We start from the raw sequence: 114,739 nt of genomic DNA, 5'->3' as shown, positions 1-114,739 counted from the left end.
GGTGATGCGAAAGCGTCGAAGCCGGAATCCCCAGCTTCTCCTGGATCTCCCCGGCTGCGACGGCATCGGGATACGCCGCCAGCAATAGCCGCATCACTTCCAAGCGAGCACCCTGCCCCAATGCGGCAAATACAGGTGCCAGGCTTTCAGCGGAAATTGTATGGGCGGCTGCTCTTTTCATATTTCCAGAATACTCGAAATAAAGACTGAATGCAACAGCGATCTGTCATCTGGCTTGATCCACAACCGCTTTATGCCCCAGGCGGCCCTCGAAACGGTATGCTCTCCGCTTCCGATCCGGCCAACCCCATTTCTGATCGAGCCATGAGCGAATCCACGCATTCTGTCGCCGACGAACTCAAGGCCATGGCCGAGCTGGTGCTGCTCGGCATGATCTGGGGCGGGTCTTTTCTGCTCATGCGCGTGGCCGCGCCGGAGTTCGGACCGTTCGCACTGGTCGAGATTCGGCTGGCCTTCGGCGCCCTGGTGCTGCTGCCCTTCGTCTACCGCGCGCGCAAGCGACTGGCCGGGCGTTGGCATGTGTTGTTCGGGATCGGACTGATCAACTCGGCCGTTCCCTTCCTCCTCTTCGCCTGGGCCACGGCCATCGCGCCGGCCGGCATCAGCGCAATTGCCAACAGCATGACGGCGCTGTTCGCGGTGGTCTTCGCCGGCCTGATGTTTGGCGAAAAGATCGGCATTCGCCGCGGCTTTGGCCTGATTTCAGGAATCGTGGGCGTCATCGTGATGGTCGGCATGCCGATGGCCGGCGTACCCGTCGGCTGGGCCGCGCTGGCCGCCACCACCGCCGCCGCCTGCTACGGCCTGGCCGGCAACCTGGTCAAACGGCATCTCGCCGGCCTGCCGCCAATTGCACTCGGCGGTGCCACGCTTTCGTGCAGCGCCATCGTGCTCTCGCCCCTGGCGATCTGGCACTGGCCCGGGCAACCATTGACAGTCACCGTCTGGGCCAGCGCAATCACACTGGGCGTGTTGTGCACCGGCATCGCCTACGCCTTTCTGTTCCGGCTGCTCGAAACGATCGGTCCGAGCCGCACGGCCACCGTGACCTACCTGGTGCCACTGTTCGGCGTTGCCTGGGCCTGGCTGGTCCTGGGCGAAGCCGTCACACCCGGCATGATGATCGCCGGCATCCTCATCCTGGGCGGTGTGGCCCTGAGCCAATCCCGTCGCCCGCCGCCGGTTGTTCCACGCCAGGCCTGACCGGCCGGCTCAATTCCTGGCCTCAGCCGAGCCCCAGTGCCGCGAACCATTGCGCGAATGCCCGCCACGGCCCGCTCGAGGTCAGAGAAGCCAGCGCCGGGATCTGGATCAGCACGAACACACCGAGCATCACCGGAAAGACCCAGCGACCCCGCGGCGAGTTTCGATCCAGCCAGATCAGCAGGACCAGCACGGCATCGGTCAACAGAAACGTGAACCACTGGTAGTTCCAAGTTGGAAGCGGTTGTGCCATGAACATCAATCGCACCACGATGGGGTCGATCAGCGTCAACGCCGTGCAGAGCATGAAACGCATGTGTACCGGCGAGTCGTGGCGCTTGATGATGGCCATGGCATAGCAGGCGGCAAAAACCAGCCCGAGCGATAACTGCAGATACAGGATGTAGGTCTGGATGGCCAGGCGTTCACCGGCCAGGCCCTGCATGTTGGCGTGGGCCAGCAACACAACGCTGGCAAGAACCAGCGGCGCGACGACGTAGGACAGCCGGCCCACCATTCGGTGCAAGTCACGCCGACCGGCGCGAATCGCCATCGGCTGCGCAATCAGCAACAACAACCACAGAGTTGCCGAGGCGGCGTGCAGATGGGTGTAGCCGGTCTGGCCGGACAGTTGCGACAGGTAGGTCGGCCAGAAGGCCACGATGGCCAGCGCCAGCAACGCGCCGAAGAACGGACCGCTGCCGGTGAGGTTCAGCCGCCGAACCGCAGCCGGCGCGACCGGAGGCACTGCACTCATGAGTTCACCCTCCCTTCGGGCTGCCGAATATCATGCGCCCATCCGCGCAAAAAGTCATCCGAATCAGCGCCGCATGAACCGAGCAGACTTTGCAGAACAGCGTATTCCGGGAGAAGATGGCAACCTGACCGGAAGCACAGGAATCGAACCGGAACCCGCACCATGAGCTCGCAATCACAAGTTCGCTGGATCGCCCTGCTGCGCGGTATCAACGTCGGCGGCCACAACAAGATGCCCATGGCCGAGCTGCGCAACCTGTGCGCCGGCCTCGGCTGGCAGAATGTGGCCACCTACATCCAGAGCGGCAACATCCTGTTCAGCGCCGAAGGCAGCACCTCGGCGCTGGAAAAACAGCTCGCCGGCGCCATCGCCTCGCATTTCGGCCACCGCGTGTCGGTCATCGTGCGCCCGGCCGCGGCCTGGCCGCTGTATATCGAACTCAATCCGTTTCCGGAGGCCTCGGCCTCCGAACCCAACCGCGTCATGCTCGGGCTGGCCCAGAAGTCGCTGGCAGCCGATGCGGCCGAGAGGCTGAGCGAGTTCGCCGCCTCGGGCGAGTCGATCGCGCAACGCACCGACAGCCTCTGGATCCACTACGCCTCAGGCTCAGCCCGTTCAAAGATCACCCCCGCCCTGCTCGACCGCCTGGCCGGCTCGCCGGTCACCACCCGCAATTGGCGCACGGTCCTCAAGATCAACGAAATGATCGGCTGAAGATCCAGCTCACTACTTCCAGGTCGCTTTCAGGCGGGCCGAGCGAATTGGACCACGGCAGGCGTCGGAGTCGGCCGTGACCGGGTTCTACGGCACGATGACAATTCGGCCGCATGCCTGCCCTGCCTGAAGGCACTGGATCGCCGAGGGCACCTCCGCCAGAGGGAAGGTCCTGCCCACGATGGGAGTCAGCTGCCCGGCCTCGATCATGTCTCGCAGGATCTCCAGGGCATCGCGCTTTTCCATCGTCTCGAACCATGACTTGTCCAGGTTCCGGTCGAATCGCGCCCGCACCATAAAGCCGAGAAAATACGGTATGCCGCCGAGCGTGCGGCGACCTTTTGCCCCGTAGTGATCGTGACCGATCATGACATAGATGCCATCGGGCTCGAGTATCCGTCTGCAGTCGGAAATTGATAGGGACGATGCCACGTCGATGATGAGATCAAAGCGTTCGTCAAGCCGGGTGACGTCCTCTCTCGTGTAGTCCATCACTTCGTCGGCACCCAGCGTTCGCAAGTAGTCGAGCTTGGTGGCGTGATCCACACCGACGACATAAGCCCCCTTGGCCTTGGCCATCTGAATGGCGATACTCCCCACACCGCCGGCCGCGCCGTTGATCACGATGCGCTGCCCCGGCCTAGACCATATGTGCTTGCGCAGATTGACGAGGGCGATGATTCCGGAGGTCGGCACCGACCCCGCCTGCTCGAAGGTGATGTTCTCGGGCTTGAGCGCCAATACGTGTTGAGGGACACACACATATTCGGCATAGGCGCCCCCGTTGGTCCACTGAATCCTGTCATGGGTTTCGCCGAATACCGCATCCCCGGGGCGAAAGTCGACCACGGCACTGCCCACCTTCTCTACTTCGCCGGCCATGTCCAGGCCGGGGATCGGCTGCTTTTGCCTACGCAGGCCCGCGCCCATCAGACGCATGAGGCGGGGGTAGCCGCTGACCGCATGCCACACATCGGGATTGACCGAGGCTGCCCGCACGCGCACAAGCACCTCGCCCGGAGCAGGTGTCGGGACCTCGACTTCACGCAAGTGCAGCACTTCATCGGGGGCACCATACTGATCCTGGACCATGGCCCGCATGCTAGTCATTTGGCACCCCGCAGGTCCGCGCCAGTACGCAGGCCGACCAGTCGCTGGAGCGGCAAGCCAATGAAGCGATGAATGACGAAGGTCACCAGCGCCATGAGTGAACCGAACAGGGCTGGCAGGACGACGCCGAAGCTCACACTCATGCCCAGCACGAAACCGAGCAGGCATTCGGGCCGGTACACCGGCAGAAACAGGGCCAGCGGCAGCAGGCTGAAGAACAGAGAGTTCGTAATCGACTCATGACCACTGAAGAAAGTGACCGACATGGCCACACCGTAGGCCGTACCCGCTACCAGGCCTACAACGATGGATCTGAGGCCGGCGTAATCCGCAGCCTTGACGCGGCGCCCGGCCAGGCTCAGCAGCCCCCAGGCCAGCACGGGCAATAGCAGGCCGCCATACCAATCGGAAACTGTCGGCAGCTCCGGGTTATTGAGCAGATGATGGGCCGGGACGCCAGCGTGAAAATGCCGCCACACGAGCAGGCCCCAAATGGCCAGCGTGATGAAAGCGCTCAGGCCGATTTTCAGTCGGTCGAATCGATGTATGGCCATGAGCCCAAGCTCCGATGGTTTCCCGAAAGCGTAGGCGAACGACATCGGACATGCCTGTGCCATGAGTCATTCTGCCCTCAGACCTGGAAAGTTCCTACGCCTGCAGTAAAACGAAATGAAAGGGGAGCCCAGAAGCGCCATCGAATAAAACGGAAGTGATCATATCGTTGTCACTTCCTCTCGGCATCGAATGCAGCGCATAGCCACAGCTGCAACAACTGCGGCACTTCATCATCCTCGAAAGCAGGCTCTGCGATGCGCTGCAGATCGAAGCCCGCCGCTAGCGCCACGGAAACGAACTCCGAAACCGAATGATTCCACGCCGGGACGAATTCTTCTGTGTCGCTGCCTTCGGGCATGAACCGGGCCTGTCCGCCGGCGAGCTGGCGGTAAGGATGCAGTTCGGCGATGTAGAGCAGTCCGCCATTGTGCAGCACACGCCGGGCCTGGGTGAACACCGGACCGAGGTCTCCGACGTGCTCGAGCACCAGGGTAATGACGACTAGATCGCATGAATCATCGTTGCCTGGCCACCGGTGCGTGACATCCCCCGCTTCGAACCATACCGAGGGCTGGCCGACGCGATCTCTTGCCCGTTTGAGCATCGCCTCGGAAAAATCCATAGCTACAACCTGCTCGGCCTGCGAAGCCAGGTACTCGGTATTCAGCCCGGTGCCGCAGCCGGCCTCGAAGACCCGGGCACCGGCCAGGGGAAGCTCGGCCCGGCGCAGGCACTGCATGTTCAGGTCGCGCGTGCGGTTGTTGTTGTGGTCATACTGGTCGGCCCAGCGGTTGTAGGCTTCCCGGACGCTCAATGTCTGGACTCCATCGCGGCTGCGAGAGCCATTTCACCACATCCCGGAGGGCGCCGACAGGAATCGCAGCGTGGGCACCCAACAGGATCGCCTCAACCCACTGCTTTATAAGGCTTTTCTGGGCGGAGCCCGGATTGCGATCCTGCGCCCACCGGCTGAACTGGAGGTGCGGCATCTGCCCAGATGCCGCAAACACGTTTCAGCGGAAACGTGCGCCCCGCATTGGGGCGGGCAAGCGATGAACGATGACATGGTGGTCGAGGGGATGTTGCAGCGGTGACGGGGGTTTGCACAGAAGTCAGACTTGGTCAGACTTCATCCGGATACGCCTTTCCCTGCTCGTGCCATTCCTCACGAGTCCGCTCCAGAAAGGCGCTGACTCCAGTCTGTACCGCTACGTCCGGATAATTACGGAGTCGCAGATAATATCCGAGCCGCACCTCCGGGGCCGGCCGGTGTGCCGAGATAAATCCTGCGTAGCCGGCACGCTCACGCAGAAGACGCAACGCCGCACGACGAGCCTTTTCGCTGCGGCTCTGATCGAGGCTGATATGGCGAGCCGCCTCCATGAACAGCAGCCCGGCCTCGGTTCGTCTACGACTTTCCATATCCTGGAGGAATTCAAATACCGTGGTGATCCGATCGTCAGCTTGTTCGTACAGCGACCGGTTCACTTGTGCTACCAGGGTCGCGAGGGCTTCATCGGCAGGGACGACGAATCCCGGGTACGCAAACTCCACGGCATCGAACGCCGTTGAATACATGGAAGTGCTCAGGTTCCAGGATTGACGGATATCCTCGGGTTCACCGCGATATCCGGGGTCCACCACCCGCAGTCTCGGCGGCATGCCCATCAGTTCGGACTGTACCAGGACCCTGGCCTGGCTGGAGCCACTCCAGAGATGGTCCAGGGCACGCCAGATCCAGTCACCCCACCAGGGCAGCAATGCCAGACTGCCCAGGAAGACCGTGGTTCGCAGCCACTTTGGACTGGTAAAGAACATGAGGAAGCAGCCAATTGCCCAGGCCGTGGCGCCCATCATGGCGGGAAAGATCAGCCATTCCAGGCGGCTTTCCACCAGTGGTGGATTCTCGGCCAGGAGCCGGGACGGAAGGGCCTCGGCCGGTTGTGCCGGATTGAAACGCATCTCGAGCTGCCGGCTGTGGGTCCAGGCATGGATCAGATGCTCGGTCGGCTGATCAAGCTGGGACACCAGCGCCTCCAGGGCGGTTGGCTCTTCATCGATGCCGAAGCCGTAGCGATCCCAGGCTTGGTTGCTCTCCAACCATTCGAATGCCCTGGGTGAGAAGCGCAGGTCAATCTCCGGCTCACCATTGAGGTTTCGCCACGGAACGGCCTTGCCGTCTCCAAGCGTCGAGTTTTTAATCAGGTCCGAGCCGTAGGAAATGCCACCCCACTGTCGGCAAAACACCGCATCCTGGTCCCCCCGAAGGCCCATATCCATCATCACGTGGATACACAGATCGGGACGAGTCGCCGCCTGCCAGTTGACGGCATCGCCCATGGTTTCAACGTCGAAATCGATGCGCCACCAGGCATCATGGATGGTGGCATCGGCAGTTTCGGTCAAGCGCTGTTGCTGCTCCCTGAGCTCCAGATCATCCTGGAGCAATGCCCAGGTGCCGGTGAGAAACATCGCGCCCACCAGCAATGGGAAAATGGCCTTGGCCAGAAAAATGCGCCCGAGAATGAAACTGCCGATGGCCTCAGCCGCCAATCGAAGCTCCGAATCGCGTTTCTTCTCGTGCCCGCTGCGCATCTAGGCGCCCTCCGTACTCTGGATCAGACCTCCAGCCAAGGCGGAACTGATTTCATGGCCTGGCTCAACGGCTGCGGTTTGCCAATGTAGTAGCCCTGGATCTGATCACAGCCCAATGACTTGAAGAGCCGGTACTGTTCCTGAGTCTCGACCCCCTCGGCAATCACCTTCAGACCCAGGTTCCGGGCCAGGTCCATGATGGATCGTATGATGGCCTTGGCACTGCGGCGATCATCGAGCAGGTCGGCAGTAAAGGCGCGGTCGATCTTGAGTGTGTCGATGGGCAGCCTGCGGAGATAGTTGAGTGATGAATAACCACTGCCAAAATCGTCGATCGCGATACTGACGCGCGGCAAGAACTTCTTGAACAGATTGAGGTGATCGATTGCGGTATGCACGTCCTGCATCAGCATGGACTCGGTAATTTCCAGTTGAATCCTGCGGTCGATTGAAGGCCCAAATGCCCGCGCCGTTTCAACAAAGCGATCAACAACATAACGATCGTAAAGGTCGCGCGTTGAAAGATTGATACCAATGCGCATCTCCGCATTATCACCGCAGAGTTCTTTGGCATCTGTACAAGCCTGCTGCATCACCCACCGATCAAGTCGGCAAATAAGATCCGAGCGCTCCGCGACGGGCAGGAAGGCCGCCGGCATCATCAAACCCTTGATCGGATGCTGCCACCGAACCAGCGCTTCGAACCCGGAAAGGCGATCCGTTTGTGCACAACATAAGGGCTGATAGTGGACGATTAGCTGATCGTTGTCGATGGCCTGCTGCAGGTCGTAGCGCATTTCAATCAGAACCCTTACGCTTTCTCCCATCGACGCATCGTAGAAAGCGAATCGGTTCTTGCCAGCCGCCTTGGCTTCATACATGGCAATATCGGCATTGCGAAGCATCTTGTCGCACCCAGCCTGGTCATCGGGCATTAGAGAAATGCCGATGCTTGCATGGATGATGATGCGCTGACGCTCAATCATCACAGGTGCACTAATGGACTCGATTGTACGTTCGGCCAGGGCAGCGGCGTCTTCGCCCGATTTCAACTCACAAACCATAACGAACTCGTCACCACCCAGCCGGGCAACTGTATCCGACCCCCGGATCATTTTCTTCAAGCGCTCAGCAATGACGCACAACAACTTATCCCCGGACGAATGCGTGAGCGTGTCGTTGACGAGCTTGAAATCATCGATATCAAGCAGCAACACCGCGACCTTGTGTCCATTTCTTCGGGCACGCTCCGCCGCCAGCGCGAACCGATCATGCAACAGCTTACGGTTAGGCAACTGAGTCAAGGCATCGTGATAGGCCATATGTGTGAGTTCACGGCCCAGTCGTGCAGCATCCATGGCGCTGGACAGCAATTGGGCAAGCAGCCTCAGGTTGTCGCGAATATCCTTGTCCCAGTGGCCCTTCTGGCGCACGGCATCCAGCCCGAACATGCCAACAGCCCGGCCGTCACGAATAATGGGAACGATAATCAGAGAGCGGATCTTTTGCTGCTGGTACTCTTCCCGGTCCTTTCGCGCTTCTTCGGGCAGCTCCGATACATCTGGCGCATGAGCCACCTGGAGGCGTTCCATAAGCTTTTTCAGCCAGGGGAAATCGCTGAAAGCGACATTCTGCAGGCGATGGATGGCGGGCGGGACATCCTTCCCCGTCCACTCATGGGTATTGGTAATAGAGTCATTATCCCAGTCAATGGAAAAGACATACGAACGGTCCACACTGAAGAACTGACCGATATCAGCCAGCACGTCGTCAATAGCCCCATCGATTCTTTCCGGATCGAGATTAACCAGGCGAGAGGAAATATCGAGTAGTAGCTGGTTGAATCGGACCTTGTGTTCTACGCTCAGCTTCAGGCGCTCATGCTCGGAAATATCGCGGATAGCTGCAACAAACAGAATCTCAGAGCCATGATCAAGGCGGTTGAGATTGACCTCGATGGGTATCTCTCTGCCGTTTGCCTGACGATGGGTGGAATAAATTGTCTTGTGCGATAGCCCTTGCTCAAGCATTTCGTCGAGCATGGACTTGAAGGCCTTGGCATCGCGGTAGGGGTTGAGAGTGTGGATAAGCATTTGAAGCAACTCATCGCGGCTGTAACCGGTCTGATCGGTTGCCGCGGGATTCACTTCCAGTATCCTGCCTTCGACGTCGTGGAGGTACACCGCATCGCGAACGCCCTCTACCAGCATCTGGTACAGAGATGGGTTGTGCTGTGATGGTGTGGACAAGGGCATTGAAATCATCTTACAAGAAATTAAGACCCCCAATCCTCAATGGCGCGACTCTATCGCTGCCGCACGGCCTTCTCATACAGCCCGGGGAAGCGGCCGCCGGGATCGCACTCGCGCTTGAGTGACTCGTAGGTGTCGCGATCGTATTCCTGCCAGAAGCGGGCCTCGTTGTAGGTGCTGCGCGAGTACAGGCTCTTCTTGCCACCGTGTTTGGCCACCAGCTCTTCGACCAGCGCATTGTAGTGTCCGTCCAGCTCGTCCGAGCGGACCAGGTCCCAGAAGCCGAAATTGATGTAGGACGCGTCGGTGCGCAGTTCGAACAGTGAAAATCGGCCATCGGGGACGACGAAGGGGCAGATCCAGACGGGGCGAATGCCGATCTGATCGTCGAAGTCGGCCAGGAAGGCCGCGGCGTTGGCAATCGGGATGTCGACGTCCTGGATCACCGACTCGGTGCGTGGGCGGACATATTGAAGCAGGCTCAGCGGCCAGTGGTGGCTGGCACGCATGATCTTCTGATAGGTGATGCTCGACAGGCGCTTGCGGCCCATCAGGAAGCGCAGGGGCTTGAACTGCATGCCGAGGTTCTTGCTGCACCAGAACCAGTCGGTATCCCAACGCCAGAGATAGTCGTGGATCGTCAGGAAATCCTCGTGCTTCGCGCGCAGGCTCTTCCAGTACTGCTGCATCCAGGTGTAGTCGCTGGGCGCCCTGCCCTCCGGCAGGGACTCGACGAAGTGCGCGCGGGTGAGCACGAACTGCCCGGGGGCGAAACAGACGCCATCGAGATAAGCACACGCCGGTTGGGAGCATTCTTCCTCGATGGCGGCGAACAGTTCATCGGCATCGCTGTAGACGCTGTGCTCGAGTCGCACGTATTGGGTGACCGGAATCAGCTTCACACGCAGCCGCGTGGTATAGCCCAGGCTTCCATAGGAGTTTGGAAAGCCGAAGAACAGTTCCGGGCGTTGCTCCGGTGAGCAGGTCAGCACGCGACCGTCGGCAACCAGCACATCCATCTCGTCGACGGTGTGATGCACCAGGCCGTAGCGGAAGGCGCTCGATTCGATGCCCAGACCCGTCATGGCGCCGCCGACGGTGATGCTTTTCAACTCCGGCACGATGGCGGGTGCGAGACCATGCGGCAGCGTGGCGTCGACCAGATCGACGTAGGGGGTCATACCTTCAACCTCGGCCATTCCAGCTTCGGCATCGATCTCGATGATGTGGTTCAGCGCGGTTACATCGAGTTCGGTGCGCTCCACTTCCTCGCGCGGGCGGAACAGATTGCTGGTGCGTTTGCGCAGGCGCACCGGCCCGTCGGAGTCGGTCAGCGCTTCGGCCAGTGTTGCGACGCGTTGGCGGTGCGCCGTCCAGTGCCTGTCGCTCATCAGTCAGCGAGCCGGCACATAGCGAGGCACGCTACCGTGGCTGAGCACGAGCTGCCAGAGGTTCAGCCCGCGCGCACGAAATGCGCCGGCCGAGGAGTTCAGGTAATAACGCCACATCCGGTAGAACCGCTCGTCGAGTCCTTCCTGCTCCTTCAGCCGAGGCCAGGCATCGAGAAAATTCGCCTCCCAGGCCATCAGCGTACGGTCGTAGTCCGGGCCGAAGTTGTGCCAGTCCTCGAGTACGAACAGGCCTTCCTTGGCGCGGGTAAGCTGCGCCTCTGAGGGAATCACGCCGCCGGGAAAAATGTACTTCGTGATCCAGGCGTCGGCGGTTACACGGCTGACGTTGCCGCCGATGGTGTGCACCAGGGCCAGGCCGCCGGGCTTCAGGCGTGACTTGACCAGTTCGAAAAATCCGCGGTAGTTCTTCGGGCCGACGTGCTCCATCAAGCCGATGCTGACCACCCGATCGTATTCGGTCACGTCGTTGGCTGCCTCGCGGTAGTCCTGCAATCGCACGTCCACCGGCAGGCCCTCACATAAACCGCGCGCATAGTCGACCTGCCGCTGGCTGATGTTGTAGCTGACCACTTCGCATTGGTGCTCGGCGGCCAGGTAGCGCGCAAGTTCGCCGAAACCACCGCCAAGCTCGAGTATGCGCATACCCGGCTCCAGGTGCAGCTTGCGGGCAATCAGTGACAGTTTTGCCCGTTGCGCTTCGTCGAGTGTCGTCTCTCGACCCTCGGGGCCGTAGTAAGCACAGGTGTATTGCATGGTTGGGCCGAGCATCGCTTCATAGAGCTCGTTCGACAGGTCGTAGTGCTGTTTAGCCACCTGAATCGAGCGCTTCTTGGACTGTCGGTTGACAAAGCGGCTCAGCAACACCTGGAAAACCATGGCCAGCGTGCGGAGTTGGCGATCGATGCGTGCCCGCTGTACGCGGACGAAGAATTCATCCAGTTGATCGGCGTCCCACCAGCCCTCCATGTAGGATTCGCCGGCGCCGACCGAGCCCTCGGCCACGACACGGTGATAGAGACGATCATCATGGACCTGCAGATCCCACGGCTGATTGCCGCCGATCTCGATACCTGCGGTGGCAAGCATTTGGGTCACTTTCTCTTTGGCTGACATGCGTATCCCTATACCACTGTCGTTTATGGCCGAGCTGAATTCCCAGGCAAAGACTAGTCGCCCCATAAGCAGGGGGTCAAGTGGGGCACAAAAAAACCCCGGCGCCAGTGGAGCCGGGGTTCTGTGCCTGACTTGCAGAAATCCTTGCCGGATCAGGCAAGATCGAAGCGGTCGGCGTTCATTACCTTGTTCCAGGCATCGATGAAGTCACGCACGAACTTGTCCTTGCCGTCGTCGCTGGCGTAGACCTCGGCCACTGCCCGCAGTTGCGCATTGGCGCCGAAGACCAGATCGTTGCGAGTGGCCGTCCACTTGACTTCGCCGGACTTGCGATCGCGACCTTCGTAAATACCCTCTCGATCAGATTCCTTCCATTCGGTACTCATGTCGAGCAGATTGGTGAAGAAATCATTGGTGAGCTTGCCCGGCTGGTCAGTGAGTACGCCGTGCTTCGTCTGGTCGTGGTTGGCGCCGAGGGCGCGCATGCCGCCGACCAGGACGGTCATTTCCGGCGCGGTCAGGTCGAGCAGATTGGCTCGATCGACCAGCAGCTCTTCCTGCGGCCGGTCGTGACCGTGGCCGAGGTAGTTGCGGAAACCGTCGGCCCTGGGTTCGAGCCATTCGAACGACTCGGCGTCGGTCTGCTCGTCGGAGGCGTCGGTACGGCCCGGCTCAAACGGCACGGTCACGTCGAAACCGGCATCCTTCGCCGCCTTCTCGACCGCCGCACAACCGCCGAGCACGATCAGGTCGGCCAGCGAGACCTTCTTGTCGCCCGACTGGGCGTCGTTGAAGGCCTTCTGAACGCCTTCGATCTTGTCGAGCCAGGCACCGAGCTTCTCGGGCTGGTTGGCTTCCCAGTCCTTCTGCGGCGCCAGGCGAATACGTGCACCGTTGGCGCCGCCACGCTTGTCGGTATAACGATAGGTCGATGCCGAAGCCCAGGCGAGGAATGCCAGCTCGGAGACCGACAGGCCGCTATCGAGGAGCTTGCCCTTGAGCCCGGCAATGTCCTGTTCATCGATCAGCTCGTGATCGACCTCGGGAACGGGATCCTGCCAGATCAGCTCTTCGTCGGGCACTTCCGGCCCGAGATAGCGTGAGATCGGACCCATGTCGCGGTGGAGCAGCTTGAACCACGCACGTGCAAAGGCATCAGCGAACTCGTCCGGGTTCTTCCAGAAGTGTTCCGAGATCTTGCGGTATTCCGGATCGACCTTCAGCGACAGGTCGGTGGTCAGCATCATCGGCGCATGGGTCTCGTTGGGATCGTGGGCATCAGGGACCGTACCCTGGGCCTCTTCGTTGACGGGACGCCACTGCCAGGCATCGCCAGGGCCCTTGTGCTTCTCCCATTCGAAGTTGAACAGGTTTTCAAAGAAGTTCATATCCCACTTCGTGGGCGTCTGCGTCCAGGCGCCCTCGATACCACTGGTGGTAGTGTCCTTGCCCTTGCCACTGCCGAAGGCGTTCTTCCAGCCGAGATTCTGCTCCTCGAGCGGGGCGGCCTCGGGCTCGGGACCGAGATGCGAATCGGGCGCGGCACCATGACATTTTCCGAAGGTGTGGCCGCCGGCGATCAAGGCGACGGTTTCATAGTCGTCCATCGCCATGCGCTCGAAAGTCTGACGGATAAAGAAGGCCGCCTCGGCCGGGTCGGGATTGGCATCGGGCCCCTGGGGATTGACGTAAATCAGGCCCATGTGGTCGGCGGCCAGATTCCCCATCAGCTCGCCGCCCTCGCGATGACGTTCGTTGCCGAGCCATTCGCTTTCCGGACCCCAGAAGACATCGCCTTCCGGCTCCCAGATATCCTCACGGCCACCGCCGAATCCGAAGGTTTTGAAACCCATCGATTCGAGGGCCACGTTGCCGGTCAGAATCAACAAGTCGGACCAGGACAGCTGCTTGCCATATTTCTGCTTGATGGGCCAAAGCAGGCGACGGGCCTTGTCCAGGTTGCCATTGTCCGGCCAGCTGGCTAGCGGCGCAAAGCGCTGGTTACCGGTCGAGCCGCCACCGCGGCCGTCCGCCACGCGATAGGTGCCGGCGGCGTGCCAGCTCATGCGTACGAACAGCGGTCCATAATGGCCGTAGTCGGCCGGCCACCAGTCCTGCGATTCAGTCATCAGGGCCCGGATATCCTGTTTGACCGCATCCAGGTCCAGCTTCTTGAATTCCTCGGCATAGTTGAAGTCCTCGCCCATGGGATCGACCTTGGACGAGTTCTGGTTGAGAATTCTCAGGTTGAGACTTTCGGGCCACCAGGTCGAGTTCGACAGGGAACCGCTGGCGGTGTGTCGATACTTGGCGGGAGCAAACGGGCATTTGGCTTCTGTATCCATGTAAACCTCCTCGTTGCAATCTAGCTGCCGCAGGGCGCAGTCAGGCGCTCCGCTCGGGCAAAGGCGAACGTTGCCCTGATCCTATCGTGCAGATGCTGATTTTGGAAATAAATTGTGAGCATTGTCACCATAGCCTCTGCCTATTGGAGAGCGGGCCCTTGATATTCAAGTGTAATCAGAAAGGATTTCGACAGGATAACCGCCCGAATTCCTGCTGTCATGAACGGCGACGGCGGCAGTCCGTCCCCAACATCCTGACCACACTGGGAGAGACTCACCATGAAGAATTTCATCATCACGGCCGGGTGCTTTGCCCTGACCTGCACGGCCGTCCTGGCCGATAACCACGAAGACCCCGAAGAGCTCGTACAGCGCGTCTATCTCGACTACGTCAAAACCGACCAACACGACGAATTCCGGCAGGTCACGCGTGAGTGGAACGCCTGCATGATCGAGGTCGATGCCGACCTGCGCTGGTCGGTGTACGAGGCACACACCGGCAACCTCAACCGCTATGCCTTCGTCATGGCCGGGAAGCCCTGGGGCTGGTTCGACCGCGACAACGCCGAGCTGGACGATTGCTACGAGCAGTTCAAGGATCGTTATTACGCCACGATCGACAAGACCTTCGGCTCCTTCGATATCATCCTTAACGAGCACAGCAATCACGTCGATGACGACGTCGATCGAAAGATTGCCATGGTTACAGCGTTCGAACTCGCCGACAGGCAGGCGTTCCTGGAGAACGTGAAGAAGTACACCGAGGCGTCACGCGAGAACGAATGGAAGGAACCGTACTATTTTTACGCCTCGCTTGGTGGGGCGGATGCCAGCGGCATCTACGTCGTCTCGCCCGTCGCGAGCTTTGCCGATTTCGACGGCGACAACGGCTTCTGGGACATGCTGAAGGAACACTTCGGCGAGGAGGAGTTCGAGAAGATGCGCGCGCAGGACCGCGAGTCGATCATCAGCTACTCGACTGATATCTGGGTTCGAGCCGCGGAGCTCAGCCACACCGGCGAGTGACCGACCCGGCCGGGACGGGCCGCCCGCCCGTCCCGGCCGATGCTATGCTCGGGCCACGTTTCAGCTCGAGATCCGACATGAATTGCAAGACATTCCTGCTTTCGGCCGCCCTGTTCTGCGCGACTGCTGTGTGGGCGAACGATCAAGCTCCACAGCACTTCGACTGGCAATCGGTTTCTCCACAGCAGGCGGGCTTCGATCCCGAGGCCCTCGAGCAGGTGGTGGAATTTGCCCGCGGCCGGGCCGAGACCGAACCCGCCGACCTGCACCAGGTGATTACCGACGCCTTCGCGCCGCGAGAACCGGATTTCCGCATTCTTGGCCCGACCAAACCGCGGGCCGGCGACAGCGGCATGATCGTGCGCGGCGACCGGGTGGTGGCCGAATGGGGCGACCTCGACCGGGTCGACATGACGTTCAGCGTCGTCAAGAGCTACCTGGCCACACTGGCGGCCATCGCACTGCATGACGGCCTGATCGAGTCGGTCCATGACCCGGTGGCAGATTACGTCGGCGGGGAATACTTTAGCGGCGATCACAATTCGAAGATCACCTGGCACCACCTGCTGCAGCAGACTTCCGACTGGTCGGGTACGCTCTGGGACGTTCCCGACTGGGCCGACCGGCCGGAGGGCGACGATCCCGCACAGTGGCCCGAGCGCGAACTGCACGAACCGGGCACGCGCTTCAAGTACAACGACGTGCGCATCAACCTGCTGGCCTACAGCCTGATGCAGGTTTTTCGCGAACCCCTGCCGCGCGTGCTCAAGCGGCGCATCATGGACCCGATCGGGGCCTCGAGCACCTGGCGCTGGCACGGCTACGACAATTCCTGGGTCGCGCTCGACGGCCTGAAGATGCAGTCGGTCTCCGGGGGAGGGCATTTCGGCGGCGGACTGTTCATCAGCACGCGCGATCACGCGCGCTTCGGTCTGCTGATGAAAAACCGCGGGCAATGGGGACAACAGCGTCTGTTACCCGACGAGTGGTTCGAGGCCAAGCGCGAGCCGGCCGAAGCGCGCGCCGACTATGGCTATCTGTGGTGGCTCAACACCGAACGCGAAGCGGTGCCGGCGGCCCCCGAGTCGGCCTACTGGGCTGCAGGCTTCGGCGGCAACTTCATCTACATCGACGAGTGCAACGACCTGCTGGTGGTCCTGCGCTGGATTCCCGACCTAGCCGGTGTCATCGAACGCGTGATGACGGCCCTGACCGAACCGGCCGAGTGTGACTAGCGCCTTCGAGGAACCCTCGCCCGCGTTCTGCTAGTCTGGAAGTAGCGGCGCTTCAGCCGCATTGCATTCCCCACAACAAGGAGAACGTTCATGACCATCCATCTCGAACTCGTTCCCATCATCTCCCTGATCGCAGGTATCGCCATTCTGATCGTGCCCAAGCTGCTCAACCTGATCGTGGCGATCTACCTGATCGTGATCGGTATCGTGGGGATCTTCGGGCTGTAGACAGTCGCCCGAGAGCCCCTTGTTCGGGCCGGATTCAGCCGGCCCGGCTCTCCAGTTCTTCCCAGCGGCTGTAGGCGGCATCCAGTTCGGACTGGAGCGCCTCGACCTCGGCAGTGTGACGAGTGATGGCGGCCGCATCCTGGCGGTAGAAACCGGGGTCGTTCATCTGCTCGGTCAGCTCCGCCATTTTTTCTTCCAGGGTCTCGACCTGCGCCGGCAACTGCTCGAGTTCGCGCGCCAGCTTGTAACTGAGCTTGGCCGGCTTCTTCCGGGGCTGCTGCGTTGCGGCTGCAGCGGGCTTTTCCACCCTGGCCGGTTGTGGCTGCGGCCGTTCGGGCCGCCGCTGCCTGAGCCAGTCGCTGTATCCGCCGACATACTCGCCGATATGCCCCTCACCCTCCATCACGAAGGTCGCGGTCACCACGTTGTCGAGAAACTCGCGATCATGGCTGACCAGCAGCAGGGTGCCGGGATAGTCGGCGACCAGTTCCTCGAGTAGTTCCAGGGTTTCGGCATCGAGATCGTTGGTCGGCTCGTCCATCACCAGCAGGTTCGATGGCCGAGCGAACAGGCGCGCCAGCAACAGACGGTTGCGCTCCCCACCCGAAAGCTTTCCGATCGGTGCGCGGGCGCGTTCCGGCGTGAACAGGAAATCCTGCAGGTAGCCGATGATGTGCTTGCGCCGTCCGTTGATCTCGACGAAGTCGCGTCCATCGGCAACGTTTTCGGCCGCCGACCAGTCATCGCGCAACACGGCCCGAAGCTGGTCGAAATAGGCGACCTCGAGGTTGGTGCCCAACTTGATCTCGCCGGCATCCGGTTCGAGTTTGCCCAGCAGCAGCTTTAGCAGGGTCGACTTGCCGCTGCCGTTGGCGCCGATCAGGCCGATGCGGTCGCCGCGAAAGATGGTGGTGGAGAAGTCATGCACCATCAGCCGGCCATCCCAGGCAAAGGTTACATCCTCGGCCTGGATCACCTTGCGGCCGGACTGTCCGGCGCTGGCCGCTTCCATCTGCACGCCGCCCTGGCGCTCGCGGCGCTGCGCCCGCTCGCGACGCATCTTCTCGAGCGCCCGAACCCGGCCCTCGTTGCGTGTGCGGCGTGCCTTGATGCCCTGGCGAATCCAGACTTCCTCCTCGGCCAGCTTCTTGTCGAAGCGCTGGTTCTCCATTTCTTCGGCGTGAGCACGTTCTTCGACGCGCCTGAGATAGTTCTGCCAGTCACCCGGCCAGGAGGTCACCTGCCCGCGGTCGATTTCGACGATGCGTGTGGCCAGGGCCTGGAGAAAGCGGCGATCGTGGGTGACGAAAACCAGGGCACCGGAAAATTCCTTCAGGAATTCCTCCAGCCACTCGATCGACTCGATATCGAGATGGTTGGTCGGCTCGTCGAGCAGCAGCAGGTCGGGACGCTGCACCAGCGCCTGCCCCAGCAGCACGCGGCGCTTCATGCCGCCGGACAGTTCGGCAAAACGCGCATCGCCATCCAGCCCGAGATGCTCGAGTACCCGTTCGACCTGCTGGTCGAGATCCCAACCACCGGTTGCATCGAGCTTGGCCTGCACGCGGCCAAAAGCATCGGGGTCGAACTCGCCCTGGCTGAGCCGGTGAAACTCCGCCAGCAGTTCGCCGACATCGCCCAGGCCATCCGCGATGCGATCGAACACGCTGCCTTCAGCATTTTCCGGAACATCCTGCGGCAGGGTGGCGATGCGCACGCCCGGCGCCCGGACGATCTCACCATCCTCGGGCTCCAGGGCACCGGCGATCAACTTGAGCAGTGTCGACTTGCCGGTACCGTTGCGCCCGACCAGGGCGACACGCTCGCCCGCACCGATGTCGAGTTCGACGTTTTCGAGCAGCAATGGACCGCCGATACTGAAATCGAGCTTGCGAATGGCTAACAGGGACATGGGCTCTCGGCCTGCGGGGCCGGACGATTCGAGGACGGCCACCATTGTAAGGATTCTCCGTGGCCATGCGTGACTTGTGACCCATGACCGCATCGATGGTGGGGAGTTACATTCAGTTCCGAGGCAGGCGGCTATAATGCCGTCCTGTCTGTTGGGGACAGCGTTGCACATCACAGGGAGTACAAAATGATCGAGCAGTCCTGGTTCTGGCTCATTCTCGGAGCCCTGCTGATCCTGTCGGAATTCTTCATCACCGGCATCGTCGCAATCTTCTTTGGCGTTGGCGCCATCCTGGTCGGTATCGCGACCGCCGTCGGCCTGCTCGACAGCCTGCCGGAACAGGTCCTCTCCTTCTCGGTGCTGTCGGTCGGGAGCCTGTTGTTCGCCCGCGAGCGCATCAAGATCTGGTTCCGCGGCAATGTTTCCGATCGCTGGGACGGCGACAGGGATCTGATCGCCACGCGCGGGGAGCGCGTGACGGTAACCCGCGGCTTTTCACAGGGCGTCGGCCAGGTCCGGCTCAGCGGTGCCGACTGGAAGGCCGAGTGCGAGGACGGCGACCTGGCCGAAGGCGATATCGCCTGGGTCATCGGCCACCGCGGCATCACCCTGCTCGTATCCGCCAACCGCCCTGAACATTCGCACGATCACAGCGCAAGCTGATCGGCTTTTTCATCACCGTCATTCCAGAGGGATCCATCCATGGACTTTGCAACCACACTTTCACTGATCATCCTGGCGATCGTCATCATCGCAGTGGTCAAGACCGCCCAGATCGTTCCGCAGCGCTCCGCCTACGTGATCGAGCGCCTGGGTCGTTTCCACAGCGTGCTCGACGCTGGCTTTCACCTGATGATCCCCTTCGTCGACAAGGTCGCCTACAAGCACACGCTCAAGGAAGAAGCGATCGACGTACCGCAGCAGGCCTGCGTCACCAAGGACAATATCCAGATCCACGTCGACGGCGTCATCTACATGCAGGTCATTGACGCCCGCCTGGCCTCCTACGGCATCGAAAACTACCGCTTCGCCGCCATCCAGCTGGCCCAGACCACGCTGCGTTCGGTCATCGGCCAGACCGAACTGGACAAGAGCTTCGAGGAGCGCGTGATCATCAACGAGAAGGTGGTCGAAGTGCTGTCCGAGGCCTCCGAGCCCTGGGGTATCAAGGTGCTGCGTTACGAAGTGGCCGACATCGTCCTGCCCGAGACCATTCGTGACGCACTGGAGAAGCAGATGCGGGCCGAGCGCGAACGCCGCGCCGTGGTGGCGGAATCGGAGGGTGCACGCGAGGCCAAGATCAATGTTTCACAAGGCATGAAGCAGGAAACCATCAATGTCTCCGAAGGCGACATGCAGAAGCAGATCAACGAGGCCAAGGGTCGTTCGGAAGAAATTCGCCTGATCGCCGAAGCAACCGCGGCCGGTATTGAGCGGATCGCCACGGCCATCAACCAGCCCGGCGGCAGCGATGCCGTGAGCCTGCGCATCGCTGAACAGTACGTCGGGGAGTTCGGCAAACTGGCCAAGGAAACCAACACGCTCATCCTGCCGGCCGAACTGTCGGACATCGGCGGCGTCGTCGCCGGCCTGGCCCAGACCCTCAACAAGACCGTCAAGTCACCCGCGGCCTGAAGTCACGAAACCGGGGGCGACGACGGGCTCAGGCCTTCGCCGCCCCGAACCACGCCGGATCAGGATCCCGACAGACAATGAACCAGGGGTTGAGCACTTCCTCGCGGGCGTTGTAGGTCAGGGGTTCGCCGGTTTCGGCATTGACCACTATCCCGCCGGCGGCTTCGACGATCGCCTGCGCGGCACAGGTATCCCATTCACTGGTCGGCCCCAGGCGCGGATAGATGTCGGCCGAACCGTCGGCAACCAGGCAAAGCTTGAGCGAGCTGCCCATAGCGACGAATTCGGCCGCGCCCAGACGGGCCACGAAATCCTCGACCTCGCGGGTGTTGTGTGAACGACTCCCGACCACCTGCCAGGGGCGATCGAACTGCTTTTCACCCACCTCAATGCGCACCGGATCACGATCATCGTCCTGACGCCAGGCGCCGTCCTCGATGGAGGCGAAATACCAGCGATCCAGCGCCGGGGCATAGACGACCCCCAGCACCGGCCGGTGATCTCGAACCAGGGCGACGTTGACCGTGAATTCGCCATTGCGCTTGAGAAACTCGCGCGTACCGTCGAGCGGATCGACGACCCACAGTTCCCGCCACTGCTTCCGCTGTGACCAGGGCGCCTGTTTCGATTCTTCCGACAGGATCGGAACTTCAGGCGTGAGCGCCTCGAGCCGCTCGACCAGGATCCGGTTGGCGGCCAGATCGGCCTCGGTCAAAGGACTGTTGTCGTCCTTGTCGATGACCTCGGTGGTGGCCGGATCGTCATAGACGGCCATGATCGCCGCACCGGCTTCGGCCACGGCCTCACGCACACGCGGCAGCAGTTCATTCAATTGCATTTGCTTCTCTCTTGATCAAATCGGTTTGGGAACCACGGAATACACGGAAGAACACGGAAGAACACGGAAGAACACGGAAGGAAGAACTTGACTCTTGCCGTTCAGCTTCAAGCGACCGAAACGCAAGCACAAAAATTCGTTGTCTGAACTTCGAATCTGAAGCCGATTCCGTGCTTTCCGTGGTTTATTGATTTTCAAGCCAGGCGGAGAATTCGCCGCCAAGCTCGGGATGCTTGCGGCCCAGGTCGACGGTGGCCTGCAGGAAGCCCAGCTTGGAGCCGCAGTCGTAGTGCCGGCCCTCGAACCGGTAGGCATCGACGGGGCGCTCCTGAAGCAGGCTGGCGATGGCGTCGGTGATCTGGATTTCACCCCGTTGGTCGGGGCGGGTCTCTTCGAGAAGTTCGAAGATACGCGCATCGAGCACGTAGCGGCCGACGATGGCCAGGTTGGACGGTGCCTCGGCGGGTTCGGGCTTTTCGACCATGCCGCAAATCCGGCCGCTGCGCCCGGTGAAGGACTCGACATCGACCACGCCGTAGGAACTGGTCTTCTCGCGCGGAACTTCCTCGACGCTGATCACCGAGGCGCCAGTCTGTTCGTGATGCCGAACAAGCTGGGCCAGCACCCCGTCACCGCCGTTGTCGATCAGGTCGTCGGGCAGGATCAGGCCGAAGGCCTCGCCGGACACCAGGGAACGGGCACATCGCACGGCGTGCCCCAGACCCAGCGCCTGGCGCTGGCGAACGTACAGGCATTCGACACCGTCCGGCACGGTCTGGCGCGCGACCTCCAGCAATTCGTGCTTGCCGCGCTGTTCGAGTTCGGTCTCGAGCTCGAAGGCCATGTCGAAATGATCGGCGATTGCATTCTTGGTACGACCGGTCACGAACACCAGGCGCGTTGCGCCTGCAGCCACTGCTTCCTCGACGCCATACTGGATCAGCGGCTTGTCGACCACCGGCAGCATTTCCTTCGGAATGGCCTTGGTAGCGGGAAGAAAACGTGTGCCGAGCCCGGCGACTGGGAAGACGACGGTGTCGATCATGGCTGACGGGGGTCAGTAATGCCCGGCGAGCCGCATGTCCCGCAGCCGCCCTTCGGCCAGCCGCGCCAGGGTGGTACCGGGATACTGGCTGCGCACCTGCTCGAGCGCCGCGCGAGCTTCGTTCCAGCGCTCCTGCTCGTAGTGGCTGAAACCGATCTTGAGCAGGGCGTCCCCCTGCTTGGAACTGTCTGGAAAGTGTTCCAGGAGTTCGTCGAAATGGTCGAGCGCGGTGTCGAAATCGCGCGTGACGTAATAGGTTTCGGCCAACCAGTAGAGTGCGTTGGGCGCATATGACGAATCGGGGTAGGTATCAAGGAAGGATGCAAACCCTTCCGCCGCATCGGCATAGCGCGTTTCACGTAGCGCCCGGAAGGCCCTTTCGTAGGCCGCCTTTTCTTCCTCACCAGCCGGCTCAAGGTCGCGCGCGCCACCGTCCGAAGGCTGGGCCAACGGGGTGATCTCGGCCCGCGCATCGATCGGTTCGCGCACTTCGGGGACGTCCGACGGGGCGGAACCCGAAGACGCGGGCTCGCTCACCGGCTCGACTGGCTGAGATGCTGCCTGCCTGTCTTCGGAACGCGCTGGCGCCTGGCTCCTCGACGCGGATCGCTCGCCCTGCTCGATTTCCTGCAGCCGACGATCAAGATCGAGATACTGGTCGCGCTGGCGCCGGTGCAGATTTTCGAGCTCGCGCTGTTGCGACTCGACCATGCCCCTGAGTTCACGCACCTCCTCGAGCAGGGCCTGGACTTCGTAGACCAGGTCGCTGCTGTCGTCCTGCGCGTTTGCCGGAATCACGGCGGCCGGCCCGAGGCCGACCGCCGCAATCAGTGCGACCGATGTGACAGTACGCAATGACATCATCGCGCCGTGTAGACGATCTCCACGCGACGATTGCGCTCCCAGCAACCATCGTTGCTTTCGCGGCAGACCGGACGCTCTTCGCCGTAGCTGACGACTTCGAGCTGATCCGACGAGACGCGATTGGACTCGAGCAATTCCCGCACGGAGTCACCACGACGCTCGCCCAGGCCGAGGTTGTACTCGCGCGAACCGCGCTCGTCGGCATGGCCCTCGAGCATGACCCGAGCCGACGGATTGGCTCGCAGGTATTCGGCGTGCGCCTCGATGATCGGCCGGAACTGCGAACGCACGTTCGAGCGATCGAATTCGAAGTAGATCACGCGCTGGCTCAGCACGCTGTCGGAATTGTCGAGATTGCGCGGATCGGTGAAATCACGCGGATCGAGACGATCGGTTTCAGGTTCCGGTGCCGGCTCGGCAGGCGGCGGCGGTTCCGGGGCTTCAGGTTCTTCAACCGTCTCCCTCGCACAGGCGGCCAGAATGGCGGCCAGCATGATCAGGGAGATGAAACGCAGTGCAGTCTTCATGCTACCTCCTGGAATTGGACAGGCATTTGTTGGGGCAACTCTTTTTTTCATGATTATCGAATCAATGGTGACCAGGCCGGCTCCCGAACTTCGTCACCCTCGCTCAGGACGAGCCGTTGGCGGACCCGACCATCGGCCGACACGGCTGCCAACTCGCTTTTGCCACCACGTCGCGTTGCATACAGCACCATGCTGCCATTAGGCGCGAAGCTCGGCGATTCATCGAGCCGACCGTCAGATAATACACGCAATCGCTCCGTTTCGCGATCATGGATGGCAATCCGGAAGTCCTGGTTGCCTTCGCTGAAAATGCTCGCCAGATAACGCTCTTCCAGGCCGATCGAGGCGTTTGCGTTATAGCGGCCCTCCCAGGTGACCCGCTCGGCCTCGTCGCCGTCGACATCCATTACGTAGATCTGCGGCCGGCCGGCCCGGTCGGAGGTGAAATAGATGCGTTCGCCGTCGGGCGACCACGCCGGTTCGGTGTCGATCGACCAGTGCGTGGTCAGGCGGCGGGATTGGCCGCTTTCGAGATCGATGAGCCAGATATCGGGGCTGCCGCCACGGGACAGGCTGACGGCCAGTTTGCGGCCGTCGGGGGAGAAGGCCGGCGCGCCGTTGATGCCGCGCTCAGCGCTGACGACCCGGTTCTGGCCGGTATACAGATCCTGGACGATGATCTGCGAACGGCCCGTGGCGAAGGAAACATAGGCCAGCTTGCGCGCATCCGGCGACCAGGCCGGCGACAGGATCGGCTGGGTATTGCGCACCACGGTTTGTGGACTGTGGCCGTCGGCGTCGGCCACCACCAGTTCGAAGCGTTCGTCCTCGGTACCCGAACCGCGGACCACCACATAGGCGATGCGAGTGGCAAAAGCCCCCGGAACGCCCATCAGCTCCTCGTAGACGGCATCGGCGACGCGATGTGCACCGAAACGCAGATTGCCCAGGCCCACGGACAAGGCCTGCGACAGCAGGACCCGGCCGGAATGCACGTCGAGCAGGTGGTACTCGATCTCGTAGCCGGTGCCGTCACTGGTATCCCGCACCGAGCCGATCACCAGGTGGTCGACCTTGAGCAGCCGCCAGGTGCCGAAACGAACTTCCGGCGGACGGGTCGGCCGGTCGACCATCTGCGCCTGATCCATCGGATCGAACAGGCCGGAGCGGTGCAGGTCGGCGCTGACGATGTCGGCCACGCCCTCGTCGGGCCCGGGCATGTCCGAATTCCAGGCGAACGGCGCCACGGCAATCGGCATGGCGCCCTCGACGCCGTCGACGATCTCGATGCGCAATTGCGCCGACGCTGAGCCCCAAAACAGAATCGCCAGCAGCAGGCTAGCCGTCGTAAACGAAGGTAAAAACGATTTCACGCGCAAAGACATCTTCATAACCTCGGTAGGGTAACGTACCGACTCGCAGTACAGCCGCCGTAATCGAGCGGCGGGTGGCTTCGTCGGCGTTGCAGGGTGAGACAACGGTGGCATCAATGATTTCCCCGCCCGGAATCTGCATGACGCGGATATCACAGCGTACACCGGGCGCAGTGGTTGGCGGCCGGATCCAGTTGCGGCGGACCAGTTCGCGGATGGTGCTGGTGTATTCCTCACCCAGGGTGGCCCGTCGCGCATCGGCGGCGGCCTCTTCCTGGGCCAGGCGCAGGCGCTCTGCCTCCTCCTCAGCGGCCTGCTCCTCTTCCTGGCGCTCACGGCGCTCCGCCAGTTCCTGCAGGCGCCGCTCCTGTTCCTCGCGCTCGCGCTGTGCGGCCTCGCGCTGGCGCCGCAGCTCCTCGAGCTCGCGCTGGCGCTCGGCCTCGGCCTGGCGACGTTCTTCCTCGGCCTGGCGCAAGCGCTCGCGTTCGGCCTCGCGGCGGCGTGCCGCTTCGGCCTCCTCGAGGCGGCGACGCTCGGCTTCTTCCTGGCGCTGCTGCTCGAGTTCCGCCTGGCGCTGGCGCTCCGCCTCTTCTTCCTGGCGCTGTTGTTCCAGTTCCTCCTGGCGCTGCCGTTCGAGCTCTTCCTCGCGCTGACGCTCGGCTTCGTCCACGGCCTCTTCGACGGCTTCGGGCTGCTCGACCATCGTCGGGCCCTGGTCGACCAGGGTGACGCGAACCGGCACGGGGCGATGCTCGAACGGCTGCCAGTCCCAGGTGCCGAACAGCAGCACCAGGACAAAGCCCAGGTGCACGGCAATCGCCAGCCCGAAGGCTGTCAATCCGTCCTTGATGGCCTGTTTTCGCTGGGGGTCAATCATGGCTTTCAGTTCCGGGAACCGCAGATTTCGCAGATTGACGCAGATTCATGAGAAGTCGTAAACGAGACGGCGGAGTGAGCGCGAGAGCGCAACAGGAAACTCTGGATTCTCATCATGTCCTTTTTCAATCTGCGCGAATCTGCGAAATCTGCGGTTCCAGAAACCGCTTGGACCGCAGAAAACGCTCACTCTTCTTGTTCTGACTCGGGATCGCCCACCAGACCCACGGAGGCCACGCCAGCGCGCTGCAGGTGGACCATGGCGCGGTAGATGTGCTCGTAGGCGACTTCGCGGTCACCGCTGACGGTCACCTGCAGTTGTGGATTGCGCTCGACGATGGCACCGACGGTGGCCACCAGGGTCTCGCCATCGACCAGCTCCGGCGCATCGCCGGTATCGAGATACATGTCGCCGGAGGCGGTCACCGAGACCATCAGCGGATCACCCTGGTCCGACAGCGGCTCGGCCGACCCGGTGGGCAACTCGACTTCAACGCCCAGATTCATTAGCGGTGCGGTGACCATGAAGATGATCAAAAGCACCAGCATCACGTCGATGTAGGGCACGACGTTGATTTCCGACATCTGCTTGCGCCGCCGCCGGATGTAGGGTTGATCCGACATCTCAGTCCTTCTCCCGCAACTTGCGCGCCTGCCGGTTCAGGATCGAGGCGAACTCTTCCTTGAAGTTGTCGTAGCGCACTTCCAGGCGCTCGACCTGATTGGAGAACTTGTTGAACGCGATGACGGCCGGAATGGCGGCGAACAGGCCCATGGCGGTGGCGATCAGGGCCTCGGAGATGCCCGGCGCGACCATGGCGATGGTGGCCTGCTGCGCACCGGCCAGGCCCCGGAAGGAGTTCATGATGCCCCAGACCGTGCCGAACAGGCCCACGTAGGGGCTGACCGAGCCGACCGTGGCAAGGAAGCTCAGTCGATGCTCGAGCCGGTCCATTTCACGCGTCAGGGTCACGCGCATGGCGCGCTGGACGCTGTTGGTCATGCCGTCGGGGTCGACACCGCGCTCTTCGCGAACACGCAGGAACTCGCGGAATCCCGATTCGAAAATCGCTTCGAGACCCTCCCGGCCCGATCGATCGCCGGCAACGGCGTCGTAGAGTTTGCTCAGATCGGCGCCGGACCAGAATTTCTCCTCGAATTTGCGCGACCGCGACTCGGCACGACCGAGCATCTGGCGCTTGCGGAAGATCACCATCCAGGAGGTGATCGACGCGGCTACCAGCAGCGCCATGACCAGCTGCACCAGCAGGCTGGCCTCGCGAATGAGTTCCCAGATTTGCAGTTCGCCGTTCATTGTTTGTCCCGTTGCTGTTGTTGTTGGATGGCCGTGCGCAGGTCTTCGGGCATGCGCGCCGGCGCGAAGCGGTCGGCAGCCAGGCAGGCGGCGTCGACCCGGGCCGTGGCCAGAAGCTGCTCATCGCCGACCCGGTGCATGTGCTGGTCGAAGGTCAGCGAGGCGCTTCGCAGGTGTTCGACGTCGATCCTGATCGCGAGTTCATCCTCGAGCCGGGCCGGGGCGACGAATCGGATGTCGATGCGCCGCACGACGAACAGGCGATTGTCGCGCTCGCGCATCGGTACCTGCGGAAATCCCATCGCCATCAGCCAGTCCGACCGCGCCCGTTCGAAAAAGGCCAGGTAGCGGGCGTGGTAGACCACGCCGCCGGCGTCCGTGTCTTCCCAATAGACGCGGTAGCGGAAGGGTTGGTCGCTCATTGTTCCGGATTGCTTTTGAACAGGTCTTCAGGCGTATTGGGCGGATTGAGGCCGAAATGCTTCCAGGTCGCGGCCGTGGCCATGCGGCCGCGGGCGGTGCGCATCAAGTAGCCTTCCTGGATCAGGAAGGGCTCGATCACGTCCTCGATGGTGCCGCGCTCCTCCGACAGAGCCGCGGCGAGGCTCTCGACGCCCACCGGCCCGCCGCCGAAGTCCTCGACCAGCTTTTTCAGCAGCCGGCGATCCATGGCGTCGAAACCGCGCGCATCGACCTGCATCATTTCCAGGGCCTCGGCGGCGACCGGCTCGCTGATGCGGCCATCGGCACGTACCTGGGCAAAATCGCGCACCCGCCGCAGCAGGCGATTGGCGATGCGCGGGGTACCACGGGCCCGACGGGCGATTTCGAGCGCGCCGGCCTGATCAGCGTCGATCTCGAGGATGCCGGCTGAACGCTGCACGATCGCCGACAGCTCATCGGCATCGTAGAACTCGAGCCGCTCGACGATGCCGAACCGGTCCCGTAGCGGCGAGGTCAGCAGCCCGGCGCGGGTGGTGGCGCCGACCAGGGTGAAGCGCGGCAGGTCGAGCTGGATCGAGCGCGCCGCCGGGCCCTCACCAATGATGATGTCGATGCGGTAGTCCTCCATCGCCGGATAGAGCACTTCCTCGACCACCGGGCTCAGGCGATGGATTTCGTCGACAAACAGCACGTCGCCGGGCTCGAGGTTGGTCAAAAGCGCGGCCAGGTCGCCGGCGCGCTCGAGCACCGGGCCGGACGTCTGGCGCAGGTTGACGCCCATTTCGTGAGCGATAACGTGCGCCAGCGTGGTCTTGCCCAGGCCGGGCGGGCCGAAGATCAACACATGATCGAGCGCCTCATTGCGGCCGCGGGCCGACTCGAGGTAAATGCCGAGCCGCTCCTTCATCGTGGGCTGGCCGATGTATTCCGACAGCCGGTCCGGACGCAGGCTCGCCTCGATGCGGGCCTCGTCGCGATCGACCTCGGCGGTGACCAGGCGCTCCTCTTCCATCATCCCTGCATCTTCTTCTTGAGCGCAGCGCGGATCAAGGCTTCGGAGGACAGTTCGGGATCGGCCACGGACTGGACCATTTTCAGCGCCTCGGATGCCGAGTAGCCCAGCGCCGTCAGCGCAGCGCGCGCCTCAGCGCCGGCATCGCCGGGCTTGTTCGAGGTGCCGGCATCACCGCCCAGGTCGGAAATTCGCCCGCGCATTTCCAGAATCAGCCGCTCGGCGGTCTTCTTGCCGATGCCCGGCAGGCGGGTCAGGGCCTGGCTGTCGCCGGCCTCGACCATCAGGGCGAAGTCCTCGCCGCTGACGCCGGAAAGAATGGCCAGGGCCAGGCGCGGCCCGATACCGGAGACCTTGAGCAATTCGCGAAACAGCCGGCGGTCGGACTCGTGCGTGAATCCGTAGAGCGTGTGCGCATCCTCGCGCACCACCAGGTGGGTGAGCACGGTCACCGGCTCGCCGTCGGCCGGCAGACGGTCGAAGACGTTGAGCGGTGCCTCGACTTCGTAGCCGACGCCACCGACATCGATGGTCAGCGCCGGCGGCTCACGCTGGATCAGGGTTCCGGACAGGCGCACGATCATCGCAATACCACTCCCGGGGGCAGTCGGCTGGCAGTCTGGGCGGTGTGATGATGGCACAGCGCCGCAGCCAGCGCATCATGAGCGTCCTCGCCCAGGTCAGCGTCGATCTTGAGCAGGGCGCGCGTCATGTGTTGAATCTGCTCCTTGGCCGCGCCGCCCCGTCCGACGATGGCCTGCTTGATGGCGCGCGGCGCATATTCGTACACTTCCAGCCCGGCCCCGACGGCCGCGCAGATGGCCGCGCCGCGCGCCTGGCCGAGCTTGATCGCCGCCTGCGCGTTACGGCTCATGAAAACCGTCTCGACCGCCGCTACCGTCGGTTGATACTCGGCAATCAGGCGCTGAACCTCGGTGAAGATCAACCCCAGCCGCTCCGGCATCGGGCCACCGCCGAGATTGATCGTCTCGGCGTGGATCAGCCGCTCGCCCTCGATGATGCCGACACCGGTTCTGCGGGAGCCGGGATCGAGGCCGAGGATTCGCATCAGTCGTAGGCTTCCGTCGGTATATCCGCGTTCGACCACACGTTCTGCGTGTCGTCGAGGTCTTCCAGCACGTCGAGGAATTTCAGCACCTGGCGGCCGGAGTCGACATCGAGTGCGATCAGGTTCTCGGCGCGTTCGGTAACCTCGGCGTCCTCGAAATGCAGCCCGGCGGCCCGGAGCGCGTCGCGTACGCTCTCGAAGTCTTCCGGCGCGGTCAGCACCTCGATCGACCCGTCGTCACTGCTGACGATGTCCTCGGCGCCGGCCTCGAGCGAGGCTTCCATGACGTCCTCCTCGCTGGTGCCCGGCGCGAAGGTAATCACGCCCTTTTTCTCGAACTGGAAGGCGACCGAGCCGTCAGTGCCCAGATTGCCACCATGCTTGCTGAAGGCATGACGCACTTCCGAGACGGTGCGATTGCGGTTGTCGGTCAGGGTATCGACCATCACCGCCACGCCGCCGGGCGCATAGCCCTCGTAGCGGATTTCCTCGAACGAGGCACCCTCGAGTTCACCGGTGGCCTTCTTGATGGCGCGCTCGATGTTGTCCTTGGGCACGTTGGCACCGTTGGCCTTCTCGATCGCCAGCCTGAGCCGCGGATTACTGTCTGCATCGCCCCCGCCCTCACGGGCGGCAACGCTGATTTCGCGGATCAGCCGCGTGAAAATCTTGCCCCGCTTGGCATCCTGTGCCTTCTTGCGGTGCTGGATATTGGCCCATTTACTGTGACCGGCCATGAGTTGGGGTGACTCCTTGGTTTTGACAAGTGGGGCATTTTAACCGATGGGATGGTGTCGCTACCGCGGGCTGATGGCGGGTGCCTCGTCTTCGTCGACGCTGGGCTGGTTGATGCCACCGGTCGCGGTGGCGTCCTCGACAAGTCAAAGGCGGTTTCGCCCGCATCACCTGCCCTGCCGCTAGCTTGTGCGTTGCTACCGCCGGGTTGCCGGCTTCGACAAGTCAAAGGCGGTTCCGCCCGCCTGCTTCGCAGGCTGATGGCGGGTGGGCGCCCCCTGCCCTGGCGTTAGTTGGTACACGGCTGCCGCAGCGTTGGTCGGTTTCGACAAGTCAAAGGCGGTTTCGCCCGCCTGCTTCGCAGGCTGATGGCGAGTAACTTTTGTCAGTCGCGACAAAAGTCACCAAAAACGCTCTTAGAAGACGCGGTTAGTGCGCAGGACCAGATGGCTTCAGGGCTTAACGGAGATACCGCTTGGGCCTTCGCGAAGGCTCGGTCGTCAAACATGGTGTTCTCGACTGAGTTTTGGAGTTGCCCGCATCCGAATTGCACGACCTCGATCGGGGTCGGCTTCGATTGGGGGTAGGACAGGCCTGCAGGATGGGACGTCACTCGAAGTCGTCGTGCCAGAAGCGGGCCGCTGCAGGCGTTACCGCAAACCAGCATGTTCGGCAGCCGGGCCCAAGCAAAGCCCCAATCGCAGTCCGTGAAGCCACTCCCGGGAAAGGTTCTTGAGGCGTAACCGCCTGCTTTTAAGCGCGTTTTTTGGTGACTTTTTTCGCGCGGGAAAAAAGTTACCCGCCATCAGCCTGCATAGCAGGCGGGCGGAACAGAAGTTGACTTGTCGAGAGCCGCACAGCAACCCGTGGCGACAAGCGATCGGGCGCCGGGAATTCCAGCAACCCACTCATTCAGCCACTAGTCAGATTCCAGCGCTAAAATCGACAACAAACCTGATAGGGAACATCGAACAATGCGCTACCTGCTCCTTGCCCTGACCCTCTTGATTGCCGGCCGCGCTGCCGCCACCGGCGAGATCAACGTGCTGACCGACCTCAAATCGCCGTTTCCGCCCGGCTGCGTGGCCGTGTCGCTGCCCGACGCGCCGGCGTCTACGGAGAACACCCTGTGGAACGAGAACATCGCCGTGCCCTCGGTCGGCTCGAATAGCAAGGACGCGCGGGTGCAGGTCACGATCTGGCGCACCGGCTGCCATGACAGCGGTTATTCCGTGCTGATGGTGCGGCTGCAGAAGACCTCGGGCGACTTCGCCGTGCTCGTGCCCAAGGTCTACGCCGAGGCCGGGGACGTCGACCGGCCGATGCACGTGGCGCAACTCCTCCACCATCCGGCGGTCGGCAATGTCGGCGCCAGCGCCAACGTGATCAGCGAGGCGCCGGTGACCTACATGCTCGGGGTCGATCCGTTCTCGATCGACGGTGAAACCGAGTTTTCACCGGAAGACTACAACGACGTGTTCACGCTGGAGTTCTTCTGGGGCGACTTTTCGCCATTTGCGGCGCCCAAAGGCGAGCTTTTCCTTATCGAGCCCTACGTGCCCGAATTCGATCCGCCGCAGAACGAGTTCCAGGTGCTGCACGGACGCATGTCGGGCCAGTACGTATTCGAGGGCCTGCCCAATAATGGCCTGTTCCTGCAGATTGGTGAAAAATTCGACGACACCAACACGATCACGGCGACCTTCTTTACCTACATGAACGGCAAGCCGTTCTGGGTGGTCGGAGCCAAAGACAAACTCGAACCCGGCTTCGACATCGTTACGCTCGACATGCTCGAAGTCGAGGGTGGCGAATTCTTCTCGGTCCCGCCGGGCAGCTACACCGGGGACGACGTGAGCTGGGAATCGATCGGCACGTTGACCATCGAGGCGCTCGATTGCAACCGCCTGTTGATCGACTACAATTTTTCCGAGGCAGGCCTGGGTAGCGGATCGTTGGAGGCTGATCGCCTGGTGCGGACCGCGGGGTATGACTGTAATCCGTGGCAGTAAACGCGCGCTTCGGCGCGCGAATGACCAAGTACCAAATTCCAATTTGCAAACAAGGACCAATGTTCAATGACCGAAACGGATGCCTCAGTCGTTTCGATCCTTGATTATTGGGTCATTGAGATTTGTTTGTAAATTGGTGCTTGAGATTTGATCATTAAAACTTCCCTTCCGTAAGGAACCTTGCGGCCGCCCTGACCACCGACGGCGCCACCACCAACCCCGTGTGGGTCACCGGCAGGATGCACTCGTCGGCACCTTCCAGGCGGCATTCGGCCAGGCTGACGGTGCCGTCGTTGGGTTCACTCAACCCGCCGAAGATTCGTCCCACGCCGATTGAGCGGCTGCCGGCGATGATGCCCGTCTCGCGACCGGCCGGGGCGTGAGAGAAGCCTGCTTCCAGGGCAGCGCGCGCCTGGCCGACCAGGGGCCGGAAATAGCGCCGCTCAGCCACCCGGCGGGCGACGGCCGAGCCGTGCACCGGCGACCCCAGCAGCACCACGCGCCCCGGCGGGATATCGCCGTACTCGTCGAGCATGCGCAGGATCACCAGTCCGCCGAGGGAATGGCCGACCAGGTCGACCTGGTCGAGATCCAGCTTAGCGATGAATTCACGCAGCGCCGCGGCGTTGGCCGGCAATGACTGGCGCAGGGTGGGATAGCCGAAGGCGTGCGTTTCGAAGCTGCGCTTGCGCAGCCGTCGGCCCACCAGGGCCAGACTGACGGCGCCGTACCAGAGGCCGTGGATCAGGACGACGGATCGGGGGGAAGAGGTTTCCATCATTGCTTCGGGCCGTCGTCTGAAATGATCAATTACCAAGCGCGCTCAATGACCAATCACCAAGCACCAATTTTCAAACAAATCTCAATGACCAAACATCCAATGATCGAAATGACTGGGACTGAGGCACACGTTTCGGTCATTGAACATTGATCATTGGTCCTTGTTTGAAAATTGGTGCTTGGTACTTGGTCCTTCTTGGAACTTGGTACTTGGTCATTCCTTGGGCTGCAGGCTCAACTTCAACTCCTTCAGCTGCTCGGCTTCCACAGCAGCAGGTGCGCCGGTCATCAGGCACGACGCATTGGCCGTCTTGGGGAAGGCGATGACTTCGCGGATGGAGTCCTCGCCGGCCATGAGGGCGGCAATCCGATCGATACCGAAGGCGATGCCGCCGTGCGGCGGGCAGCCGTAGCGCAGCGCCTCGAGCAGGAAACCGAAACGGGCTTTCGCTTCCGTCTCGTCGATTCCGAGCACGTCGAAGGCGGCCTGCTGCAGCTTCGGGTCGTGGATACGAATCGAGCCGCCACCGATTTCCGAACCGTTGAGGACCATGTCGTAGGCCCGGGACAAGGCATTGACCGGATCGGCCTTGAGCGCGTCGCCGTCGTTGACGGCCGGGGCGGTAAATGGATGGTGCAAGGCGTAATAGCGGCTGTCCTCGGCGTCGTACTCGAACATCGGGAAGTCAACCACCCACAACGGCTTCCAGCCGTCCTGAACGAGGTCAAGGTCCTTCGCCACCTGCAGGCGCAGCGCGCCCAGGAAGGTGCTGACCACCGGCTTCTCGCCGGCACCGAAGAACAGAATGTCGCCGCTTTGCGCATCAGTGTCGGCAATGATGCCCGACACCGCCTGCTCGTCGAGGAACTTGGCCACCGGCGACTGCACGCCCTCCAGGCCGGCCGCGGCGTCGTTGACCTTCATCCAGGCCAGGCCCTTCGCACCGTAACGGCCGACGAACTCGGTATAACCGTCGATCTGCTTGCGGGTCAGTTCCGCGCCGCCGGGCACGCGCAGCGCCGCCACGCGTGAAGCCGGATCGTTGGCCGGGCCCGAGAAAACCTTGAACTCGACGTGGCGCACGTGCTCGCAGATGGTGACCAGCTCGAGATCGATGCGAAGATCCGGCTTGTCGGAGCCATAGCGGCGCATCGCCTCGGCGTAGGGCATGCGCGGAAACGGGTTGGGCAGTTCGACGTCGAGCACTTCGGAGAACACCTGCCGGATGAGCTGCTCGGCCGTATCCTGCACGTCGGCCTCTTCAACGAAGGCCATCTCCATATCGAGCTGGGTAAACTCGGGCTGGCGATCGGCCCTGAGGTCCTCGTCGCGGAAGCAGCGCGCGATCTGGTAATAGCGGTCGAGTCCGGCCATCATCAGGATCTGCTTGAAGAGCTGCGGCGACTGCGGCAGGGCGAAGAAACTGCCGGGCTGCACGCGGCTGGGCACCAGGTAGTCGCGCGCGCCCTCGGGCGTGGCGCGGGTCAGGATCGGCGTTTCGGCATCGACGAAGTCCCGCTGATCCAGAAACTGGCGAATCGCGCCGGTCAGCTTCGAACGCAGCCGGAGGTTGCGCTGCAGACGCGGGCGGCGAAGGTCGAGGAAACGGTACTTGAGCCGCACTTCCTCGCCGTCCTCGTCGCTCATCAACAGCGGCAGCGGCGCGGCCGCGTTGAGGATCTCGACGGAATCGGCCACGACCTCGACCTTGCCGGTGGGCATGTCGGGGTTCCACTGGCTTTCGGGCCGCAGACGCACGGTTCCGGTCAGCCGCACACAAAACTCGTTTCTGAGTTTTTCGGCCTCGGCGAAGGCGGGCTTGTTGTCGGGTTCGACCACGACCTGCAGCACGCCGGCGTGGTCGCGCAGGCCGATGAATATCAGCCCGCCCAGGTCACGGGCGCGATTGACCCAGCCGCAGACCGTGACTTCTTGCCCGTCGAGCGCTTCAGTGACTTCTCCGCACAGGTGAGAGCGCATCGATCAGGCTGCCTGCCCGGTCGAGGCAGTGCTGCTGCCGCTCTTGTCGCCGCCCTTTTCGGAACCGGAGGAGGATGACTTGCCGTCGCCCTTCGAGTCCGGCTTGGCGTCGGATTTCTTGTCCTTGGCGTCGCCGGCCAGATTGCGCTTGTCGCCCTTCTTGAAGTCGGTCTCGTACCAGCCACCGCCCTTGAGCCGGAATCCGGCGGCGGAAATCAGCTTGGTCAGGGCCGGCTCGCCGCATTCCGGGCAATCGGCCAGCGGCGGGTCGGATATTTTCTGCAGCTTTTCCAGTTCGTGACCACAGGACTGGCAGCGATATTCATAAATAGGCATCGTTCAAATCCCGTCTGGATTCCTCAGGTGCTGCGTATTGTGGGGGTGGCGGACCCGGATTTCGAGTCCTGGAGACATTATCGCCCGGCTGAAACCCGGCGGCAATCCGCTATCATTGGTGCATGTCGTTGGCCGCACACGAATCCGCCGACCTCGAAACCTTGTTCGAGGGCTTCGAGCCCGCGAACTGGCCGGTGGTGGCCGAAAGCAACCAGGGCACCATCGTGCGGGTCACAAGTGGCGGCCTCGACCTGGCCGTGAAGACTCCGCGTGGGCGTGGCCTCGCCTGGCGGGCACGGCAATTCTCGCTCAGGCGCGAGTACCGGGCCTACCGCCGGCTCGAGGGCGTACCTGGCTTTCCGCGCTGCCTGGGCCTGTTCCAGGCCAGCCATCTTGCCATCGAATATGTTGACGGCGCCCTGCTGAGACACGCTGCGCCGGCCAACCGCGAACGGTTCTTCCACGAACTCAGACAAGCGATCCAGGCGATGCACGAGCGCGGCGTCGCACACGGCGATCTCAAGAGCCGGCGGAACGTGCTGATCGCCGGCGACGGCCGGCCAGTGATCATCGATCTGGGCACCGCCGTGGTACGCAGGCCGGGCTGGCACCCGCTCAACCACTGGCTGTTCGGTTACCTGCAACAGATCGATCTCAACGGTTGGGTCAAGCTCAAATACGGCAGCTACGACCGCGCCGACGAGCTCGACCGCTCCCTGGTTCGGCGCTCGCGCATCGAGCGCCTCAACAACTGGGCACGACGCCGGGGGTTATGAGTTTGCCAGCCGCCGCAGTCCTTCTTCGATACTGACCTTGGGCGCATAGCCCAGGTCGCGGCGAGCGGCCGAGATGTCGAACCAGTGCGCCGTGGCCAGGTGTTCGACCACGAAACGCGACAAGGGCGGGTCGGAGCTCCGGCGGGCAGCGCGCCAGAACCACTCCACGAGCGTGGCCGCAACCATGGCCACCGCGGGCGACACAGCGCCGAGCCTGGGTTTTTCCCCGGCCGCCTCGAGCATCATCGAGAGCATCTCGCCGACCGGTTTCGGCTCGCCGTTGGAGATGAAATAGACCTTGCCCGCGGCCGTGGCGGAACCGGTGAGATTGTCCAGCGCCTGCACATGCGCTTCCGCGGCATTGTCGATATAGACGGTGTCGATCAGTTTCTCCGGAGCCGGCAACTTCAACCGGCCGGCACGGTTTCGTTCGATGAGCCGCGGCAGCAGCTGGTTGTCGCCCGGCCCCCAGATCAGGTGCGGGCGCAGGGCGCAGGCCTTCAGTGCGTCGCCGTTGGCGGCCAGCACCAGGCGTTCGGCTTCCGCCTTGGTGGCCGGGTACGGCGCCGGGAAGTGATCCGGGTAAGGCAGCGACTCGTCGTCACCGTCGATGTCACCGCCGGCGTGCACCACGCTGGGCGAGGAGGTGTGTACCAGAAAGCGCACGCCGTGCTTGCGGCAGGCCTCCAGTACATTGCCGGTACCGACGACATTCGCAGCCACGAAATCCGGCGCGTAAAGCCCGGGTCCCGCCTTGGCCGCCACGTGGATCACTGCGTCCACACCGTCAGCCGCAGCCATGACGGCCTGGCGATCGGCAATATCGCCGCGATGGCAGGTCACGCCCAGCTTGACCAGCCCCGGATAATCCGAGCGGTTGATGGTCGAAACCGTATCGCCGCGATCGAGGAGCCGGCGCACGATCGCCTGACCCAGGAAGCCACCCCCTCCGGTGACCAGAATCCGCATCAGTTTGCCTCCGTTCAAGTCAATCGCCCCAGATTAGCCGGAGTAGCTTCGGGATGCACGGAGATAGGGGTTCAGGGTTCAGGGTTCAGGGTTTCGGGGTTCAGGAACGGCTATCCCAAGCCCGCCCTGAAACCTGAAACCTGAATCCTGACCCCGTTCCCTCGCATTCCGTTACACTCGCCCCCACCTCAAGCAACTGACTCCAGGACTCGAAAAAACGCCATGGCCCAGTACGTCTACACCATGCACCGCGTCTCCAAGGTGGTGCCGCCCAACCGGACCCTCATCAAGGACGTGTCGCTGTCGTTCTTCCCCGGCGCCAAGATCGGCGTGCTCGGCTTGAACGGCGCCGGCAAGTCCACGGTGCTTCGCATCATGGCCGGCGTCGACCCCGAGTTCGACGGTGAGGCGCGGCCGCAGCCGGGCATTCGCATCGGCTACCTGCCGCAGGAACCGGAACTGCCCGAGGACCAGACCGTGCGCGAAGTCGTGATGGACGGCGTGGGCGAACTGCGGGACATGCTGGTGCGTTTCGAGGAGATCTCCGAGAAGTTCGCCGAGCCGATGAGCGACGAGCAAATGACCGAGCTGCTGGGCGAGCAGGCCGAGCTTCAGGACAAGATCGATGCGGCCGGTGGCTGGGAGATCGAGCGGACCCTGGAAGTCGCCGCCGACGCCCTGCGCCTGCCCGAGTGGGACTCGAAGATCGAGTTGCTCTCCGGCGGCGAGCGCCGCCGTGTGGCGCTATGCCGGCTGCTCCTGTCGAAACCCGACATGCTGCTGCTCGACGAGCCCACCAACCACCTCGACGCCGAGTCGGTCGCCTGGCTGGAACGCTATCTCGACGAATTCCCCGGCACCGTCATGGCAGTGACCCATGACCGCTACTTCCTCGACAACGTCGCCGGCTGGATCCTGGAAATGGATCGCGGCCACGGCATTCCCTTCGAGGGCAACTATTCGTCCTGGCTGGAGCAGAAGGAAGCGCGTCTGGCGGTGGAGGAAAAGCAGGAACAGGCCCGCCAGAAGGAAATCAGGCACGAACTCGAGTGGGTGCGCTCCAACCAGAAGGGTCGCCAGGCCAAGTCCAAGGCGCGCTTGAGGCAGTTCGAGGAGCTCAACTCGAAGGAAGTGCAGAAGCGCAACGAGACCCAGCAGATCTACATCCCGCCGGGTCCGCGCCTGGGCGACAAGGTGATCGAGGTCGACGGCCTCTACAAGGGCTACGACGATCGCCTGCTGATCGAGGATCTGAGCTTCAAGGTGCCGCCAGGCGCCATCGTCGGCATCATCGGCGGCAACGGCGCGGGCAAGACCACCCTGTTCCGCATGATCGCCGAACAGGAACAACCCGACCGGGGCACGATCGAGGTCGGCGAGACGGTCGAACTGGGCTATGTCGACCAGAAGCGCGACAGCCTGAAGGATGACCGGCAGGTGTGGGAAGAAATCTCCGACGGCGCCGACGAGATCCATGTCGGCAACTACCGCCTTCCGGCCCGGGCCTACGCCAGCCGCTTCAACTTCAAGGGCTCGGAACAGCAAAAGCGCATCGGCCAGCTATCCGGCGGCGAACGCAACCGCGTGCACCTGGCCAAGGTGCTCCGATCCGGCGCCAACGTGCTGATGCTCGACGAACCCACCAACGACCTCGATGTCGAGACCCTGCGTGCCCTCGAAGAAGGTCTGCTCGCCTTCCCCGGCTGCGTGCTGGTCACCTCGCATGATCGCTGGTTCCTCGACCGCATCGCCACCCACGTGCTCGCCTTCGAGGGCAATTCACACGTCGAGTGGTTCGAGGGCAACTTCACCGATTACGAGAAGGACCTCAAGCGCCGACGCGGCGATCAGGCGGGACCGCATCGACTCAAGTACAAGCGCCTCAAGGGCTGAAGCCCTTGTTGGCTGGTTGGCACGGCACCAAAGTTGGCTGGTTGGCTGGTTGGCTGGTCGCCAATAATTGCAGCTGCCCACAACGCGATCGCGGCGAAGCCGCCCCGCAGTTCTGTCAGGCGCCGAACCAGCTAACCAGCGAACAAGCAAACCAGCCAACACTCAAGGTCTGAACGGCCTCGGATCCCACCCCAGTTGCTCGCGCGCTGGCGTATCGTCAACGACAAGGTCCATCGCCTGGCGATCGATCATCGCCGGGCTGACGTCTTTCAGGCGGCCGGTCAGGCGGGCGGCGCGGACGGCGGGCTTCGTCAGCCAGCTCGGCAGTCTGAGCAGGCGGACGCTGCGTCCTTCGGCCGCGGCAATGCGTCGGACCATTTCCGGGTAAGTGAGGACTTCACCGCCGGCCAGCAACCAGGTCCCGGCGCTGTCTGCACCCGCGATCAGGCACTCGACGGTCAAGCGGGCCAGGTCATCGGCGTGGACCGGAGCGCGCAGGCCACGGCCGGCCACCGGAACGAAGGGCAGGCGCCTGACCAGGCCGCCAATGCGGCTGACATTGCCATCCGATCCGTCACCGTAGATCATCGTGGGCTTGAGCAGGGTGAGCACGATATCGCGCTCACGGCAGGCATTCTTCAGCGCTTTCTCGCATTCGAGCATGGCCGCCATCTGGCGGCGCTCGGCCCGATCGGGAGAACGGCGCTTGAACTGCGTACTGGCCGAGCTCAGGGCGATGACCCGCCCCAGCCCCCTGCCCTGCTCGACCTGTGTGAGCGCATGCGCCAGCGGCCCGAAGCTGACCAGCGAGCCGGTACGCACGTCGGCCGGCTCACGCTCGAGGTCATGCTGCAGCCAGGTCACGTGCGGCCAGGACTGCTCCGGCACACGCCGGGACACCGCGATGGCCCGAATTCGCTGATCCCGGGTGCGCTCGAGAAAACAGCGGCCGACCGGCCCGCTCGCACCGAGGACCAGCACCACCGCGGCTTCGTTCATCGTCCCCGAACCAGGCAGACCGGCGTCATCACCACGGCGTGCAAGTGAATGAACAGCCACCATGACGCGCGCCCGAAACCGGTCCAGGCCTGGCTGCAATGCTTGTTGAGGTAGCGCCACAGACTGCGGTGCTTGGCCCACATGACCCGAACCGGACGCTGGCGCGAGGAGATCCCGCCGGCATGTGCGATGAACACCGACGGCAACAGGCGAATGCGCCAGCCAGCCTCGCGCAGACGCGCCATGACGTCGAGATCCTCGAAATGCATGTGGAAGCCGGGATCGAAGCCGCCGATCTCCTCCAGTGCGCTCTTGCGGATCAACATGCAAGCGCCCGATACCGCCTCGACATCGACCGCTTCGTCGCCGATCGGCTCATGCGTCAGATCGATGCCGTTTGCACCCGAGAACGGCAACACTTCGGCCATCACCTGCCGGCGTGTGGGCAGGCGGCGGCGACTGCCGCGCTGCTCGACGCCACGCATGTCGAACACGCGACCCGAGACCATGCCGATATCGGGGTGTCGGTCGAGTTCGGTGACCAGCGCTTCGAGCGCGTCCGGCACCATCAGGCAATCGGGGTTGATCACCAATAGGTACTCGGTGCCCACGCTGCGCAGGGCCTGATTGACGCCACGACCAAACCCGAGATTGCGATGGGCCCGCCGCAGGGTAATGCCGGGCAGTTTCGGAACGATATCGATGCTGCCGTCGTCGGAAGCGTTGTCGATGACGATCACCGCGGGCAGCGGCGAGGAACGGCCGCGCAGATTCTCGATGCAGCGTGCCAGCCAGCGGCCGGAATTATAGTTGACGATTACCGCTGTCACGCGGGCAAGCAGTTGCTCGGAAGGCGTCATGAGCGTGACAACAGCCGGCGCCACCAGGGCCGCCCGAGCGCGGCGCGAAGCTGCCGGATTTCCTCGTCGCGTTCGGCCAGCAGGTGGCCGGCGCGGATATGCTTCGCGACTTCTTCGTTGTAGTGGCGGTAAACCGACTCTTCCCGGTCGCCGTACAGGGACAGTCCGGGCAGATCCGGCAGAAACCGCTCCTCGGCGGCCGCCGTCACGATGTAGTAAAGCGGCGGGTAATCCGGCGAGCTCGAGCGCTTGATCGAACCGCCCTCGTCGATCAGCAACTGCAGCCCGTCGTGCCCGGCCAGATCCCACAGCGCGGAGACGAACATCAGTTTCTGGCCGTAAAGGCGAAAAGCCGGAAAGCTGGCCGCGATCAACGACTCGAGTTCCTCGCGATAGAGTTCGCGCACGTGGAAGGGATTGTCGTAGCCGGTGTCATCGCTGTAGGTCTTGCGGTCGGGCGAAGAGATCAGCAGGAAGCCTTCGGGGCGCAGTACGCGCCGGAATTCAGCCAGCAGAGTCTCCTGGGCCTCGAGGTGTTCGAGCGTTTCGAACGACGCCACCACATCGAAGCTATCGTCCTCGTAGGGCAATCGGGTGGCATCCCCCTGGTCGAAGCGCAGGTTCTCGCGCCGGTAGCGCTCACGAGCGTGTGCGACCGCTTCCTCACCGATATCCAGGCCGGCGACCGACCGGGCGCGGGCGGCCAGCAGGTGGCTTCCATAGCCCTCGCCGCAGGCCGCATCGAGCACGTCGCGGCCTTCGACCAGCTCGGCTGCCCAGGCGTAACGGTGCCAGTGTTCGTAGGCCATCTCCCGCACGCAATCGGGGGTGAAACGCTCGCCGGTGAATTCGAGGGTGGGCTTTTCGGGCATCGTGGACGTGTTATTCGTGTGCAGGGGTCAGTTTAACCGCTCGCAGACTCTACATCCGCCGTAATACCTGTCGTCCCGGCCCCAAGGCCGGGACCTCGCACGTACAGGTAGGCACGGCCTGTCTGATTGCCAGCAGCTGTTTGCGAGGTCCCGGATAACGCCTGTGGCGTTTCCGGGACGACACTAGGTCGCTAGCCTCCCGAGCGATAGGCCCGGATGATCTGCTCTCGCCGCTCGGCCATCGGATCGGCTTCGATGAAGGCGCGCACCCGGTCCATGTAGTCCGGGTAGCGCGACAGCAGGGTCGCCATCGCCTCGCCGCCGGGTTTCAAACCCAGCGGACCGAAACTGGCACCGCCCTGGTGGGCAACGAAGGCATCGTCGCAGAGGACATGACGCCAACCGGCCTCAGTGGCGCGCATGCACCAGTCGTTCTCCTCGCCATAACCGCGGCCGAAGGCCTGCTCGTCGAACAAACCGACGGCATCGATGCAGGCGCGGCGCAGGAACATGCAAAACCCCACGGCGGTGGGCACTTCGGGGTATTCCGGCGCGCCGGACTCGCGGCAGGCACGTGCCCAGTCGTCGGGGTGCTCGGGCCAGGGATTGGGCTGGCAGAACTCAGGTATGGAGGCAATCTCGCCGTTGTTGGTCAGCGGCGTAATCGAAGCGATGCTTGCATCCCGGTCGCGACAGTGCTCGATCGCCTCGAGCCAGCCCGGCGTAACCCGGGTATCGGCATTGAGCAGAATCACGTCGTGCTCGGCCGCCATGGTGATCCCCAGGTTGGCGCTGGCGACGAAGCCGAGATTATTGCGATTGCGTACTCGCGTCCAGGATTGCGGCAGCGTTTCCATCAGTTCGGGCACGGCCGGGTCGTCGGAGGCATCGTCGATGACGATCACCGGCTGCTTGCGGTCGATGTTGGCGGCCAGGGCATCGAGGCAACGACGGGTCTCGAGCGGCGCATTGAACACCGGCACGATGATGACGGTCATGGCTGATGCCACTCGTGCTCGATGCGCACCAGACCCATTTCGCGCGTACGGCCGGTAACGGTGAACTCGATTTCCACAGTGTCGTGCACGCGCAGACCTTCCGGGTCGAGGGCGTGGACGCGCACGGCGTAGCCGCCCGGCAGCAGCGGGAGCGCCGGAAATCGCAGCGTCAGTTCGAATTCGCTCCGGCCGCCTGCCTCGGGCACGAAGCCGTCATGATCGGTCGCCACGCCGTAAACCGGTGTGCCGTCGGCGCGCACGAGGCCGACCAGCGCCACCGGGGCACGGCCATCGGGCGTCGACAGGCACATGTGCACATCCAGGCCATCACCGTGGGTAATGGCCGGATTGCTTGAATCACCATCGCCCAGACGAATCTCTCGCACCTGGTAGACGGCACTGCTGCTGCGACCTTGATGCGCTTCGAGCGCGTCCTTGCGCTCGTGCCAGGCCAGGTAGGACTGCGTGACATCGAACACATCGCCGTACTGCTTGACCTGGCCTGAATCGAGCCACAGGGCGTGCCGGCACAGCTTCTGCACCTGGTACATGCTGTGCGACACCATCAACAGCGTGCCGCCCTGTGCCAGGTAGCGCTCGATCCAGCGAATACACTTTTTCTGAAATGATTCATCGCCGACCGCCAGCACCTCGTCGGTGATCAGCAGGTCTGGCTTGACCGAGGCAACGACCGCAAAGCCCAATCGAACGACCATCCCGGAGGAATAGTGCTTGATCGGTTCGTGGATCGACTCGCCGATATCGGCAAAAGCCAGGATGTCGTCCAGACGCTCGTCGACCTGGCTGCGTGACAGGCCCAGGAAGGCCGCGTTCATGCGCAGGTTCTCCAGGCCGGTGTATTCGGGGTCGAAGCCGGCGCCCAGCTCGAGCAGGGCGGCAACACTGCCGCGTTGTTCGATACGACCCGAACTGGGGGCAAGCACCCCGGTGATGATTTTCAGCAGCGTCGACTTGCCGGCGCCGTTGGAACCGATCACCGCCAGCGACTCACCCGGCCGGACGACGAAACTAATCTCCTCGAGCACGCTGCTGCCGCCGGTGAACTCACCCCGCCACAGCAGCTGCCAGAAGGCGCGCAAACGCTCGCCCGAGTTGACCGTGGGCGGGAAGCGCTTCGACACGCCCTCGAGCTGGAGCAGCGGCGTGGTCACAGGAAATCCTCGAAATACGGGCTCAACCGCCCGAACAGGCGATAACCCAGCCACAGGACGATGAGCGCCCCCGCCAATAGCAAGAGGCTGGTCCCTCCCGGCAGGAAGTCGGCATGCAGCGTACCGGCGCGGATCTCGCTCATCCACCAGGTCATCGGGTTGTAGTCGAGCCAGCCGGCCAGTTGCTCCGGGAGCAGTTCTGGTGCGTACAGGATGGGTGTGAGGAAGAACCAGAGCATGAACAGCGTGGGCAGGGCGTGCTCGAGATCACGCACGTAGACCTGCACGGCCGACAGGGCCAGCCCCAGGCCGAGGGCCAGGACGTAGAGCGAAACCAGCGCGGCCAGCAAGCGCGGCAGGCCGAGCCAGTGAATTTCGATGCCGAACAGTGCAAACAGCAGTAACACGGCGGCAAAGCCGACCAGATGCAGCACGAACACCGCGCTGATCGAGGCCAGCACCAGCAAGTGGCGAGGGACGGCCACCTTGGATATCAGGGCGGCATGCTCGCGAATGGCCTGAGAACCCCTGAGGACGCCTTCGGAGAGCATCAGCCAGGGCCACAGCCCCAGGCCGAGCCAGGCGATGAAGGGAATGTCCAGGCTCGGCGGGACCCGGGCCTGGAAAATCACGCTGAAGACAAAGCCGTAGACGGCCAGCAGGAGAATCGGATTGAGGATCAGCCAGATCCACCCGCTGGCGCTGCCAATGAAGCGGGAGCGGATCTCTCGTACGGCTAGTTGCCGAAACAGCGTACCTTGGGTGAAGGACACGGTGCCTTCGCCTGCCTAGGATTCCTCCGAAATTCGCTCACTGATCTCCTGAATGGACGGATAGTCGTCCCGATCAACGTCATAACGGTCCATCAGTCGTTCCAGCGCGCCAGGTGCGACTTCCAACGGCCTGTCGAGCAGACGACGATAAAGCGAATCGATAAGTCGAGCTCGGTGGTCGGAACGCGCGATTTGGCGTGCCTGGGCTTTGGCTTTTTCCCATTCTAGTTTCTGCGGCTCTTTCTTGCCGTCCAGACGCACGATGTGCCAGCCGAATTCAGAACGCACGGGTTCGGAGATTTGTCCCGGCTGAAGAATAGCCAGGGTTTCGGCCACGTTGTCGTCAAGGGCGGCGGGATCGACGTTTTCGTACTGTCCGCCATTGCTTTCGGCCTCGGGATCATCCGAGTACTCCTCGACCAAGGAGTCGAGAGTCGCGCCGTCCTTCAAGCGATCATAAACCTCTAGGATTCGTTGCATGGCTCTCGTCTCGCCACGTTCGCGACCCGATTCAACCAGAATATGGGTGAAATCCACCGTTTCGGGCGTGCGAAACCTATTTGGCTCAGTCAGGAAGAGCTCTCGGGCCTGCTGCGTGTAATCGTCCAGCATTCGCTCGGACAGATAGTGCGCACGAAACTCTTCGGCAAGGAATACCACCACAGATTGGTACAAGCGGGCCTGGCGGTCAGTATCCTCGAAAAATTCGGTGTCCTGGCGAGCCTCTTCGGCGAGCATCCGCGCGAGCATCAGGTTAGTCAGAATCTTCCCGACGCGATCCGGGCTGATGAGCAGCCCGTGATGATCTTCTTCCGGTATGCGGCTGAGGTACGCGTCGAAATCGGCTTGGGTAACTTCCGCGCCACCTTGGCGCGCAAATAACTCCGACTCGTGACTCGCATTTAACTCACGGGTTATACGCTCGGCATTTTGCGCAACAGCAGTTGCCGTCAACAGCATCACGCACATGACTACGATGCTGCGTTCGCAGATCGAACGCAGCATGGTGGCTCGAATCATACAGTCTTCTCCAATTAATCAGGGTTACGGGGTCATTCTGTGACCGCAACCGTTGCCCTCAGTGCATTTAACAATAGGTTCGAGCGCAGACGGCGGAGTGCCCACAGGCGACGACGAATAAATGACATTCAGATAATAGTCAGTATTCGGTTGTAGACCGCACACAGATTGATGGTCAACCCAATCTGTCCCGCCCCAGAGAAGGTTAAAGCGACCGGTTCTCTGCACATAGCAGCCCGGCCCCATTTCTTCGTCCACGGCTGGCTTGTCGAAATCAGCCGGACAGGTGGAGATCGTATAGATCAAATCATTCATGTCAAGGCCGCCCGTTTGTGGCGAATTGAAGCTGATCTGATCTTGTACGTCCGTGGTTATACTTCCGGAATTGAATGCGATGGCGACGTACTCCCGAGCACCGTTACCGGGACCCAGGTTCAACACACGCTGATTGGACGTTCCAGGCCAGTCAGCCGGCCAAATACCATCGAAGAATCGACAGTCCTTTGTGGTATCCAAACTGTGGTAGTCGCTGAAGATACAGGAGCGGCTCCCATAGGTTCTTTGCTTCCAGGTACTGGGAAGCTGCTCACGATTCGTACAATGGGAGGTCTCCTCGCTCGCGCCTTCGACATTGATTGTCGCGGTAAGGGTGTCACTTTGCACACTTCCGTTGTGGCAGAGCAGTGCGGGCTCGTAGGTGCCAATCGGCACACCGTCAGTATCGATTCTCACACCACCCGAAATCGGTGGCTTGCCGATCCCCGTCCATCCGGGAAAGTCGAATCCTTCGCATTCCCAGGCGCCGCGTGATGTCCATTCGAGTAGCACAGTTTGCCCCTGGCTGACCGTCGTTTCCTGTGAACCGTCGACCGTGAAGGTCTGCGCGGACACGGCCACGTCATCGCAGAGCGCACCAGCAGAACACACCAAGCTGGTATCAACCGGCGTCGTGATGATGTTGCCGCTGCTGTCAATGGCAACATTGCCAGCCAGTGGAATAATCGTATCCTCGGGCTCGGTCTTGAGAATTAGGTCGGATCCGGACTGAGCGAATGCTCCGGCCATTGTTGCCAGAATAACGGCAGCAAATGTACAACGAACTGCTAGTGGATTTTTCATGGTAATCAATATGCTCCGACGCGCTGGTCTGTAGGCCCTATGGTGCACGGCATTGTAGACAAGTCAAGCTTTTTCAAAGTTCAACGGGCTGCAAAAGTTTTACCTTTCAATCTTTTGACCCAATCTGTGGAGTCGATCACATCCTCCACAAAGAGAAAGGGCCACCCGGTGGGTGGCCCCTAATATCTCCCAGCGTATTGCTGGTCGCTGTCACACTCGCCTATTAATCGGCAGTGGCGGAAGTGACGGTGCGAGTACCGCGATGGTTGAACGAACCACCGTAGTTGGCCAGGCTGCCACCCACATCACCATTGGTGTAGGTGTTCGCCCAGAAGCCAACGACCGGCAGGCCGAGATAGGCATCGCCATCGTCGGAAGCCTGGCTTTCGCGCTCTCCACCACCAGCGGCGGCCGGGATGCTGCTGAGATCAAACCGTACCCAACCAGCTTCGTAGCCGGGCAGGTTGAAGTTCGTGTAACCCAGCAGGGCGTCGCTGCGCAGCGGCTCCTTCAGGATCTCGGTTTCATCCGGCGTGCCACCTTCAACCGTGAAGCGAACCACGTTGGCCTCGCGGCACAGACGGAAGACGTCCGGGCTTTCCGGCGGCGGCGGCGGCGAAACGATAACATCGCCGACCGGATCGGTTGGCTCGGTTTCTTCGCGGTCCCACACCCGGAAGCTCAGGGCTTCACAGGAATGATTCAGGCTGCCGTCGCCATTAATCGACCAGGTCGCCGTGAACGGCTCGAGCGGATCGTCCACCGCACGGTAACCACCGGCTGCGTCAGTATGGAAACGCTTGGTCGGGAACGTCAGCACCCACTCCGAACGACCGTTCAGGGTCGAGTCGATGGAGTACTCGTTCATCAGCATGTCGTAGGTCAGGTTGGCATTCAGCGCTTCCACGCCAGCTTCACCGCCGAGCCAGGTATCACTCTCGACCATACCGTTAACGAAGACGTTGCTCTCGCTGTTGTCGCCGGACGCCAGGTCAGGTTCGAGGCTGCCGGGATCGGTGTGGAACAGGGTACCGGAAGCCCAGAATGCATCAATGGCGGTGGCGTTGTAGTTCACCATGGTGCCTTCACCAACATTGATGATGCTGCCGGAACCGTAGATGCCGCCGCTGGCGCCGCGCTCGGTGTCGAAACCGATCGTCGGATCGGTGGTATCCCAGGCACCAGTGCCGTCACGCCACATGTCGACGAGCATGCCGCAGTCGTTCGGCACACCGCTAACGTGCTTGGCAGCCCACGGAACCGTGTCCGGGGTGGTGGTGGTGTCTTCCAGCGTACCCATCTCGATCACTTCGATGTAACCGGAAGCGGAACGCTCGATGGCGGTCGGGCCGGCGTCGAAGTTGCTGCCGGTGAACTCGAAGTCCAGGAATTCCTGCTCGCCGACGCCATCGTCGCTATTGCCGACGAAATAGGGCACCGTGCAGGTGGTATCCGTGGTGACCATCTTGCCACCACCGGCTTCGGTTTCAGTCACACCGGCGGTCCACACATCGAAGGGCGACATGTAGATATTGAAGTCAAGAACTTCACGCGAGTTGAGGGCTTCGATGAAGCGGATTTTGACCGCCTTGCCTCGATCGGTCGTGTTGACGATCGAAATCAGCGTATCGTTGCCGCCGCGAGCGGTGTAGTACGGGTACAGCAAGACCTGACCCAGGCCATCGGGGTTGACGTTGACCGCATTGGCCACGCTCGCCATCCCCGCTACGCCTGTCAGACCCGCCAGAACCGCGGTCGTCAAGGTATTTCTTTTCATTACAACACTCCTAAGTTGTTGGACACAGGGCTCTGTGTAAACACAAGCGGGACGTTCGGGAGAGACCCGGCATCCCAGCGAGTGCAATTCTATGCTATCGCATCCGCACTTGTAAAGCAATCAGTCGGTCGTGTACCACCACTGCCCATCGAGTCGAATCCAGCGCTCTTTGAGAATGCGGGTCATTTTCATTCCGGACACTTCCGACGGCCCCCCCACCGGCTGGTAGGTCACCTCGGCTTCGACGATACAAATGTCCTCTTCTTCACAGGATGCGACGAGCACCCGCGCGTCACGCCAGCGCACCGGCCGATTTTGCATATCCTCGGCGAAGTCATCTTGTTCCCCGGTCTCGCGGAAACCTGGAGAGTAGTACTCCCAGGCCGATTCGAAGTCCCGCTCGACCATCAGATCCCAGCGTGCCTGGGCGCGTTCCTCAACCGATTGAGGCTCTTCGGCAGGCTGGCAGCCGGCTAACAGTGAAATCACGAGAGCGGCGACGATGAACAGCAGAGGCCATGTCTTGTTTTGCATGATCCGGATATTCTCCAATACGTTGATTTGTAACATTATTCATCCAGCGGCTTCATGCCGCGGAACTGCTTCTGGATCTCCCGCGAGACTTCTTCCAGCCGGTCCGTGGTCTCGAGCACGGTCGGGGTGATCAGCACCAGCGTTTCCGAGCGGCTACTCTCGCTTTGACGCGAGCCGAACAGGCGGCCGAGGCCGGGAATGCGGCTCAGGTATGGAATACCGTTACGGCCGCTGCCCTGGGTTTCCTGAATCAAACCACCGAGGATCACGGTCTGGCCGGACTGCACGGCCACGTCGGTGGAGACCTTGCGGGTGTCGACGGCCGGGTTACGGTTTTCGCCGAGATCGCTGGGGCTGGAGACCTCCTGGTCGACTTCGAGATAGACCAGGCCACCGGGATTGACGCGCGGGGTGACGGTGAGGATCACGCCAGTGGTCAGGTACTGCGTGGTGCCGAAAACCCGGTCGGAGTTGCCACTGATCGAGGTCGACTGGATCGGCACCTGGCGGCCGACATTGATATTGGCTTCGGAATTGTTACGCACCAGCAGCGACGGAGTCGACAGGGTGCGCACATCGGACACGTCCTCAAGCAAGTTCAAGGTAGCGGTGACAAAAGTGCGATCGACGGCGCGGCGCGTGATGGTGCCCAGCGCGCCGCTGCTGCCTATGCGCAGGGCATCCTCGGCCCGGGAAGACGAGAAACCACTTCCCTCCGGAAAGCCGGGGAAATCCTCGGAACCCGGCTGGGCATTGGACAGGAACCAGTTGACCCCGTAGCGCAGGCTGTCGTTGAGAGTCACCTCGATGATCTGCGCCTCGATCATGACCTGCAGCGGTTCCTCGTCGAGGCGTTCGATGGCCGCCAGGATGCCGTCGTACTGACTCGGCGAGGCCTGGATGAGCAGGGAGTTGGTCTCCAGCACGGCGGTGATGCGCACGTCACCGTCCTGGCCGAGCTGCATGCCACCCTCGGTGCTTCGGGGGCTGTCGGATTCGCGATTGTCGCTGCGTTGTTCCTGCCGGGACTGCTGGAAGTCACTCACACTCGAGGCCGAGGCACGCTCCAACCCGGGTGCCAGGCTGCCGCGCGACTCGCGCGGACGGCTGCTGCGCCCGCCGCCGGTGCCGAACAGATCGCCCAGGTAGCCGGCCAGCACATCGGCCTCCAGGTTCTTGACCCGGTAGACGTAGAGCCGGGAGCCGGCTTCCGGACTGGAGCGGTCGAGCCGGCGAATCCAGGTTTCGGCCTCTTCCAGGTAATGATCGCTCTGGGTGATGACCATGATGGCGTTCAGGCGCTGCAGGGGCATGAAACGGAACATGCCGGCCAGCGGTGTCTCGCCTTCCTGGCCGAATACAGCTTCGAGCTCGGGCAGCAGTTCGTCGACCTCGATGCGGCTGAGGTTGAAGATGCCCACCGAAACGCCGGCCAGCCAGTCGACATCGAAGGTTTCGACAATCTGCAGGTAGTTGCTCAGCTCATAGGAGGTACCGGCCAGAAACAGCAGGTTGCGGGCGTTATCAGCGTTGAAGATCGCGCCCTCGTGCACCCAGGGCTCGAGCAGCTCGGCCATTTTGCCGGCCGAGACGTATTCCAGCGGCACCGCCAGCACCTCGTAGCCGCGGGCGTTGCCGGCCGAATCGAAGCGCGGCACCAGATTGCCGCGCACGGCGTCTGACACCGGCACGACGTGGTAGCGGCCTTCGCGCCAGATCAGGGTGGCGCCGTTCCAGCCCAACAGCATCTCGAGCACCGACATGATCTGGTCGCGCTTGATCGGCTTGGCAGTGGAAAATGTGACCTCGCCGCTGACCCCGGGTGCGATGACGTAGTTCTCCTCGAACATGTGACCGAGAATGGCGTGAACCACTTCCTGAATGCCCTGCCCTTCGAAGTTGAGAGTGATCTCGCCGTCTTCGGCCGGTGGCTCCGCCCGGGGCTCGACGGCGCCTTCGTCGACGAACACACCGGTGCCCGGGAAGAACTCGGTCTCGTCGAAGGTGCCCTCCTTGTCGGATGCCTCGTCATCGCGGTTCAGGTCGATTTCGCCGTTGCCCGGGCGGGCGGCATCGCGGGAAACGGCCGAGCGTCCGGCCTCGATTTCGGTATCGGACTGACTGTCGCGCTGCCCGCCATCCGATGCGCAGGCTGCCATCAGCAGGGCCGCCACCAGCGAAAGCGCCAGGTGTGCTCGCGGGCGGAAAGATCCAGTTACGGTTTGCTCAGCCATCATTATCCCGTTGTTGTTCGTTTTGCTGTGCGCGACGCTCGGCTTCGGCCCTTAGCTGGGCCCGCCGTTCGGCGACGCGACGACGGATTTCCTCGGCCCGCGCGCGCGCTTCTTCGCTGATCTGATCGCTCGGTTGCTCGGGTTCGGCCTGCGCCTCTTCCCCGGCGGCGCCTTCGGTCTGAGTCGTTTCGCGCCGGCGTGAGACGTTCGACCCGGTCAGGCCGGCGGTGTTCACCTTGAGTTCCAGCAGTGTCTGGCGGCCGTCTACAGAGACAAACCCAACCTGGCGGGGTTCAATCGTGTCGATCTTCCAGGCAGCCTGCTCCCCTTCCAGGCTCATGCCTTCGCGCATGACCAGGGTCTTGCCGGCCTGTTCGTCGGACACCATGGCCAGCTTCATTTCGGGCGTGATGATGATGCCGGCCACGACCGCCTCGAGGTCGGTGATCTCCTCCGCGGGCTCGTCTACCTCCGGCGACTCTTCGGTTGCATCCACGTCGGCCACCTCGACCACCGGCAATTGGCGGTCGGAAAAGAACACCGGCCGCTCGAGAATGGCCGAATAGTTCTCGAATTCCTGCAACCCGGTATCGGGCACATCGACCTCGACCGGCGCCGGCTGGGTACTGCCCAGCGGCGCGATCGCGTCCACGTCGGGCCGCCCCATGAACACGGCCACAACGAGCCCGGTCAGTACGGCCAGGCCGATGCCGGCCGCCAGCAGCGTGGTCAGGAGGTTGCGATGCAGATCGAACACGGCTCAGTCCTCATCCTCGGGTTCGATCGGCTCGGAGCGGAAACCGTACATGTCGAAGCGTACGTCGAGCCGACCGTAACCGCGGCTGCCACGGGTGCCGGCCCGGTCTGCCGGGATGCGCTGGTTGATGATCAGGTTGTCGACGAAGATCAGCGGCACGCCGCGCTCCAGCTCGTAGAGAATACGCGTCAGGTCCGGCAGTGGGCAGCTCATGCGCGCATTGACCGTCACCTGTTCGAATTGTTCGGGCTCCTGATCGGCGCGGTTGGTGGTCGACACGATATTGCACAGATCGGGATCGTCAGCCTCGCTGTCGATCAGGTCGCGCAGTCGGCGCGTCAAGCCGGCTGCGGCCACGCTGAAACTGCCCTCGGACAGAAACAGCGCGCTGTCGAGCCGGTCTTCCTGCAGTTCGCGCAGCTGTTCCTCCAGCTGCGGTTGCCGGGCGACCGCTGCCTTGAAGCGGGCGGCGCGCTCTTCAAGCGAGGCGATTTCCTCGGACAGGCCAACATGGCGCATGACGAACCAGTGGAAACCCACCAGATAGACGAGCACCGCCGCGATCAGCAGCAGGCCGATCGCCAGCGGGCGATTATTCTCCAGATCCGGCAGCAGTTGCACGTCCGCCTCCCGTCGTCACGATCCGGGCCCGCGCATTGAAACGCTCGCGACCGCTGTTCGGATCGGTGCTGACCGACCCCCTGAACTCCGCATCCTCCAGCATTTCGGTGTCGTTGACCAGCCTGATCAGGCGTTGCGAGTTGTCGGCCAGGCCCTGCAAGAGCAGTTCGTCGCCCTGGATCCGCAGCTGCATCAGCCAGATGTCATCGGGCAGCGCACGCGTCACCTCATCGAGCACCCGGACGCTGACCGGCTGGTTGCGTCGCCGCTCGGCCAGGAAATTGGCCGCGGCCAGGGCATCCTCGAGTTCGCGTTGAAGCCCCATGACCTGATCGGCCTGGCTGCGGAGGGCATCGACCTCTCGCTCGAGACGGTCGACCGTTTGCTGGCGCAGGAACAGCGACTCGGCCATGACCACGGCAACCAGAAGTGCCAGTGCTCCGGCAAGCAGCCAGTTGATGCGCGCGCGCCGGAAAACATGGCGCGGACGTTCGCGCTCCGGCAGCAGGTTGAAGCCCTCGCAGGCCGGCTCGTCACCGCCGGAGGCCAGGCAATCGATGGCGTGTGGGCGAATGCCGATGGCGCGCAGGCGCTCGAGTAGTTCGTCGACATGCGTACGCAGGACCAGCCTCAGGTCGAGCTTGAGCCGGTTATGCTCGGCATCCCGCTCGACCACCCGGTAATCGAAGTAGACCTGGTCGGCGCTGAATGGTGTGACCTGGTCGAGCTGATAGGCCAGCGACTCCGACAGATTCGATTCCACCGCCAGCGGCAGCTCGACCGGGCAGCGCAACACATCATCGGCCGGCAGGGCGAGGCGAACTTCGGGTGGTCCCTCGTCGAAATCGTGGACCAGACCGTGCCAGCGATCGCGCAACAGGGCGGCGTCTTCGCTGGGCCCGAAGCCATCGCGGCGCTCGGGCGACTCGCCGCCAGCCCAGATCACCAGGCCGTTTCCGTCGGCCTCGGGCAGTACCCACAACTCGGGTCTTGGCGGAATCATGCGGCGCCGGAAGTCGGCCGGCAACAGGCTCGACAGCTCGCTCCGCCACCATTTCAGGAATCCCGGCAGGGGCCCGGCGCGGTAGCGGGCAGCAAGGCTACCCCAGTATTCGTTGATGGCACTCTGACTCATCGATCCTCGACATTGTCACGCCAGCGCAGTACCCGAAACGGGCGACCGCGATGATTGCCGCCCAGTTCGAGCGTGGCTTGCACTTCACTCCAGGTACCGCCGTCCAGCGTCGCCCGCGAGCGAATGCTAAAGGTCCGCCCCCGCCCTTGCAAGCTGACCACCGTGCCGTCAGGCAGGAACAGGGCCTGCTGATCGGCCGGGTGGAACTGCTGGCGCTCCTCGACGAAAAGCTCGGCGTCTTCCTGGGTCATGTCGGGGAGCGCGGCCAGCACTTCGGCCGGTGCGAAAGCCGGATTGACCCGGCTGGAGTTGGAATTGACCGTCAGCAGTGTCTCAAGTTCACGAAACAGGTCCCAGCTCATGCCGATCACCTGCTGCAGCTCGTCGACCGAACCGAACGGTTCGTCGGCGGGTCCGTAAGGATAACCCGCCGCGTCGTACTCGGGCAGTTCAGCGCCGTAGAGGCCAGGCACGTCGTCCGGGTCGCGCCAATCGATAATCGCATCGGCCATGTGCCAGGCCTCGGTTTCCTCCATGCCGCGTGAGATGAACAGTTCCGAAAGCAGGTCGGCGTCGGCACGATTGATGTCGATCTTGCCCGACTCGTCGATGATCCGGATCTCGACTTCGGCATCCCCGAAGTTGATGGTATAGGGACGGCCGTCGGGTACCCAGCGCGTTTCGATGTCGGCATTGCGCATCTCGTAGGCGGCGCGGTGGATGCCGGCCTCGGCCGCATAGCGGGCAATCGTGGTGTCGAACAGGAAGCGCGCCTGCAAGCTTTCGGTACGCGCCAGCACCGAATAGATGCCGACCACGATGGTCAGCAACACCAGAATCCAGAGTACGACAATCAGGGCGATGCCGCGCTGTGCCCCTGCCCGAATCATTGCCGTTGCCCCCCGTCGCGCCTTGCGCCACGCGGTACCAGCATGTCGCTGGCCCGCCGGATCTCGCGCCTGCGCTGCGTATCACCGGCCTCGACCATCACCGGCGCAATCAGGTCAGGCCAGACCAGGCCACGCGGGCTGTCCATGTCGAGCAACACGCCCACCGCCAGCGGCAAGCGGTCGGTTTTTTCCCAGAAATCGGTCCAGAAAGTCTCGCTGCCATCCTCTTCGACACCGAGATAGATGAACTCGCCTTGCTCGAGGCCTTCCATCAGCACGATGCCGTCAGTGACATGGTCGATATCGCCGGACTCGTAGCCATTGAGCATGGCGTAGTAGTAAACCAGTTCCAGGCCCTCATCGCCGGGTTCGAGCCTGAACTGCTGCACATAGGCCCCGCCATAACTCAGGTAACCCGGCATGGGGGCGACGAAACGCACCTGTTCGGCCTCGCCATGAAATCGCACGGGTTCACCATCTTGCAACTCCTCGATGATGAGCGAGCGGCCCTGCATCAGCTGGCGGCGCATGAACTGCTGGACGACACGCAAGCGATTGGTTTCTTCGATCAACGCCTCGCCCGAGTTCGAGGCGCGAACGCTGGCGCGGAACCCGCCGTAGGCCATCGCCATGATGATCGCCACCAGTGCGATGGCCAGCATCACCTCGATCAGCGTGAAGCCGCCCTGGCGCCGCGCGCGGCGCCAGGGCGTCCCGGACGGCGAAGCCGAGCCGGGACCTCCAGCAGTCTGCCGCCAAGGCTGAGTCGAAGCGAACCCTGTCATGGCTGCGGCCCACCACCCATTTGCTGCTGCCGCTCCTCCCAATAAATATCGACCGAGCGCAGTGTTTCGAATTCAGCCTGGCGACGCCCGTCCTCGCCCCATTCAACCAACAGGTGAACGTGATAGAGCGCGATCGGCAGTTCGTCCTGCAGGTCCAGCGCACGATCGTCGACCACTTCGGTTTCCGAGATTTCCATGGTCCAGGAGAAACGATCATCGAACTCGCCGTGAGTCACGCCGGGCTCGATCATGGATTCCAGGCCGAGCACATCAAGCTTGGACTGCGCCCATAGCGCGGCCTGGGTGTATTCGCTGGATATTCGGGTGTTGCCCACCGAAGTCGAAAGAATCTGCAACACCACGCCGAACAACAGGGAAAAGACCATGAAGGCCGCCATCACCTCGATCAGCGTGAAGCCGCCTTCGCGCAAGGGCGAAGGCATCCCGGACCCCGATCCGGGACGCCCCGGAAGCCGGCTGCGAGTTCCGAAGCAATGTGACCTGCGGGTACTCATCAATACTCCTGGTCGATGCTGATCTCGCCGGTCAGCCAGGATACGTTGATGACCCACTGGCGCTCCTGCGCCAGCAGCGTGACGCTGCCGCCGGTGGAGGCCCCGTCGGGGTAGAAGCGGATACCGCCGGCCTCTTCGCCAGTCATTTCACTGCGCGCGGTATCGAGTATGATTTCTAGCCCTGCGGGCAGCTCGACCGACTCGCGACCGGCCGCTTGCCAGGTGCGCTTGTCGGCATCAACCTGAAAGACCTGTTGCTGACGTTGGATAATGGCCTGGCCGCGGGTGTGGCGAATGCCGGCGGTGATCTCGCGCGCGGCGTTGCGAATCTCGGCGCCTTCGACCGAGCGCGAGATCGAAACACCGACCACCGCGAACAGCAGCGAGACGAGCAGCATCACGACCATCAGCTCGATCAGGCTGAAGCCGCCTTCGCGCATGCGCGAAGGCATCCCGGACGAGCGAAGCGAAGATCCGGGACCCCCATCAGCCTGGCAAGGCCGGGGCGGCGAAACTCCGAAAACCCAATCGCGCAGCACGTACTCCGGTTCAGTCCCAGTTATTGATGTCTGCATTGCCGCCTTCTCCGCCCGGGGAGCTGTCGGCACCATAGGACCAGATATCGTAGGAGCGGTTCTCGCCCGGATAGCGGTACTCGTAGGCCTGGTCCCATGGGTCCTTCAGGTTGGATTCCTTGATATAGGGACCGTTCCAGTTACGCGCGTCGCTGGGACGCTCGAGCAGCTGGCGCAGCTCGCGCGGGGGGCGACCGTTGTCAAGGTAGTACTCATCGACGGCCATCGACAAACGCTGCACTTCGGCCTCGGCCGCACGGACCTTGGCGTCTTCGCCGCGCTCGAGCACGTTGGGCACCACCAGGCCGGCGATCAGGCCGAGAATCACCAGCACGACCAGCAATTCGATCAGCGAGAAACCGGCATTTCCGGACGCCTTGTTCATGTTGCTTCCTCCAGCCCCGCAGGGGGCATTCTTTGATTGAAAATTCCGCGGCCGCCTCAGGCGACCATTTCGTTGATACCGAGTATGGCCATCAGCACCGACATCACGATCACGCCGATGACCAGTGCCAGGCCCAGGGTCAGCACCGGCACCATCAGGGCCATCAGGCGGTCGATGGTCGTGCGCACATCGCGATCGTAGGTATCGGCCACCTTGAGCAGCATTTCGTCGAGCTTGCCCGTTTCCTCGCCGACGTTGACCATCTGCAACGCGAGGCGCGGGAAGTTGTCGTTGGCGGCCAGTGCGCGCGCCATGGGCGTGCCGGTCTTGACCTGCTTGGCCGCCTCGGCGACGTCGTCGCCGAGTACTGTATTGGTCATGACATTCTTGGCGATGGAAAGTGCCGACAAAAGCGGCACGCCGTTGACCAGCAGGGTGCCGGCCGTGCGCGCCAGGCGGGCGGTTTCCATCTTGGCAATGACCTCGCCGATACCCCGGGTATGCAGGAAACGTCGATCCCAGCGGCGGCGCGAAGCCGGGTGCCGCATCTGGCTCCGGAACCACAGTACGGCAATCACGACGATCCCGATCAGGGCCCACCAGTATTTCTGCAAGCCGGTGCCCACTGCCATCACGATCTTGGTGAGCAACGGCAGCTCGCCACCGAATTCCTCGAACATGGGGGTGAACTGGGGAATCACGTAGCCCATCAGCAGAATCAGCGAGGCGACGGCCAGCACCACCAGCAAGGCCGGGTAGATCATTGCCGAAATGACCGAATCCTTGAGCTCCTTGGAGCGCTCCAGGTACTCGGCCATGCGCGACAGGGTGTGGTCGAGCGAACCGCCGATCTCGCCGGCACGCACCATGTTGATGTAGAAGCGCGAGAACACGCCGTGACGCTCTTCGAGCGCCTCCGACAGTGAACCGCCTTCGCGCACGCGGTTGCGGATCTTCTCGATGGTGTTCTCGACCCGCTCGTTGTCGGCCAGCTCGCCCAGGATGCCCAGCGATCGGTCCAGCGGCAGGCCGGCACTCAGAAGCGTGGCCAGTTGCTGAGTCAGATCGCCGATCTCGGACTGCTTGAGCCCTTGCCGGCCACGCAACAGGGCCGAGAGCCGGAAGCCCGAACCGACTTCCTTGGCCGAGACCGGGATGTTGCCCGACTCCTGCAGGTGCGCGATGACCAGCTCCTTGCTGGGCGCATCCATCTCGCCGCTCAGGGTCTCGCCAGCGGGGGTGACGGCCTTGTATTCGAACAAAGGCACGGTCAGGCTTCCTGCGTCACACGAAGCACTTCTTCAGCCGAGGTAACCCCCTGCAGGGCCTTGATCAGGCCGTCTTCGTACATCGTGCGCATGCCCTCGGCGCGGGCCTGTTTCTCGATCTCGGTCGAAGTGGCGTGCTTCATGATCATGCGACGCAGTTCCTCGCTCAGCACCAGCAACTCGTGAATGCCGGTCCGGCCGCGGTAACCGGTGGGGCTGGCTTCGGAAGTGCCGGGGCGATACAGCTTGATCGGCCGCTCGTCGGTGAACCGGTCCAGACCGAGTTCCTCGATCATCTCGGGCAGCACTTCGTAGGCTTCCCTGGTTTCCGGGTCGAGCCGGCGCACCAGTCGCTGGGCCATGATGGCGTTGACCGTGGAAGTCAGCAGGTAGTCTTCCACGCCCATGTCGAGCATGCGGGTCACACCCCCGGCAGCGTCGTTGGTATGCAGGGTCGACAGTACCAGGTGACCGGTCAATGCGGACTGGATGGCAATCTTGGCCGTTTCCAGGTCGCGCATTTCGCCGATCATGATCACGTCCGGGTCCTGTCGCACGATCGAACGCAAGGCGCGGGCGAAGTCCAGCCCGATCGAGGACTTGGCCTGGATCTGGTTGACGCCTTCAAGCTGGTACTCGACCGGATCCTCGACGGTGATGATCTTGCGCTCGGGTGTATTGAGTTTCGACAGACCGGTATAGAGCGTAGTGGTCTTGCCCGAACCCGTTGGGCCGGTGACCAGAATGATCCCGTGCGGCACATCGAGCTCGCGCTCGAACTTCTGCTGGATGTCGTCGGCGAAACCGAGACTGGCGAAATCGAGCACGACCGCCTCGCGGTCGAGAATACGCATGACGACCGACTCGCCGTGGGCGGTCGGCACGGTCGAGACACGCAGGTCGAGCTCCTTGCCGCCGACGCGGTGCATGATGCGCCCGTCCTGCGGCAAACGACGCTCGGCGATGTTGAGCCGCGCCATGATCTTCACACGCGAGATCACCGCCGCGGTCGAACGCGCCGGCGGCGCCTCGACTTCCTGCAGCACTCCGTCGATGCGATAGCGGACTTTCAGGCGGTTCTCGAACGGCTCGATGTGGATATCGGAGGCGCGCGATTCGACCGCGCGCTGCAGGATCAGGTTGACCAGGCGGATGACCGGGGCCTCGGAGGCCAGGTCACGCAGGTGTTCGACGTCTTCTTCGTCCTCGCCGGCACCCTCACCGCCGAGATGCTCGGCGATCTGGCCCATGGCCGACTTGCCGCCGCCAAAATAACGCTCGATGGTGTTGTCGATTTCCGACGCGATGCCGACCCGCGGCGAGACCCTGTGGTCGGTTGCCATGGCCAGGGCGCGCAGCGCGAAATCGTCGGTCGGGTCGGCCATGACCACGACCAGCTCCTCGTCGCTGACCTCGATCGGCACCAGGTGCTGCTGCTTCATGTAGCGCACCGAGATACCGTCGATCTGCGGACCTTTCTCCGGATAGTCCTTGTCGGTGACCATCGGGATCTCGAGCAGTTCGGACTGAGCCCGTGCCAGGTCGCGCTCGGACACCAGCCCCAAGCGTACCAGCAAGGTCAGCAGGTTGCCGCCGTGCTGCTCACGATAGGCCTTGGCGCGCTGCAGGTCTTCCTCGCGCAGGCGCTCCTGCTCGATCAGCAGGCGGCACAGTTCGGCGGCACGATCCTCGAGGTGATCGCCGATGCTCGGCAACAACTCGGTGTCGTCGGTAGCAGTCAGTGTTTCAGTTTCCATATCGAGCCCGATTATAGCGGCGGGTTGGTCCGAATCGCTCCCGAGTCCCGGACCATGTCACAAACAGACAGCCCCGGGGCCGTACGGTTCAGATTCGGCGATGTTCGACGAGCTTTTCGATGAACGGCCGGTTCATCAGGATCCAGGCGGCGATCGGGATGACACCGGGAAACATCAGATAGCCGAGCTGGTAGCACAGAGCAATGGCGGTGGGCGACAACGACGACTGGCGGACCGCCTCGCCGATCTCGGGTCCGAACAGGAATGCGAGATCGCGCAAGGCTTCCCAGAACACGCCCCAGACCGTCACGAGAGTCACCACCACCAGCGCGACAAGTATCTGCAAGAAGCGGCGAAGCGCCGACATCGGTGTGGCCATGATCAGCCCGAACAACAGCGCCATGCCCCAGGCGTAGATCATCGGGTTGATATCCCAGGTCAGCGGCATCAACTGCCCGTCTTCCGGGTTGGTCACGGTCAGCGGACTCTGCATCTCGAAGATGAAGCCAGCCTGGAAAATACCGGAAAAGAGTTCCGGGAACAGGCTGGTCAACAGCCACTCGGCCAGATTCGAGGCCGGAAACATCAGGCCGCTGGCCATGAAGAACCACAGGAAAAAGCCCAATGGCAGGTAAAGTGCGGCCAGCAGGAACATCTCCTTGACCGGGTTGCCCGACTTCTCCGGCGTTAGTTCCAGTTCGTCTTGTCGTTGGTCTTGATCGCTCATTCTCCGCCCTTCACTCCAGCCAGGCGCGGGCATTGTGAAACATCTTCATCCAGGGCGAAAGCTCGCCCCATTCGGCCGGCGCCCAGGAGTAGTTGACGCGGCGCAGCAGGCGCTCGGGATGCGGCATCAGGATGGTCACGCGGCCCGTGTCGCTGGTCAGGCCGGTAATACCTTCCGGCGAACCATTGGGGTTGTCAGGGTAGCGTTCGGTGCCCTGCCCCCCGGCATCGATATAGCGAAGTGCCACCGGCGCCGCGGCCGGCAAGCCGTCGGCGAAGACCGCGCGGCCCTCGCCGTGGGCGGTGACAACCGGCAGGCGCGAGCCCGCCATGTCGGCAAAGAACAGCGACGGGCTGTCCTCGATGCCGACCAGGCTCAGGCGCGCCTCGAACTGGCGCGAACGATTGACGATGAAATCCGGCCAGGCATCCGTTCCGGGAATGATCTCGCGCAGTGCCGAAAGCATCTGACAGCCATTGCACACGCCCAGTGCGAATCGGCGCGGATCGTCGAAAAAGGCCCGAAACTGCTCGCTCAAGGCGTCATTGAACAGGATCGAACGCGCCCAGCCCTGACCGGCCCCGAGCACATCACCGAAGGAAAATCCGCCGCAGGCGGCCAGGCCGTGGAAGTCGGTCAGGCGCTGGCGGCCAGCTTCCAGATCGCTCATATGCACATCGACTGCCTCGAAACCGGCAGTCATGAAGGCGCGGGCCATTTCGCGCTGACCGTTGACGCCCTGCTCGCGCAGAATGGCGACCCGCGGCCTGGCGCCGGAATGGACCGACACCGATGATGGCACTTCGAATTCCTTCTTCGGCACCAGGCCCGGACGCGACCAGTCGCCCAGGGCGGCGTAGGCTTCGTCGGCACAATCAGGATGGTCGCGCAGGCGCTGCATGCGATAACTGGTCTCGCCCCAGCGCCGGGCCAGTTCGGGCAGTTCGCGGCGGGTCAGGCGCTCGCCACCGGCATGGATGTCCAATTCCGGCTGCTCCTGCAGTTCGCCGATCTCTCGCAGGCACTCGTCGAGTCCGGCCTCGGCGAAGAGGCCACGAATGTCAGCAAGATCCTCGTCGGCCACCTGGATAACCAGCCCCAGTTCCTCATTGAACAAGTCGGCCAGCGGCTCGGCGGCATCATCACCCAGATCGAGCCGGACACCGCAGTGGCCGGCCAGCGCCATTTCCAGCACGGTGGTGAACAACCCGCCGTCGGAACGGTCGTGGCAAGCCAGAATCACGTTGTCGTCGAGCAGGCGCTGGACGGTGTCGAACAGGGCGGCAAGCCGGCCGGCATTATCGAGGTCGGGCACCGGACCGAGCGGGCGCGTCAGCACCTGGGCCAGGGCCGATTGCCCCAGTCGATTGCGGCCCAGATCGATCAGCAACAGGCGTGAGTCAACATCGCGCCTCAACTGCGGCGTGCGATGCACGCCCACATCCGGCACCGGCGCAAAAGCGGTAACAATCAATGAGACCGGCGCAATCATGCGCTGCTCGCCTTGTTGGTCGTTCCACACCGTCTGCATCGACAGCGAATCCTTGCCGACCGGAATCGACAATGACAATTGCGGGCAAAGTTCGGCCACCGCCTCGACCGCGGCACGCAGGGCCGCATCCTGCCCCGGCGCACCGGCCGCAGCCATCCAGTTTGCCGAGAGCTTGACGTGGCGCCGGTCGCGCACCCGGGTGCCGGCCAGGTTGGTCAAGGCCTCGCCGACGGCCATGCGCGCCGCGGCGGCCGAATCGTGCACAGCAAGCGGTGTGCGCTCGCCGATCGCCATGGCACTGCCGGCCTGGCCGTCGTAGTCGAGCAGGGTGATAGCGCAATCGGCCACCGGCACCTGATGCGGGCCGACCATCTGATCGCGTACGCTCAGGCCTCCGACCGTGCGATCACCAATGGTGACCAGAAATTCCTTGCTGCCGACAGCGGGCAGTGCCAGCACCTGATCGATGGCCTGGTCGATGGTGATGTCGTCGAGTGGCGAAGATTCCACTGCGGTTGTACGCGTTTCGGCCCGGCGATGCATGCGCGGTGCCTTGCCCAGCAAGACTTCGAGCGGCATGTCGATGGCCGCTCGATCACCCAGGCGGTCGGCGACCAGCAAGCGACCGTCGTCGCTGGCCTCGCCAACATCAGCCCAGGGGCAGCGCTCGCGCGCACACAGGGCGGCGAATTGCTCGAGATTTTCGGGGGCAACCGCCAGCACGTAGCGCTCCTGCGCCTCGTTGCACCACAGCTCCATCGGCGAGAGCGCAGGATCATTGGTGGGAATCTCGCGCAGTTCCAGCTGCCCGCCCACGCCGCCGTCGTGCAGCAACTCCGGCAAGGCGTTGGAAAGCCCACCGGCACCGACATCGTGCACCGACTTGATCGGGTTGGCCTCGCCCTGCTGCCAACAGCGGTCGATCACCTCCTGGGCACGGCGCTGCATCTCGGGGTTGCCGCGCTGGACCGAGGCAAAATCGAGATCGGCGTCGGATTGCCCCGAACTCATCGAGGAAGCCGCACCGCCGCCGAGGCCGATCAGCATGGCCGGACCGCCGAGCACGATGATGCGATCGCCGGGCGACAGCGCAAGCTTATGCGTCTGGCCATCGGCGATCATGCCGCTGCCGCCGGCGAGCATGATCGGCTTGTGGTAACCCCACAGCCGCTCGCCAATCGGCGCGCTGAAGCTGCGGAAATAGCCCAGCAGCGCCGGCCGGCCGAACTCGTTATTGAAGCGCGCCGCACCGATCGGGCCGTCGCGCATGATCTCCAGAGCCGAAGCCATCCGGCCGGGCGCGACCGGTGCGGTTTCCCAGGGCTGGACCCAGTCGGGGATGCGCAGGTCCGATACTGAAAAACCGCACAGGGCGGCGACCGGCCGGGCGCCTCGGCCAGTGGCGCTCTCATCGCGAATTTCTCCGCCGGATCCGGTGGCCGCTCCCGGATCGGGCGAGATGGCGGTCGGGTGGTTATGGGTCTCGACCTTGATCTGGATATGCGCCCGGTCGGCGCGGCAGCGATAGGCGCCTTGGTCCGGATCGGTCAGGAACATCTCGACATCGAAGCCCTCGATCACGGCGGCGTTGTCGTCGTAGGCAACCAGGGTGCCTTCCGGAGTGGCTGCATGGGTAGAACGGATCAGACCGAACAGGCTGCCCTCGACCGGCCGCCCGTCGACCTCCCAGGTGGCGTTGAAGATCTTGTGCCGGCAATGCTCCGAGTTGGCCTGGGCGAACATCATCAACTCGGCGTCGCTGGGGTCGCGCGCCAGCCGCCCGTAGGCTTTGACCAGGTAATCGATCTCGTCGGCACTCAGCGCCAGGCCGAGTTCGGTGTTGCGCCGAGCCAGGCTGGCAGCCGGATCGCTACCGAGTTCGATCACGCCCAGCGGCGCCGGCTCGGCTTGCTCGAACCAGCCCTCAAGGTCGGCCAGATGCTCGACGATCGACTGGGTCATGCGGTCGTGCAGCAATCGCCGGGAAGCGTTCGAAAGTTCGGCGGTCGGCAGGCCATCGACTGCGAACAAGGTGGCATGTTCGATCCGGGAGAAAGCGCCCAGGCCGCAACGCTCGAGGATGTCGGCGGCCTTGCTTGCCCAGGGCGTGACCGTACCCGGGCGGGGAGCGATCAGCAATTCGTGATCGGCCAGTCGATCGCTGGCGTGCGGCTGTGCCGAAAGCAGGGATAGCAGGCGACCGCGCTCGGGTTCGGGCGGCAGTTCGGGTGCGTCGATCAGGAAAAGCTCGCTGGCTTCGAGCTCGACCGGTCGTCCTTGCAGGTCGGATACGGCGCGTGCGAGCTGGGCCAGGCGGAACGGCGGCAGCGCGTCCCTGCCGAGCAAGACAATCATGCGAATCCCCGAGTATCGGCTACCAGTGAGCGCGCCATTATAGGGCACGACTCCGGGGCGAACCGAGCCGTCTGCGACGGCCCGGACAAATCAGTCAGCGCTCGAGGCGCTCGCGTCGGCCAGACCCTGAAGGCGCTTCTTGAGTTCGCCGGGCGGCACGTAGCCGGGAATCAGGTCGCCGTTGGGTGTCAGAAGTGCCGGGGTACCGGTCACGCCCAGCGCCTGACCCAGCAGGTACTGTTCCTCGACCGGGTTGTCGCACTCGGCCTTCGGTGGCTTCTGGCCGGACTTGGCCGTGGTCATCGCCGACTGGCGATCGCTGGCGCACCAGACCGAAACCATGGTTTCGTAGGTTGCGGACTCAATGCCGGCACGTGGAAAGGCAAGGTAATTGATGCGAATGCCTTCATCGACGTACGCATCGATCTGCTCGTGCAGACGACGGCAGTAACCACAGTCGGTATCGGTGAAGACCATCAATTCGAATTCGGCATCTTCCGGGCCGAACGAAACCATGTCAGCGGAATCGAGATCTGCGATCCGTTCGCGCCTCAGGCCGGACTTGGCCGTATCGGTCAGGTCGTTCTGGGTTTCAAGGTCGATCAGCCGGCCCTGCATCAGGTAGCGGCCATCTTTGGACATGTAGATGATGTCGTTGTTGAGCTGAACCTCCATCAAACCGGGCACGGGCGTTTCGGCAATCGCGAGCGTTTCCACTTCGGGCACCAGCGCCCGAATCCGCTCCTCGATAGCCTGCTCGTCCGCCGCCATCGCCGGCAGGGCAAGAATCAGCCCGACGAGCGAGCCAATGCCAATAGAAATTTTCATCCGGATACTCCTCAAGGTAAAGATTTGTCCGCGTTTCAAATCAGGTCATTTTCCGCCGCGCATGATAGCTCACGCACGGTCGCTGTTCGATTGGATCGCAGCCGGGGCGACAAGTTTCATCAGGTCAGCCGCGCGGGTGGTGTTGCCGGTGCAGGGCCTTCAGGCGGGCGCGAGAGACATGGGTGTATATCTGAGTGGTGGCGAGATCGGCATGACCAAGCAACATCTGGACCACGCGGAGGTCGGCCCCGTTGTCGAGCAAATGAGTTGCGAAGGAGTGGCGCAGCCGGTGCGGATAGACTGGCTCGGCGATCCCGGCCCGGCGTGCCAGGTCGCGAATTCGCTGCCAGACAGCCTGGCGTGACAACGGTCGACCACTGCGCGAAACGAATACCCGCTCATCTTGTGGATGCAATTCGGGCCGAACTCGCAGCCACTGCTGCAGCGCATCCAAAGCGGCCTCGCCCAGCGGCACCAGCCGCTCGCGACCGCCCTTGCCCAGCACCCGAATCACACCCTGGCCGATATTCAGTCGGCCCAGGTTGAGATCCGCCAGCTCGCTGACTCGCATGCCGGTGGCATAGAGCGTCTCCAGCATGGCGCGATCACGCAATCCCAGTGGCGTTTCGGTGTCGGGTACCGCCAGCAGCGCTTCAACCTGACCAGCCGTCAGCGTGCCGGGCAGCGATTGCGGCCGACGCGGTCCGTCGATATCAAGCATCGGATTGCGCGACACGATCGACTCGCGCAACGCCCAGGCGAAGAACTGCCGCAGGCAGGACAGCTGGCGCACGATACTGGTGGTGCTGACACCCGAGCGCATCCGCCCGGCCAGGAAGGCGAGCACATGCGACTTGTCGATTGAACCGGCCCGAACCGGGACGGCGGCCAGGAACTGTTGCAGGTCGTGTCGGTAGGCTTCCAGCGTTGCCGCTGCTGCACCGCGCTCGGCCCAGAATGCGTCAAGGAAGCGATCAATCAGGCGTTGGTCCGGTTTTTCCGGCGAAGCGGCGGGGGCGGACGGTGCCGCCCCCGCAGTATGATCGCTTCGGGTCAAACCTTCCCGGTCAGGCGGCTGAGGGACTTGCGCGCCGCAGTCTCGACTTCGGAAAAGCCGGTGCGTGCGGCAGCCTGAAGTTCCTCGACCACCTGTTTGCGCCGCCGAACCTGACCAGCAGCGAGATCCTGAAGCGCGTCACGCAGCTCATCTACGGCCGCAAGAACGCGTGAGAAATCACCGCCGGCCTTGCTTACGGACTTTTTTTTTGAGCGCTTTTTTTTGGAGGCCTTCTTCTTGGAGGCTTTTTTCTTCGAAGCCTTCTTCTTCGAAGCCTTCTTCTTGGAGGCCTTCTTCTTGGAGGCCTTCTTCTTGGAAGCCTTCTTCTTGGAGGCCTTCTTCTTGGAAGCCTTCTTCTTGGAAGCCTTCTTCTTGGAGGCCTTCTTCTTGGAAGCCTTCTTCTTGGAGGCCTTCTTCTTGGAGGCCTTCTTCTTGGAGGCCTTCTTCTTGGAAGCCTTCTTCTTGGAGGCCTTCTTCTTGGAAGCCTTCTTCTTGGAAGCCTTCTTCTTCGAAGCCTTCTTCTTCGAAGCCTTCTTCTTCGAAGCCTTCTTCTTGGAAGCCTTCTTCTTCGAAGCCTTCTTCTTGGAAGCCTTCTTCTTGGAGGCCTTCTTCTTGGAAGCCTTCTTCTTGGAAGCCTTCTTCTTGGAAGCCTTCTTCTTCGAAGCCTTCTTGGCAGCCGGTGCGGGCGCTGGCGATGGAGTCGGAGAAGAAGTACTGGCGTTGCCGTCGGCAGGCGCCTGTTGCTCCACCTGAGTTTCTTCGATGCTTTGCATGATTGTGACCTCCCTGGGTCCTTAGCAAGATAACCAACTTTTGCTCGGCGAACTCGCCTGACGGGAGCGTTCTTTCAGGATAGGAATCATCCACTCCCTCGCAGCATGTTCTACTCTGCCACATTTTGCGCTGTTGTTAAAGACATTACAGGTACACAGAATGACACGGCGAGCGGCATCAAAACTGACCGCGACCTGTACAATGACCTCTGGACAAATCCAAGTTCCCACCCGTTTCATTGAACAAGCCTGAGAACCTGCCCCCGACCGGGCTGCCCCGTCGAGCCGCATCGATGATCTACGATGCATTGCTGGTCGCAGCCTTGTGGATGGTTGCAGCCGCAATCGTGGTCATCCCTGCCGGCACGGAAATCCAGCCCGGCAACCCGGCGTTTCAATTCTATTTACTCGTCGTCTGGTATCTCTATTTCGCAATTTGCTGGCGAGTTGGCGGTCAGACCCTGGGCATGAAAGCCTGGCGTATTCGGCTGGTTACGGTGGACACGCAACGCCCCGGCTGGGGCCAGATCACGGTGCGCTTTCTGTTTGCCGGTGTGTCACTGGGCTGCCTGGGCCTGGGGTTCATCTGGACGCTGTTCGATCGCGAGAGTCGAAGCTGGCACGACATGATTTCGGGAACGCGACTGGTGCTGCTGCCACGCAAGCGCGGCACGAACGCCTGGTGATCAGAGTCGCCGCAACAACAGCAATCCGATCGTTCCGAAGAACAGCGCCGGCAGAATCATCAACAACCACAAAGGTCCCGGCCAAAGCATCGCCGAACCCCGGATCAGGCGACTGATGACGAAGAACATCAGCCCCAGTGACAAACCGGCAAAAATGCTCAAACCGCGCCCACCCTGGCGTCCACCGCGGAATGCGAATGGCAGGGCGATCAGAATCATCGCAATGACGTTGAGAGGATAGAAAACCCGGTTCCACAACGCCTGTCGATACGGGCCGGTGTCGAGGTCGTTGGCATCGAGCAGACGGATCATGCCGAGCAGATCGACGATCGCAAGCATCCGCGGTTTGCTCACCGCCGAGGCGAACAGGTCATAGCTGAGTGTGGAATCGAGCTCGACCCGGCCTCGCCTCTCCCAGTCGGGCGTTTCGAACACACCGCGACGGGTGACGCCACGCAATCGCCATGCGCTGCCGTCGTGCGTGGCACCATCCGCATGCATCAGCAGTTCGGGCTGCATGTTGGATGCCAGGCGATAGACCAGTACGTCACCGAATTCCGGCTGATCGTCGTCGGCCCAGGCCGAGTAGCCGATACGCAGTATCTTGTCGCCGTCCCGCAGCCAAAGCGCACCAAACTTGCCCAGATGCACCTGGCCACTGCGCAACTGGTCGCGCTGGGCGCTGGCGCGCGCCTCCAGCCCCGGAATCATCGATTCACCCAGAAGGAACAGCACCAGCAGGCATAGCATGATCACGCCCAAAACACTGGCCAGGATCTGGCCGCGATCGAATCCGGCCGCACGCAGCGCGACCAATTCATTCGTGGCGGCCAGCCCGCCAAGACCCAGCATGACGCCGATCAGTGCAGCAAACGGGAAGATGTCGTAGAGCCGGCTGGGCGTGGTCTGGGCCATATAGGCCAGCATGGCCAAGGGGCCGTAGTCACCGGTCATATCACGCGCCTCGCGAATGCCCTCGATCAGGGTATAGAGGCCGAGCAATAACAACGCCACCAGCACCACCCAGATCAGCACCGAACGACCGACGTAACGACCGGCGATACCAAAAATCACCACAATCTCCAGTAGCGCCACGACAACAACGCAGTGAGCAAGGCCAGCCCGCCATGCACCGGCCACAGTCCCGGCCCGCTCATCGCCTCGTGCTGCTCCATCAGGATCAGACCACCGTGAACCGTGTTGCTATAGATCAGATACAACACCAGCGCGATCACGATGCTGCCGTAACGCCCCTGACGCGGTTTGCGACTCGACAGCGGCAGCGCCAGCACACCCAGCAACAACCCGGCCACGGGTGCGGCCAGCCGCCAGTGCCACTCACGACGCTCGGCCGGCGTTTCCGGCTGGAACAATTCGGGCAGGCGAAAACGTGCCTCGCCCAGGTCGGTGTTTTCGTCGGGCGCAGGCAGGCGAAGTTCATTGCGGGCAAAACGCATTTCGTGCACGGCGCCCCCTTCGAGCTTGTTGGCATGCTGAATCTGGAAACCGTCGGTCAAGAGCAGGTAGCGTCCTGCATCCTCATCCGGCAACCAGAGTCGCCCCTCGCGCGCGGCGAGCATCTCGGTGCTTCCACGCTCCATGTGTTGAATGAAGATATCGCCGAGGGTGTCGCTGCTGCGATCGATCCGACCGACGTAGATCGTGGTGCGTCCCTGATTGAGGCGATCGAACTGGCCCGGCCGGATGCCCGCCATCATCGCACTGCGTGCGGCGTCGGCCAGCAGCGTGGCCGAGCGTTCCACCGCCATCGGCGAGAGCCAGCCGGAGACGATCAGCAGGCCGCCCGACCAGAACAAAGCCAGAACCAGCACCGGTCGCAGCAAGCGACGAAAGCGCAGGCCGGCGCTGCGCATCACGACCAGCTCGCTCTCTTCCTGCAGTCGGCCCAGAGTCATGAGCATTCCGGTCAGCAGCGCGAGCGGCCCAACCAGCATGACCGCTTCGGGCAGGCGCAGAACGAGCATCAACAACACACTGCCGCCAGGCAGATCGCCCTGCGCGGCTTCGCCGAGCAACTCGGCCAGGAACAGGGCACTGACCACACCCAGAAATACGATCAGGCTCGACAGGCTGGCCACCAGCCCCTGTCGCAGTACGTAGCGCTGCAGAATCAGCATTCAGCCGTCCAGCGGCGCCGGGTACAATGATGCTTGGTTCTTGCCAATCTCATCCGAATTCATTCAAGGCGGAATATCACCATGCAGTTTACAACCACCGACGCGGCGACAAGTGCCGTCGAAACCGATTGCCTGATCATCGGGCTTCCCGAAGGAAATGGCCTCGATGGCGCCGCCGCCGAAATCGACTCGGCGATTGGCGGCGTGCTCACGCAACTCGATAAAGGCAGCGAGCTGCCGCGCAAGGCCGGCAAGACCCTGATGCTGCACGCGCTGACCGGTATTGGCGCCCGGCGCATTCTCGTTGTCGGCCTTGGCAAGGCCGAGAAATTGGACGCGGTGGCCTTTGACAAGGCGGTCAAGGCCGCCGGCAAGGCGCTCAGGCAGTCACATGCCACCAGTGCCCATTGCCTGTTGGCCGACGCCAAGGTGACCGACCGCGACAGCGACTGGAAAGTTCGCCAGGCCGGCATTGCGCTGGCCTATGCCGACTATGTCTACAGCGCCACCAAAAAGCCCAAGGATGACGCACCGCCGGCGACTGACACGGTCAGTTTCCCGGCCGGCAAGGGCGCCGAGCAGCAGCTCTCGCTGGCCTCGGCGATTGCCGCTGGGGTGCAGCGCGCCCGCGATTTGGCCGACCTGCCGCCCAACATCTGCACGCCGGCCTACCTGGCCGAGATCGCCGAGACCATGGCCGCCGAGCACGACGGCCTGGAGGTCGAGATTCTCGAAGACGAGGAGATGGAAAAGCTCGGCATGAACGCCCTGCTGGCGGTCGCCGTGGGCAGCGCCAACCGTCCACGACTGATCCGCCTGAGCTGGAGCGGCGGTAAGGACGGCGATGCGCCGCTGGCGATGGTCGGCAAGGGCGTAACCTTCGACACCGGCGGCATCTCGATCAAGCCGCGCGACCTGATGGAACAGATGAAGTTCGACATGGGCGGGGCAGCCGCCACCATCGGTGCGATGGAAGCCGTAGCGCGGCTCAAGCTGCCGATGAACGTCGAAGGCGTGGTCGCCGCAGTCGAGAACATGCCCGACGGCAAAGCCTATCGCCCGGGTGATGTGATCACCGCCATGAACGGCAAGACCATCGAAGTGCATAACACCGACGCCGAGGGCCGCATGATCCTGGCCGATGCCCTGACCTGGACGGGACGACTCAAGCCAGATACCACGGTGGACCTGGCCACCCTGACCGGTGCCTGCGTGGTCGCGCTGGGCCATCACGCCAGCGCCGTCATGACGCAGAACGACGAACTGGCCGAGGAACTACTGGCCGCCGGCCAACGCTCGGCCGACCGCACCTGGCGCCTGCCGCTGTGGGACGACTACCAGGAACAGATCGAGTCGCCATTCGCCGACATGAAGAACGTCGGCGGCATGCCGGCTGGCAGCATTACCGCCGGCTGTTTCCTGTCGCGCTTCGCCGAAGGACAGCGCTGGGCCCACGTCGATATCGCGGGCGCGGCCTGGCAGTGGGGCAAGCCCGAATCCGGCACCGGCCGACCGGTCGGCATGCTGGTCGACTGGCTGGTCAATCGTGCCGGCGGCTGGAATGCCGTTGGCTGAGGATCAGCGTGTCCCTGAGTGTTGCGGATTCGTGATCGCTTGTTGCTGGTTTGTCTCACGCCAAGGCGCGAAGGCGCAAAGGGCGCCAAGAAGATTGAAAATGAAAACATGCATGATGGTGGTAAAGAAAAGGCATCGCCGTGGCAGCGGAATCAAAGATTTTCATGCTTTCTTTTCCTTGGCGAACTTGGCGCCTTTGCGCCTTGGCGTGAACTGATTTTTGCCATGCGTGTAGATTTCTACGAAATGGGCGGGCGGTTCAGTGATCCGCTTTACGTCGCCGGCGTACTGGTCTCCAAGGCCTGGCCGGCGACGCGCGAGATTGCCGTCGTCGGCAATGCTGCCGACCTGGCCAGGCTCGACGAACAGTTGTGGACGCAACCCCAGGGTCGCTTCCTGCCGCACGAACGCGGCGAGACGAAGGCGCCGATTCGACTGCTGGAAGTCGCACCCGAGAAGGCCGGCATCCTGATCAACCTGGACCCGGCTGCTCCCCTGCCCGACGGTCGCTTCGAGCGCATCCTCGAGATCGTGCCGCCGGACGAGTCGCTCAAGCAGAAGCTACGCGAGCGCTGGATGGCCTGGAAGCAACGGGGCGCCGAGTTGCAGCATCACGTGTTGAAGTGAGAACGATGGACAAGACCTACAACCCCGAGCAGATCGAACAACGCTGGTATCCCTTCTGGGAAGACAAGGGCTGCTTCAAGCCCTCCGGCGAGGGCGAGCCGTTCACCATCCTGCTGCCGCCACCCAATGTCACCGGCACGCTGCACATGGGGCACGCCTTTCAGCACACGTTGATGGACGCACTGATCCGCTACCAGCGGCTCAAGGGTCGGGACACGTTGTGGCAGGTGGGCGTCGATCACGCCGGCATCGCCACCGAGATGGTCGTGACCCGCCAGATCGAGGCCGAAGGGAAGAAGCGCGACGACTTCACACGTGATGAATTCATCGACAAGGTCTGGGACTGGAAGGAGCATTCCGGCTCGACCATCACCTCGCAGATGCGCCGCCTGGGTGCCTCGGCCGACTGGTCGCGCGAGCGCTTCACCATGAACCCGGACCTGTCCGAGGCCGTGGTCGAGACCTTCGTTCGCCTGTACGAGGAAGACAAGATCTACCGCGGCCCGCGCCTGGTCAACTGGGACCCTGTCCTCAAGACGGCCATCTCCGACCTGGAAGTGGTCAACAGCGAGGAACAGGGCAAGCTCTGGTCGATCCGCTATCCGCGCACCGACGGCCAGGGTGATGTCATCGTCGCCACCACACGCCCCGAAACGATGCTGGGCGATGTGTGTGTCGCCGTGCATCCCGACGACGAGCGCTACGCCGACCTGGTCGGCAAGACCGTCGAACTGCCGCTGACCGGGCGCGAGATTCCCGTGGTGGCCGACGAGTACGTCGACATGGAATTCGGCACCGGCTGCGTCAAGATCACGCCGGCGCACGATTTCAATGACTGGGAAGTGGGCAACCGGCACGATTTCGAGCCGATCAACATCTTCACGCCCACCGCCGAGATCAACGATAACGCGCCCGAGGCTTATCGTGGACTGGACCGCTTCGAGGCCAGGGCCCGCGTTATCGAGGACCTGAAAGCGGCCGACCTGCTGGTCGAGGAAAAGCCCCACACGCTGATGGTGCCCCGCGGTGACCGCTCGGGCCAGATCATCGAACCCTTCCTGACCGACCAGTGGTTCGTCCGGATGGATGAACTCGGCAAGATCGGACTGGACGCCGTCGAATCCGGCCAGGTCGAGTTCGTGCCGCCGAACTGGATCAACACCTACCGGCACTGGATGGAAAACCTGCAGGACTGGTGCATCTCGCGCCAGCTGTGGTGGGGCCATCGCATTCCGGCCTGGTACGACGCCGACGGCAAGATCCTTGTCGGACGCAGCGAAGACGAAGTGCGCCAGAAAAACGACCTGGCCGATGACGTCAAACTCAGCCGGGACGAAGACGTTCTCGAAACCTGGTTCTCGTCGGCGCTGTGGGCGCATTCGACACTGGGTTGGCCCGACGAGAAAAGAATGCAATCGGAAGGCTTCGACCGCTACCTGCCCACCTCGGTGCTGATTACCGGCTTCGACATCATTTTCTTCTGGGTTGCACGGATGATCATGATGACGAAGCACTTCACCGGCCAGGTGCCCTTCGAGCAGGTCTACATCACCGGCCTGATCCGCGATCGCGACGGCCAGAAGATGTCTAAGTCCAAGGGTAACGTGCTCGATCCGATCGACCTGATCGACGGCATCGAGCTCGACGCGCTGGTGGAGAAGCGCACCGCCTCGATGATGCAGCCGCAGAAAGCGAAAGCGATCGAGAAGGCCACCCGCGACGAGTTCCCCGATGGCATCCCCGCCTTCGGCGCTGATGCCCTGCGTTTCACCTTCACCGCCCTGGCCGGTCACGGCCGCGACATCAAGTTCGACCTGGGCCGCTGCGAGGGCTACAGGAACTTCCTGAACAAGCTCTGGAACGCCGCGCGCTTTACCCTGATGAACACCGGCGAAGAGAAGCTGCCAGCACCGGCCGCAGCGGACTATGATGTCCTCTCGCGCTGGATCCGCTCCAGCCTCAGCCGCACGATCAAGGAGGTTGACCAGTCGCTGGCCGACTATCGCTTCGACCTGGCCGCCAGGGCCTTGTACGAATTTGTCTGGCACGAGTTCTGCGACTGGTACCTGGAACTGGCCAAGCCGGCACTGGCCGACGATGCCGACGAAACCGCTGCCCGGGCCACCCGCCACACCCTGGCTACCGTGCTGGAGACCACGCTCCGACTGCTGCATCCATTCGTGCCCTTCATCACCGAAGAGATATGGCAGCGGGTTCGCATCCCTGCCGGCGTCGAGGCAGAAACCATCATGGCCACGCGCTGGCCTGAAGCCGGCAATGTTGATGAGGCTGCCGAAGCCGACGCCGAGTGGCTCAAGTCAGTGATTTCCGCCATCCGCTCCGCACGTACCGAACTCGGCCTTGCACCGGGCAAGCCCATGCCACTGATGGTGCAACTCGGAGACAACGACGATCACGAGCGACTGAATCGCTTTGACTCTCTGATCAAGCGCCTGGCGCGCATCGAAACGATCGAGCGGGTCTCCGACGACCGCGACAGCGGTGACTGTGCGGTGGCGCTGGCCGGCAATCTGCGCATGTTGATTCCGCTGGCTGGCCTGGTCGACATCGGTGAGGAACTGGCGCGGTTGAACAAGCAGCTCGAACGCGAGCAGAAAGGGCTGACCCAGGCCGAAAAGAAACTCGCCAACGAACGCTTCGTCGACAACGCGCCGGCCGAAGTCGTCGAAAAGGAACGTCAGCGCCTGTCGGACCACGAGTCGACAGTCAGCGAATTGACTGCCCAGATCAGCAAACTCGAGAAACTTCAGTAGTTGCGTCGAGCCGCCGGGGCAGCCTTTCGTCGGACAACAGCGGTCCACCCCCTGAGTCGATCCAGCAGCACATAAACGAATGGCACGACGACCAGGCTGATCACGGTCGAGAAGGCCAGTCCACCGATCACGGCCCGCGCCATCGGGAAGTAAGGCGGACCGTCGCCACCAATACGGGTCTGACCCAGAGCCAGCGGAATCATCGCCAGGATGGTCGTGGCGGCCGTCATCAGGATCGGCCGCAAGCGGTCGCGGCCAGCCTGTATGACGGCCTCGTCGCGCGCCATACCGCGGCGGCGCAGGTTATTGACGTGGTCGATCAGCACGATGCCGTTGTTGACCACGATACCCATCAGCACCAGCATGCCGATCATCGCCATCAGCGACATCTCCGTGCCGGTGATGAAGAAGAACCAGAACACGCCGATGAACGAAAACACGATCGAGGTGACGATCGAGGCCGGGAACAGGGTCGACTCGAACAACGCCGCCATGACGATGAAGATCAGCGCGATGGCCAGTAGCATGTTGAAGGCCATTTGCGTCATGGCATCGTTCTCGCGCTGGAATGCCTGGCCAAAACTCCAGCCGTAGCCCGGCGGCAGTGCGACCTGCGCCATCATTTCGCTGATGGCCTCGCGCGCCTCGCCCATCGACAGGTCCGCAAGATTCATGTTCACGTTCACGCTGGTGCGCCGGTCAAGCCGGAAGACGTTGGTCGGCCCGCTCACCGTCTCGAACTCGGCCACCGTGGACAGGGCAACCCGCTCACCGCGGTCGTTGATCAGGGGCAGGCTGGCCAGCTGGGCAGCACTCTGGCGGTCGCCGCCGTGAAAGGCCAGGCGCATGGTCAGTTCACCCTCGGGTCCGCGAAACTCGTTGAGTCGCTCGCCGCGCATGGCCACGGCAATGGCCCGGGCGACCTGCTCGCTCGACAAGCCATGTCGAATGGCACGCTGACGATCGACCCGGACCTGGACCTCTTCGGCTCCTGAAGAGGCGTCCGAACGCACGTCGACCAGACCCTCGACGGTCGCAAGCACCCGTGCGACCTCCTCGGACAGTTCGAACAGGTGGTCACTCGATTCGCCGTACAAGCTCAGGCTCAGCGACTCGTTGCCGCCCCCGCCACCGCGCTGGGGCTCAAAGCTCGGGCGACCGATGGCGATGGCCGGCAGGTTCTCGCGCACCCGCTCGCGGATTCCCTCGTTGGAGATCTCGCGCTCGGGATCGAGGATCAGGGTGGTCTCGGCCCGGTTTTCAGCGTAGTAGCTGTAGAGCGATTCGAAGCCGAATCGCGCCTGGTTGTCGCGCAGGTAGTTTTCGATGCGGTCAACGTCGCGTCGAACGCGCTCGAGAGAATAGGTACCTTCAACGTTGAAGTGCAACATCAGCCGGTCGCCCTCGGCCTGCTGGAACATGTTGGTCTTGATCTGGCTCAGCGGCACTGCGGCACTGGCCAGCAGCACGAACACGCCCAGTGCCGTCGTCCAGCGGCGCCGCAGGCTGAAGGCCAGTACGCCGGCGTAAGCATCGGTCAGGCGGTTGAGCCAGCCACCCGCCTTCGGCGCCGGCGGGGCCGGCACTTTCAGGGTGAGCAGCGGAATGATGGTCTGGGCGATCAGCAGCGAGGCGATCAACGCCACCGTGATGGCGTAAGCCACGAAGGACAGGAAGGCCGTGATCTCGTTCTGGGCACCGAAGATATTGGGCAGGAAGACGATGATGGTCGTCAGCGTGCCGGCCGTGACCGCCATGGCCACCTCGCGTACGCCGATCAGGGTGGCCCGCCCCGGCTGGTCGGGGAAACGCTGGCGGCAACGATAGATACTTTCGGTCACCACCACCGCATTGTCGACCAGCATGCCGATGGCCAGCATCAGACCCATCATGGTCAGGATGTTGAGCGAGAGGCCCAGGAAGTACATGGCGCCGAAGGTGATCAGGATGGCCGTGGGTACCGACAGCATCACGATCAGCGTGGTCGCCCACTGACGCAGGAAGACATAGAGCACCACCATCGACATCAGCGCCCCGAGCAGGCCAGCCAGGGCGAGGTCCTTGAGCGACTGCACCACACCTTCGGCCTGACTGAACAGGACGAACAGATTGATGCCTTCCATCTCGGGCAGTTCGTTGATCGCGTCGATCTCTTCGAGCACGGCGTCCGAGACTTCAACCAGGTTGGCCCCGCTCTCAGAGAAGATATTGACGCCCACGGCGAATTGGCCGTCGAGCAGGCGCTCGTAGCGGCGCGGCGGTGACTCGACGCTGACCTCGGCGATATCGCCCAGGCGCAGACCTCGGTCGTTGACGGGTAAGCGACGTATCTCGTCGATGTCGGCAAAGGTACCCAGCGGTGTGACGCGAATGCGCCGGCCGGCATTCTCGTCGTCGACATACCCGGCCGAAACGGAGAAATTGGCGCCACGCAGGCGCTCCCGCAGTGCGTTGAGATCGATGCCGTGCGCGGCCACGCGGTCAGCGTGCAGCAGGATACGAACCTCGCGCGGTTCGACGCCGTCGATTTCGACGCTGGCCACACCCTCGATCCGCTCCAGCCGCCGGCGAACATTGCGATCGAGCAGCTCCCAGGCATCGCTCAGGTCACGCTGGGAGCCGATACGCAGGCCCAGGATGGGGTCGTTGGAACTGGTGAAGCGCCGCACGAAGACCCGGTCGACATCGTCGGGCAGGCGGTGGCGGATGCCGTCGATCTTGTCCATCGCCTCGACCCCGCGCGCGTCCATGTCGGCATCCCAGTCGAAGAACACGAACAGGGTCACGTTGTCCTGCCCGACATTGGTGATCATGCGCTGGATACCCGCCATGGTCGCCAGCGCCTCCTCGACCGGCCGGGCGATGAGCTGCTCGACCTCTTCCGGCGAGCTGCCCGGATAGGGCACCTCGATCATCATGCCGGGAAAGTCGACGTCCGGAAAGAACTCCAGCGGCAGCAGACGCGATGCGATCAGGCCGAACACCGCCAGGCTCACGAACACCATGCAAGTGGTGACCGGGCGGCGAATGGCCAGGCGCGGAAGCCGGTTCATCGTGCTGGCGCGGCGGCTGGAGTCGCCTGGACGTCGGCATCCGTACGGCGCCGGTCGAGCAGGCTGTAGACCACCGGAATCACGACCAGGGTCAGGGCCGTCGACAGCAGCAGGCCGCCGATGACCGCAATCGCCATGGGCGCGCGCATTTCCGCACCCTCGCCCAGCCCGATTGCCAGCGGCAGCAGACCCAGGGCAGTGGTCAGCGTGGTCATCACGATCGGTCTCAGGCGCGCCCGCCCGGCCTCGACAATGGCTTTCTCGCGCACCATGCCCTCGGCCCGCAGCTGATTGATGCGCGTGACCAGCACGATGGCGTTGTTGACGACGATGCCAGCGAGCATGATCACGCCGATGAACACCACTACCGACAAGGTCGTGCCGGTCAGCCACAGCGCGAACACCGCGCCGGTGAGCGCCAGTGGAATACTCAGAAGAATCACGAAGGGATGCAGCAAGGACTCGAACTGCGAGGCCATCACCAGGTAGACCAGGAACACCGCCAGGGCCAGGGCCAGCAGCAGCGAGCGGAAGGCGCGTTGCATCTCGTCACTCTGACCGGCCACGCGAACGCTGATGCCGCGCGGCATGGGCACGCCGGCAATGATCTCGCGCGCGGCTTCAGCGGCCGAACCCAGATCGCCGAAGCTGGCTTCGGCCGAGATCACGGCGACCCGCTGCTGGCCGACGCGGCGGATTTCGCCCGGGCCGACGGCAATATCGATATCGGCCACCGAGTCGAGTGTCACGGGCCGCTCGGCGCCGGGATTGACCACCAGCTGCCCGATACGCTCGGGCGAGGCACGTTGCTCGTCGAGCACCCGCACGCGCACGTCGATTTCACGCTCGCGCCAGCTGTAGCGCGTGGCCACATCGCCGCGCACCTGTCGAACCACGGTGTCGGCGATCTGATCGGCTCTGAGCCCCAGCCGGGCGGCGCGCTCGTGGTCGAAGCGGATGCGGATTTCGGGATAGCCCTGCTCGGCCGATGAACGCACGTCGGCAAAGCGTGGTGACTCGGCCATGCGCGAGGCGATCCGGGTCGCCACCGCGCGTAATTCTTCTAGTTCATAGCCGGCCACTTCCACCTCCAGCGGCGTGGCCAGGGTAAACAGTTCGGGCTGGCCGATGCTGTAGTCCACGGCGGGACGCTCGTCCAGGTAGCGGCGCAGGGCGGCCTGTACCGCCTCGCCGTCCGAGCCTGGCTTGAGCACGACATTGAGCGTCGCACGGTGTTCGCCGGCTTCCTCGGGGTTGGCGTCCATGCGGTCGCCGGTACCGACCAGGGCATCGGTGCGCTCGACCTCGGGCCATTGGCGCGCCACGGCAGCCAGGCCGGCAACCATCTGCCCGGTCTGCTCCAGCGGCGTACCGGCGGAGAGCGCGAGTTCAACACGAAACTCACCCTGATCCAGGGCCGGCACCAGTTCCATGCCCAGCCGCGGCAGCAGGAAGAGCGCGAGGGCAAACAGGCCCAGCGCCAGCAACAGCGTCCGACCCCGTTGTCTCAGGGAAGCTTCAAGGACCGGTGGATACCTGCGCGAAAGCAGGTCATAGCCGCGGTTGAACACGGCCACCAACGGCCTCAACGCCAGACCGAGCAGCTTGGAAAGCCCTCGGAACGACCCGCCGACACCGCGCGTGATCAGCACGGCCAGCCATGTGAACGCCGATTGCGCACGCGAGCGCAGGCGGGCCAGCCGGCCGTCGGGAGGCACACGCTGGGTATCGTTGCCTTGCGGCAAGTCACCGCCGGCGCGATTGCGCGGCTGCTCCCCCAGAGAAGCCAGCATCGGGATCAGGGTCAGCGCGACCGCCAGCGAGACCAGCAGCGCGAACGTGACGGTCAGCGCCTGATCGCGGAACAGCTGCCCGGCAATGCCGTCGACGAAGGCCAGCGGCAGAAACACGGCAATGGTCGTGAGCGTGGCGGCCACCACGGCCCCGGATACCTCGCCGGCGCCCTCGCGGGCGGCGGCGATCAGGCCCAGTCCCTGCTCGCGCTTGGCGGCGATGTTCTCCAGCACCACGATGGCGTTGTCGACCAGCAGACCGATGGCCAGGGCAATGCCGCCCAGGGACATGATGTTGAGCGTGAGACCGGCGCCGTACATGGCCGCGAAGGTGGCGATCACCGATATGGGAATCGCCAGGCCGACCACGACCGTTGCGCGCGCGCTCTTGAGGAACAGGTAGAGCACGCCGATGGCCAGCAGTCCACCGAACAGCGCGGCCTGAACCACTTCGTTGATGGCGCTGCGAATGAACACCGACTGGTCGTAGACGCGCGTCAGCGCCAGGTCGGCGGGCAGACCGGCGCGAATCGATTCCATACGTCGTTCGACGGCCCGGGCCACGGACACCACGTTGGCATCACCTTCCCGGTACAGCGCCAGTTCCACCATCTCCTGACCGTCGACCCGCGTAATGGCGTCGCGCTCGCGCCAGCCCTCGCGGACCTCGGCGATATCGCGCAGGTAGATCGGTTCACCGTCGCGGCTGGCGACAATCAGGCCGGCAATTTCCTCGACCGTTTCGAACTCGTTGATCGTGCGCACCAAAAACTGGCGCGTGCCCTCTTCGAGCCGCCCGCCGGAGAGATTGATGTTTTCGGCCCGCAGACGATTGGCCACTTCGGCCGGTGCGAGATTCAGTTGGGCCAGGCGGTACTGGTCGAGCAGCACCTGGATCTCGTCCTCCAGGCCACCGGAAACCGTGATGGCGGCCACGCCTTCGATCGACTCCATGTCCTTCTTGAGCCGCTCATCAGCGTGCCGGCGCAGGATGCGCAGGGTGGCGAACTCGTCCGTTTCGTCGGCCGGCAGGATGCGGCTGGAGGCATCGGCCTCGCGCGCGGCCTCGGAAGTATCGCGTGACAGGGCGAAGCGCATGACCGGTTCGGTCGAGGGATCGAAGCGCAACAACAGCGGTCGCTCGGCCTGCAGCGGCAGGGTCAGGCGCTCGATGCGTTCGCGCACATCGATAGCGGCGCGATCCATGTTGCTGCCCCAGGCGAATTCGAGGGTCACGTCCGACTGGCCGGTGCGCGAGATCGAGCGCACGCGCCGCACGCCCTGGACCACGCCGACCACTTCCTCGATGGGGCGGGTGACGAGATTCTCGATCTCGCCCGGTGCCGCCCCGGCGAACTCGGTGCGCACGGTCAGGGTCGGATAGGCCAGGTCGGGCAACAGGCTGACATCGAGCCGGGAGAGCGAGACCAGTCCGAACAGCAGCACCGCCAGGGTGAACATGGCAACCGTCACCCGCCGGCGCGTGGCCAGTCGAATGAGATTCATGACGAAGTGTCCACCGCTTCGGTGTGCTCGGCGACCGCCTGTTCGCTCAGGGCCTGCGGCGGCTCGTCATCGAGCACCTGGACGCGTGCACCGCTTCGAAGGCTGGCCTGCCCGGTCACGACCACCGATTCGCCCGGTTCGATACCCGCGACGATCTCGTAATCGCCGTTGTTGCGATAGCCGACTTCCACGTTGCGCCGCTGGGCCTCGCCGTCGGCAACGACAAAGACAGAAGCCTCGCCATCCTCGATCAGCACGGATTCCACCGGCACCAGCACGGCCTGCTCGCGGCGGTCGTAGACGATATCGAAGCGGCCAAACATGCCCGGGCGCAATCGACCGGACGGGTCGCGCAATTCCACCGTGACCCTGAAGGTCCCCGAGTCGGCATCGATCACCGGGCTGATGCGATCGATTACGCCCACGAAGCGCTCGCCCGGGAGGGCGTCGGCGCTGAGTGCGGCGACCTGGCCCGGTGCCAGGCGCGCCAGCTCGCGTTCGGGCACGTGCAGAGTCGCCAGCAGGGGATCGAGCGCGGTGACGCGAAATGCCGGCTCGCTGGTCGAAACCATGTTGCCGACCTTGATCATCCGCTCGGAAACCACCCCGTCGATGGGCGAGGTGATGGCGGTGTAGGACAACTCCAGGCGGGCCAGCTCATGCGCCGCCTGCTGCGCCTCGAACTGATACTGCAGTCGCTCGAAGGCCTCGGTGCTGATCATGTCGCGCTCGTGCATTTCGCGCTGGCGCTCAAGGTCCTGGCGCAGCCGCCGAAGATCCGCCTCGGCGCGGGCCAGCTCCAGCTTCAGCCGCTCGTCATCGATGCGTGCGAGCACATCGCCGGCGGCGACCATGTCGCCCTCCTCCACCGCCAGGGCGGTAATACGCCCACCAACGCGCGGCACCACCGCCGCCTCGCCGTCAGCCTCGAGCGTGGCCGTGGACGAATAGAACGCCTCGATGGCGTCCTGGCGGGCAGCGACCGCCTCGACCGGAACTGTGGACGTTTCCTCGCTTTCTTCGTCCTCGTCGGAAGGACCATTTGATCCGCAGGCCGTCGCCAGGCCCAGGCTCGCGACCAGCAGGAATAGCAGCGTCTTGTTGTTCATTCGACTCGCCCCGAAGTGGCAACCTAGTGTGTTGGTGAACTATAACACCAGGATGGTGCACTTCCATGGGCCAAAGGTCATGGTCGGTCGACCCGAGGAGCCGAATTCCTGCTAACTATTTATATGCATCACCATTACCACTGCATCCTCGCGGCCTTCTTTGGCGGGATAGTAGCCCGGCCGACGGCCGATGATGCGAAAGCCGCTGCCTCGGTACAGGGCGACGGCGGCCTTGTTACTCGGGCGGACCTCCAGGAACATCCGGTCCGCCCCACCCAGGCTCGCCTCGCGCATCAGGAAATCCAGCAGCAGGGCAGCCAGACCGCCGCGACGGTAATCCGGATGAACGCACAGATTGAGCAGATGGGCCTCGTCAATCGGCTGCGAAACGATGCCATAGCCAGCGATTGCCGTATCGACTTCGAGCACATGGCAGCCATACTTGACCCGGAGACAGTCCTGGAAGATACCGCGTGTCCAGGGGTAGGGATAAGAACGCTGTTCGATCTCGTTGACCGCATCGAGATCTCCGCGCGTCATGGCGCGGATTTCGACGGCCGGTTTGAGAATGGCGGCCATCAGCTCTCCAGTTCCGCTGAAAGCAGCTGCCACAGGTGCTTGCGTGCATCTGCGGCGGTCGCCAGTTGGTCGAGGCCGGGCGCGACCAGCACGGTATCCGGCAGATTGCGGCCAGGCACGTCACCGAAAGCGAGTACCCGGCGAATACCACGCGTTTCAAGCTGATCGACCCCGACGCCGGCTGAATCTGAATGCGCCCACTGTCCGAAACGGCAGCGCCCGGTGCCAATGGCGGCCTGGATATCGTCAAGCAAACGGCCGTGACGGCCGTCCCAGGGTGAATCCTGCACCAGCAGCCAATCGCCGTCGCCGGATGCGAGTCGCAAGCGCGGTGATAAACCACTGACCGACTCCGCATGGCGGGGCTGAGCAACCTCGGGCTCAGCCTGCGAAGCGGGCCGGGCCCGGCTACGCAGCACCCACAGATCGATTCCCAGCTCGGTCAGACGTGCACGCGAGGCGGCGTCGGGCAGCGGCATGGCTCAGCCCTCCCGGCGCCGGCGCGAACGCTGGCGGGCCCGGCCACGGATGGTCACCACCGGCCCCGACAGCACGTATAGCAGGCCGACGGTCAGCAGCACGGCCGGCAGGTCGATGGCCAGCAACACCAGCAGCACCAAAAGCACGAAGATCCAGGCAAACGGTACGCGATCGCGGCTCGGACCGGCCTTGAAACTGTAGTAGCGCACCCGCGAGACCATCAGCGTGCCAAGCAGGATGGTCACGACCAGCAAGGGCCAGGCGACCAGCTGCGGATCGATCTCGCGGTCGACCGAGAACCAGACGATGGCCACCAGCATGCCGGCAGCCGCCGGGCTGGCCAGCCCCTGGAAATAGCGCTTGTCGGCCACGCCGGCCTGGGTATTGAAGCGCGCCAGGCGCAGGGCGGCGCAGGCGGCAAAGAAGAAAGCGCCGAGCCAGCCGGCCTTGGCCGCCACGGTGTCGGGCTGACCGAGCGTATCCAGTGTCCAGGTGAACACCAGGATGGCAGGCGCCAGACCGAAGGAAACCATGTCGGAGAGCGAGTCGTACTGCACGCCAAACTCCGACTGCGTGCCGGTCAGACGCGCCACCCGCCCGTCCAGACCATCGAGCAGCCCGGCGATCACGATCGCGATGCAGGCGGCCACCGGCTCGTCTCCGATGGCCGAAACCATGGCGAAAAAGCCGGCCATCAGCGCGCCGGTGGTCAGCGCGTTGGGCAGCAGGAAGGCGCCGCGAGGGGGCGTCGGTTCGGGTTGTTCGTCTCGCGCCATGGTGACTCGGCCGTTTCCGCTTAACGATCAGGGCGCCAAGAATAGCATTCCGCCGCCTCGATCCGCTCACCGCCCGGCGGACCGACGGGCGTGAAACCTTCCTGCCTGATAGAATTCCCTGCTTTGCCAGAAGCCGCCACAACAGGCCCGATTCAATGAAGACTTCCAGCTTCCATCTCGCCACGCTCCGCGAAGTTCCGGCCGATGCCGAGATCGTCAGCCACCAGCTGATGCTGCGTACCGGCATGATCCGAAAACTCACCTCCGGGATCTACTCCTGGACGCCGCTGGGCCTCAAGGTCCTCCGCAAGGTCGAACAGGTCGTGCGTGAGGAAATGGACGCCGCCGGCGCGCTCGAAATGCTGATGCCCGCCATTCAGCCGGCTGAGCTGTGGGAAGAGACCGGCCGCTGGGAAGATTTCGGTCCGCTGCTTCTGAAGATCACCGACCGCGCCGGGCGCGAGTTCGCCTTCGGCCCGACCCACGAGGAAGTGATTACCGAGTTCGCCCGTGCCGAGCTACGCTCGTACAAGCAACTGCCGATCTGTTTCTACCAGATCCAGTCGAAGTTCCGCGACGAGATCCGGCCGCGCTTCGGGGTGATGCGAGCCAGAGAGTTCCTGATGAAGGACGGCTACTCCTTCCACATGAGCGACGAGAGCCTGGCTGAGTACTACCAGGTGATGTTCGATACCTACTGGCGCATCTTCGAGCGCCTGGGCCTGAAGTTCAAACCGGTCAAGGCCGACTCGGGCGCCATCGGCGGCGCGGTCAGCCATGAATTCCACGTCCTGGCCGACTCGGGCGAGGACGCCATCGCCCATGTCCCTGGTGGCAGCTATGCCGCCAACGTCGAGCTGGCCGAGGCGGTGGCCATCGGCGAACGTGCTGAACCAAGCGAGGAAATGCGCCTGGTCGACACACCCGAAACCAAGACCATTGCCGCGCTCGTCGAGCAGTTCGAGCTGCCGATCGAAAAGACTGTCAAGACCCTGGTGGTCGAAGCCAGCGAGGACTGCGAGGCCGATTTCGTGGCGCTTTTGGTGCGCGGCGATCACGAACTCAACGCGGTCAAGGCCGAGAAACATCCGATGGTTGCCGCGCCACTGCGCATGGCGACCGAAGCCGAGATCCGCGAAGCGATCGGCGCCGGTCCCGGCAGCCTCGGCCCCATCAAGTTACCCCTCCCTTGCATCATCGACCGCCAGGTCGCCGTGATGAGCGATTTCGGCGCTGGCGCCAATATCGATGACAAGCACTACTTCGGCATCAACTGGGAACGCGACGTCGCCCTGCCCGAGGTCACCGACCTGCGCAACGTCGTCGCCGGGGATCCCAGCCCGGAAGGTGACGGCAAGCTCGAGATCATCCGCGGCATCGAGGTCGGCCACATCTTTCAGCTCGGCCGCAAGTATTCCGAGTCGATGAACGCCGTGGTGATGGACGAGGATGGCCGCGCCGTGCATCCGACCATGGGCTGCTACGGCATCGGCGTGTCGCGCATCGTCGCCGCCGCCATTGAACAGAACCACGACGAGGCCGGCATCATCTGGCCCGAGCCGATGGCCCCTTTCCAGGTCGCCATCCTGCCGGTCAACGGCCACAAGTCCCACCGGGCCCGCGAACAGGCCGAGAAATTCTACGAGGAACTCACCGCCGCCGGCATCGAGGTGCTGATGGATGACCGGCCGCTACGCCCCGGCGTGATGTTCGCCGACGCCGAGCTGATCGGCATCCCGCATCAGCTGGTTATCGGTGACCGGGGACTCGACAAGGGCATTGTCGAGTACCGTCGCCGTGGTGGTGAAGCGCGTGACGTGCCGCTCGGCGAGGTCCTGTCGCTGTTTAGCTGATCGGTTGCTCCTCGCCAGCACGCCGCATCCACACATCGCGCTGCGGGAAGGGGATCTCGATACCCGCCTCGTTGAGCGCCTTGTAGATGGTCATGTACAGCTGATGGCTGACCATTCCGCGTTCGGACGGGTGGTTGACCCAGCACAGCAGTTCGAAATCCAGACTGGAATCGCCGAAGCCGCGCATGCGAACGCGCGGGTTCGGGTCCTTGCAGACGGTGTCGTGTTCGCTGGCGACTTGCTCGAGCAATTCGACCACCTCGTCGACGTCGCTGCCGTAAGCCACGCCGACCTTGATGCGGATGCGGAACTTGACCCACTTGCCGCCCGACTCGTTGTAGATCTGCGAGTTGGCCATCATCGAGTTGGGCACGGTGATCTCGACATCGTCGCGGGTCAGGATGCGCGTGGAGCGGATGCCGACCTTGGTGATCTCGCCGCGCTCGCCGGTGTCGAGCACCACGTAGTCGCCCAATTTGTAGGGCGCGTCGGCAATGATGAAGAAGCCGGCGAACAAATTGGCCAGGGTGTCGCGGGCGGCAAAGCCTACGGCAATGCCGATCACACCCGCCGAAGCCAGCCAGGCGGTCGGGTTGATATTCCACACCAGCAGCAGTGCGTAGGCGGCAGCACCGACCACGATCACGGTCAGGGCCAGGTCGAACATCGGGATGGTGCGCTCCTCGACGATCGGAAAACGCTGGCGAATCTTCCCGAGCAACTCGAGTCCGAGATGGCCGGCACGCAGGGCCGAAATCATCAGTCGCAGGGTCAGCACGCTAAGCAGGATACGGATGACGATCTGCTCGACCCGCTCGTTGAGACCGAGCACCTGTACGGCCAGCACCACCGCAACATAGGACACCAGCAGTGCGGCCACATTGGCGCCGATGCGCAGCAGGCGCTCGTCCAGGTCGGTGGGGGTGCGAGCGGTCACCTTGCCGCCCCAGAACAGGATCACGGCACGACCGACCAGAGCCAGGCCGACCCCGACCAGCACGATCACCAGGGCCAGAACGGGTGGATAGGCGGCCAGAAAATCCCAGGCGATGCGCGCCTGATCCGGCAGCCAGGCCGGTGCCTCGGCGGTCAGAACCTGCTCGGACTCGTTCATTCAGCGTCTCCCTCGCTCTGATCGACAGTCATTCTATACCGGCCGCGTGGACAGGCCTTTCATAGCAATCGGGAATTGTGTCGAGCGACGCGGGCAGGTATAATTGACGGGATTTGCCCGGCCAACTGGCCACGGCGATCGAAAATACACACGCTGATCGACACATGCGGCGGGGTTGTCCCGGACTTCAATCCTGGATCGCTGCATGGGATCAAGCGGAGGCCAAAACCCCGGACAAGACGTGCACCACCGAAACATACCCGAACCGAACGGGGTGTTCGTCGCGTCCACCGACAACGGAGAATTGTCATGCCCAACGTCACCATGCGCCAGATGCTCGAAGCAGGCGTGCATTTCGGACACCAGACCCGCTACTGGAACCCGAAGATGGAACCCTACATCTTCGGCGCCCGCGGCAAGATTCACATCATCAACCTCGAAGAGACCATGCCGCTGCTCAAGGAGTCGCTCGACTACCTGAGCCGGCTGGCCAGCCGTCGCGGCACGGTGATGTTCGTCGGCACCAAGCGCGCCGCCAGCCAGGCCATTGCCGAAGAGGCCGAGCGCTGCGGCATGCCGTATGTCTCACATCGCTGGCTCGGCGGCATGCTGACCAATTTCCGCACCGTGCGCGGCTCCATCAACCGCCTCAAGGAACTCGAGGCGATGGAAACCGACGGTTCCTTCCAGAAGCTGGTCAAAAAGGAAGTGCTGGAGCGCACGCGCGAGCGCGAGCGACTCGAACGCAGCCTGGGCGGGATCAAGAACATGAATGCCCTGCCCGACGCCATGTTCGTGATCGACGTTGGCCACGAGGACATCGCGGTCGCCGAAGCACGCAAGCTCGGCATTCCGGTCGTCGCGGTCGTCGACACCAACCATAACCCGGACAACATCGACTACGTCATTCCGGGCAACGACGACGCCATCCGCGCCGTACGCTTGTACGCCCAGCTGGCCGCCGACGCCATCCTGGAAGGCCGCGCCTCGGTACCGCAGGCGGGCGAAGGCGCCGACGACGAGTTCGTCGAGCTCGACGCGCAGGGCAATCCGATCAAATCCGAAAAGCCGGCGCCGAAGAAGGCCGTGACCAAGAAGGCAGCCAAGAAGAAAGCAGCAGCCAAACCGGCCGCGGCGGAGAAGCCAGCCGAAGCGCCGGCCGCCAGGACCGAGACCCCGGCCGAGGAAAAGCCTGAAGTGAAGCCTGAAGAGAAGGTCGAAGCCAAGGCTGAAGAGAAGGTCGAAGCGAAGGCTGAAGCCAAGGCCGAAGAAAAGACCGAAGAAACTGACAAGGAAGCGACCGAAGCGGCGCCGAAAAAGAAGGCTGCCAAGAAAAAGGCGAGCAAGAAGACCACCAAGAAGAAGGCGAGCAAGAAAAAGGCCGCAAAGAAAAAAGCCGCCAAGAAGGCCGCAGCGAAGAAAACCGCAGCCAAGGCCGATGACGGCGATTCCTGAGTCAGACCGAATTCGTGAAGGAGCTTTAGTAAAGCCATGAGTATTTCTGCAGCACAAGTGAAGGAACTGCGCGAACGCACCGGCGCCGGCATGATGGAATGCAAGAAGGCGCTGGTCGAGACCGGCGGCGACATGGATGCCGCCATTGAGCAATTGCGCAAGAGCGGTCTGGCCAAGGCCGACAAGAAGTCCGACCGCGTGGCCGCCGAGGGCGTGATCGTGATGGCCGAATCCGCCAATCGCGCCGTCCTGGTGGAAATCAACTGCGAGACCGACTTCGTTGCCAAGGACGACAACTTCCGTCGCTTTGCCGACGAGGTGGCGAGCCTGGCAGTCCAGGTCGATGACGTCGACGCGCTCAACGCCGCCAACACCAAGGACGGCCAGAGCGTGGCCGAAGCGGCCAAACAGCTCGTCGCCAAGCTGGGCGAAAACATTCACGTGCGGCGCATGGCCGCACTGGAAACCAGCGGCACGCTCGGCGGTTACATTCACGGTGGCCGCATCGGCGTGCTGGTGGCGATCGAAGGCGGCGACGAAGAACTGGCGCGCGACCTGGCCATGCATGTTGCCGCGCTCAATCCCGACTACCGCGATGCCGAGGATGTGCCGGCCGAGGTCATCGACAGCGAAAAGCAGATTCTCGTCGCCCAGGCCGAGGAAAGCGGTAAGCCACCGGAAATCGTCGAGAAAATGGTCAGCGGCCGCCTCAACAAGCGCCTGGCCGAACTGACGCTGACCGGCCAGCCCTTCGTCAAGGACGGCGATGTTACCGTCGGCAAGCTGCTCAAGAGCAAGGGTGCGAACGTGGAAGGCTTCGTCCGGCTCGAGGTGGGCGAAGGCGTAGAAAAGAAAGAGGCCGACTTTGCCGCAGAGGTAATGGAGCAGGCACGCGGTAACTGACAAGCACACCGAGCAGGGAGAAAGCTGAAGATGGAAGAGAACACCCACTACCAACGGGTATTGCTCAAGATCAGCGGCGAAGCCCTGCTCGGTGAGCTCGACTACGGCATCGATCCCAAGGTCTCCTCGCGCATCGCGCGCGAGGTGGCCGAGGTGGTCGACACCGGCGTGCAGATCGGTATCGTCATCGGCGGCGGCAACATCTTCCGCGGCAAGGGCCTGGCCGCCTCCGGCATCGACCGCATCACCGGCGACCACATGGGCATGCTGGCCACGGTCATGAACGCCCTGGCCCTGCAGGACGCGCTCGAGAAGGCCGGGGTCACCACGCGCGTGATGTCGGCGGTTTCCGTACGCGACGTCTGCGAGGATTACATCCGCCGGCGCGCCGTGCGTCACCTCGAAAAGGGCCGCGCCGTGATCTTCGCCGCCGGCACCGGCAATCCCTTCTTCACCACAGACACGGCAGCGAGCCTGCGCGCGATCGAGGTCGGGGCCGACGTGATGATCAAGGCAACCAAGGTCGACGGCATCTACTCGGCCGATCCGGTCACCGACAGCAAGGCAACCCGCTATAACCGGATCAGCTATGATGAAGTCATCGAGCGCAAGCTGCAGGTGATGGACACCAATGCCATTGTCCTGTGCCGCGACCAGTCGATGCCGATCCGCATCGTCAACCTCGGCCGCGGCGGCGAACTCGGTCGGGTCATTCGCGGGGACGATGTCGGTACGCTGGTAAGCTGACCTTTCGGGAGCTGCGCCAGCGTTCGAGGGCGACTACAATCAGCAACCGGCTTCAATTCCATTCGGCCCGCAACGGCGGTGAACGACGAGGTAAGACATGCTCAATGAAATCAGGAAAGATGCCGACAGCCGCATGGCCAAGAGCATCAGCGCACTGAAGGCCGAACTGGCCAAGATTCGCACCGGGCGGGCGCATCCCAGCCTGCTCGAACACATCACGGTCGACTATTACGGCACTGAAGTACCGCTCAATCAGGCCGCAAACGTCAACATCGAAGATGCCCGCACCTTGAGCGTCGTGCCCTTCGACAAGTCCATGGTGCAGAAGGTCGAGAAAGCCATCATGACATCCGACCTGGGCCTGAACCCGGCCACCTCCGGCGCCAATATCCGGGTACCGCTGCCGGCCCTCAACGAGGAGCGGCGGGCCGAACTGGCCAAGGTCGTCCACGCCGAGGGCGAGCACGCCAAAATCGCGATCCGCAACATCCGCCGTGACGCCAACAGCCAGCTCAAGGACTACCTCAAGGAAAAGGAGCTGAGCGAGGATGACGTCCGTCGCGGCGAAACGCAGGTCCAGGAGCTTACCGACAAGTATGTCGGCCAGGTCGACGAACTGGTGTCGGCCAAGGAACAGGAGCTGATGGAAATCTGATCTTGTCCGACTTACCGAGACAGCCTCAAATCCTGCCACAACATGTCGCCATCATCATGGATGGCAACGGTCGCTGGGCGCTGCGCCAGGGCAAACCGCGCTCGGCCGGCCACGAAGCCGGCTCGGAAGCGCTCAAGCGCACCATCCAGGCCGCCCACGAGCGCGGCATTGCCACACTGACGGTTTACGCCTTTTCGAGCGAGAACTGGCGCCGACCGCGCAGCGAAGTCCGCCAGCTGCTCGATTTGTTCCTGCGCGCACTCAACCGCGAAGTGAGCGAACTCGACAAGCACGGCGTGAAGCTGGTTTTCATCGGTGACCGCAGCGCCTTCAATCGCACCCTGCGGGAAGGCATGCAGCGTGCCGAGCGCAAGACCGAAGGCAATACAAATCTGACCCTGAACGTGGCGGTCAACTACGGCGGTCAGACCGATATCCTGGCGGCCGCAAGAATCCTGGCCGAACAGGCCCGCGATGGCCAGCTCGACCCCGAACAGATCGATCAAGAACGGTTCGAATCGCTGTTGTCGCTGTCCAGCGTCCCGCCGCCGGACCTGTTCATCCGCACCGGCGGCGAACGGCGCCTGTCCAATTTCCTGCTGTGGCAGCTGGCCTACACCGAACTCTATTTCACCGACATCCTCTGGCCGGATTTCGCCGAAGAGCATTTCGATGCCGCACTGGCCGACTTTGCACGCCGCGAACGCCGTTTCGGCGGACTGGGACAAATCCGGAGTGCTTAGAACGCGTGTAGTCACCGCCCTGGTAATCTTCGCTATCGGCCTGATCGGGCTGTTCGCCCTGCCGACCACGGGCTTTGCCATCCTCGCCGGAGCGGTGTTGCCGCTGCTGGGTGGCTGGGAGGCCGCTCGTCTGGCCGGCATCGATCACCCGGCCGGTCGCTGGATCTTTGGAATCGCTTTGGCCCTGACCGCCTTTCTGATCTATTGGGCCGCGCCGGCACCCGACTGGCTGCTCGCCGCCGGTTGCGGCCTGTGGCTCATCAACCTGGCGTGGCTGAGCGTGCCGGCCCGGGGTCGCAGCCCGAAAGCCCCGATCATTGCCTTCAAGCTGGCCGTGCTGGCGCTCGTCCTGCTGGTGGCCTGGCTGGCGCTGGTGCAGTTGCAGGCGCTTTCCCCGTGGCTGGTGCTCCTGCTGTTTGTGATCATTGCCGCAGCCGACACCGGCGCCTACTTCAGCGGCCGGCACTTCGGCGGTGCCCGGCTGGCACCGACCATAAGCCCCGGCAAGACGCGCGCCGGCGCTCTCGGCGGCCTGGCGGCCGCCATCATTCTCACACCACTGGCTGCACAGATCCTTCCCGACATTCCGTTCAGCGCACTGGTGGCCATGCTGCTGGCCTTCCTGCTTGCCCTGATCTCGATCGGCGGCGACCTGTTCATCAGCCTGCTCAAGCGCCAGCGCGGGCTCAAGGACACGTCCTCCTTGCTGCCAGGCCATGGCGGCATCCTCGACCGGTTTGACAGCATGAGCGCCGTGCTGCCCTTCTTCACCCTGGCTGTGCTTTACGAAGCGGGCTTGCTGATCAGTTGATGCACCCGCATTTAAAGGCACGGACCAGCACTTGCCGGTACAATGCTCTGTCTTCTGAATGCGTCAAACGGCCGGCAACGAACCGGCCCTGGGAATCCTGACCGCACATGTTCGAATTCTTCGGACCGATTCTATGGCTGATCGTGGCTCTCGGGCTGCTGATCACCTTTCACGAGTTCGGCCACTTCTGGGTGGCACGGCGCGCCGGTGTGCGTGTGCTGAGCTTCTCTGTCGGCTTCGGTCCGGCCCTGTTCTCGCGCCGCGACCGCCACGGCACTGAATACCGGGTGGCTGCCATTCCCCTGGGTGGCTACGTCAAGATGCTCGACGAACAGGAGGGCCCGGTTGCGCCGGAAGAGCGCGCGCAGGCCTTCAACCGCAAGACGCTGGGGCAGCGCACGGCCATCGTCGCCGCCGGACCGGCTTTCAACTTCATTTTCGCCATCGCGGCCTTCTGGCTGATGTTCGTTGTCGGCATTCCCGAAACCCGCCCCGTGATCGGCGAGACCGTCGGCCTTGCTGCCGAGGCCGGGCTCGAACGCGAGGACCTGGTGGTGCAGGTCGACGGCGAACCCACCCAGACCTGGACACACGTGCTGCTGGCCATCATGCCGGCCGCCCTCGACCGTGAATCGGTGCAATTGACGGTGGAATCGACCGGCGGACAGCGGCGTCAGGTGCAGCTGCCGCTCGACCGGCTCGGGCCGGACTTCAACGAATCCCGCACCCTGGAAGCCATTGGCATAACGCCCTGGCGGCCCGATCTGCCGCCGGTCATCGGGCAGGTCAGCGCGGACAGCCCAGCTGCAGGCGCCGGACTGCAGGCCGCCGATCGCATTCGCGCCATCGAAGGCGAGCCCGTCGAGGGTTGGCGCGATGTCGCTCGCCTGATCCCGGAATTGGGTGTCGGCGCCGACGGCCAGCCCAGGGCCCTTGCGATGCGCGTGGAACGCGACGGCCGCGAGCTGCAACTGGAGATGACGCCGCGGATCGAGGACGGACGACCGATTGTCGGCATCCAGTCACCGCCGCCGGACGAGGCCGCCACGGCTGACATGGAGCGCGCCTTCACGGTGCTGCGACACGGCCCGCTGGCCGCCGTCGGCGAGTCCTTTGCCGAAACCGGCCGGCTGACGGCCGCGACCTTCGGCATGCTCGGCCGCATGGTCACCGGGCGAGCCAGCCTGGAGAACCTGTCGGGGCCGATCACGATTGCCCAAATGGCACACTCGTCAGCGCTGCTGGGCTTTTCACGTTTCCTGTTCTTTCTCGGCCTGATCAGCCTGTCGCTGGCGATCATCAATCTGCTGCCCATTCCAATACTGGATGGCGGCCACCTGATGTATTACCTTGTGGAGTTCGTCAAGGGGTCGCCGGTGTCCGATCAGACCCGGATCGCGGGTCAGTACGTGGGTCTGCTGATGGTCGTGGGCCTGATGGGCCTGGCCATATTTAACGATCTCTTACGCCTTTTTTCCTAAACTGCAGCACGCCCTTGACAGGGGTCATACTGCGACACGAACCCGGAACGTATTTCAAATGAAACGATTTTGTCTGCTGCTGCTGATGCTCGCCGCCACTGGCCTGGCATCAGCCGAGACCTTCCGCATCAGCGACATCCGCGTCGACGGGCTGCAGCGCCTGTCCGAGGGCAACATCTTCAGCTACGTACCCATCGAGGTCGGCGACGAGATGACCCCCGGCCTGGCACGCAGCACCATACGCGACCTGTGGGAAACCGGATTTTTCAACGATGTCAGCCTCTATCGGGACGGTAGCGTCCTGCTCATCGAGGTCGAGGAACGCCCGGCGATCTCCTCGGTCGACATCACCGGAAACCGTCAGATCAAGAACGAAGACCTGATGCCGGCCCTGGCGGGCATCGGCATCGCCGAAGGCGAAATATTCAATCAGCTCGAGCTTGACCGCGTTCGCCAGGAACTGATTCGCCAGTACTACAGCCGCGGCTACTACGCCGTGGATGTCGAGACCCGGGCCACCCAACTGGCTCGAAATCGCGTGGAGTTGGCGATCGAGGTCGAGGAAGGTGACCAGGCGCGTATCCGCCACATTAATATCGTCGGCAATGAAAGCTTTACCGAAAAGGAGTTGCGCGACGATTTCGAGTCCGACAGCAAACTCGGCCTGTTCTTCTGGCGCGGCGCCAACAAATACACGCGTGAAAAGCTGTCGGGCGACCTTGAAGCCCTGCGCTCCTATTACCTCGATCGCGGCTACCTGGACTTCTCGATCGAGTCCACCCAGGTTGCGATCAGTCCGGACAAGCAGGACATTTTCGTCACAGCCAACATCCGGGAAGGTGAAATCTACACCGTCAGCGATGTGGTGCTCACCGGCGAAATGATTCTCGGGGAGGAAACGCTCAGACGCCTGATCATGGTCGAAGCCGGCGACATCTTCTCGCGCAAGGATCTCGAACAAAGCGTCGACAACATCACGTCCGTACTGGCCAACATCGGCTACGCCTTCGCCAACGTCAATCCGATCCCGCGCATCGACCGCGACACGCTCGAGACCGAAATCAACTTTTTCGTCGAACCGGGTCAACGCGTTTATGTTCGCCGCGTCGAGTTTCAGGGTAACGTTCAATCCAAGGATGAAGTGTTGCGGCGCGAAATGCGCCAATTCGAAGGTGCCTGGTTCTCGCAGGCGGCCATCGACCGTTCAAAGGACCGGATTCAGCGGCTCGGCTATTTTGACAATGTCAACGTGGAAACGCCGGCAGTGGAAGGTACCGACGATCAGGTCGACATCATCGTCAGCGTCGAGGAACAACCCTCGGGCAGTTTCCAGATCGGCCTCGGCTACTCACAGATCCAGGGAATCATCGCTTCCATTCAGGTCCAGCAGGACAACTTCCTGGGCTCTGGCCGGCGCGTCGGCTTCGGCGTGAGCCACAGCCGGATCGTGTCGCAGGCACAGATCAACTACACCAACCCCTACTACACGGACAATGGTGTTTCACGCGGCTTCTACGCCCGCTACACCGAATTTGACCAGGGCGATGCCAATATTTCCTCGTTCTCCACGAGCCAGGCCGCCGCGGGCGTCAATTACGGCTTTCCAATCACTGAACGGGACTTCATCCGCCTGGGTGCGGCGGCGCAGAGCGTGGACATCAACCTGCCGGCAAGCCTGGTGCCGATCGACCCGGACGATCCCGACAGTGAGTTGATCGTCCGCGTACCGGCCAGTCGCCCGCTGGGCATCACCCTCGACGAAAACAAGGACGGTTTCCTGTCCAGCGAAGAGCGCGGCGTGACCACCTACCGGATCGACGGCACCTGGTCGCGCGACAGCCGCAATCACTACCTCAACCCAACGCGCGGTTCACTGCACCGCCTGGGTTTGGAGGTTTCGCTGCCGGGCAGCACGCGCGATTTCTACCGCTTCACCTACCGCTTCCGCAAGTACTGGCCCATCGGCACCAGCGGCATGGCCTTCAGCGTGCGTGGCGACGCAGCCTACGGCGACGCCTACGACGATTACGATGACCGGCTGGCGCTGGAACCGGTCGAGCCGGAACGGATCGCCGGAAACTGCCAGGAAGACGATATCGTCACCATGGACGATGGCCTGCCGTTCTACGAGCATTTCTATGGCGGGGGCGTGTCCGATATCCGCGGCTTCGACGACAACTCGCTGGGACCGAAAGACCGTTTCTGTCGTTCCGTCGGTGGTGACTTCAAGGTCTTCGGCGGATTCGAGCTGGCCTTCCCGCTGCCGAACATCGAAGCCAGCGGCACCCGGCTGGCCTGGTTCGTCGACGTCGGCAACGTCTACCGCAATGCCGACACCTTCGAGGTTGACGACCTGCGCGCGTCGACCGGCCTGTCCCTGACGTGGCAAGCACCGATCGGTCCGGTTATCATCAACCTGGCCACGCCGCTGAAAAAACGCGACGGTGACGATACGCAGGCCATCCAGTTCTCGTTCGGACAGACGTTCTAGGGCGAGACTGGACCGAGCCGCGCCGCGGCGACAGCGCGGCGTGGTTTGCAGACTTGCCGGCCTTCGAGCCAGGTGGAGTTGAAACGCAATGACGGCGATACACACGGGCACAATCGACCGGAAACGGCCTACACCGCTGGCTGCGCTATGCTTTCTTGCCCTCCTGTTCATGAGCTTTGCGGCCAGCGCCCAGGACGATGTGCGCATCGGCTACGTCGACATGAAGCGACTGTTCGAGACCGCACCCCAGGTGGTCAACGCACGCGAGGCGCTCGACCGGGAGTTTCGACCTCGCAATGAGGCACTGATTGCCGATGAAGCCCGGCTCGAGGACATGCAGGAAGAACTGGCTGCGGCAACCGGTGCAGATGCCGAGCAGCAATTCGAAATGGAACGCGAAGTCCGCAATCTGCAGCGCTCCATCGAACGGCGTCGCGAAGACTTGCGCGAGGAACTGCGCTTTCGCCTCAACGCCCGCAAGAACTCGCTCGAGGAAACCATCGACATCGCCGTGCGCGAGGTCGCCCGCGATGGAAACTTCGACCTGATCCTGACCAGTCCGGTGGCCTATGCCGCCGACCGCATCGATATCACCGACCGTATCCTGGACTGGCTCGAAGCCGACTTCGAAAACGAAACCGAGAACGAAACCGACACCCAAGAGCCGCCTTCCCAGTAAACTCGGGTCCATGCAGTCCATCACCCTCAAGGAACTGGCCGATCGCGTCGGCCTGAAGTTACGCGGCGACCCGCAGCACCGCGTGCAATCACTGGCCACGCTGGCCGGCGCCGACGCCGCCGACCTGAGCTTTCTGGCCAATCCGGCCTATGCCCGCGACCTGGGCGAATGCCGTGCAGGCGCGATCATCATCGGCGAATCACTGGCCGAACGCTGGTCGGGCAATGCCCTGATCAGCTCTAACCCCTACGCCAGTTGGGCCCGCGCGGCCGACCTGCTGAGCCCGCGGCGCAGCAGTACATCGGGCGTCCATGCCAGTGCGGTGATTGCCGAAGGCGCCGAAGTTGCTGCCGACAGCAGCATCGGGCCGCACGTCAGCATCGGCCGCGGCAGCCGCATCGGGCCGGGCGTAATCATCGGACCCGGCTGCGTGATCGGCGAGGACGTGGTTATCGAGGCTGACGCCCGCCTGATCGCGCGCGTGTTCATCGGCGACGGCAGCCGGCTGGGCAAGCGCGTAATCGTTCATCCCGGCGCGGTCATCGGTGCTGACGGCTTCGGCTTGGCCATGGACGCAGGACAGTGGATCAAGGTGCCGCAGCTTGGTGCGGTGGTTCTCGGCGATGACTGCGAGATCGGCGCCAACACCACCATCGACCGCGGCGCGATCGAAGATACCGAACTGGCCGAGGACGTGCGCCTGGATAACCAGGTCCAGATCGCCCACAATGTACGCATCGGCGCCCACACGGCCATAGCCGGCTGCGTCGGCATCGCCGGCTCGACGCAGATCGGGCGCTACTGCATGATTGCGGGGGCCTGCGGCATTGGCGGCCACCTGAAAATCTGCGACCAGGTCATCATCACCGCCATGAGCACGGTGCTGGACTCGATCGACGAGCCCGGCGAATACGGCTCGGGCATTCCGGCCCGCCCGCATGCGCGCTGGAAACGGATCCTGGTCCGCCTGGGTCAGCTCGACGACTGGGTCCGGCGCCTTCAGCGGCTGGAAAAACGAACAACACAATCTGGCAACCAAGACTGATTCATGACCGATACCGCTCCGATCGACATCGAGAAGATTCTCGAACTGCTGCCTCATCGTTACCCGTTCCTGCTGGTCGACCGCGTGCTCGACTATTCGCTCGACGATCCGCCACGCATCCGGGCGCTCAAGAACGTCACCATTAACGAGCCCTTCTTCCAGGGCCATTTCCCCGGCCACCCGGTGATGCCCGGCGTGCTGTTGCTCGAGGCCATGGCTCAGGCGGCCGGCTGCCTGGCGCACCTGGCACGCGAGGCCAGTGGCGCTGACAATCGCCTTTATTACCTGGTCAAGATCGACAAGGCGCGCTTCAACCGGGTCGTGATACCCGGCGACCAGCTCGTCTTCGAAGTGACCCAGAAGCGGCTGATGCGCAACATGGGGCTCTACCAGGCCACCACCAGTGTCGACGGCAAGACCGTGGCCAGCGCCGATCTGCTGTGCGCGGCACGGCCCGATCCGACGCCATGATTCACCCCACCGCCATCATCGAGGAAGGCGCCCAACTGGGCGACAACGTCGAAGTCGGCGCCTACAGCCTGATCGGACCACAGGTCGAGATTGCCGACGACTGCTGGATCGGTCCGCACGTGGTCATCACAGGCCGCACCCGGATCGGGCCGGGCTGCCGAATCTACCAGTTCGCGTCGATCGGCGAGGCGCCGCAGGACAAGAAGTACGCCGGCGAGGACACCGCCGTGGAAATCGGTGCCAACAACACCATCCGTGAGTACGTGACCATCAACCGCGGCACCAGCGACGATATCGGCGTGACCCGCCTGGGCGACGACAACTGGCTGATGGCCTACTGCCACGTCGCACACGACTGCCAGGTCGGGTCACATACCGTGTTCGCCAATGGTGCCACTCTGGCCGGACACGTCACGGTGGGCGACTGGGTGATCTTCGCCGGCTTTTCCGGTGCGCACCAGTTCTGCCACATCGGTTCGCACGCCTTCCTCGGCATGTACGGCGGCGTCAACCAGGACGTGCCGGCCTACGTCATGGTCTCCGGCCAGCCGCCGCAGCCGCGCGGCGTCAACAGCGAAGGCCTCAAGCGCCGGGGCTTTTCGAGCGAGCAGATCCGCAATATCCGGGAGGGCTATCGACTGATCTATCGCAAGGGCCTCAAGCGCGACGAGGCCGTTGCCGAGCTTCGGAACCGGGCCGAAGCCCAACCCGAACTCATGCCCATGATCGAGTCGATCGAGCGCAGCCAGCGCGGCCTGCTGCGCTGAGCAACCGGCCATGACCCGACGAGCCCGCCGCATCGTCCTGGTCGCCGGCGAAGCCTCGGGCGACGCGCTGGGCGCAAGCCTGGCTCGTCAACTCAGGATCCTCGATCCCGACATCGAATTGGCCGGTATCGCCGGCGAGGCCATGCAGGCCGCCGGCGTCGAGCCCTGGTTTGACCTCGACTCGCTCAATGTCATGGGCCTGACCGAAGTCCTGCGCCACCTGCCGCGTCTGTTTGCCCTGCGGCGCCGGCTCAGGCAACGCATCCTGGACTGGGCGCCCGACGCCTTCGTCGGCATCGATGCGCCGGACTTCAATCTCGGCCTGGCGCGCCAATTGCGCAAGCGCGAATTGCGCACCGTGCAGTATGTCGCACCCACGGTCTGGGCCTGGCGGGCCGGCCGCGCCGCGGTCGTGGCGCGCTCGGTCGACCTGGTCCTCACTTTGTTCCCCTTTGAGCCGGCCCTGTTTCGCGCACACGGACTGGCCAGTCGCTTTGTCGGTCACCCGCTGGCCGACGAGATTGCTGGCGACGCTCGCCTGCCGCGAGCGCAGGCTGGCGAACGCCAGGCGGAAGTGGCCTTGCTGCCCGGCAGCCGCCGCAGCGAAATCGAGCGCCATGTCGGATTGCTCGCCGAAACCGCGAACTGGCTGCGGCGCAACCGCCCTGAACTTCGCCTGACCATGCTGCTGGCCCGCCGGGCGCAGCGTGAACTGGTCGAGCAACTGGCTGGTGCAAGCCTGGCCGAAAGCGGTGTCGATATCGTCTGCGCGCAGACCCGCGACGGGCTGCTACGCGCCGATGCAGCCGTCAGTGCTTCGGGTACGGCCACGCTCGAGGCCTTTCTGCTCGAGTGTCCGCTAGTGGTTTACTACCGGCTGGCGCCGACCACCTACTGGTTGCTGCGCGGACTGCGCCTGGTGCGGTCGCAGTTCATTGCCCTGCCCAATATTCTGCAGGGCCGGGCACTGGTACCCGAGTTCGTGCAGGACCGTGCGCAGGCCGACAGTCTCGGGCGCGAGGCACTGGCCTGGATTGACGATGCCCGGCGTCGCTCGGCCTACCGGCAGGCGGCCCAACGCTGTCGGCGCGAGCTGGCCGCCGGCGCCAGCGAAAACGCGGCCCGGGCCGTGCTGGAACTGGCTGATCGTGGCCGGGCCTGAGACCCCGAACCTGCCGGTGGCCGGCGTGGACGAAGCAGGGCGCGGACCGCTGGCAGGGCCCGTGGTGGCCGCTGCCGTCATTCTCGATCCGCGCCGGCCCGTAGCCGGGCTGGCCGACTCCAAACAGCTTTCGGCCCGTCGCCGCGAACAGCTGGCCGAGTCGATCCGCTCGCGCGCCTGTGCCCTGGGCATCGGTGTGGCCGAAGTGGAAGACATCGACCGGATCAATATCCTCCAGGCCACCTTTCTGGCCATGCGCAGGGCGTTGGAAGCACTGGCGATCGAGCCGGCGCTGGTGCGCATCGACGGGAACCGGGCCCCCACCGGCCTGCCCTGGCCGGTCCAGACCGTGATCGGCGGCGACCGTAGCGACCGGGCGATTTCGGCGGCCAGCATCCTGGCCAAGGTCCACCGCGACGCATTGATGCTCGACCTGCACCGGCAGTGGCCGCTCTATGGATTCGATCGCCACAAGGGCTATCCCACCCCGGCACACCTCTCTGCCCTGGCCGAGCACGGCCCCTGCCCCGTCCACCGTCGGAGCTTTCGGCCGGTCGAGCAGGCCTCGCTTTTCTGACTCCCATCTCGTTGTGACGGCGCCCGTTTGAATCGAGTCACGCTCCCGGGCTATAGTGAAAAGAGGGACTGTAACCGACCACAAAGAGAGGAGAACCCCAGAATGTCTCGATCATTACGAGTCACCTTGGCCTTTTTTGGGCTACTGACATTCGGTACCGTATGGGGCGCCACCGGCGTCGCCTTTGTCCACGGCACCGGGCATCAAACCGACGCACTCAACGATTACTGGACCAGCAGCATGGTCAATTCGGTCCGCCAGGGCCTGCCGAATTCCGCCAACTACACCGTCGTCAACTGCGACTTCGAGCAGTACATGTGGGATTCGCGCGCCGCCGGCTGCCTGGCCGGTCAGCTCTACAACTTCATCAATAGTCGCGGCATCGACGATCTGGTGGTCATTACCCATTCCAATGGCGGCAACGTGATGCGCTGGATCCTGTCGAATCCGACCTGGGACTCGCGCTATCCGACCATCATCGAGAACACCCGCTGGGTCAATGCACTGGCCCCGTCCAGCCTGGGAACGCCGCTGGCCGATGCGGTCATGCAGGGCAACGTGTTCGAATCCTCGCTGGGTTGGCTGCTCGGCTATCAGAGCGATGCGGTGCGCATGCAGCAGGTCAGCTGGATGCAGAGCTACAACGCCAACTGGCTCTACGGCACCGCCGGCCGCCCCTCGCTGCCGGTCGGTTTCTGGAACGTGGTCGGCAGCGATGTGGTTTCCGGCTTCTGGAGCAGCAACGCCTACTGCGGTGGCTACGACAAGCAAGTGGGTCTGGAATTCACGCAGAACTGGCTCGACAACTGTTCGGACGGTTTTCTCGAGTGCTCCAGCCAGAACGGCGCAGGCAGCCTGTGGTTCTACGACACCTGGCGCACCAGCGGTGATCGCGTGCTTTCGCATCACCAGAGCCGTCGCAACTGCTTCGGCCTCGATACCATCCTGCGCAACGACCTGTGAACCGAAAGGGAGCCGACATGAAAAATTTCACCATCCTGACCGCCCTCCCGCTGCTCGCGGCGAGCGCTTTTGCCGCCGAGCCGGTTACGTGGGCACCAAACAGCGCCGATGACATGCGCATCGACAGCCTGCCCAGTTCCGTCCCGGCCGTTCCACCCAGCCGGCATACCGAAACCGAACCGGTTCACTTTGCCTGGCCGCTGACGATCGACCGGGCCGAATCGGCACCGGCGGGTCCGTCCATGGAAAGTCGCCAGTACTGGGTCGATACCACCGGCCTGGGTCTGGAGAAAGGCCTCAAACTTCCGCTCAGTTCGGCCGGCGCCATCGTTCGCGTCTCGGCCCTGACGGAAGGCAGCGGTACACTGCTGGACGCCGAACTTCTCCAGGTCGAAGTCGACGGGCAATCCCTGCCGGTCACGCAAGGCGCTGGCGGACTCACGCTGTTCTCCGGCAGCGAACTGCAGGCGCAGGGCCTGTCAGTACCCAGCGACAGCCTGGCCTTTCAACTGCCGAAGCAGGGGCAACCGAGCGCCCTTCAGCTACAACTGGCCGGCGCACCCGCCGACCAGCCTCTGGTGGTGCATGTCTTCGAGCCCGAAAGCCCCTGGGTCGGCCGGCTTGCGGCCGAACGCCACAATCTTCTGGCTGGCGAGGCATTCAAGCTGGATGTCAGCCTGGGCAGGGACGACGGGCGCTTTGCCGCGCAGTCGATTCAGGCCGTCCTGGTCAGCCCGGACGCGGCCCAGGCCTGGCCGCTGGAAGTTGCCGATGACGGCTTCACACTGACCGGAACCGCGCCCAGTGAGTTGCCGGATGCCGGTGAAGGGCTGTATGAAGTGCACGCCTATCTCGATGGTCGCCATGGCGAGACCCAGATTCGTCGCGACCTGAAGGTGGCGCTGGGAATCGCGGCGCCCACCGCCCGCCTGTCCGAAGGCCTCGACGCCCGTAGCGACAATGGACTGCAGATTGCCCTCGATGTGGAAGTGGCCGCCACCGGCCGCTACCAGGTCAGCGGCCAGATCTGGGGCACGGCCGGGGATGGCACGCTCCAGCCGCTGGCCATGGCCCAGACGGCGGCCGTGCTCGAAGCCGGCCAGGACCAGCTGCAGCTCGACGTACCGGCCGACCTGGTGCTCGACTCCGGGCTGACCTCGCCCTTCGAGGTGCGTGAAGTGCAGCTGATCGACCAGGGGCGCATGGCCGTACTGGAAACGCGCAGCCGCGGTTTCACGATCGGGGAGAACTCAGACGGGCCGCGCAGGCCTTTCGATACGATCGAGCAGTAAGTCCCGGGCACGATTCTCGATCGACCGGCCGGCCACGGTGCCGGCCGGATTCAATTCAGATCCCTGGATTATCAGCCGGTCGAGAAGCCCTGCGATACGGTCCCGGGTGCCTCGGCCCTCTCGACGGCATCGACGCGCGCCGCAGCCGGACCGTGTTGCAGCCAGCGTTCAAGCGCGTCGAGCGCAGATGCCGCGCCGGCGGCCACCACCTCGACCCGCCCATCGGGCAGGTTGATGGCATGCCCCGAAAGGCCCAGGGATTCGGCCTGGCGCCGGGTCGATTCGCGGAAGAAGACCCCCTGGACGCGCCCGGCAATCAGCCATTTTCTCGATTCAGTCTCGCTCATCGATCCACGCCGTGATCATTTCGCTGGTGACCGGTCCAAGCCAGGTTTCGACCATCGCACCGCTGCCGTCGATCAGATACGTGGTCGGCAGGACACGCGGCGACCCCAGATCGGCCGGCGGGTCGTAGACATCCACGATCAGGATCGGATAGCTCGCGGGAAAGGACTGGAGAAAGGCCTCGAAATCGGCCGGCTCGGTATCCTCGAAGGCCAGCCCGAGCACGGTGATGTCGTCACGGCTGTCGTGCAGATCGGACAGGTCGGGGATTTCCTTGCGGCAGGGCTTGCACCAGGTCGCCCAGTAATTGACCACCACCCACTGACCGCGATAATCCGACAGACGCTCGGATCCGCCGTCCAGCGTCGGGAGCTCGAAATCGAGTTCGGCGGTCGCCGGGCCGGCCAGTAACAGCAGCAAAAACAATAAGGGCCTCACGAAGCTTCTCCTACCTGGAATTTGAGCAGTGACTTGATCGAGCGGTTCAACGCCGGTCGTCCGGATTCATCGACTGGCTTGAGACTGGAAATGAGGGCCCGGTCCCAGTGACTGTCGACCGGCACCGAATCGAGCTCACCGATGGGTAGTATGAACGGTCCGGCACGATAGAGTTCCCCGAGAGATATATCATCAAGATCGGTCGAAAGCAGCCAATCGCCGTCCTCATCGGGTTGGATGAAACCGGCCTGGTGGAACCAGTCGAGAATGCATCCGATCTGGGCATCACTGGCAGCCGGTTCGCGCGAGAGCAGCTCGGGCTGGGACAGCGCCCGCCCCTGACGCTGGGTGTGCCAGAAGTGCCCCAGCAGGCGCAGCGCCAAAACCAGTTCATGCCGTCGCGACCAGCGCCAGTCGCTCTTGCGGTAGTTGAAGGTCGTCAGGGCGGCAGCCACGCTGGCGCCAAGCAGCACCACCACCCAGGACAGGTAAATCCAGACCAGAAAGATGGGCACGGTAGCCAGCGCACCGTAGAGTCGTTCGTAGGTCGGGAAATGCGTGACATAGAGCACGAAGCCGCGCTTGGCCAGTTCGAAGAGCACGGCCGAGATGAACGCACCGACCAGGGCATGTCGCAGCCGCACTTTGCGATTGGGCACCACCAGAAAGACCAGAGCGAAGCCGATCAGGGACACGAAGAACGGCGTCAGGTTGAGAATGAATGCCTGTAGCACGCTACGAACAGCCTCCGGCGCCAACTGCGGTACCGCCGCCAGATAGGAGGTCAACGCCAGTGACCCGCCCATCAGCAGCGGCCCGAGCGTGAGCACCGACCAGTAGGTCAGCAGTCTTCCGGTGATGCCGCGCGGCTTGGCCACACGCCAGATGCGATTGAAACTGCGCTCGATCGTCGACATCAGCAAAATGGCCGTGACGATCAGAAAGACCGTGCCGGCACCGGTCAGCCCGGCCGTACGCTCGACGAATTCATTGAGATGTTGCTGGATGGCATCGCCGGCGGTCGGAACGAAGTTGGAGAAGATGTAGGATTCCACATCGGCGGCCCACTGGTCGAAGACCGGAAAGGCGGAAATCACGCCGAGCATGACGGCCATCAGCGGCACCAGCGCCAGCAAGCTGGTGTAGCTCAGGGCAGCGGCGGCCTCGAAACTTCGGTCCTCGCGAAAATGGCGCCAGAGGTGAGTGTTGAAGGCTTGCACCCAGCCCACATCGTAGCGGGCCTGGAGCCAACTTGTCCTGCCCGCCTTTGACACGACGCCGGAAGTGGGTAGGCTAGATTTCTTTTCACTGCTGGATTCGGATCTGTTCATATGACGATCAAGATTTACCACAATCCGCGTTGCTCCAAAAGCCGCCAGACCCTGGCGCTGATTCGCGAGCACGGCCTGGAACCGGAAATCATCGAGTACCTCAAGATTCCGCCCACGCCCGCGGAACTCAAGCGTATCATCAAGTCGCTCGGGGTCCCCGTACGTGAGGTCATCCGCAGCGGTGAGGCCGAGTACCGCGACCTCGGGCTGGCGGACACATCGATCCCCGACGCGCGCCTGATCGAGTTGATTTGCCAACATCCAAAACTGCTGCAACGCCCAATCGTTGTCAGCGGACAAGGCGCACGGATCGGGCGACCGCCCGAAGCCATCGAGGCCATTCTGCCGTGATCGATATCCTGGTTCTTTACTACTCGTTGCACGGCAACACGCATGCCATGGCCCGCGAAATCGCACGCGGCGTCGAATCGGTCGATGGCTGCCAGGCTCTTCTGCGCACGGTTCCGACGGTGGCGCCGGCCGGAAGCGGCGACGATCGGGACGATACCGGTGCCGCCCGGGTCAGTCGGGCCGACCTGGCCGAATGCGACGGCCTGATCCTGGGCAGCCCGACGCGCTTCGGCAACATGAGCGCAGCACTCAAGTATTTTCTCGACGGCACGGCGAGCGAGTGGTTTTCCGGCACCCTGGCGGGCAAGCCGGCCGGCGTGTTCACCTCGACGGCCACCCTGCACGGCGGGCAGGAGAGCACCCTGCTGAGCATGATGCTGCCGCTGCTACACCACGGCATGCTCATCGTTGGCCTGCCCTATACCCTGCCGGAGATCAGTCACACGACAAGCGGCGGCACCCCCTACGGCGCCAGTCATCTAGCGGGTGTGGATTCCGATCGCCGGCTCGACGAGGTCGAGCGTCGCATCTGCCAGGCCCAGGGCCGGCGGGTAGCCGGATTTGCCGTCCGGCTGAGCGAACGAACATGATCAGCCTGAAAACCTGCCGCTATACGTTGCCGGCCGTGATCGCGCTGCAGCCCCTCTGGTTCTTCTGGCTGAGCCCCCCGGAAATCATGCCGCCCTGGCTCGCCACCGCTGTGATGAGCCTGCCGCTGCTGCCCACCCTGCCCGGGGTCTGGTTGCTCAAAAAACGCCCGCTGGTCATCGCCGGCTGTATCCTGCTTCTGCATTTCTGCCTGGCCGTGTCCGAAGCCTGGGTCAGCCCCGCAGCCCGCGTACCGGCGTTGATCCAGATCGGCCTGATCGTGCTTTACGTCACTGGGCTGAGTGCCCTGCGCTGGGGCCGGCAAGCACCCTGATCACTCATTCATCCGGCGCTTGAGGGCCGCAAGCCGCTCGAGCGCGTAGTCCACCTCGGGCGCCCGCTGGCCCTGTTCGCGCAGGGCCTCGGGCAGTGCCAGCCAGGCCCGCGTCAATTGATCGACCCGATCAAGACCCAGCCGCGGCATGCGCGCCACAGGCATACCACTCTCGCGCATCAGGCGCACGCGGTCGCGTGTGACCAGTCCGGCCTCGCCGGCCAGCATCGCGCGCACCGCGGCATGCTGCCGGATGATTCGCGGATAGTGCAGTTCCAGGCTGCGGCGTATCAGGGCTGCGGTGTCGGACGCACGCGCCATGGCCAGCGCCAGCGCTTCGCTCTCTCCGGCCCGGGCGGGGTTGATCAACGGTGCGCTCAATTGCCGCTCCCGCCGCGCGGAAAGTGCCGCCAGGCGAGCCTGGACCTCGGTCTCGAGGGCGCTGCCGTCGACCGCCTCCAGGCGTTCGACGCGTCGACCGGTAACGAACCAGTCGCGCCATTCCGCACCCGCACTCCAGTTGGCTGCCAGCTGCGCCTCCGGCGTGGTCGGCGCACTGGCGAAATAGGTCAGCCGATTCGGCACCAGGCCGGGGTGATCGTCGGGCAACTGGCTGGCGATCGATTGCCCGATCAACTCCTGCGGGCAATCCAGGGCGAGCGTGTCTTCGCTTTCGGCGGCAAACAGGTAGTGCCGGCGCTCGCTGTCGGTCAGTCGGTAGCGAAAGACGGTCTGCTGTCCGTCCTCGCGACCGAAGGTGCCGACCAGGTCAAAGCTCAACCGGCCGTGGTAGTCAGCCACCCGGCTGCTTGACCGCCGTGCCGGCGTGGCGCGCCGATCGACCCAGCGCACCCGTTCATAGCACAGGTCCAGCTCGCCCAGACCGATCTGGTCACCGAGCAGGAAGGCATTCGGGAACATCCCCAGCAGGGCCCGGCTGACCGGCAGCGAGACCCGCGCGCCGCAGGTGTTCGCCTCCGGGCAAGGGCCGATTTCCAATCCCTCGGGACGGTAGGCGGTGACCTGGTCCGCCGGGCCGGCCAGGTCGATATCGGCGCCCGGGCGCGTTACGCTCTCGTAGAAGGCCCGGCCGGCTTCGGCCAGTAGCGCGGCGAGCTCGGTCAGGGCAGCGCGATGCCGATCGAGCAGGCGCATGATGGGATCGCGCCGCTCACTGCCCTGGCCGGTGATGCAGTCGAGCCATTCCACGTGGGCGCGGCCGAGTTCGCGCATTCGGGCAGTGATTCCGTCGAGGGTGGCCTGCCAGCGGCTTCCGCCGAAATAGACCGGGCGCTGGCCAATCCAGCGAACCAGGTGATCGACCAGCAGGGACCATTCCATCACGTTGATCCATGCAGGTGACTGGCACTGCGCCTGCACCAGCCAGTCGAGATGCCCGTCGAGATAGGCCGCTCGTTGCCAGCTCACCAGTCCCAGTTCGCGCCGAAGGAACTCAGCGGCGAAGGGGCCCTGGGCACCCCCCACCAGTTCGTCGCTGGCCAGCCCATCTTGCAGCAGTGCTTCGAGGTTGCGGGCGCAACGCTCGAAGACCTCGCGCGGTAGCGGGCCAATCAGCAGGGGGTCGGGGTTGCAGTCGGCAATCGCGCGCCGGACGGGCTGACGCACCGGCTGATCGAGATAGAAAGCGAGGTCGGGTGCGAACAGGGCCAGACGAGCATAGACATCGGCCAGTTCATCCAGTGCCGCGTCGACGGCCGCCTCGGGCGACGCCATGTAGCCGGCCGCATCACCAAGCAACGCGAGGATCAGCGGCAGATCCAGGTCGATCAGCCGCGTCTCGCGCACACGCTCAGCATCGAGCCGCTCCAACCAGTCCTGCCAGCCGCCGGCCAGCTCGGCCGGTTCGTCAAGCTGGGTCAGGCGTAACTGCGCTTCGAAGGTCAGCCAGACGGCGTCTAGTACGCGACCGTTTCGCCACGTGAAATCCGCCGCGGCGCGCAGTACCGAATCGCGGATCGCCGCCTGTTCAGCCGAGTCCTGGCTACCAGAGAGCTGGCGCACCCGCTCGGCCTGCGCCCGGGCGTAGGAGCCGACCGGGTCCCCGTCAGCCGCTACCGTGGCGGAGCGTTGTGACAACAGGGGTGACCACCAGTCCCGAATGGACTCAACAGCGTCCTCGCCGATCCGCTCGGCCACGCGCTGCCAAATGTTGGGCGCCTGCCAATGAACCGCAGAGTGCAGCCGTGCCAGGCGACCGGCCGCCCGATCCGACTGCATCAGCTCGCCGATGCCGGCGGGGTCGGGTTCGGGAAAGGCCGCCGAGGCATCACGCAGGTTGACCTCTTGCTGGCGTACCAGCCAGGCCAGCGCGCCATCGACCGGCGATACCGGGCGGGGACCGGCATGCTCGAGCGAGCGCTCCATGCGCAGCACGATCGCATCCAGGGCGCCGCGCCAGTCCTCCTCGACCGTGTCGCGCTCGAGCCAGGCTGCCGCCGCCAGGGTCCGGCTGCGCGCCTGATCGCTGGTCGCCGGGTGCCAGTGCAGGGCCAGTAGTTCGTCCGACAGCGACTGCGCCGAAACCGGTGTCGACAATGCGATGGCCAGCGCGAGCAGCCAGGGATTGAACAGGCGGGATTGCATGGCCGCTATACTACCTGACTCCCCGAACACTGAGCATCATGCGGAAGGCAGCTTTGAACAGGCTTCACATCCTCACCACCGGCGGCACGATCGACAAGATCTACTACGACGACAAGTCCGACTACCAGATCGGCGAGCCGGAGATCAGCCGCATCCTCAAGGCCATGAACGTGGCCTTCGACTGGGAAATCCGGGCACTCATGCGCAAGGATTCGCTCGATATGGGCGAGGCGGATCGAAGCTTGATCCGACAGGCGGTGATGAGCAGCGATGAAGGTCACTACCTGATCACCCACGGCACCGACACCATGGTGGAAACCGCCGCCACCCTCGGCGATGTAGGCGAGCGGGTGATCGTGCTGACCGGAGCGCTCAATCCCGCACGCTTCATTGATTCCGATGCGGTGTTCAACATCGGCTGCGCGGTCGGCGCCGTGCAGGCCCTGCCGCCGGGCGTGTGGATCGCCATGAACGGCCGCATCTGGGATCCGAAGACCGTGCGCAAGAACCGCGACGCCAATCGGTTCGAGGCGATTGAGTAGTTGCCTAGATCCTCACCTTCCCTTGGCGAACGAACGGCGGCTTGACCACGCGGGCCGTCAGTCGCTTGCCGCGCAGTTCGACCTCGACTTCATCAAACTCGCCCGCCGGGATGCGCGCCAAAGCTACCGGGCACTGCGTGGTGGGGCCGAACACGCCACTTGTCACCTGCCCTTCGCCGGCTGTCGTATGCACTTTCGCACCCGTGCGGGGAATGCCGCCGCGACCCAGTACCAGGCCGACCAGTTGACGCGGCACGCCGTCTGACTTCTGTACCGCCAGCGCCCGGCGGCCGATGAAGTCGCGGTCGTCCGGCTCGAAGGCCACGGTCCAGCCGAGATTGGATTCCAGCGGTGTGGTGGTCGTGTCCATGTCCTGGCCGTACAGATTCAGGCCTGCCTCCAGGCGCAAGCTGTCGCGTGCGCCCAGTCCACAGGGCCGGACTCCGACTTCCATCAGCGCCTGCCAGAACCCTTCGGCCTCGCCGGCCGGCATCAGCACCTCGAAACCATCCTCACCGGTGTAGCCGGTACGGGCGATGAAATAGTCGCCATGCGTGGTTGCGCGGAAAGGCTTGAGCGACTCGGCGTCGCGCGCGCCCAGCACATCGATGACCTTCTCGCGCGCTTCCGGACCCTGGACGGCGATCATCGCCAGATCGTCGCGCTCGATCACCTCGACGTCGAAATCCTCGGCCACCCGTCGCATCCAGGCCAGGTCGTTTTCACGCGTGGCCGCATTGACCACCGTGCGGTAGAAGTTGTCGTCGAGCCAGTAGGTGATCAGGTCGTCGAGCACACCGCCACGTTCGTCGAGCATGCAGCCGTAGAGCGCCTGGCCACGCTCGGAAAGCTTGTCGACGTCGTTGGCCAGCAGGCGACGCAGAAATTCACGCGCCTGGGCGCCCTGGATATCGACCACCGTCATGTGCGAAACGTCGAACATCCCGGCGGCCTCCCGGACCGCCTTGTGCTCTTCCATCTGCGAGCCGTAGTGAATCGGCAGTTCCCAGCCGGCGAAATCGACCATCTTGCCGTCGGCGGCGAGGTGCGCTTCATGCAGCGGGGTTCTTGAACTCATATCGGAACGATGCCTGGTCTGAAACAGGCGGGCATTATATCGCCCGGACCCGCCCCGAACGGATCAACACGGTGACCGGAATGGCGCCGAGAATGACCAGCAGCAAAGCCGGAACCGCCGCCATTTCCCACTGCCCCTCGGCGGTCAATTCGTAGATGCGCACGGCCAGGGTTTCCCAGCCGAAGGGCCGCAACACCAGCGTGGCCGGCATTTCCTTTGCCACTTCGACCAGCGCCAGCAGGAAAGCGGTGACCAGGCCGGGCCAGAGCAGGGGCAGGTTGACGCGCCACAGCCGGTACCAGCGCGGCACACCGAGACTGCGCGCCACCTCGACATAATGCGGACGAATGCGTGACGCCACGCCATCGAGCGGACCCCAGGCGACGCGCACGAAGCGGACCAGGTAGGCGATCACCAGCGCACTCATGCCGCCGGCCAGGGCGGTACCGGCCAGCTGATCCAGCCGCAAAAAGGCGAACATGATCGCCACGGCCAGCACGGTCCCCGGAATGGCGTAGCCAAGTGCCGCCATTTCGCCAAGCAGTTGCTGCCGACGCGACGCCCGGTGCGTCGAGACCAGCAGCAGGATGCCGCCGGCGACCACGGCCAGCGCTCCGGTCATGCCGAGCACCATGGTATTGGCGACCACCCGGACCAGGCGCGGGTCGGCCAGTCCGGACAACTGCGGCCAGGCCCAGACAAGCAGTTGAATGAGCGGCAGCACGACGCCGAGCATGAGCACCGTGATCTGCGCCGCGGTCGCCGCCCAGCCGCGCAGGCCTTTCAAGCGGATTCGGTGACCGGTGGGGCGGCGTTCGGCCTGAGTACTGCGGGCATTGCGGCTGAGCCGCTCCACGCCGACCAGAAGCAGCACGAACAGCATCAGGATGGAGGCCAGTTGCACCGCCGCTGTGAGATTGAACATGCCCAGCCAGGTGCGATAAATGGCTGTCGTGAAGGTATCAAAGCCGTAGATCGAGACTGCACCGAAATCGGCGAGGGTCTCCATCAACGCCAGCGCCAGTCCGGCCACGAGCGCGGGGCGAGCCATCGGCAGGCTGACGCGAAAAAATGTGCGTAGCGGCCCCTGACCAAGGCTGCGAGACGCCTCGAAGGCGGCCAGCCCGCCACTCACGAAGGCCGCCCGGGCCAGCAGGTAGACGTAGGGATAGAAGGCCAGCACCAGGATGAACAGGACGCCACCGGGACGACTGAATGCCTCGAACAGGGCCGGAGAGGAACCGAATGTATCCCGCCAGAAGGTCTGCACCGGACCGGCGTAGTCGAGCATGCCCAGGTAGATGAAGGCCAGCACGTAGGTGGGAAAGGCCAGCGGCATCACCAGCAGCGGGTCGAGAATTCGACGCAGCGGAAAGTCGCAGCAGGCCGACAACCAGGCCAGGCCGACGCCGAGGACGGCCACACCGAGGCCGACGACGACCATCATCAGGGCGGTGTGACCGATCAGGCGCGGTAGCAGGTATTTCGAAAGGTGCTGCCAGATATCGGGCTGGGGCTGGGCCCAGCTGGCCAGCAGCATCAGCAGCGGGATGCCGACCAGCAACAGTAACGGGCCGATCAGCCAGCGCCGATCGGCCCGCGGCCAGAGCCGTTGGTGAATCGCCTCAGCGATAGCCGGCACGGTCCATCAGCCGCACGGCCTCGGCCTGGCGCTCGCCGGCGATCTGCAGCGGCGTATCGTCGGCGCGGAAGTCGCCCCATTCCTCGACGATGCCGCGCGGCGTGACGTCGGGATTGACCGGAAACTCCAGGTTGTTCTGGGCGAACTCGGCCTGCGCATCGGGTGAAGCCAGCCACTCGAGCAGGGCCTGCGCGGCCTCGGCGCGCGGCGCATGGCGAGTCACGCCGGCGCCGGAGACATTGACGTGCGTGCCGGTCGTGTCCTGGTTGGCCCAGAACAGCGTGACCGGATAGTCCGGATTCTCGGCCAGCTTGCGCCCAAGGTAGTAGCTGTTGACGATGCCGACATCGCACTGTCCGGCCTCGATCGCCTCGATCAGGCGGGTATCGGAAGAAAACGGGTTGGTGGCCAGATTGTCGACCCAGCCGCGCACGATCTCCTCGGTTCTGTCCTCGCCATGGTGCTCGATCAGCATGGCCACCAGCGACTGGTTGTAGACCTTCTGCGAGGTCCGCAGGCACAGGCGGTCATCCCAGGCTTCTTCGGCCAGGGCCTCGTAGGTGGACAAGGCATCCGGATCAACGCGCTCGGGATGGTAGACGATGGTGCGGGCACGCACCGACAGGCCGAACCACCGGCCCTGATCGTCGCGCAGGGCCTCGGGCACCGCCGCCTGCAGTGACTCGGACTCGATCGGCTGCAACAAGCCGCGCTCGGCCGCATGCCACAGGTTGCCAGCGTCGACGGTCATGAAAATATCGGCCACGGTGCCGCTGCCTTCGGCGTCGAGGCGCTCGATCAGCGCGGCCTCATTGTCATTGATGTAGTCAATGTCGATACCGGTCTGTTCGGTGTAGCGATCGAACAGCGGTTCGATCAGGTGCGGCTGGCGCGACGTGTAGACCACCAGGCGGGCCGGCTCGGCGGACTCGGTCATTGCAGCTTCGCTTGCGACCGTCGAGCTTTCACCCGAAGCGGCCGTACTGGCCTCCTCTGCCGGCGGCTCAGCGCCACAGGCGGTCAACAGGAGCATCAGGACGGGCAGCAGGATTCTCATGATCAGATCACTCGATCGTTTGAAAAGGGAAGCGCAATTCTAACGATAACCATTTGCATTTACAACGTTAAGCACTGTCCTGATCAATCGAGCCGGCCGCGCATCGATGCTATTCAGTCGCGCTGCCTGGAATCGCTCCCTTCTTCGCCTTCGCGGAGCAATCTGCGGTCTTCGCTGAAGAGCTCCTCGAGCTGTTCGCGGCTCTTGCGCTCGATGCGGGCCAGGCGCTCCTGGTCACCACGATGCTCGACCTGCTCGCGCAAAGTAGCCTCGTCGTGCTCGACAAAACGATCGACGTAGTGATCGGCCTTGCGCACCCCCAGCGCGTAGAGCGCATTGCGCGCCAGCGCCAGGCTCGACAGCCAGGTTTCGCGAATCACCTCGTCGACGCCCAGAGCCATCAGCTCCATGGCGTGGTCGCGATTGCGGGCACGGGCCAGGATCTTCAGTTCCGGAAAATGCCGCCGCACCATCTGGGCGGTCTGGATCGAGCGTTCCGGATCGGAGATGGTGAGAATGAACAGTTGCGCCTCGGCGGCCCCTGCGGCACGCAGTACGTCAAGGCGATTGGCATCGCCGTAAAAAATCTTGTGTCCGAACTTGCGCACGAATTCGACGTGCTCGGGGTTGTTATCCAGGGCCGTGAAGTGAATGCCCAGCATCGACAGGTTGCGGCCCACGATCTGCCCCACCCGGCCGAATCCGGCGATGATCACGCGCGGTTCGCCATGGTCGTCGGGAATTCTGTCCGGCTCGGGCTCGGGCTCCGAGCTCGCCAGCCAGGGCTGCAGCAGCTTCTCGTTGATGACGTACATCAGCGGCGTGAGCGCCATCGAGATCGTGACGGCCACGATCAGGGGATCGACCAGGCCGGAGCCCATCACCCCT

At 63.4% G+C, this 114,739-nt stretch carries 106 protein-coding genes and 1 pseudogene (2 of these 107 cut by a window edge); 36 read left to right on the top strand and 71 right to left on the bottom strand.

Features of this window, described 5'->3' with window-relative positions:
* Positions 1-181, bottom strand: partial view of a metalloregulator ArsR/SmtB family transcription factor gene (locus G4Y73_RS10755; RefSeq protein WP_164231640.1) — the 5' portion only. 167 nt of this gene lie to the left of the window's left edge; 181 of the gene's 348 nt are visible here — the first part of the coding sequence; it begins with the start codon at positions 179-181; its stop codon lies beyond the left edge, outside the window.
* A 143-nt stretch (positions 182-324) separates the two neighbouring features.
* Between G4Y73_RS10755 and G4Y73_RS10750 the strand changes: the two genes are divergently transcribed.
* The gene (locus tag G4Y73_RS10750) at positions 325-1,224 is read left to right on the top strand and encodes a DMT family transporter (RefSeq protein WP_164231639.1); all 900 of its coding nucleotides are present in this window, start codon (positions 325-327) and stop codon (positions 1,222-1,224) included.
* A 22-nt stretch (positions 1,225-1,246) separates the two neighbouring features.
* Here the strand turns inward: G4Y73_RS10750 and G4Y73_RS10745 are convergent, their stop codons facing one another.
* A complete protein-coding gene (locus tag G4Y73_RS10745; RefSeq protein WP_164231638.1) occupies positions 1,247-1,981 on the bottom strand; it encodes a hypothetical protein in 735 nt (244 codons plus the stop codon).
* Positions 1,982-2,143: 162 nt separating this feature from the next.
* Here G4Y73_RS10745 and G4Y73_RS10740 point away from each other — a divergent pair, with 162 nt between their 5' ends.
* Positions 2,144-2,695 (top strand): DUF1697 domain-containing protein, encoded by a 552-nt coding sequence (locus G4Y73_RS10740; RefSeq protein ID WP_164231637.1) that lies wholly within the window; start codon positions 2,144-2,146, stop codon positions 2,693-2,695.
* Positions 2,696-2,782: 87 nt separating this feature from the next.
* Here the strand turns inward: G4Y73_RS10740 and G4Y73_RS10735 are convergent, their stop codons facing one another.
* The 3 genes from G4Y73_RS10735 to G4Y73_RS10725 form a co-directional block, all read right to left on the bottom strand.
* The gene (locus G4Y73_RS10735; RefSeq protein ID WP_164231636.1) at positions 2,783-3,805 is read right to left on the bottom strand and encodes an NAD(P)-dependent alcohol dehydrogenase; all 1,023 of its coding nucleotides are present in this window, start codon (positions 3,803-3,805) and stop codon (positions 2,783-2,785) included.
* Positions 3,802-4,359, bottom strand: coding sequence for a hypothetical protein (locus tag G4Y73_RS10730; protein WP_164231635.1), 558 nt, complete (start codon positions 4,357-4,359; stop codon positions 3,802-3,804). The genes G4Y73_RS10735 and G4Y73_RS10730 overlap by 4 nt, the downstream gene beginning before the upstream one ends.
* 170 nt (positions 4,360-4,529) lie before the next feature.
* The gene (locus G4Y73_RS10725) at positions 4,530-5,174 is read right to left on the bottom strand and encodes a class I SAM-dependent methyltransferase (protein WP_164231634.1); all 645 of its coding nucleotides are present in this window, start codon (positions 5,172-5,174) and stop codon (positions 4,530-4,532) included.
* 70 nt (positions 5,175-5,244) lie between these two features.
* On the opposite strand from G4Y73_RS10725, the gene G4Y73_RS10720 reads away from it, so the two are divergent.
* A complete protein-coding gene (locus tag G4Y73_RS10720) occupies positions 5,245-5,454 on the top strand; it encodes a hypothetical protein (protein ID WP_164231633.1) in 210 nt (69 codons plus the stop codon).
* A 28-nt stretch (positions 5,455-5,482) separates the two neighbouring features.
* Here the strand turns inward: G4Y73_RS10720 and G4Y73_RS10715 are convergent, their stop codons facing one another.
* The 5 genes from G4Y73_RS10715 to katG all read right to left on the bottom strand — a co-directional run bounded on the left by G4Y73_RS10715 (position 5,483) and on the right by katG (position 14,077).
* Positions 5,483-6,955 (bottom strand): hypothetical protein, encoded by a 1,473-nt coding sequence (locus G4Y73_RS10715; RefSeq protein WP_164231632.1) that lies wholly within the window; start codon positions 6,953-6,955, stop codon positions 5,483-5,485.
* A 23-nt stretch (positions 6,956-6,978) separates the two neighbouring features.
* Complete coding sequence (locus tag G4Y73_RS10710) at positions 6,979-9,210, bottom strand: EAL domain-containing protein (RefSeq protein WP_164231631.1); 2,232 nt, start codon at positions 9,208-9,210, stop codon at positions 6,979-6,981.
* A gap of 50 nt (positions 9,211-9,260) precedes the next feature.
* Positions 9,261-10,598 (bottom strand): FAD-binding oxidoreductase, encoded by a 1,338-nt coding sequence (locus tag G4Y73_RS10705; RefSeq protein WP_164231630.1) that lies wholly within the window; start codon positions 10,596-10,598, stop codon positions 9,261-9,263.
* Positions 10,599-10,601: 3 nt separating this feature from the next.
* On the bottom strand, positions 10,602-11,732 hold the full coding sequence (gene cfa / locus G4Y73_RS10700) for a cyclopropane fatty acyl phospholipid synthase (RefSeq protein WP_164231629.1): 1,131 nt from the start codon (positions 11,730-11,732) through the stop codon (positions 10,602-10,604).
* Between the two features lie 152 nt (positions 11,733-11,884).
* Positions 11,885-14,077 carry a catalase/peroxidase HPI gene (gene katG / locus G4Y73_RS10695; protein ID WP_164231628.1) on the bottom strand — a complete coding sequence of 731 codons (2,193 nt, stop codon included), beginning with the start codon at positions 14,075-14,077 and terminating at the stop codon, positions 11,885-11,887.
* A gap of 279 nt (positions 14,078-14,356) precedes the next feature.
* Between katG and G4Y73_RS10690 the strand changes: the two genes are divergently transcribed.
* The 3 genes from G4Y73_RS10690 to G4Y73_RS10680 all read left to right on the top strand — a co-directional run bounded on the left by G4Y73_RS10690 (position 14,357) and on the right by G4Y73_RS10680 (position 16,566).
* Entirely contained in the window at positions 14,357-15,103 is a 747-nt protein-coding gene (locus G4Y73_RS10690) for a hypothetical protein (RefSeq protein ID WP_164231627.1), read from the top strand.
* Positions 15,104-15,180: 77 nt separating this feature from the next.
* Positions 15,181-16,338, top strand: coding sequence for a serine hydrolase (locus G4Y73_RS10685; RefSeq protein WP_164231626.1), 1,158 nt, complete (start codon positions 15,181-15,183; stop codon positions 16,336-16,338).
* Positions 16,339-16,428: 90 nt separating this feature from the next.
* Positions 16,429-16,566, top strand: coding sequence for a DUF3096 domain-containing protein (locus G4Y73_RS10680; protein ID WP_116897494.1), 138 nt, complete (start codon positions 16,429-16,431; stop codon positions 16,564-16,566).
* Positions 16,567-16,600: 34 nt separating this feature from the next.
* On the opposite strand, the gene G4Y73_RS10675 is transcribed toward G4Y73_RS10680, so the two are convergent.
* Positions 16,601-18,478, bottom strand: coding sequence for an ATP-binding cassette domain-containing protein (locus G4Y73_RS10675; protein ID WP_164231625.1), 1,878 nt, complete (start codon positions 18,476-18,478; stop codon positions 16,601-16,603).
* A gap of 186 nt (positions 18,479-18,664) precedes the next feature.
* On the opposite strand from G4Y73_RS10675, the gene G4Y73_RS10670 reads away from it, so the two are divergent.
* The gene (locus G4Y73_RS10670; RefSeq protein WP_164231624.1) at positions 18,665-19,141 is read left to right on the top strand and encodes an NfeD family protein; all 477 of its coding nucleotides are present in this window, start codon (positions 18,665-18,667) and stop codon (positions 19,139-19,141) included.
* A gap of 39 nt (positions 19,142-19,180) precedes the next feature.
* The gene (locus G4Y73_RS10665; RefSeq protein ID WP_164231623.1) at positions 19,181-20,113 is read left to right on the top strand and encodes a stomatin-like protein; all 933 of its coding nucleotides are present in this window, start codon (positions 19,181-19,183) and stop codon (positions 20,111-20,113) included.
* A gap of 28 nt (positions 20,114-20,141) precedes the next feature.
* Here G4Y73_RS10665 and cysQ read toward each other — a convergent pair whose 3' ends face one another.
* The 13 genes from cysQ to G4Y73_RS10600 form a co-directional block, all read right to left on the bottom strand.
* Positions 20,142-20,951 carry a 3'(2'),5'-bisphosphate nucleotidase CysQ gene (gene cysQ, locus G4Y73_RS10660; protein ID WP_164231622.1) on the bottom strand — a complete coding sequence of 270 codons (810 nt, stop codon included), beginning with the start codon at positions 20,949-20,951 and terminating at the stop codon, positions 20,142-20,144.
* 184 nt (positions 20,952-21,135) lie between these two features.
* Complete coding sequence (gene galU / locus G4Y73_RS10655; RefSeq protein WP_164231621.1) at positions 21,136-21,996, bottom strand: UTP--glucose-1-phosphate uridylyltransferase GalU; 861 nt, start codon at positions 21,994-21,996, stop codon at positions 21,136-21,138.
* A gap of 12 nt (positions 21,997-22,008) precedes the next feature.
* Positions 22,009-22,851, bottom strand: coding sequence for a tol-pal system protein YbgF (gene ybgF, locus G4Y73_RS10650; protein WP_164231620.1), 843 nt, complete (start codon positions 22,849-22,851; stop codon positions 22,009-22,011).
* Between the two features lie 5 nt (positions 22,852-22,856).
* Complete coding sequence (gene pal / locus G4Y73_RS10645) at positions 22,857-23,387, bottom strand: peptidoglycan-associated lipoprotein Pal (RefSeq protein ID WP_164231619.1); 531 nt, start codon at positions 23,385-23,387, stop codon at positions 22,857-22,859.
* Positions 23,388-23,440: 53 nt separating this feature from the next.
* Positions 23,441-24,760 (bottom strand): Tol-Pal system beta propeller repeat protein TolB, encoded by a 1,320-nt coding sequence (gene tolB / locus G4Y73_RS10640; protein ID WP_346426850.1) that lies wholly within the window; start codon positions 24,758-24,760, stop codon positions 23,441-23,443.
* Positions 24,726-25,637, bottom strand: a complete 912-nt coding sequence (gene tolA / locus G4Y73_RS10635; RefSeq protein WP_164231617.1) for a cell envelope integrity protein TolA — start codon at positions 25,635-25,637, stop codon at positions 24,726-24,728. The genes tolB and tolA overlap by 35 nt, the downstream gene beginning before the upstream one ends.
* A 185-nt stretch (positions 25,638-25,822) precedes the next feature.
* Positions 25,823-26,260, bottom strand: coding sequence for a protein TolR (tolR, locus tag G4Y73_RS10630; protein ID WP_164231616.1), 438 nt, complete (start codon positions 26,258-26,260; stop codon positions 25,823-25,825).
* Between the two features lies 1 nt (position 26,261).
* On the bottom strand, positions 26,262-26,951 hold the full coding sequence (tolQ, locus tag G4Y73_RS10625; RefSeq protein ID WP_164231615.1) for a protein TolQ: 690 nt from the start codon (positions 26,949-26,951) through the stop codon (positions 26,262-26,264).
* Positions 26,948-27,373 (bottom strand): tol-pal system-associated acyl-CoA thioesterase, encoded by a 426-nt coding sequence (gene ybgC / locus G4Y73_RS10620; protein ID WP_164231614.1) that lies wholly within the window; start codon positions 27,371-27,373, stop codon positions 26,948-26,950. The genes tolQ and ybgC overlap by 4 nt, the downstream gene beginning before the upstream one ends.
* Entirely contained in the window at positions 27,370-28,410 is a 1,041-nt protein-coding gene (gene ruvB / locus G4Y73_RS10615; protein WP_240451278.1) for a Holliday junction branch migration DNA helicase RuvB, read from the bottom strand. The genes ybgC and ruvB overlap by 4 nt, the downstream gene beginning before the upstream one ends.
* The gene (ruvA, locus tag G4Y73_RS10610; protein ID WP_164231613.1) at positions 28,407-28,991 is read right to left on the bottom strand and encodes a Holliday junction branch migration protein RuvA; all 585 of its coding nucleotides are present in this window, start codon (positions 28,989-28,991) and stop codon (positions 28,407-28,409) included. The genes ruvB and ruvA overlap by 4 nt, the downstream gene beginning before the upstream one ends.
* Positions 28,988-29,476, bottom strand: a complete 489-nt coding sequence (gene ruvC / locus G4Y73_RS10605; protein ID WP_164231612.1) for a crossover junction endodeoxyribonuclease RuvC — start codon at positions 29,474-29,476, stop codon at positions 28,988-28,990. The genes ruvA and ruvC overlap by 4 nt, the downstream gene beginning before the upstream one ends.
* Positions 29,476-30,213: a YebC/PmpR family DNA-binding transcriptional regulator gene (locus G4Y73_RS10600; protein ID WP_164231611.1), complete on the bottom strand. Its 738-nt coding sequence runs from the start codon at positions 30,211-30,213 to the stop codon at positions 29,476-29,478. Before G4Y73_RS10600 ends, ruvC begins: the two co-directional genes overlap by 1 nt.
* Before the next feature lie 972 nt (positions 30,214-31,185).
* Here G4Y73_RS10600 and G4Y73_RS10595 point away from each other — a divergent pair.
* Complete coding sequence (locus G4Y73_RS10595) at positions 31,186-32,223, top strand: hypothetical protein (RefSeq protein WP_164231610.1); 1,038 nt, start codon at positions 31,186-31,188, stop codon at positions 32,221-32,223.
* A gap of 154 nt (positions 32,224-32,377) precedes the next feature.
* On the opposite strand, the gene G4Y73_RS10590 is transcribed toward G4Y73_RS10595, so the two are convergent.
* The 3 genes from G4Y73_RS10590 to G4Y73_RS10580 form a co-directional block, all read right to left on the bottom strand.
* The gene (locus G4Y73_RS10590; RefSeq protein WP_164231609.1) at positions 32,378-33,001 is read right to left on the bottom strand and encodes an alpha/beta fold hydrolase; all 624 of its coding nucleotides are present in this window, start codon (positions 32,999-33,001) and stop codon (positions 32,378-32,380) included.
* Between the two features lie 216 nt (positions 33,002-33,217).
* Positions 33,218-34,984, bottom strand: coding sequence for an aspartate--tRNA ligase (gene aspS, locus G4Y73_RS10585; RefSeq protein ID WP_164231608.1), 1,767 nt, complete (start codon positions 34,982-34,984; stop codon positions 33,218-33,220).
* A gap of 3 nt (positions 34,985-34,987) precedes the next feature.
* Positions 34,988-35,320: a zinc ribbon domain-containing protein gene (locus G4Y73_RS10580; protein ID WP_164231607.1), complete on the bottom strand. Its 333-nt coding sequence runs from the start codon at positions 35,318-35,320 to the stop codon at positions 34,988-34,990.
* 122 nt (positions 35,321-35,442) lie between these two features.
* Here G4Y73_RS10580 and G4Y73_RS10575 point away from each other — a divergent pair, with 122 nt between their 5' ends.
* Positions 35,443-36,096, top strand: coding sequence for an RIO1 family regulatory kinase/ATPase (locus tag G4Y73_RS10575; protein ID WP_164231606.1), 654 nt, complete (start codon positions 35,443-35,445; stop codon positions 36,094-36,096).
* Here G4Y73_RS10575 and G4Y73_RS10570 read toward each other — a convergent pair.
* Positions 36,091-37,065: an NAD-dependent epimerase/dehydratase family protein gene (locus G4Y73_RS10570; protein ID WP_164231605.1), complete on the bottom strand. Its 975-nt coding sequence runs from the start codon at positions 37,063-37,065 to the stop codon at positions 36,091-36,093. The two genes, G4Y73_RS10575 and G4Y73_RS10570, sit on opposite strands and share 6 nt — an antisense overlap.
* 222 nt (positions 37,066-37,287) lie before the next feature.
* On the opposite strand from G4Y73_RS10570, the gene ettA reads away from it, so the two are divergent.
* Entirely contained in the window at positions 37,288-38,958 is a 1,671-nt protein-coding gene (ettA, locus tag G4Y73_RS10565; RefSeq protein WP_164231604.1) for an energy-dependent translational throttle protein EttA, read from the top strand.
* Positions 38,959-39,120: 162 nt separating this feature from the next.
* On the opposite strand, the gene G4Y73_RS10560 is transcribed toward ettA, so the two are convergent.
* From G4Y73_RS10560 to G4Y73_RS13955, 26 genes are all read right to left on the bottom strand, one after another.
* Positions 39,121-39,957, bottom strand: a complete 837-nt coding sequence (locus tag G4Y73_RS10560; RefSeq protein WP_164231603.1) for an NAD-dependent dehydratase — start codon at positions 39,955-39,957, stop codon at positions 39,121-39,123.
* Positions 39,954-40,841, bottom strand: coding sequence for a glycosyltransferase family 2 protein (locus G4Y73_RS10555; RefSeq protein ID WP_164231602.1), 888 nt, complete (start codon positions 40,839-40,841; stop codon positions 39,954-39,956). Before G4Y73_RS10555 ends, G4Y73_RS10560 begins: the two co-directional genes overlap by 4 nt.
* Entirely contained in the window at positions 40,814-41,689 is an 876-nt protein-coding gene (locus G4Y73_RS10550) for a class I SAM-dependent methyltransferase (protein WP_164231601.1), read from the bottom strand. Before G4Y73_RS10550 ends, G4Y73_RS10555 begins: the two co-directional genes overlap by 28 nt.
* Before the next feature lie 191 nt (positions 41,690-41,880).
* Positions 41,881-42,687 carry a glycosyltransferase gene (locus G4Y73_RS10545; RefSeq protein ID WP_164231600.1) on the bottom strand — a complete coding sequence of 269 codons (807 nt, stop codon included), beginning with the start codon at positions 42,685-42,687 and terminating at the stop codon, positions 41,881-41,883.
* Positions 42,684-43,859: an ABC transporter ATP-binding protein gene (locus G4Y73_RS10540; RefSeq protein ID WP_164231599.1), complete on the bottom strand. Its 1,176-nt coding sequence runs from the start codon at positions 43,857-43,859 to the stop codon at positions 42,684-42,686. The genes G4Y73_RS10545 and G4Y73_RS10540 overlap by 4 nt, the downstream gene beginning before the upstream one ends.
* A complete protein-coding gene (locus tag G4Y73_RS10535) occupies positions 43,856-44,632 on the bottom strand; it encodes an ABC transporter permease (RefSeq protein ID WP_164231598.1) in 777 nt (258 codons plus the stop codon). Before G4Y73_RS10535 ends, G4Y73_RS10540 begins: the two co-directional genes overlap by 4 nt.
* 15 nt (positions 44,633-44,647) lie before the next feature.
* Entirely contained in the window at positions 44,648-45,652 is a 1,005-nt protein-coding gene (locus tag G4Y73_RS10530; protein ID WP_164231597.1) for a peptidylprolyl isomerase, read from the bottom strand.
* Between the two features lie 24 nt (positions 45,653-45,676).
* Positions 45,677-46,771: a hypothetical protein gene (locus G4Y73_RS10525; RefSeq protein ID WP_164231596.1), complete on the bottom strand. Its 1,095-nt coding sequence runs from the start codon at positions 46,769-46,771 to the stop codon at positions 45,677-45,679.
* A 223-nt stretch (positions 46,772-46,994) separates the two neighbouring features.
* Entirely contained in the window at positions 46,995-48,548 is a 1,554-nt protein-coding gene (locus G4Y73_RS10520) for a hypothetical protein (RefSeq protein WP_164231595.1), read from the bottom strand.
* 120 nt (positions 48,549-48,668) lie between these two features.
* Positions 48,669-49,118 carry a nuclear transport factor 2 family protein gene (locus tag G4Y73_RS10515; RefSeq protein WP_164231594.1) on the bottom strand — a complete coding sequence of 150 codons (450 nt, stop codon included), beginning with the start codon at positions 49,116-49,118 and terminating at the stop codon, positions 48,669-48,671.
* Complete coding sequence (gene gspD, locus G4Y73_RS10510) at positions 49,118-51,316, bottom strand: type II secretion system secretin GspD (RefSeq protein WP_164231593.1); 2,199 nt, start codon at positions 51,314-51,316, stop codon at positions 49,118-49,120. The genes G4Y73_RS10515 and gspD overlap by 1 nt, the downstream gene beginning before the upstream one ends.
* Positions 51,309-52,073: a hypothetical protein gene (locus G4Y73_RS10505; protein ID WP_164231592.1), complete on the bottom strand. Its 765-nt coding sequence runs from the start codon at positions 52,071-52,073 to the stop codon at positions 51,309-51,311. Before G4Y73_RS10505 ends, gspD begins: the two co-directional genes overlap by 8 nt.
* A 3-nt stretch (positions 52,074-52,076) precedes the next feature.
* Complete coding sequence (gene gspM / locus G4Y73_RS10500; RefSeq protein ID WP_164231591.1) at positions 52,077-52,694, bottom strand: type II secretion system protein GspM; 618 nt, start codon at positions 52,692-52,694, stop codon at positions 52,077-52,079.
* Entirely contained in the window at positions 52,666-53,829 is a 1,164-nt protein-coding gene (locus G4Y73_RS10495; protein ID WP_164231590.1) for a PilN domain-containing protein, read from the bottom strand. Before G4Y73_RS10495 ends, gspM begins: the two co-directional genes overlap by 29 nt.
* Positions 53,826-54,719, bottom strand: coding sequence for a type II secretion system protein GspK (locus G4Y73_RS10490; protein ID WP_164231589.1), 894 nt, complete (start codon positions 54,717-54,719; stop codon positions 53,826-53,828). The genes G4Y73_RS10495 and G4Y73_RS10490 overlap by 4 nt, the downstream gene beginning before the upstream one ends.
* Entirely contained in the window at positions 54,716-55,504 is a 789-nt protein-coding gene (locus tag G4Y73_RS10485; protein WP_164231588.1) for a prepilin-type N-terminal cleavage/methylation domain-containing protein, read from the bottom strand. The genes G4Y73_RS10490 and G4Y73_RS10485 overlap by 4 nt, the downstream gene beginning before the upstream one ends.
* Positions 55,501-55,947: a type II secretion system protein gene (locus tag G4Y73_RS10480; RefSeq protein WP_164231587.1), complete on the bottom strand. Its 447-nt coding sequence runs from the start codon at positions 55,945-55,947 to the stop codon at positions 55,501-55,503. The genes G4Y73_RS10485 and G4Y73_RS10480 overlap by 4 nt, the downstream gene beginning before the upstream one ends.
* A 71-nt stretch (positions 55,948-56,018) precedes the next feature.
* Positions 56,019-56,459 carry a GspH/FimT family pseudopilin gene (locus G4Y73_RS10475; protein ID WP_164231586.1) on the bottom strand — a complete coding sequence of 147 codons (441 nt, stop codon included), beginning with the start codon at positions 56,457-56,459 and terminating at the stop codon, positions 56,019-56,021.
* 109 nt (positions 56,460-56,568) lie between these two features.
* Positions 56,569-56,979 (bottom strand): type II secretion system major pseudopilin GspG, encoded by a 411-nt coding sequence (gspG, locus tag G4Y73_RS10470; protein WP_164231585.1) that lies wholly within the window; start codon positions 56,977-56,979, stop codon positions 56,569-56,571.
* Positions 56,980-57,035: 56 nt separating this feature from the next.
* Positions 57,036-58,247 (bottom strand): type II secretion system F family protein, encoded by a 1,212-nt coding sequence (locus G4Y73_RS10465; protein WP_164231584.1) that lies wholly within the window; start codon positions 58,245-58,247, stop codon positions 57,036-57,038.
* Positions 58,248-58,249: 2 nt separating this feature from the next.
* Positions 58,250-60,004, bottom strand: a complete 1,755-nt coding sequence (gene gspE, locus G4Y73_RS10460; RefSeq protein ID WP_164231583.1) for a type II secretion system ATPase GspE — start codon at positions 60,002-60,004, stop codon at positions 58,250-58,252.
* Between the two features lie 88 nt (positions 60,005-60,092).
* The gene (locus G4Y73_RS10455; protein WP_164231582.1) at positions 60,093-60,731 is read right to left on the bottom strand and encodes an exosortase H-associated membrane protein; all 639 of its coding nucleotides are present in this window, start codon (positions 60,729-60,731) and stop codon (positions 60,093-60,095) included.
* 10 nt (positions 60,732-60,741) lie between these two features.
* Positions 60,742-64,578 carry a phosphoribosylformylglycinamidine synthase gene (gene purL / locus G4Y73_RS10450; protein WP_164231581.1) on the bottom strand — a complete coding sequence of 1,279 codons (3,837 nt, stop codon included), beginning with the start codon at positions 64,576-64,578 and terminating at the stop codon, positions 60,742-60,744.
* Positions 64,579-64,668: 90 nt separating this feature from the next.
* Entirely contained in the window at positions 64,669-65,406 is a 738-nt protein-coding gene (locus tag G4Y73_RS10445) for a DsbC family protein (protein WP_164231580.1), read from the bottom strand.
* 124 nt (positions 65,407-65,530) lie between these two features.
* Complete coding sequence (gene xerD, locus G4Y73_RS10440; RefSeq protein ID WP_164231814.1) at positions 65,531-66,388, bottom strand: site-specific tyrosine recombinase XerD; 858 nt, start codon at positions 66,386-66,388, stop codon at positions 65,531-65,533.
* 71 nt (positions 66,389-66,459) lie between these two features.
* A complete protein-coding gene (locus G4Y73_RS13955; RefSeq protein WP_205596599.1) occupies positions 66,460-67,236 on the bottom strand; it encodes a hypothetical protein in 777 nt (258 codons plus the stop codon).
* A gap of 239 nt (positions 67,237-67,475) precedes the next feature.
* Between G4Y73_RS13955 and G4Y73_RS10430 the strand changes: the two genes are divergently transcribed.
* Entirely contained in the window at positions 67,476-67,922 is a 447-nt protein-coding gene (locus G4Y73_RS10430; RefSeq protein WP_276207554.1) for an RDD family protein, read from the top strand.
* Here the strand turns inward: G4Y73_RS10430 and lptG are convergent, their stop codons facing one another.
* Complete coding sequence (gene lptG, locus G4Y73_RS10425; RefSeq protein ID WP_164231578.1) at positions 67,923-68,996, bottom strand: LPS export ABC transporter permease LptG; 1,074 nt, start codon at positions 68,994-68,996, stop codon at positions 67,923-67,925.
* A complete protein-coding gene (lptF, locus tag G4Y73_RS10420) occupies positions 68,993-70,060 on the bottom strand; it encodes an LPS export ABC transporter permease LptF (protein WP_164231577.1) in 1,068 nt (355 codons plus the stop codon). The genes lptG and lptF overlap by 4 nt, the downstream gene beginning before the upstream one ends.
* 81 nt (positions 70,061-70,141) lie before the next feature.
* Here lptF and G4Y73_RS10415 point away from each other — a divergent pair, with 81 nt between their 5' ends.
* The 3 genes from G4Y73_RS10415 (at position 70,142) to G4Y73_RS10405 (ending at position 75,036) form a co-directional block, all read left to right on the top strand.
* Positions 70,142-71,635 carry a leucyl aminopeptidase gene (locus G4Y73_RS10415; RefSeq protein ID WP_205596598.1) on the top strand — a complete coding sequence of 498 codons (1,494 nt, stop codon included), beginning with the start codon at positions 70,142-70,144 and terminating at the stop codon, positions 71,633-71,635.
* Between the two features lie 225 nt (positions 71,636-71,860).
* Positions 71,861-72,262: a DNA polymerase III subunit chi gene (locus tag G4Y73_RS10410; protein WP_164231576.1), complete on the top strand. Its 402-nt coding sequence runs from the start codon at positions 71,861-71,863 to the stop codon at positions 72,260-72,262.
* A gap of 5 nt (positions 72,263-72,267) precedes the next feature.
* On the top strand, positions 72,268-75,036 hold the full coding sequence (locus G4Y73_RS10405) for a valine--tRNA ligase (RefSeq protein ID WP_164231575.1): 2,769 nt from the start codon (positions 72,268-72,270) through the stop codon (positions 75,034-75,036).
* On the opposite strand, the gene G4Y73_RS10400 is transcribed toward G4Y73_RS10405, so the two are convergent.
* From G4Y73_RS10400 to G4Y73_RS10375, 6 genes are all read right to left on the bottom strand, one after another.
* Positions 75,030-78,089: an efflux RND transporter permease subunit gene (locus G4Y73_RS10400; protein ID WP_164231574.1), complete on the bottom strand. Its 3,060-nt coding sequence runs from the start codon at positions 78,087-78,089 to the stop codon at positions 75,030-75,032. The two genes, G4Y73_RS10405 and G4Y73_RS10400, sit on opposite strands and share 7 nt — an antisense overlap.
* Complete coding sequence (locus G4Y73_RS10395; RefSeq protein WP_164231573.1) at positions 78,086-81,388, bottom strand: efflux RND transporter permease subunit; 3,303 nt, start codon at positions 81,386-81,388, stop codon at positions 78,086-78,088. Before G4Y73_RS10395 ends, G4Y73_RS10400 begins: the two co-directional genes overlap by 4 nt.
* Positions 81,385-82,497, bottom strand: a complete 1,113-nt coding sequence (locus G4Y73_RS10390; protein WP_164231572.1) for an efflux RND transporter periplasmic adaptor subunit — start codon at positions 82,495-82,497, stop codon at positions 81,385-81,387. The genes G4Y73_RS10395 and G4Y73_RS10390 overlap by 4 nt, the downstream gene beginning before the upstream one ends.
* 111 nt (positions 82,498-82,608) lie before the next feature.
* Entirely contained in the window at positions 82,609-83,076 is a 468-nt protein-coding gene (rimI, locus tag G4Y73_RS10385) for a ribosomal protein S18-alanine N-acetyltransferase (RefSeq protein WP_164231571.1), read from the bottom strand.
* Positions 83,076-83,555, bottom strand: coding sequence for a hypothetical protein (locus G4Y73_RS10380; RefSeq protein WP_164231570.1), 480 nt, complete (start codon positions 83,553-83,555; stop codon positions 83,076-83,078). The genes rimI and G4Y73_RS10380 overlap by 1 nt, the downstream gene beginning before the upstream one ends.
* Positions 83,556-83,558: 3 nt before the next feature.
* Entirely contained in the window at positions 83,559-84,332 is a 774-nt protein-coding gene (locus G4Y73_RS10375; protein ID WP_164231569.1) for a phosphatidylcholine/phosphatidylserine synthase, read from the bottom strand.
* Positions 84,333-84,487: 155 nt separating this feature from the next.
* Between G4Y73_RS10375 and G4Y73_RS10370 the strand changes: the two genes are divergently transcribed.
* Entirely contained in the window at positions 84,488-86,185 is a 1,698-nt protein-coding gene (locus tag G4Y73_RS10370) for a proline--tRNA ligase (RefSeq protein WP_164231568.1), read from the top strand.
* Here the strand turns inward: G4Y73_RS10370 and G4Y73_RS10365 are convergent.
* The gene (locus G4Y73_RS10365) at positions 86,178-87,299 is read right to left on the bottom strand and encodes a mechanosensitive ion channel family protein (RefSeq protein WP_164231567.1); all 1,122 of its coding nucleotides are present in this window, start codon (positions 87,297-87,299) and stop codon (positions 86,178-86,180) included. The two genes, G4Y73_RS10370 and G4Y73_RS10365, sit on opposite strands and share 8 nt — an antisense overlap.
* Positions 87,300-87,608: 309 nt before the next feature.
* On the opposite strand from G4Y73_RS10365, the pseudogene rpsB reads away from it, so the two are divergent.
* The 16 genes and pseudogenes from rpsB to G4Y73_RS10285 form a co-directional block, all read left to right on the top strand.
* A pseudogene (gene rpsB, locus G4Y73_RS10360) lies at positions 87,609-88,403 on the top strand (30S ribosomal protein S2); the annotation flags it as partial.
* Positions 88,404-88,790: 387 nt separating this feature from the next.
* Positions 88,791-89,657: a translation elongation factor Ts gene (gene tsf / locus G4Y73_RS10355; protein ID WP_164231565.1), complete on the top strand. Its 867-nt coding sequence runs from the start codon at positions 88,791-88,793 to the stop codon at positions 89,655-89,657.
* Positions 89,658-89,687: 30 nt separating this feature from the next.
* Positions 89,688-90,404: a UMP kinase gene (pyrH, locus tag G4Y73_RS10350; protein WP_164231564.1), complete on the top strand. Its 717-nt coding sequence runs from the start codon at positions 89,688-89,690 to the stop codon at positions 90,402-90,404.
* 97 nt (positions 90,405-90,501) lie between these two features.
* Positions 90,502-91,059: a ribosome recycling factor gene (gene frr / locus G4Y73_RS10345; protein WP_164231563.1), complete on the top strand. Its 558-nt coding sequence runs from the start codon at positions 90,502-90,504 to the stop codon at positions 91,057-91,059.
* A gap of 2 nt (positions 91,060-91,061) precedes the next feature.
* Entirely contained in the window at positions 91,062-91,802 is a 741-nt protein-coding gene (uppS, locus tag G4Y73_RS10340) for a polyprenyl diphosphate synthase (RefSeq protein ID WP_240451277.1), read from the top strand.
* Positions 91,795-92,613 (top strand): phosphatidate cytidylyltransferase, encoded by an 819-nt coding sequence (locus G4Y73_RS10335; RefSeq protein WP_164231562.1) that lies wholly within the window; start codon positions 91,795-91,797, stop codon positions 92,611-92,613. The genes uppS and G4Y73_RS10335 overlap by 8 nt, the downstream gene beginning before the upstream one ends.
* Before the next feature lie 107 nt (positions 92,614-92,720).
* The gene (gene rseP / locus G4Y73_RS10330) at positions 92,721-94,094 is read left to right on the top strand and encodes an RIP metalloprotease RseP (protein ID WP_164231561.1); all 1,374 of its coding nucleotides are present in this window, start codon (positions 92,721-92,723) and stop codon (positions 94,092-94,094) included.
* A 58-nt stretch (positions 94,095-94,152) separates the two neighbouring features.
* The gene (gene bamA / locus G4Y73_RS10325) at positions 94,153-96,585 is read left to right on the top strand and encodes an outer membrane protein assembly factor BamA (RefSeq protein ID WP_164231560.1); all 2,433 of its coding nucleotides are present in this window, start codon (positions 94,153-94,155) and stop codon (positions 96,583-96,585) included.
* An 88-nt stretch (positions 96,586-96,673) separates the two neighbouring features.
* Positions 96,674-97,264, top strand: a complete 591-nt coding sequence (locus G4Y73_RS10320) for an OmpH family outer membrane protein (RefSeq protein WP_164231559.1) — start codon at positions 96,674-96,676, stop codon at positions 97,262-97,264.
* Between the two features lie 10 nt (positions 97,265-97,274).
* Positions 97,275-98,309 (top strand): UDP-3-O-(3-hydroxymyristoyl)glucosamine N-acyltransferase, encoded by a 1,035-nt coding sequence (gene lpxD / locus G4Y73_RS10315; protein ID WP_164231558.1) that lies wholly within the window; start codon positions 97,275-97,277, stop codon positions 98,307-98,309.
* A gap of 3 nt (positions 98,310-98,312) precedes the next feature.
* Positions 98,313-98,780, top strand: a complete 468-nt coding sequence (gene fabZ, locus G4Y73_RS10310) for a 3-hydroxyacyl-ACP dehydratase FabZ (RefSeq protein WP_164231557.1) — start codon at positions 98,313-98,315, stop codon at positions 98,778-98,780.
* Positions 98,777-99,547: an acyl-ACP--UDP-N-acetylglucosamine O-acyltransferase gene (gene lpxA / locus G4Y73_RS10305; RefSeq protein ID WP_164231556.1), complete on the top strand. Its 771-nt coding sequence runs from the start codon at positions 98,777-98,779 to the stop codon at positions 99,545-99,547. The genes fabZ and lpxA overlap by 4 nt, the downstream gene beginning before the upstream one ends.
* 10 nt (positions 99,548-99,557) lie before the next feature.
* On the top strand, positions 99,558-100,709 hold the full coding sequence (gene lpxB, locus G4Y73_RS14085; RefSeq protein WP_164231555.1) for a lipid-A-disaccharide synthase: 1,152 nt from the start codon (positions 99,558-99,560) through the stop codon (positions 100,707-100,709).
* Complete coding sequence (gene rnhB / locus G4Y73_RS10295) at positions 100,696-101,286, top strand: ribonuclease HII (RefSeq protein ID WP_346426849.1); 591 nt, start codon at positions 100,696-100,698, stop codon at positions 101,284-101,286. The genes lpxB and rnhB overlap by 14 nt, the downstream gene beginning before the upstream one ends.
* Before the next feature lie 102 nt (positions 101,287-101,388).
* Positions 101,389-102,249 (top strand): hypothetical protein, encoded by an 861-nt coding sequence (locus G4Y73_RS10290; protein WP_164231553.1) that lies wholly within the window; start codon positions 101,389-101,391, stop codon positions 102,247-102,249.
* A 17-nt stretch (positions 102,250-102,266) separates the two neighbouring features.
* Positions 102,267-103,541, top strand: coding sequence for a DUF4785 domain-containing protein (locus G4Y73_RS10285; protein WP_164231552.1), 1,275 nt, complete (start codon positions 102,267-102,269; stop codon positions 103,539-103,541).
* 71 nt (positions 103,542-103,612) lie between these two features.
* On the opposite strand, the gene G4Y73_RS10280 is transcribed toward G4Y73_RS10285, so the two are convergent.
* From G4Y73_RS10280 to G4Y73_RS10270, 3 genes are read right to left on the bottom strand one after another with little or no spacing between them, the layout of a single operon-like run.
* The gene (locus tag G4Y73_RS10280) at positions 103,613-103,888 is read right to left on the bottom strand and encodes an acylphosphatase (protein WP_164231551.1); all 276 of its coding nucleotides are present in this window, start codon (positions 103,886-103,888) and stop codon (positions 103,613-103,615) included.
* A complete protein-coding gene (locus G4Y73_RS10275) occupies positions 103,875-104,324 on the bottom strand; it encodes a TlpA disulfide reductase family protein (protein ID WP_164231550.1) in 450 nt (149 codons plus the stop codon). The genes G4Y73_RS10280 and G4Y73_RS10275 overlap by 14 nt, the downstream gene beginning before the upstream one ends.
* A complete protein-coding gene (locus G4Y73_RS10270) occupies positions 104,321-105,655 on the bottom strand; it encodes a virulence factor BrkB family protein (RefSeq protein WP_164231549.1) in 1,335 nt (444 codons plus the stop codon). Before G4Y73_RS10270 ends, G4Y73_RS10275 begins: the two co-directional genes overlap by 4 nt.
* Here G4Y73_RS10270 and arsC point away from each other — a divergent pair, their 5' ends adjacent.
* Genes arsC through G4Y73_RS10255 form a run of 3 tightly spaced genes read left to right on the top strand, consistent with a single transcriptional unit; the run spans position 105,656 to position 106,928 of the window.
* Positions 105,656-106,006: an arsenate reductase (glutaredoxin) gene (gene arsC, locus G4Y73_RS10265; protein ID WP_164231548.1), complete on the top strand. Its 351-nt coding sequence runs from the start codon at positions 105,656-105,658 to the stop codon at positions 106,004-106,006. It begins immediately after the preceding gene.
* Complete coding sequence (gene wrbA, locus G4Y73_RS10260) at positions 106,003-106,596, top strand: NAD(P)H:quinone oxidoreductase (RefSeq protein ID WP_164231547.1); 594 nt, start codon at positions 106,003-106,005, stop codon at positions 106,594-106,596. Before arsC ends, wrbA begins: the two co-directional genes overlap by 4 nt.
* The gene (locus G4Y73_RS10255; protein ID WP_164231546.1) at positions 106,593-106,928 is read left to right on the top strand and encodes a DUF2069 domain-containing protein; all 336 of its coding nucleotides are present in this window, start codon (positions 106,593-106,595) and stop codon (positions 106,926-106,928) included. The genes wrbA and G4Y73_RS10255 overlap by 4 nt, the downstream gene beginning before the upstream one ends.
* Here G4Y73_RS10255 and G4Y73_RS10250 read toward each other — a convergent pair whose 3' ends face one another.
* Complete coding sequence (locus tag G4Y73_RS10250) at positions 106,929-109,532, bottom strand: hypothetical protein (RefSeq protein ID WP_164231545.1); 2,604 nt, start codon at positions 109,530-109,532, stop codon at positions 106,929-106,931.
* Between the two features lie 53 nt (positions 109,533-109,585).
* On the opposite strand from G4Y73_RS10250, the gene G4Y73_RS10245 reads away from it, so the two are divergent.
* The gene (locus G4Y73_RS10245) at positions 109,586-110,074 is read left to right on the top strand and encodes an asparaginase domain-containing protein (protein WP_164231544.1); all 489 of its coding nucleotides are present in this window, start codon (positions 109,586-109,588) and stop codon (positions 110,072-110,074) included.
* A gap of 4 nt (positions 110,075-110,078) precedes the next feature.
* Here G4Y73_RS10245 and gcvT read toward each other — a convergent pair whose 3' ends face one another.
* From gcvT to G4Y73_RS10225, 4 genes are all read right to left on the bottom strand, one after another.
* A complete protein-coding gene (gcvT, locus tag G4Y73_RS10240; RefSeq protein ID WP_164231543.1) occupies positions 110,079-111,152 on the bottom strand; it encodes a glycine cleavage system aminomethyltransferase GcvT in 1,074 nt (357 codons plus the stop codon).
* A gap of 34 nt (positions 111,153-111,186) precedes the next feature.
* The gene (locus tag G4Y73_RS10235) at positions 111,187-112,794 is read right to left on the bottom strand and encodes an iron ABC transporter permease (RefSeq protein WP_205596596.1); all 1,608 of its coding nucleotides are present in this window, start codon (positions 112,792-112,794) and stop codon (positions 111,187-111,189) included.
* Positions 112,778-113,851, bottom strand: a complete 1,074-nt coding sequence (locus G4Y73_RS10230) for an extracellular solute-binding protein (RefSeq protein ID WP_164231542.1) — start codon at positions 113,849-113,851, stop codon at positions 112,778-112,780. Before G4Y73_RS10230 ends, G4Y73_RS10235 begins: the two co-directional genes overlap by 17 nt.
* Before the next feature lie 113 nt (positions 113,852-113,964).
* Positions 113,965-114,739, bottom strand: the end of a protein-coding gene (locus G4Y73_RS10225; protein ID WP_164231541.1) for a monovalent cation:proton antiporter-2 (CPA2) family protein. Its footprint extends 1,043 nt past the window's final position; 775 of the gene's 1,818 nt are visible here — the last part of the coding sequence; its start codon lies beyond the right edge, outside the window; its stop codon occupies positions 113,965-113,967.

Origin of the sequence: Wenzhouxiangella sp. XN201, from assembly GCF_011008905.1 — a bacterium.
Taxonomy (GTDB): domain Bacteria; phylum Pseudomonadota; class Gammaproteobacteria; order Xanthomonadales; family Wenzhouxiangellaceae; genus Wenzhouxiangella.
This window is presented reverse-complemented; position numbering and strand designations above follow the sequence as displayed.

Excerpts from the sequence above, each read along its gene's own strand:
- G4Y73_RS10750 (WP_164231639.1), top strand. The coding sequence starts at position 325 with ATGAGCGAATCCACGCATTCTGTCGCCGACGAACTCAAGGCCATGGCC.
- G4Y73_RS10745 (WP_164231638.1), bottom strand. The coding sequence starts at position 1,981 with ATGAGTGCAGTGCCTCCGGTCGCGCCGGCTGCGGTTCGGCGGCTGAAC.
- G4Y73_RS10740 (WP_164231637.1), top strand. The coding sequence starts at position 2,144 with ATGAGCTCGCAATCACAAGTTCGCTGGATCGCCCTGCTGCGCGGTATC.
- G4Y73_RS10735 (WP_164231636.1), bottom strand. The coding sequence starts at position 3,805 with ATGACTAGCATGCGGGCCATGGTCCAGGATCAGTATGGTGCCCCCGAT.
- G4Y73_RS10730 (WP_164231635.1), bottom strand. The coding sequence starts at position 4,359 with ATGGCCATACATCGATTCGACCGACTGAAAATCGGCCTGAGCGCTTTC.
- G4Y73_RS10715 (WP_164231632.1), bottom strand. The coding sequence starts at position 6,955 with ATGCGCAGCGGGCACGAGAAGAAACGCGATTCGGAGCTTCGATTGGCG.
- G4Y73_RS10710 (WP_164231631.1), bottom strand. The coding sequence starts at position 9,210 with ATGCCCTTGTCCACACCATCACAGCACAACCCATCTCTGTACCAGATG.
- G4Y73_RS10705 (WP_164231630.1), bottom strand. The coding sequence starts at position 10,598 with ATGAGCGACAGGCACTGGACGGCGCACCGCCAACGCGTCGCAACACTG.
- cfa (WP_164231629.1), bottom strand. The coding sequence starts at position 11,732 with ATGTCAGCCAAAGAGAAAGTGACCCAAATGCTTGCCACCGCAGGTATC.
- katG (WP_164231628.1), bottom strand. The coding sequence starts at position 14,077 with ATGGATACAGAAGCCAAATGCCCGTTTGCTCCCGCCAAGTATCGACAC.
- G4Y73_RS10690 (WP_164231627.1), top strand. The coding sequence starts at position 14,357 with ATGAAGAATTTCATCATCACGGCCGGGTGCTTTGCCCTGACCTGCACG.
- G4Y73_RS10685 (WP_164231626.1), top strand. The coding sequence starts at position 15,181 with ATGAATTGCAAGACATTCCTGCTTTCGGCCGCCCTGTTCTGCGCGACT.
- G4Y73_RS10680 (WP_116897494.1), top strand. The coding sequence starts at position 16,429 with ATGACCATCCATCTCGAACTCGTTCCCATCATCTCCCTGATCGCAGGT.
- G4Y73_RS10675 (WP_164231625.1), bottom strand. The coding sequence starts at position 18,478 with ATGTCCCTGTTAGCCATTCGCAAGCTCGATTTCAGTATCGGCGGTCCA.
- G4Y73_RS10670 (WP_164231624.1), top strand. The coding sequence starts at position 18,665 with ATGATCGAGCAGTCCTGGTTCTGGCTCATTCTCGGAGCCCTGCTGATC.
- G4Y73_RS10665 (WP_164231623.1), top strand. The coding sequence starts at position 19,181 with ATGGACTTTGCAACCACACTTTCACTGATCATCCTGGCGATCGTCATC.
- cysQ (WP_164231622.1), bottom strand. The coding sequence starts at position 20,951 with ATGCAATTGAATGAACTGCTGCCGCGTGTGCGTGAGGCCGTGGCCGAA.
- galU (WP_164231621.1), bottom strand. The coding sequence starts at position 21,996 with ATGATCGACACCGTCGTCTTCCCAGTCGCCGGGCTCGGCACACGTTTT.
- pal (WP_164231619.1), bottom strand. The coding sequence starts at position 23,387 with ATGAAGACTGCACTGCGTTTCATCTCCCTGATCATGCTGGCCGCCATT.
- tolA (WP_164231617.1), bottom strand. The coding sequence starts at position 25,637 with ATGATTGACCCCCAGCGAAAACAGGCCATCAAGGACGGATTGACAGCC.
- tolR (WP_164231616.1), bottom strand. The coding sequence starts at position 26,260 with ATGTCGGATCAACCCTACATCCGGCGGCGGCGCAAGCAGATGTCGGAA.
- tolQ (WP_164231615.1), bottom strand. The coding sequence starts at position 26,951 with ATGAACGGCGAACTGCAAATCTGGGAACTCATTCGCGAGGCCAGCCTG.
- ybgC (WP_164231614.1), bottom strand. The coding sequence starts at position 27,373 with ATGAGCGACCAACCCTTCCGCTACCGCGTCTATTGGGAAGACACGGAC.
- ruvB (WP_240451278.1), bottom strand. The coding sequence starts at position 28,410 with ATGATGGAAGAGGAGCGCCTGGTCACCGCCGAGGTCGATCGCGACGAG.
- ruvA (WP_164231613.1), bottom strand. The coding sequence starts at position 28,991 with ATGATCGTGCGCCTGTCCGGAACCCTGATCCAGCGTGAGCCGCCGGCG.
- ruvC (WP_164231612.1), bottom strand. The coding sequence starts at position 29,476 with ATGCGAATCCTCGGCCTCGATCCCGGCTCCCGCAGAACCGGTGTCGGC.
- G4Y73_RS10600 (WP_164231611.1), bottom strand. The coding sequence starts at position 30,213 with ATGGCCGGTCACAGTAAATGGGCCAATATCCAGCACCGCAAGAAGGCA.
- G4Y73_RS10595 (WP_164231610.1), top strand. The coding sequence starts at position 31,186 with ATGCGCTACCTGCTCCTTGCCCTGACCCTCTTGATTGCCGGCCGCGCT.
- G4Y73_RS10590 (WP_164231609.1), bottom strand. The coding sequence starts at position 33,001 with ATGGAAACCTCTTCCCCCCGATCCGTCGTCCTGATCCACGGCCTCTGG.
- aspS (WP_164231608.1), bottom strand. The coding sequence starts at position 34,984 with ATGCGCTCTCACCTGTGCGGAGAAGTCACTGAAGCGCTCGACGGGCAA.
- G4Y73_RS10580 (WP_164231607.1), bottom strand. The coding sequence starts at position 35,320 with ATGCCTATTTATGAATATCGCTGCCAGTCCTGTGGTCACGAACTGGAA.
- G4Y73_RS10575 (WP_164231606.1), top strand. The coding sequence starts at position 35,443 with ATGTCGTTGGCCGCACACGAATCCGCCGACCTCGAAACCTTGTTCGAG.
- G4Y73_RS10570 (WP_164231605.1), bottom strand. The coding sequence starts at position 37,065 with ATGCGGATTCTGGTCACCGGAGGGGGTGGCTTCCTGGGTCAGGCGATC.
- ettA (WP_164231604.1), top strand. The coding sequence starts at position 37,288 with ATGGCCCAGTACGTCTACACCATGCACCGCGTCTCCAAGGTGGTGCCG.
- G4Y73_RS10560 (WP_164231603.1), bottom strand. The coding sequence starts at position 39,957 with ATGAACGAAGCCGCGGTGGTGCTGGTCCTCGGTGCGAGCGGGCCGGTC.
- G4Y73_RS10550 (WP_164231601.1), bottom strand. The coding sequence starts at position 41,689 with ATGCCCGAAAAGCCCACCCTCGAATTCACCGGCGAGCGTTTCACCCCC.
- G4Y73_RS10545 (WP_164231600.1), bottom strand. The coding sequence starts at position 42,687 with ATGACCGTCATCATCGTGCCGGTGTTCAATGCGCCGCTCGAGACCCGT.
- G4Y73_RS10530 (WP_164231597.1), bottom strand. The coding sequence starts at position 45,652 with ATGATTCGAGCCACCATGCTGCGTTCGATCTGCGAACGCAGCATCGTA.
- G4Y73_RS10525 (WP_164231596.1), bottom strand. The coding sequence starts at position 46,771 with ATGAAAAATCCACTAGCAGTTCGTTGTACATTTGCTGCCGTTATTCTG.
- G4Y73_RS10520 (WP_164231595.1), bottom strand. The coding sequence starts at position 48,548 with ATGAAAAGAAATACCTTGACGACCGCGGTTCTGGCGGGTCTGACAGGC.
- G4Y73_RS10515 (WP_164231594.1), bottom strand. The coding sequence starts at position 49,118 with ATGTTACAAATCAACGTATTGGAGAATATCCGGATCATGCAAAACAAG.
- gspD (WP_164231593.1), bottom strand. The coding sequence starts at position 51,316 with ATGGCTGAGCAAACCGTAACTGGATCTTTCCGCCCGCGAGCACACCTG.
- G4Y73_RS10495 (WP_164231590.1), bottom strand. The coding sequence starts at position 53,829 with ATGAGTCAGAGTGCCATCAACGAATACTGGGGTAGCCTTGCTGCCCGC.
- G4Y73_RS10490 (WP_164231589.1), bottom strand. The coding sequence starts at position 54,719 with ATGATTCGGGCAGGGGCACAGCGCGGCATCGCCCTGATTGTCGTACTC.
- G4Y73_RS10485 (WP_164231588.1), bottom strand. The coding sequence starts at position 55,504 with ATGACAGGGTTCGCTTCGACTCAGCCTTGGCGGCAGACTGCTGGAGGT.
- G4Y73_RS10480 (WP_164231587.1), bottom strand. The coding sequence starts at position 55,947 with ATGCCTTCGCCCTTGCGCGAAGGCGGCTTCACGCTGATCGAGGTGATG.
- G4Y73_RS10475 (WP_164231586.1), bottom strand. The coding sequence starts at position 56,459 with ATGCGCGAAGGCGGCTTCAGCCTGATCGAGCTGATGGTCGTGATGCTG.
- gspG (WP_164231585.1), bottom strand. The coding sequence starts at position 56,979 with ATGAACAAGGCGTCCGGAAATGCCGGTTTCTCGCTGATCGAATTGCTG.
- gspE (WP_164231583.1), bottom strand. The coding sequence starts at position 60,004 with ATGGAAACTGAAACACTGACTGCTACCGACGACACCGAGTTGTTGCCG.
- G4Y73_RS10455 (WP_164231582.1), bottom strand. The coding sequence starts at position 60,731 with ATGAGCGATCAAGACCAACGACAAGACGAACTGGAACTAACGCCGGAG.
- purL (WP_164231581.1), bottom strand. The coding sequence starts at position 64,578 with ATGATTGTCTTGCTCGGCAGGGACGCGCTGCCGCCGTTCCGCCTGGCC.
- G4Y73_RS10445 (WP_164231580.1), bottom strand. The coding sequence starts at position 65,406 with ATGAAAATTTCTATTGGCATTGGCTCGCTCGTCGGGCTGATTCTTGCC.
- G4Y73_RS13955 (WP_205596599.1), bottom strand. The coding sequence starts at position 67,236 with ATGCAAAGCATCGAAGAAACTCAGGTGGAGCAACAGGCGCCTGCCGAC.
- lptF (WP_164231577.1), bottom strand. The coding sequence starts at position 70,060 with ATGCTGATTCTGCAGCGCTACGTACTGCGACAGGGGCTGGTGGCCAGC.
- G4Y73_RS10415 (WP_205596598.1), top strand. The coding sequence starts at position 70,142 with ATGCAGTTTACAACCACCGACGCGGCGACAAGTGCCGTCGAAACCGAT.
- G4Y73_RS10410 (WP_164231576.1), top strand. The coding sequence starts at position 71,861 with ATGCGTGTAGATTTCTACGAAATGGGCGGGCGGTTCAGTGATCCGCTT.
- G4Y73_RS10405 (WP_164231575.1), top strand. The coding sequence starts at position 72,268 with ATGGACAAGACCTACAACCCCGAGCAGATCGAACAACGCTGGTATCCC.
- G4Y73_RS10400 (WP_164231574.1), bottom strand. The coding sequence starts at position 78,089 with ATGAACCGGCTTCCGCGCCTGGCCATTCGCCGCCCGGTCACCACTTGC.
- G4Y73_RS10395 (WP_164231573.1), bottom strand. The coding sequence starts at position 81,388 with ATGAATCTCATTCGACTGGCCACGCGCCGGCGGGTGACGGTTGCCATG.
- G4Y73_RS10390 (WP_164231572.1), bottom strand. The coding sequence starts at position 82,497 with ATGAACAACAAGACGCTGCTATTCCTGCTGGTCGCGAGCCTGGGCCTG.
- rimI (WP_164231571.1), bottom strand. The coding sequence starts at position 83,076 with ATGGCCGCCATTCTCAAACCGGCCGTCGAAATCCGCGCCATGACGCGC.
- G4Y73_RS10380 (WP_164231570.1), bottom strand. The coding sequence starts at position 83,555 with ATGCCGCTGCCCGACGCCGCCTCGCGTGCACGTCTGACCGAGCTGGGA.
- G4Y73_RS10375 (WP_164231569.1), bottom strand. The coding sequence starts at position 84,332 with ATGGCGCGAGACGAACAACCCGAACCGACGCCCCCTCGCGGCGCCTTC.
- G4Y73_RS10370 (WP_164231568.1), top strand. The coding sequence starts at position 84,488 with ATGAAGACTTCCAGCTTCCATCTCGCCACGCTCCGCGAAGTTCCGGCC.
- G4Y73_RS10365 (WP_164231567.1), bottom strand. The coding sequence starts at position 87,299 with ATGAACGAGTCCGAGCAGGTTCTGACCGCCGAGGCACCGGCCTGGCTG.
- tsf (WP_164231565.1), top strand. The coding sequence starts at position 88,791 with ATGAGTATTTCTGCAGCACAAGTGAAGGAACTGCGCGAACGCACCGGC.
- pyrH (WP_164231564.1), top strand. The coding sequence starts at position 89,688 with ATGGAAGAGAACACCCACTACCAACGGGTATTGCTCAAGATCAGCGGC.
- frr (WP_164231563.1), top strand. The coding sequence starts at position 90,502 with ATGCTCAATGAAATCAGGAAAGATGCCGACAGCCGCATGGCCAAGAGC.
- rseP (WP_164231561.1), top strand. The coding sequence starts at position 92,721 with ATGTTCGAATTCTTCGGACCGATTCTATGGCTGATCGTGGCTCTCGGG.
- bamA (WP_164231560.1), top strand. The coding sequence starts at position 94,153 with ATGAAACGATTTTGTCTGCTGCTGCTGATGCTCGCCGCCACTGGCCTG.
- G4Y73_RS10320 (WP_164231559.1), top strand. The coding sequence starts at position 96,674 with ATGACGGCGATACACACGGGCACAATCGACCGGAAACGGCCTACACCG.
- lpxD (WP_164231558.1), top strand. The coding sequence starts at position 97,275 with ATGCAGTCCATCACCCTCAAGGAACTGGCCGATCGCGTCGGCCTGAAG.
- fabZ (WP_164231557.1), top strand. The coding sequence starts at position 98,313 with ATGACCGATACCGCTCCGATCGACATCGAGAAGATTCTCGAACTGCTG.
- lpxA (WP_164231556.1), top strand. The coding sequence starts at position 98,777 with ATGATTCACCCCACCGCCATCATCGAGGAAGGCGCCCAACTGGGCGAC.
- lpxB (WP_164231555.1), top strand. The coding sequence starts at position 99,558 with ATGACCCGACGAGCCCGCCGCATCGTCCTGGTCGCCGGCGAAGCCTCG.
- G4Y73_RS10290 (WP_164231553.1), top strand. The coding sequence starts at position 101,389 with ATGTCTCGATCATTACGAGTCACCTTGGCCTTTTTTGGGCTACTGACA.
- G4Y73_RS10285 (WP_164231552.1), top strand. The coding sequence starts at position 102,267 with ATGAAAAATTTCACCATCCTGACCGCCCTCCCGCTGCTCGCGGCGAGC.
- G4Y73_RS10280 (WP_164231551.1), bottom strand. The coding sequence starts at position 103,888 with ATGAGCGAGACTGAATCGAGAAAATGGCTGATTGCCGGGCGCGTCCAG.
- G4Y73_RS10270 (WP_164231549.1), bottom strand. The coding sequence starts at position 105,655 with ATGAACAGATCCGAATCCAGCAGTGAAAAGAAATCTAGCCTACCCACT.
- arsC (WP_164231548.1), top strand. The coding sequence starts at position 105,656 with ATGACGATCAAGATTTACCACAATCCGCGTTGCTCCAAAAGCCGCCAG.
- G4Y73_RS10255 (WP_164231546.1), top strand. The coding sequence starts at position 106,593 with ATGATCAGCCTGAAAACCTGCCGCTATACGTTGCCGGCCGTGATCGCG.
- G4Y73_RS10250 (WP_164231545.1), bottom strand. The coding sequence starts at position 109,532 with ATGCAATCCCGCCTGTTCAATCCCTGGCTGCTCGCGCTGGCCATCGCA.
- gcvT (WP_164231543.1), bottom strand. The coding sequence starts at position 111,152 with ATGAGTTCAAGAACCCCGCTGCATGAAGCGCACCTCGCCGCCGACGGC.
- G4Y73_RS10230 (WP_164231542.1), bottom strand. The coding sequence starts at position 113,851 with ATGAGAATCCTGCTGCCCGTCCTGATGCTCCTGTTGACCGCCTGTGGC.